We start from the raw sequence: 115,343 nt of genomic DNA on the forward strand, positions 1-115,343 counted from the left end.
ACGCTTCCTTCGTACTCACCCCGACCTTCCGGTCCAGGCTTTCCTCCGGGCTTTTCCCTTCGGTCTTGCGTTTCCGACTCTATCAGACTCTTTCGTGTCCGATTCCCGGTCGAAGCGGGTTCGCCTTCCAGGTCCCACGCTCTCGCGCTTTTCCCTTTCGGCGGTTCCGACTCTATCAGATCCTTTCGGGCCTGATTCCCAGTCAGCGGGATTCGCCTTCCCGGCCGTTGGGCCCTTCCGGCGAGCGAGACTTTAGCGGAATCACAGGCCTCGACGCTAATCGAGGTCGCGTCCCTCGGAACGCGGATTCCTCATTTCACACATACACACAAGCGGCATGACGACAGGCGTCGTCGACCGAATGTGGTTACTGCGGAATGGCCGTCCGGGGACCGACCGGGTCGGCGCTCGCGTCGGACAACTCGGAGCACCTTACGGATGTGGGCGAGCCGTGTCAACCTGCGGCTGGTCAAGGGTGCGGAGGAAGGCCCGGCGGTGGTCACGGGTGCTGGTGGGTGCGCAGGAGCTCGGCGAGGTTCCAGTGGGTGACCGCTCGGCGGTCGTCGAGCAGTTCCGCCTGGGCGAGGGTGAAGGCGCCGCCGCAGAGGGCCGCGATGGGGGTGCCCCGGGCGTGGGCGCGGCGCAGCGCGTCGAGCACCGGTTCGGCGGCCGGGATCGGCAGGATCGTTCACATGGAGATCACCGAGAACGCAGCTCTGGTCGTGGTGGACGTGCAGGAAGGCTTCGAGGACGCGGCGTACTGGGGGCCGCGGAACAATCCCGGCGCGGATCGGAACATCGCGGGGCTGATCGACGCCTGGCAGGCGAGCGGGCGTCCCGTGGTGTTCGTCCGGCACGACTCGTCCGAGCCGGATTCGCCGTTGCGCGCCGACCGGCCGGGGAACGGCTTCAAGAAGTACGTGGAGGAGCGGCGAGGGAAGGGCAGTGGGCCCGAGCTGTTGCTGACGAAGAGCGTGAACTCCGCCTTCTACGGGACGCCCGCTCTCGGGGAGTGGCTGGACCGGGGCGGAGTGCGGCAGATCGTGGTGGCCGGGATCCAGACCAACATGTGCGCGGAGACGACGGCGCGGATGGGCGGGAACCTCGGGTACGAGGTGTTCTTCGCGCTGGACGCGACGTACACCTTCGACCTGGTCGGGCCGTGGGGCTGGCGGCTGGGCGCGGATGAACTGGTGCGGGCCACCGCCGTGTCCTTGCACGGCGGTGGCTTCGCGGAGGTGGTGCGCAGCGCGGAGCTGATCGAGGCGGCCGGGCGCCCGTCGGCCGTCGGCTGACCCGGGCTCAGCCGTTGCCCGAGGCGAGTTCGCGGCTGCGGTCGCGGGCGGCTTCGAGGGCGGCGATGAGCGCGGCGCGGACGCCGTGGTTCTCCAGCTCGCGGATGGCGCTGATGGTGGTGCCGGCCGGGCTGGTGACGGCCTCGCGGAGCTTGACCGGGTGCTCGCCGCTGTCGCGGAGCATCACGGCGGCGCCGATGGCGGCCTGGACGATCAGTTCGTGGGCCTGGGCGCGGGGCAGGCCCAGCAGGATTCCGGCGTCGGTCATCGCCTCGACGAGGAAGTAGAAGTACGCGGGGCCCGAACCGGAGAGGGCGGTGGCCGCGTCCTGCTGGGACTCCGGCACGCGCAGGGTCTTGCCGACACCGCCGAAGATCGCCTCGGCGGCGGCGAGGTGTTCGGTGGTGGCGTGGCTGCCTGCGGAGATGACGGACATGCCCTCGTCGACGAGGACGGGGGTGTTCGGCATGACGCGGACGACGGGGGTGTTCGCGGCGAGGCGGTCCTCGATGAACGCGGTGGTGATGCCCGCGGCGGCGCTGATGACCAGGCGGTCGGCGGTGACGTGCGCGGCCAGTTCGTCGAGCAGCCGGCCCATGTCCTGGGGCTTCACCGCGAGGATGAGGATGTCGGCGCGCTTGGCCGCCTCGGCGTTGCCGACGGAGTCGACACCGTAGCGGTCGTGCAGTTCCCGGGCGCGTTCGGAGCGGCGGGTGGTGACCAGCAGGTCCGCCGGACGCCAGCCCGCCCGGATCATGCCGCTGAGGAGGGCCTCCCCGATCTTGCCGGTGCCGAGGACGGCGACTGTCTGGGTCATGTGGTTCACCCTCCGGGCTGTGCTCGCGACGCTCGTCGCGTTCGTTCGTCGGTGCGCGGTGGTCGGTGGTCGTGGTGGTGCTGGCGTCATCCTCGCACCGTGGAGAGGAGTCGCTACGAGCGGATCGCCACGACCAGCTCGACCACGTAGCTCTCCTCGACCGTGCCGTCCGGGAAGAGCTCCGACAGCCGCTCGCGCTCCTCGTGGAGGAACCGTCGCGCGGCCTCGTCACTGAGGACGAGGAAGGCGGAGTGGGTACCGAGGTTGGCGAGGTGGGTGTCGAGGGAGACCGTCCGGGCCCAGGGCACCGAGCGGTGCACCTGACCGAACTCGGGAGGCAGGCGCGGGGTGTGGTCCGGCGAACCGTGGGCGCTCCCGTCGGCGCCGAGGAAGCGGCGCAGGCGGACGTCCTGCTCGGCGATCCACGGGACGGAGCGGTCGGAGACGTTCCACCAGAGGGCGAGCGAGCCGCCGGGACGCAGGACGCGCAGGGCCTCGGGGGCGGACAGGCCCGGGTCCGTCCAGTGCCAGGACTGGGCGTACGTGATCAGGTCGGCGCAGGCCGTGGCGAGGGGCAGGCGGTTGCCGTCGCCGCGCACGACCGGGACGTGCGGGAGCGTCCGGTGCAGTTGGCCCGCCATACCGGGGCCCGGTTCGACGGCGAGGACCCGGGCGCCCCGGTCGAGGAGCAGCCGGGTGGCGATGCCGGTGCCCGCGCCCACGTCGACGGTGCGGGCACCGCGCAGGGGACGCCCGGCCAGTTCCTCGACGGCGTCGAAGAGGGCGGGCGGATATCCGGGGCGGGCCGCGGCGTACCGGGCGGCTGCGCGGTCGAAGGAGAGCGCGCGGGGTGGGGTGGCGTCCTCGGCGGTGCCGGTCGGAGTGCCCCCGGCTGCACCTGCGGACCTGTCTGCGGGGGTGCGTGCGGTGTCGGAAGGCGGCATGGGGGAATCCTGGTCCATCCCGGCGTCGCCCGCCGGGCTTTTTGCCGGGGCCGGTCCGATTCCGTGCCAGGGCCGGTCCGATTCCGTGCGGGCTCGTTCCTGCACCGGCGCCGGTCCGTTTCCGCGCCGGGCCTGGCCGGTCCGTTCCTGTACCGGGACCGGGACCGAGTCCGTGAGCGGGGCTACTTCCGCTTCGGGCGCTTGCCCTTGGCGCCCTTGCGGGCGGCCGGGTTCCCGGTACGGGCCGAGCGGCGCTTCGCGTAGCGGGCCAGGGCCTCCTCGTACTCCGTGCGGCGCAGCCGCTCGCCCGGCGCCTCCATGAACGTACGGAGGAAGTAGGCGAGCAGCGAGCCGATGAAACCGATCGTCTTCAGTCCGCGCAGGCTCGCCTCGCGCGCCGGGTCGGCGGGCCGTCGGCCGAATCCCTCCCAGGTCTTGCGGAAGGCGATGGCGCTGCAGATCGCGAACATCACGATCACCAGGACGCCGACGACATTGCCGACGTCGGCGATCTCCAGCCCCTGGTAGGCGAAGCGGAGCACGAAGCAGGCGGCGACCGTGGCGGTGAGCGAGCCGACCGCCACCCCGACGCGGCGCAGCCCGTAGCCCCCGTCGTGGTCGACCCAGGTCGTACCGAAGAAGGGCAGGTGCTCGGGCTGCGGACCGGGCGCGGTGGACGCGGTGGAACGGGGCTGCTCGGCGCCGCCGGACCTGGCGGCGGCGTCGGCGCCGGGGGCTTCGCTGTTGTTGCTCACGGAATCGATTATCCCCGGGCCGTTCCCGCCCCGGCCGTCCCCGGGGCGTTCCCGGGGCCTTCCCGTCCCGGCCGGGCCGTTGCCGCCGTCGTGTCCGTGCTCGCTGTCAGCGGTCGGTGGTCGGTGGTCAGTCGCAGCGCGGGGCGATGTAGCCGTCGCTGCCCGTGCGCACGTAGGCGTCCGACACGAACTGGCCGTTGGCGATGTTGTCCCAGATGTTCGAGGTGCCGTACGGGCCGGTGACGCGCTCCCCCACCTTCTGGCAGTAGACCGGGACCTTCATTCCGTACGGGAGCGTCCGGACGATGCCGTACTGGGTGCCCGGCCCCCTGCGGACGTTGACGCGGTACCCGGGTGCGATCGGGTAGCGGGGGACGTCGTCGCCCGCGAGCGTCGCCACGTCCTCGGCCGCGCCCTCCGCCACGGCGTCCGTGGTCGTCCCGGTGTGTTCTTCCATGTGCTCTTCCATGGCCGTGCGGCCCTCCCCCGTCGAGAATCGATGTGTACGACGTGTACGACGCGCAGGCTACAAGCCCCCACCCTCATCGCACGCACCATCGACTAGGCTCCGTGCGTCGCGCTCGCGGACGAACACACGGGGGTGGGCGATGCCGCCGCTGCGAGATGCCGGTACCGATCCGGAAGCGGAACATCCGGAGTACGCCGGCCATTACCGCCTTGAAGCACGTCTCGGCGCGGGCGGCATGGGCGTGGTGCACCTGGCGCGCTCCGCCTCGGGACTTCAGCTCGCGGTCAAGGTGGTGCACGAGCACTACTCCGCGGATCCCGAGTTCAGGGCGCGCTTCCGGCAGGAGGTCGGGGCGGCACGGCGGGTCAGCGGGGCGTTCACCGCACCGGTCGTCGATGCCGATCCGGATGCCGCACGGCCCTGGATGGCCACGTTGTACGTGCCCGGCCCCACGCTTTCGGACCAGGTGAAGCGGAACGGTCCGATGGCCCCCGCCGAACTGCGCAGGCTGACGGCGGGGCTGGCCGAGGCGCTGCGCGACATCCATCGGGCCGGGGTGATCCACCGCGACCTCAAGCCGAGCAATGTCCTGCTCTCCGACTCCGGTCCCAAGGTCATCGACTTCGGGATCTCCCGCCCGTACGACAGCGATCTGCGCACCGAGACGGGCAAGCTGATCGGCTCGCCGCCGTACATGGCGCCCGAGCAGTTCCAGCGGCCGCGCGAGGTCGGGCCCGCCGCCGACGTGTTCGCGCTGGGGTCCGTGCTCGTCCACGCGGCGACCGGCCGGGGCCCCTTCGACTCCGACAGCCCGTACATCGTGGCCTACCAGGTGGTGCACGACGAGGCCGATCTTGCGGGGGTGCCCGGGGACCTGGCCCCGTTGATCGCCCGGTGCCTGGCGAAGGATCCCGCGCAGCGGCCCACTCCGGACGAGGTCATGACGGAGCTGCGTCCTCCCTCGTACGAGGCCGCCGCGTTCGTGCCGACACAGCGGCGTCGTACGGAACGCCCTCCGAAGGAGGCGGCGGTGGCGCGGGAGAGCGCCGGAGCCGCGGGCGTGGGCGCGTCGGCCGGGGCCGGCGACGCCGGGGCGGGCACGGAGGCCGACACGCATGTGAGTGCGCGTACGGCCGGGCGGGACTCCGACGCGACCGTCGGCGGCAGGCGGTGGCGGTGGCCGGTGGTCGCCGCCGCGCTGGTCGCCCTCGGCGCCGGTGGGGTGTGGGCGTACGCCGCGACGAGCGGCTCGGGCGGGGCCGGCGGCCGGGCGAAGGCCCCGGCGGTGTCCGTGTCCGCGCCGTGGCGGACCCCGCTCCCGGCGACGCCCCCGGCCACGGGGGGTTCCACACCGGTCTGCCACGCGTACGCGGCACAGGGCACGGGAGCCACGGGGAACGCGGAGGACACCGACGACACCGACGACGCCGGGGACGCAGGAGACGGGGGAGACGCAGGGGAATCGGGGAAGGCCGCCAAGGGGACGTCCGGCCCGGCCGCCGCGCTGTACTGCGCCGCGGCCGGCGTCGCGGTCGCCCGGCTGGACCCCGAGGACGGCCGGGTGCTGTGGTCCCGTCGCTCCTCCGGAACCGGCCCGGCGGCCTCCGTGGTGTCGGCCTCCGGCGGTCTGGTGCACACGGCCGTGCCGGGCCGGAAGGTACGCGCGTACGACCCCGCGAAGGGCGAGCGGGTCTGGGAGGCGGACCTCTCCCCGTACCTCGGCGTCCCCTTCGCCGCGGGCGACACCCTGCTGCTGACCGCCGAGGACGGCACGACCGAGGCACTCGACTCCGCGACCGGCGTCTCCCGCTGGCGGCGCGCCGTCCCGGGCCACCAGCGGCCCGACTACGCGCTCTACGACGGCGGGCCGGGGCTGGCCTACGCCTTCGAGCACTCGGCCGACGGGGCGACCACGCTCGTCACCGCCGTCGACGCGAGATCGGGGCGCGCGGCGTGGCAGCGTCGGCTGGACGGCATGCTCACTCCGGTGGGGACCGCGGACGGTGCGCTCGTCCTGACGACGATGAACGAGGACGCCCAGACGATCGGGCTCGTCCGCTACGACCCGGAGCGGCGGCGCGTCACGCGGGTGGAACTGCCGTTCCGGATGAACGAACCGGAGGCCGTGGTGGGCGGGGACACCGCCTATCTGCTGGCCCGGGGCGGAGCCCTGGTCGCCGTCGATCTGCGTCCGGACGGTGGCGGAACGATTCGCTGGCAGCTGGAGACCGCGGCGGGACGGACGTCGGCGCCCGTCCTCGCCGCCGGGGACGGGAGCGGCCGGCCGGACCGGCTGTACTTCTCGGCGGCCGACGGGCGACTGCTCGCCGTGGACGCCGAGCACGGGAAGCTGCTGGGGCAGACGGGGCCCCGGCTGCGGAACGGCACGCTCACGTACGCGTCGGAGCTGCCCGCGCCCGTCGCCGTGGGCCGGGCGGTGTTCGGTACCGCGCCGGACGGGTCCGTGTTCGCCGTCGACGGCGAGGACCCCGCTCACTGGTGAGAGCGGGGTCCTCGGGAGCCCTGCGCGTGTGTGCGTACACGCGGGCGTGGCTACGCGTGCGGTGCCGGATCAGCCGAGCTTGGACACGTCCCGCACCGCGCCCCGGTCCGCGCTGGTCGCCATCGCCGCGTAGGCGCGCAGCGCAGCGCTGACCTTGCGGTCCCGGTTCTTCGGCGTGTACGCGCCGTTCAGCGCCTCGCGTCGGGCGGCCAGCTCGGCCTCGGGGACGAGGAGTTCGATCGACCGGTTCGGGATGTCGATCCGGATCCGGTCGCCGTCCTCGACGAACGCGATCGTGCCGCCGGACGCGGCCTCCGGCGACGCGTGTCCGATGGACAGGCCCGACGTGCCGCCGGAGAAGCGGCCGTCGGTCACCAGGGCGCAGCTCTTGCCGAGGCCGCGGCCCTTGAGGAAGGACGTGGGGTAGAGCATCTCCTGCATGCCGGGGCCGCCGCGCGGGCCCTCGTAGCGGATGACGACGACGTCGCCCTCCTTGATTTCCTTGCGGAGGATCTTGTCGACGGCCTCCTCCTGCGATTCGCAGACGACGGCCGGGCCCTCGAAGGTCCAGATCGACTCGTCGACGCCCGCCGTCTTCACGACGCAGCCGTCCACGGCGAGGTTCCCCTTGAGGACCGCGAGGCCGCCGTCCTTGGAGTACGCGTGCGCCATGTCGCGGATGCAGCCGCCGACCGCGTCCAGGTCGAGGGAATCCCAGCGCTCGGACTGCGAGAAGGCGGTCGCGGAACGGACGCATCCGGGGGCCGCGTGCCACAGCTCGACGGCCTCGGGGGACGGGGAGCCGCCGCGGACGTCCCAGTCCTTCAGCCACTGGGCGAGGGAGTCGGAGTGGACCGCGTGCACGTCCTCGTTGAGCAGGCCGCCGCGGTGCAGTTCGCCGAGGATCGCGGGGATGCCGCCCGCCCGGTGCACGTCCTCCATGTAGTACGTGCCGCCGGGGGCGACGTTGGGCGCGACCTTCGAGAGGCACGGGACCCGGCGCGAGACCGCGTCGATGTCGGTCAGGTCGTAGTCCAGCTCGGCCTCCTGGGCGGCGGCGAGCAGGTGCAGGATCGTGTTGGTGGAGCCGCCCATGGCGATGTCGAGCGCCATGGCGTTCTCGAACGCGGCACGGGTGCCGATGGAACGGGGCAGGACCGACGCGTCGTCCTGCTCGTAGTGGCGCTTGGTGATCTCGACGACTGTGCGGCCGGCCTCCTCGTACAGCGCCCTGCGGGCGGTGTGCGTGGCGAGGACGGAGCCGTTGCCGGGGAGGGAGAGGCCGAGGGCCTCGGTCAGGCAGTTCATCGAGTTGGCGGTGAACATGCCGGAACAGCTGCCGCAGGTGGGGCAGGCGTTCTCCTCGATGCGGAGGATGTCCTCGTCCGAGACGTTCTCGTTCACGGCGTCGCTGATCGCGTTGATCAGGTCGAGCTTGCGGACCGTGCCGTCGACGAGGGTGGCCTTGCCGGCCTCCATCGGGCCGCCGGACACGAAGACCGTCGGGATGTTGAGGCGCATCGCGGCCATCAGCATGCCGGGGGTGATCTTGTCGCAGTTGGAGATGCAGATCAGCGCGTCCGCGCAGTGCGCCTCGACCATGTACTCGACGGAGTCGGCGATCAGGTCGCGGGACGGGAGGCTGTACAGCATTCCGCCGTGTCCCATCGCGATGCCGTCGTCGACCGCGATCGTGTTGAACTCGCGCGGCACGGCACCCGCGGCGCGGATGGCCTCGGAGACGATCCGGCCGACCGGGGCCAGGTGGGTGTGGCCGGGGACGAACTCGGTGAAGGAGTTGGCGACCGCGATGATCGGCTTGCCGATGTCCTCGCTCGCTACGCCCGAGGCCCGCATAAGGGCGCGGGCGCCCGCCATGTTGCGGCCATGGGTGACAGTGCGGGACCTCAGCTGGGGCATCGTCTCTCGCTCCTTCGACATGAAAAGACTGTTTCCGAGCCTACGCCCACGGCTCCAAGATCTGGACACTCTGTCCGGTATGCGGGACGGGATGCTCAGTGCCCGGACCGGTTCACGGGCGGTGGCGCGGCACCTCGGTCGAGGAGGACGCCAGGTGGAGCCGGGTGAAGGCGAGCGCCTCCGCCAGGTCGGCCTCGCGTTCGGCGGAGGACATCGCGCGGCGGGTGTTGACCTCGATGACGACGTGGCCGCCGAAGCCGTTGCGGGCCAGGCGCTCCAGGAGTTCGGCGCAGGGCTGGTCGCCGCGTCCGGGCACCAGGTGCTCGTCCTTGTTGGAGCCCTTGCCGTCGGCGAGATGGACGTGGGCGAGCCGGTCGCCCATCCGTTCGACCATGGCCATGCCGTCCGTGCGGGCCGTCGCGGTGTGCGAGAGGTCCACGGTGAAGTGGCGGTAGTCGTCGTTGGTGACGTTCCAGTCGGGGGCGTACGCGAGCATCTCGCGGTCCCGGTACCGCCACGGGTACATGTTCTCGACGGCGAACCGGACATCGGTCTCGTCCGCCATGCGCCAGATCCCGGTGACGAAGTCACGCGCGTATCCGCGCTGCCAGCGGAACGGGGGGTGGACGACGACGGTCGTCGCCCCCAGCCTCTCCGCCGCGGCGCGGGCGCGCCGGAGCTTCACCCACGGGTCGGTGGACCAGACGCGCTGCGTGATCAGCAGACAGGGCGCGTGGACGGCGAGGATCGGTACCCCGTGGTGGTCCGAGAGCCGCCGCAATGCCTCGATGTCCTGGCTGACGGGGTCGGTCCACACCATGACCTCGACACCGTCGTAACCGAGACGCCCGGCGATCTCGAAGGCCGTCGCCGTCGACTCCGGGTAGACGGAGGCGGTGGACAGGGCGACCTTCGCATCGGGGACGCGCACCACTGGTTCTGCCACTGGGACAGCGTACGGGCACGGGTACGTGCCGCCGAGAGCTCTCGGCGGAAAGTGACGAGGCCCATGGGAAGCGGTGCGGCCCGCCGGCCGCTGGACCCACGCGGCCGGGCGGGGCCGACGGCCGACGGGGCCGGCACCCGGGCCCCGGCCCCTGTGCCGGCCACCGGGCCGGACCGGCCCGCTCGGCTCCCGGTCCGGGGCGGGCCGCCTACCCGGCCTCCGAGCCCGGATCGCCCTCGGACGGGATCAGCCGGAGTCCGGGCTCACCGCTCCCCGCCGGGCTCGTCCCCCGGCGCGGCTCGCCCCCGGTCCGGCCCAGCGCGGCCCGTTCCGCCGGCAGATGGTCCAGTCGGCGCAGGATGACGCCCTCGCGCAGCGCCCACGGGCAGATCTCCAGCTCGTCGACCCCGAACAGGTCCATGGCCCCCTCCGCCACCAGCGCCCCGGCGAGCAGCTGCCGGGCCCGCCCCTCGGAGACCCCGGGCAGCGTGACGCGCTGTTCGACGGTCATCTCCGCGAGTCGCGGCACCCACTCCTCCAGCGCCTTGCGGGTGAGCCCCCGCTGGACGTACAGGCCGTCGGTGGAGCGCGCGGCGCCCGCGATCCTGGCGAGCTGCTTGAAGGTCTTGGACGTGGCCACGACGTGGTCCGGACGCCCGAGCCGGTTGAACTCCCCCACGCTCCGGGCGATGCCGGCCCGTACGTGGCGGCGCAGGGCCTTCACGGCCGCCGGGTCCGGCGGATCGCCCGGCAGCCATCCGGCGGTCAGCCGGCCCGCCCCGAGCGGCAGCGACACCGCCGCGTCCGGTTCCTCGTCGACGCCGAACGCAACCTCCAGCGAGCCGCCCCCGATGTCCAGGACCAGCAGCCGTCCCGCCGACCAGCCGAACCAGCGGCGCACGGCGAGGAAGGTGAGCCGCGCCTCATCCGAGCCGCTGAGCACGGCGAGGTCGACGCCCGTCTCCTCCCGCACCCGGGCCAGCACCCGGTCCGCGTTGCTCGCCTCCCGCACCGCGGACGTGGCGAACGGCAGGACGTCCTCGCACCCCTTGTCCTCGGCGGCCTGGAGGGCGTCGGTGATCGTGGCCACCAGCCGGTCCACGCCCCTGGGGCCGATCGCCCCGTCGTCGTCGAGGAGTTCGGCCAGGCGCAGCTCCGCCTTGTGCGAGTGCGCCGGCAGCGGGCGGGCGCCGGGGTGCGCGTCCACCACCAAAAGGTGCACTGTGTTCGAACCCACGTCGAGGACTCCGAGTCTCATACCAGGAACGCTACCGGCAGCGCGGACTTACCCTTGGCGCGTGCCAAAGACGAAAAAGGCGAAGCCGGGCAAAAACGCAAAGACCAAGAACGTGAAGAAGCAGGACACGAAGCGGCAGGAACCGAAGCAGGAGATGCGGCGGCAGGAAGCGGACGGACCGGTTCGGTCCGAGGCCGAGGTCGGCCTCGACTTCGCCCGCGCCTGGGTCGAGTTTCCCGACCCCGCCGACGACGAGCAGGTCTTCCGCTGCGACCTGACCTGGCTGACCTCCAGGTGGACCTGCGTCTTCGGCAGCGGCTGCCAGGGCATCCAGGCCGGCCGCGCGGACGACGGGTGCTGCACGCTGGGCGCGCACTTCTCCGACGAGGAGGACGAGGAGCGCGTGGCGGGCCACGTCGAGCGGCTGACCCCCGAGCTGTGGCAGTTCCACGACGTCGGCACGGCGACGGGCTGGGTCCAGGTCGACGACGACGGGGAACGCCAGACGCGGCGCTGGAAGGGTTCGTGCATCTTCCAGAACCGTCCGGGCTTCGCCGCGGGCGCGGGCTGCTCGCTGCACATCCTGGCGCTGCGGGAGGGACGGGAGCCCCTGGAGACCAAGCCGGACGTCTGCTGGCAGCTGCCGATCCGGCGCACGTACGAGTGGATCGACCGGCCCGACGACACGCGCGTGCTCCAGGTGTCGATCGGTGAGTACGACCGCCGGGGCTGGGGGCCGGGCGGTCACGACCTGCACTGGTGGTGCACCTCGGCGACATCGGCGCACGGCGCCGGGAAGCCGGTGTACGTCTCGTACCGCCCGGAGCTGACCGAGCTGATGGGCAAGGAGGGCTACGAGCGGCTCGTGGAGCTGTGCGAGGAGCGGATGTCCTCGCTGCTGCCGATGGCCCCGCATCCGGCGGACCCGGTGGATCCGGCGGATCACCCGGCCGATCGGGCCTGAGCGGGACGAGAGCGGCCCGGACGGGACCGGAGGGGCGGCCGGGCCGGAGGAACGACCGAGGGCCGGCCGGGCCGGAGGAACAGCTGGGGACGGGCCGGGGCGGGGTTCGTCCCGGCCCGCCCGGGACCGCCCCGCTCCGTCCTCAGCGCCTCCGTGCGGAGCCGTCCGGTTCGGTGGACGGCGCCGTACCGGTCGGATCCGGGGTCGGCTCCGGCTCGGTGGGGCCCGGTTCCGTCGGTGACGGCGCGGGGTCGCTCGGCGTGGGAGTCGGGTCGGTCGGCCGCGTGGGCTCCGGCGAGGACGTGGGCTGCCACGGGGGTACGGACGGGCCGGGGCCGGGCACACCCGGGCGGACCGGACCCCCGGGCGACGGCACCGTCGCCCCGTTCCCCCGGATGGCCACGACGGAGCCCGAGGGAGCGAGGGCGACGCGCGCGCTCCACCGGCCGGCGGGTTCGCGCGAGCGGTCCACCAGGACCCGTACGGTGACGCTCTCGCCCGCGGCGAGCGTGCCCGAGGAGCTGCTGAGGCGCAGCCACGGCACGTCCGCGCGGGCCGACCAGGCGACCGGGGCGCCGCCCGCGGCGGTCAGGCGGATCAGGGTGGTGGCCCCGTACGAACGGGCCTCGACGGTGAGCCCGCCGGCCGCACCGGGCACCCGGCCCGCGCCGATCACCTCGGCCGAGACGTCCGCCGCGCGGCCCGCGCCGGAACCGGGACCGGGCCGGGCGTTCCCCGCGTTCTCGTAGTGGTCGCGCGGGTCGTCGAACTCGTGGCCGAGGTCCGCTTCGGTCGCCGCGACCGAGGAGCCCTCGTGCCCCTCGCCGGTCAGCGGGGCACCGCGGTAGGCGGTCCACAGCGCGATCACCGGGGCGGCGACGACCGTGGCCACCACCGTCGTCGTCACGACCCTGGCCCGCAGCCGGTCCCGGCGCGCGGCGTGGTCCTTCGGGTGCAGGGGGAAGCCCGCGCGGTCGAATCGGGGTCCGCCGGACCGGTTCCGCCGGGCGTGGACCATCGCCACGTACGCGGAGGGCCGCGGCGCGGGCACGACCGGCAGCGCGGTGGCCTGGGCGACGGCCGCACCCGGCCAGGGGCCGTCGGCACCGACCCGCTCGGCGGCCCGGCGGCAACGGGGGCAGTCGTCGACGTGCCGGACGAGTTCCCGGCGCAGGGTCGCCGAGAGCAGGACGCGATGGCCTCCGGTGAGCCGCGCGACGGTGGGGCAGTTGCCGGACTCGACGACGGCGAGGGCGGCGCGGGTGCGCTCCACCTCGCAGGCGGCGGCGGCCAGGAGCTCGCGGGCGGCCGTCGGTTCGAGCCCCAGCACGGAGGCGACGGCGCGCGGGCCGAGGCGGTGGCGCACGGCGAGTTCGAGCGCCTCGCGCTGCTCGGGCGTGGTGCCCGCCGCCTCGGGCCAGGCCAGCTGGGCGAGTTCGCGACGGTGCGCCTCGGCGGCGGCCTCGGATTCGGCGGCGCGCTCCCGGACCGTCGGCGCACCACCCGGCACGAAGGGGGCGGGAGCGGGGTCGAGGTCCAAGCGGGATGCGGCGTCGGGAGCGGGGGTCGTTGTGACGACGGCGGGGGGCGTACGGCGCCCGGCGCGCGCCCCCTGGGCGGTCGGGCCGTCCGGCTGCTTGCCCGGGGGGCCGCCCGCCCGCTTCGTCTCCCGCCTCGCCTCCCGTCCGCGCTTCGCCTCCTGCTCGGCCGACTGCCCCGCGGACGGCTTCCCCACCCTGTGGTGATGCCCCCGGTGGCCCTGCTTCCGCTCGGTGAGCATGCGCAGGCACATCCACCTGGCCAGCGCGTACAGCCAGGATTTACGTTCCTCCTCCCCCTCGGGGCACCGCCCCTCCTGGCGTTCCGCGATCGCCAGCACACCGCCGAGCGCCTCCGTGGCGGCGTCGTGGTCGCAGAGCACGGAGAGGCAGTAGGTGAACAGGCCGTCGAGATGCGGCTCGCAGCGCACCGGGAGCCGCTGCGGCACAGGCTGCGTCGAGGAGTGGGGCGCACGATGTCGCGACCGGTGTGCGCCGGTGGTGTGCGTGGGGGGCTCCAGCCTGCTGCTCGTCATCCGGCGACCGTAGGCAGCGGACAGCACGCCTTTGGCGCCCCTTCAGCACATTTAACCCTTACGGGTGAACGTATCGCTCAAAAGGGGACAGGAATCCAGGATTCAACCCTGATCAACCTCCGCTCCGCCCCGATCCGGCCGCGTTCCGGCATGGATCCAGCCGCGATCCGACCCCGATCCGGCGCACCGGAATCCGGTATTCCGCCGGATGCGGCAGCGGCACAGGCGGGCGCACGCCCGCGCTCGCCGCCGTTCCCGAACGGTGCCCGACGGCACTGTCGTACCCCCCCTATACGGTTGCGTCATGGCTGCCCGTACGAAAACCGCGAAGGACCGGCCGTCCTACCGCTGCACCGAGTGCGGCTGGACCACCGCCAAGTGGCTCGGCCGCTGCCCCGAATGCCACGCGTGGGGAACGGTCGAGGAGTTCGGCGGCGCCCCCGCCGTGCGGACCACCGCGGCCGGGCGGGTCAGCAGCGCCGCGCTGCCCATCGGCCAGGTCGACAGCCGGCAGGCCACCGCCCGGTCGACCGGTGTCGGCGAGCTGGACCGGGTGCTCGGCGGCGGCCTCGTCCCGGGGGCCGTCGTGCTGCTCGCGGGCGAGCCGGGCGTCGGGAAGTCGACGCTGCTGCTGGACGTGGCCGCCAAGGCGTCGAGCGAGGACCACCGCACGCTGTACGTCACGGCCGAGGAGTCGGCGAGCCAGGTGCGGCTGCGCGCCGACCGGATCCGGGCGATCAACGACCATCTGTTCCTCGCCGCCGAGACGGACCTGTCGGCGGTCCTCGGCCATCTGGACGCCGTCAAGCCCTCGCTCCTCATCCTCGACTCGGTGCAGACCGTCGCCTCCCCCGAGATCGACGGGGCACCGGGCGGCATGGCGCAGGTGAGGGAGGTCGCCGGGGCGCTCATCCGGGCGTCCAAGGAGCGCGGCATGGCGACGCTCCTGGTCGGCCACGTGACCAAGGAGGGGGCGATCGCGGGGCCGCGGCTGCTGGAGCACCTCGTCGACGTGGTGCTGTCCTTCGAGGGCGACCGCCATGCCCGGCTGCGGCTCGTGCGGGGCGTCAAGAACAGGTACGGCGCGACCGACGAGGTCGGCTGCTTCGAGCTGCACGACGAGGGCATCACCGGCCTCGCCGACCCCTCCGGCCTGTTCCTCACCCGCCGCGACGAGCCCGTGCCCGGCACCTGTCTGACCGTCACCCTGGAGGGCAAGCGCCCGCTCGTCGCCGAGGTCCAGGCGCTGACGGTCGACTCGCAGATCCCGTCGCCCCGGCGCACCACCTCCGGACTGGAGACGTCCCGGGTCTCGATGATGCTGGCGGTGCTGGAGCAGCGCGGCCGGATCAGCGCGCTCGGCAAGCGGGACATCTACAGCGCGACGGTCGGCGGCGTGAAGCTCTCCGAACCCGCCGCGGACCTCGCGGTCGCGCTGGCGCTGGCCAGCGCGGCGAGCGACACCCCCCTTCCCAAGAACCTCGTGGCGATCGGCGAAGTGGGCCTCGCGGGCGAGGTCAGACGGGTCACGGGGGTCCAGCGCAGGCTCGCCGAGGCACACCGTCTGGGCTTCACGCACGCCCTGGTTCCGACCGATCCGGGAAGGGTTCCGGCCGGTATGAAGGTCATAGAAGTCGCCGATATGGGTGATGCCCTGAGAGTCCTCCCGCGCCGGCCTCGCGCACAGGCCCCCCAGGAGGAGAACGCGCGCCGGTAGACTTTGCCCTGGTCTCGCCCGTCCGTACGAACGGTTTGAGGAACACAAGGGCACCGCCAACCCGCGACCGGAGGAGTGCAGTGGCAGCCAGCGACCGGGCAACATCGCCCGGAAAGTCCGGCCAAAGCACCGGTGGCGAGGCGCTGATGCGCGCCTCGCTGTCCGCCGTCGCGCCCGGAATGGCGCTGCGCGACGGCCTGGAACGCATCCTCCGCGGCAACACCGGCGGACTGGTCGTGCTCGGCATGGACAAGACCGTCGAGTCGATGTGCACCGGCGGGTTCGTGCTGGACGTGGAGTTCACCGCGACGCGCCTGCGCGAGCTGGCGAAGCTCGACGGGGCGCTCATCCTCGACAAGGACATGACCAAGATCCTGCGCGCCGGCGTGCAACTGGTCCCGGACGCCTCCATTCCCACGGAGGAGACCGGCACCCGCCACCGCACGGCCGACCGGGTCTCCAAGCAGTGCAACTTCCCGGTCGTCTCGGTCTCCCAGTCGATGCGCCTGATCGCGCTGTACGTGAACGGGGAGCGCCGGGTCCTGGAGGAGTCCGCCGCGATCCTCTCCCGCGCCAACCAGGCGCTCGCCACCCTGGAGCGGTACAAGCTCCGCCTCGACGAGGTCGCGGGCACGCTGTCGGCGCTGGAGATCGAGGACCTGGTGACGGTCCGGGACGTGGCGGCCGTGGCGCAGCGGCTGGAGATGGTCCGCCTGATCGCCGCCGAGATCGCGGAGTACGTGGTGGAGCTGGGCACCGACGGCCGGCTCCTCTCGCTCCAGCTCGACGAGTTGATCGCGGGCGTCGAGCCGGAGCGCGAGCTGGTCGTGCGCGACTACGTGCCGGAGCCGACCGCGAAGCGGTCCCGTACGGTCGCCGAGGCGCTGACCGAGCTCGACGGGCTCACCCACACCGAACTGCTCGAACTTCCCGTGGTGGCACGGGCGCTGGGATACAGCGGTTCTCCGGAGACGCTCGACTCCGCGGTATCGCCGCGCGGATTCCGGCTGCTGGCGAAGGTGCCGCGACTGCCTGGCGCGATCATCGACCGGCTGGTGGAGCACTTCGGCGGCCTGCAGAAGCTGCTCGCCGCCAGTGTGGACGACCTCCAGACGGTCGACGGGGTCGGCGAGGCCCGGGCGCGCAGCGTGCGCGAGGGGCTTTCACGGCTGGCCGAGTCGTCGATCCTCGAACGGTACGTCTGAGAGCGGCACGCCCGAGAAGGGTCCGGCGCGACCGGGAGCGGCCCGGTGGGCGGCAGAGCGGCCGACGTGGTCCGGAGCGGTCCGGCACCCGGGAGAACGATCCGGTGCGCACGGCCGGAGGTACCCGGCACGGCCGAGAGCGATCCGGCCGCGCCTAGTGCCGCGACCGGAAAGGTCTACCGGCTCGCGACGCCCGGCACGGCACCTCGCCGCGTTGTCGCATCACCCGAGTACGTCCAGTACAAGGGCGATCCTCCGCCTTGCGATGCACCGCACCGGACGCCGCGAGCTTCCCGGCAGACCTTTCCGGCCACAGCACTATCGCCTCGTGGGCCCGCTCAGTCCTTCGCGAGAACGAACGAGGCCCGCTGCACCGGCTCGCCCGGAGCCTTCGCCTCGACCAGGTACGTACCGGGGTGCGCGGAGCGCGCGGGCTTCGTCGCGCAGTGCGCGTCGCTCTCCTTGCGGTCCCACTCCACCGTGTGGACGACGGTCGCGCCCGCCGGGATCCTCAGCAGCACGCTTCCCGAGGCGCGCGGGCAGTCCTTGGAGGACCACACCTGACTGTCGTCGCCCCCCGCCTCGGTGATGGTGAGCACCATGTTCTTCGGTCCGAAGTCGGCCTTGCAGTCGGCGGACGAGGTGTTCCTGGCGACCAGCCGGAACTTCGGCTTCTCGTCGGGGGCGTAGCTGATCTCGGTGTTCAGGCTCAGCTGGAGTGCGCCCGGCGTGCAGGCGGGGAGCGGGGAGTTCGCGGGGAGCTGCTGGGCGGCCGTCGCGCCACTGTCGCCCCCGACGCCTCCGGTCCCGGTGCCCGGACCACTGCCGGCACCGCTCGCGCCGCCCTCGGAGCCCGTGCCCGTACCGCCGCCCTCGGAGTCGTCCGACTCGTCGCGTCCGCCCGGCTGTTGGGTGATCGCCGGGCCCGACGGGGTGGGCCCCGGGGTGATCGACCGGACGGGAGACGACCCGCCGGACCGCGAGTCGTCCGTGTTCCCCTTGCTGCCGTTGGAGGTGACGGCCCATACGATCAGCAGGGCGAGCAGCGCGACGAGCGCCAGCGCCACGGCCCTCCGGCGCCAGTAGATGGAGGAGGGAAGCGGCCCGATCGGATTACGCAAAGATCCCACGCCGCAAACTGTACGAGAGATCCGGGCCAACTCCCGCCCCACCCGCCGCCGGACCGCGAAGTTTTACGGATCATCATCTCGGTTCGCCCCCTTCTCACCCCCTTCTCGCCCCTCTTCTCGCCCTCTTCTTCCATGCCTTTCGTCCCCTTCCTCCCCGCCCTCGTTCCCCGTCCGGGGAGTACCGGGAAGACCACCCCGTTCGGTTGACTACCCTCTGTCACATGGATAGTTCAGCCACAGCCCCGCTCTACCGGGACGTCACCGACTTCGCTCATGACATGCCGTCATGGGTGCAACATCTGGCCGAGGCATGGACGGAGTTCGGTCTCCTGGTCTTCGGCGTTCTGTTCATCACCGGGTGGTGGCGGGCCCGCCGCGCCGACGAGCGCGCCCTCGCGCTGGCCGTGCTCGCGCCCGTCGCGACGGCGTTCGGCTATGTGGCCAGCGAGGCGCTGAAGTCGATGGTGACCGAGGAACGCCCGTGCCGCGCGGTGGCCGGGGCGGCGGCCTCATTGGTGCCGTGCCCGCCGGTGGGCGACTGGTCGTTCCCCAGCAACCACTCCGCGATCGCGGGCGCGGCGGCCGTCGCCGTGGCGATGTGCCGGCCCCTGCTGGCCTGGCTCACCGTGCCGATGGCCCTGCTGATGGCCTTCTCCCGGGTCTTCGTCGGGGTGCACTATCCGCACGACGTGGCGGTCGGGCTGGTCATGGGCGCGCTGGTGTCGGCGGCGGTGATCCTCCTGTTGCGCCGCCCGGCGCAGTCGCTGGCCCTGACCGTGCGGGGCAGCGGGGCGCCGATGGCCGCCCTGGTCTCCGGTCCGGGCACGGGCGCCGTGCCGCGCAGCGGCCGGGGGCGGCGGCGCGCCGGGCGACGCTGACGACCCGGACGGACCGGTTGCGGGGGAGGGCCGGGACGCCGGACCGGCCGGGGCGACTCAGCCGGCCCTCCCCGACGAGGACGCCGGGGCGGGCCCGGGTGCCGGGCCCGCCCGGCACCCCTTGGGCCGGTTGCCGGACACCGGAGGGACAAGACGGGTGGCATTATCACCCCAAGGGCCCCCAGGAGGAGCGACACCACCGTGCGAGGAACCATCGTCCGTTCTTCCGTGCCAGGATCGTCCGTGCGATGACTGCCATGACTGCGACACAGACGTCCCCCGCCTCCCTCCACACTCCCGTCATCGGGTGGTTCGAACAGCACGCCCGCGATCTGCCCTGGCGCCGTCCCGAAGCGGGCGCCTGGGGTGTGATGGTGAGCGAGTTCATGCTGCAGCAGACCCCCGTGAACCGGGTCCTCCCCGTGTACGAGCAGTGGATGACCCGCTGGCCGCGCCCGGCCGACCTGGCCGCCGAGCCGCCCGGCGAGGCGGTCCGCGCCTGGGGCCGGCTCGGCTACCCGCGCCGGGCCCTGCGCCTGCACGGCGCCGCCCAGGCCATAACGGAACGGCACGGCGGCGACGTACCGAGCGAGCACGCCCAGCTGCTCGCGCTGCCCGGCATCGGCGAGTACACCGCGGCGGCCGTGGCCTCGTTCGCCTACGGACAGCGTCACGCCGTACTCGACACGAACGTCCGCCGGGTGTTCGCCCGGGCCGCGACCGGCATCCAGTACCCGCCGAACGCGACCACCGCCGCCGAGCGCAAGCTGGCCCGCGCGCTGCTCCCCGAGGAGGACGAACGCGCCGCCCGCTGGGCAGCCGCGACGATGGAGCTCGGCGCCCTCGTCTGCACCGCCAAGAACGAGGACTGCACGCGCTGCCCGATCGCCTCGCAGTGCGCCTGGCGGCTCGCCGGGAAGCCCGCGCACCAGGGGCCCCCGCGCCGCGGTCAGACGTACGCCGGGACCGACCGGCAGGTGCGCGGGCGGCTGCTCGCCGTGCTGCGCGAGGCCGTGACACCGGTGCCGCAGTCGGCGCTGGACGCGGTCTGGGACGAACCGGTGCAACGCGCCCGCGCCCTGGACGGCCTGGTCTCGGACGGCCTGGTCGAACCGCTGGCCGGCGGCCTCTACCGGCTGCCGCTGAGCTGAGCCCCCGCCCCGCTCTCGTAGGCCCCGCTGTTACACAACCGATGGACAGCCGTGCGTCGGCCTATGGCTGCTCCGCACAACTTCGTGACAACGGCTCCGTAACGTCGTCGACGTCGCCCCGACCGATCGATGGGCGACGGCGGTCGAACGGGGCTCCACGGGGACGGAGGCGGTTGGAATGGCACAGGGCGAGGTACTCGGGTTCGAGGAGTACGTGCGCACCCGGCAGGACGCACTGCTGCGCAGCGCACGCCGACTGGTCCCCGACCCGGTGGACGCGCAGGACCTGCTGCAGACCGCCCTGGCCCGTACGTTCGGCCGCTGGGACGGCATCGCCGACAAGTCCCTCGCCGACGCCTACCTGCGCCGGGTCATGATCAACACCCGTACCGAGTGGTGGCGGGCCCGCAAGCTGGACGAGGTGCCCACCGAGCAGCTGCCCGACGCGAGCGTCGAGGACGGCACCGAGCAGCGGGCCGACCGCGCCCTGCTGATGGACGTGCTGGGCGTCCTGGCTCCCAAGCAGCGCAGCGTCGTCGTACTGCGACACTGGGAGCAGATGAGTACCGAGGAGACGGCTGCCGCACTCGGCATGTCGGCCGGTACGGTGAAGAGCACGCTGCACCGTGCGCTGGCACGCCTGCGCCAGGAGCTGGAGAGCCGCGAGGCGGCGAGCAGGGAGGCCCTGCTCGCCGAGGAGCGGCCGACGCCGGCGGCCGACCGCGGCCCGGTCCCCGGTGCCGCGGGGCGCGCCCGGGTACGGGAGCGGACGGGCAGGCGTATGGACGAACGGGGGCGGGAGCGGTGCGCGGCCTGACAGCCGGTGACGACGGCGACGACGGCGGAAACCGCGGTGGCGGCGACCGCCGCCGCGGCCGTTCCCCAGACAGTCGCGCGACGGGGACCGTGAGGACCGCCGCGATCGGCTGGACGGCGGGCGCCACGACCCTGGTCGGGTTCACCGCTCTCGCCCTGCTCGCGGCCGGCTGCTCCAGCGGCGGCGCCGGAACCCGGGACGAGGGCCCGGCGGGCACCCAGCCGGTCGCCCAGGTCACGCCGAGCCCCGGCGCGTCCACGGCGAAGCCCAGGTACCGGGTGGACCCCGTGAGGCTGATCAAAAAAGACCCCAAGGTCAGCGAGCGGGTCAGGGCCGATCTGAAGCCCTGCGCGGGCTCCGAGTACCCGGTGGACACCTCGTACGGAACGCTGACCGGCGGATCCTCCACCGATGTCGTGGTGAACGTGATGACCTGCGCCGATTCGGTGGGTGTCGGCACGTACGTGTACCGCAGGGAGTCCGGCGGCCTCTACCGGAACGTGTTCGCGATGGAGCAGCCCGCCGTGTACGGCACCATCGACCGCGGCGATCTGGTGGTGACGGCCCAGGTGTACGGGAAGAAGGACGCGGTCGCGTACCCCTCGGGCGAGGATGTGATCACCTACCGCTGGGCGGGCGACCGGTTCAACGAGCACGACCGCGTGCACAACGACTTCAACCGAGCCGTCGGCAGCGGAACAGCCGGACTCCCGGAATCCGCCGAGCCGGCGGGGAACTGAGAGCAGTTTCGATGGCCGAGACCCACGTCCTGTTCGTCGAGGACGACGACGTCATCCGCGAGGCCACCCAGCTCGCGCTGGAGCGTGACGGCTTCACGGTCACCGCGATGCCCGACGGCCTGTCGGGCCTCGACGCGTTCCGGGCCGACCGCCCCGACATCGCGCTGCTCGACGTCATGGTGCCGGGCCTGGACGGCGTCAGCCTCTGCCGCCGCATCCGCGACGAGTCGACGGTCCCCGTGATCATGCTGTCGGCCCGTGCGGACTCGATCGACGTGGTGCTCGGTCTGGAGGCCGGGGCCGACGACTACGTCACCAAACCCTTCGACGGGGCGGTCCTGGTCGCCCGGATCCGTGCCGTGCTGCGACGCTTCGGCCACGCCTCGGGCGGGCAGCCGGGCGGCGGCGAACCGGAGTCCCGGCCCGTCGGCGGGGTGCATGTCTTCGGCGACCTGGAGGTCGACACCGAGGGCATGGAGGTCCTCCGGGGCGGCGAGCAGGTGGCGCTGACCCCGACCGAGATGCGGCTGCTGCTGGAGTTCTCCGCCGCGCCCGGCACGGTGCTCTCCCGCGACAGGCTCCTGGAGCGCGTCTGGGACTACGGCTGGGGCGGGGACACCCGGGTCGTGGACGTCCATGTGCAGCGGCTGCGCACCAAGATCGGCCAGGACCGGATCGAGACGGTCCGCGGGTTCGGCTACAAACTCAGGCCATGAGGCGGCCGGCGCTGCGGACGAGCGTCCGCTGGAAGATCAGCATCGCGATCGCCGCGGTCGGCGCGCTGACCGCGGTGGCGCTCAGCTTCGTCGTCCACAACGCCGCCCGGGTCTCGATGCTGGAGAACGCGCGCGAGGTGCAGCTGACACGGCTGACGTACGCGCAGCTGCTGTACGAGGCGAAGAAGACGCACAAGGCCGACCCCCGTTTCGGGGCCAAGCTCAACGACCCGCTGATGCCGGGCAGCCTGCGCGCGGAGGTCAGGAAGAACCGCCGGGCCACGCATGTCGAGATACTGCGGAACGGGGTGCCCGACGTATGGGCGGCGGTCCCGGTCGGCAACGACGACGTGCTCTCGCTGCACACCCGTTTCACCGGCCGCAGCGCCAAGATCATGGGCGATCTCGACCGGGCACTGATCATCGGCTCGGTGTCGGTGGTGCTCGGCAGCTGTGCGCTGGGCGTGCTGATCGGCGGGCAGCTGTCGCGCCGGCTGCGCAAGGCCGCCGCGGCGGCGGGCAGGGTCGCCCAGGGCAACACGGACGTACGGGTGCGGGAGGCCGTCGGCGGAGTCGTCCTGGACGAGGCCGACGAGCTGGCCCGCGCGGTGGACGCGCTGACCGACGCGTTGAACGAGCGGATCGAGGCGGAGCGCCGGGTCACCGCGGACATCGCGCACGAACTGCGGACGCCGGTGACCGGTCTGCTGACGGCGGCCGAACTGCTGCCGCCCGGCCGCCCCACCGAGCTGGTACGGGACCGGGCGCAGGCGCTGCGCACCCTGGTCGAGGACGTGCTGGAGGTGGCCCGGCTGGACAGCGCCTCGGAGCGGGCCGAGCTCCAGGAGATCGCGCTGGGCGAGTTCGTCAGCCGACGTATCGCGCTGCTGGACCCTGACGTACGGGTGCGGGTCGTCCACGAGTCATGGGTGAGCACCGATCCACGCCGCCTGGAACGCATCCTCGGCAATCTGCTGGGGAACGCCGCGAAGCACGGTGCCACCCCGGTGGAGGTCACGGTCGAGGGCCGGGTGGTACGGATCCGGGACCACGGGCCCGGGTTCCCGGCGGCCCTGCTGCGCGAGGGCCCGAGCCGGTTCCGTACCGGAAGCAGCGACCGGGCGGGACGCGGACACGGTCTCGGCCTGACCATCGCGGCCGGTCAGGCGCGGGTCCTCGGGGCCCGGCTGACCTTCCGCAACGCCGCCCCGGAGGGGGCGGCGGAGGGGACGGGCGGGGCGATCGCCGTCCTGTGGCTGCCCGAGCACGCGCCGACGAACACCGGCAGCTTCCCGGTCCTGCGCCTGTCCGAGCAGCGCGCGGCGGACGACGACGCGGCGGGGAGCGGTACGGCGGGCAGGTCCCGGTCCGACGCCTGAGACCGGACCACGACGCGACCGGACCACGACGCGGCGGGCTCCCGAGGGCATGTGCCCCGGGAGCCCGCCGCGCGAGGTGTATCTGCCACGGGTCCGGATTCGCGACCTCATGAGGCCCGGACGCGCGACCCGTGAGGCCCGGTTGCGGGCCCGACGGTGGTCGGGTCAGACCCCGACGCCCTTCTGGTGCAGGAACGAGACCGGGTTGACCGCGGAGCCGTAGTCGGCGGTGTGGCGGATCTCGAAGTGCAGGTGCGGGCCGCTGGAGTTGCCGGTGTTGCCGGAGAGCGCGATCCGCTCGCCGGTCGTCACCTTCTGGCCGGCGTACACGTCGATCTGCGAGAGGTGCGCGTACTGCGAGTACGTACCGTTGCCGTGCTTGATCACGACGGCGTTGCCGTACGCGGGGCCGTCGCCGCCGCCGTTCGGGCCGGCCTTCACGACGACGCCGCTGTGCGCGGCCGTGACCTTCGTGCCGACCGGAACGGCGAAGTCCTGGCCGGAGTGCTTGTGGGCCCAGCGGCTGCCGTCGTTGCCGAAGCTCGCGCTCAGCTCGTAATCGCTCACCGGCTTCTCCCAGGAGGCCGCCTTCTTCGCGGCCGCCTTGACGGCCGCCACGCGCTCGGCCTCGGCGGCCTTGGCCGCCTTGCCCTGCACGGCCGCCTGCTTGGCGACCGAGTGGGCGGCGGTGCCGTCGATCAGGTTCGCGACTTCGGGGGAGCCCATCGTGCCGGCCGCGAACGCAGCACTCGCACCGAGCGCCATCGTCGTTCCCAGGCCGGCTGCCACCACGGCGCCACGGACACGGGACAGGGATGGGCGGCGGGAGTGCTGGAACGGAACGCGCTTCGACATATGCGGAAATCCTCCGGGGATGACGGGGCCCGACGCTTTCGGCCGGGCTGGCCGTTCCTTGGTAACCCGCACCCTCGCCAGTGCTCAAACCCCCCATCTACGAACAAAAACCGTAGCCAAGAGCTCGCCAGGGCCCGGAATCCACCCCGCTCACCGTCGAATCCCACCCCGTCGACGCCTCCACTCGGAGGAGACCGCACCGCAGCTCAAACCCCTACAAACGGACTAAACATACTGATCCCGTCTTTTTTCGCGCCGGTTTTCAACACCCCTCCCGCGCGGGGGCGCACGCCGCCGCCACGATCACGGCGTTCTCTCCTATCGGCCGTAGTAGTCCCGAAACGGCTGTGTGCCTTGTCACCGCCGACAGGCCCGTAAGACGTCCGATCCGGGACCTCCGGCCCCGCGTCCGACCACCACGCACGACACCGCACCGACGCGTGCGACGCCGGACCGAACGCACGGAGACGCCCGACCGAAGACATGGGGAAGGGGCTGCCCCGGACCGTTGGAAACGGTCCGGGGCAGCCCCTTCGGTCGTTCAGACGCCCGATCGCGCCTTCACGGCGTTCTCACGCGTCCGGTCACGCGTCCTTCGACAGGTTCGGACCCGCGCCGCCCGCCGCCTGCTCGATCGGCGGAACATCGGGCAGCGCCGACTTCTCCTCGCCGCGGAAGGTGAACTTCTTCTCCTCGCCCTGGCCCTCGGTGCCGACGACCACGATGTGGCCGGGGCGCAGCTCGCCGAAGAGGATCTTCTCGGAGAGGACGTCCTCGATCTCGCGCTGGATCGTCCGGCGCAGCGGCCGGGCGCCCATCACGGGGTCGTAGCCCTTCTTCGCCAGGAGCGACTTGGCCTCCGAGCTCAGCTCGATGCCCATGTCGCGGTCCTTCAGGCGCTCGTCCACCTTGGCGATCATGAGGTCGACGATCTGGATGATGTCTTCCTCGCTGAGCTGGTGGAAGACGACCGTGTCGTCGACACGGTTGAGGAACTCGGGGCGGAAGTGCTGCTTGAGCTCTTCGTTGACCTTGTTCTTCATCCGCTCGTAGCCGGTCTTGACGTCGCCCTGGGCGGCGAAGCCCAGGTTGAAGCCCTTGGAGATGTCCCGGGTCCCGAGGTTGGTCGTCATGATGATGACCGTGTTCTTGAAGTCCACGACCCGACCCTGGGAGTCGGTCAGACGACCGTCCTCCAGAATCTGGAGCAGGGAATTGAAGATATCGGGGTGGGCCTTCTCGACCTCGTCGAAGAGAACGACGGAGAACGGCTTCCGGCGCACCTTCTCGGTGAGCTGGCCACCCTCTTCGTAACCCACGTAACCGGGGGGAGAACCGAAGAGGCGGGAAACCGTGTGCTTCTCGCTGAACTCCGACATGTCGAGAGCGATCAGCGCGTCCTCGTCGCCGAAGAGGAATTCGGCGAGCGTCTTGGAGAGCTCGGTCTTACCGACACCGGACGGGCCGGCGAAGATGAACGAACCACCGGGACGCTTCGGGTCCTTCAGACCGGCTCGCGTACGGCGGATCGCCTGCGAAAGGGCCTTGATGGCGTCCTTCTGACCGATGACGCGCTTGTGGAGCTCGTCCTCCATGCGCAGCAGGCGCGAGGACTCCTCCTCCGTCAGCTTGAAGACGGGAATGCCGGTCGCGGTGGCCAGGACCTCGGCGATCAGCTCGCCGTCGACCTCGGCCACGACGTCCATGTCGCCAGCCTTCCATTCCTTCTCGCGCTTGTTCTTCGCGGCGAGGAGCTGCTTCTCCTTGTCGCGCAGGGACGCGGCCTTCTCGAAGTCCTGCGAGTCGATCGCGGACTCCTTGTCGCGGCGGACGCCCGCGATCTTCTCGTCGAACTCGCGGAGGTCCGGCGGCGCGGTCATCCGGCGGATGCGCATCCGGGAACCGGCCTCGTCGATCAGGTCGATCGCCTTGTCCGGCAGGAAGCGGTCCGAGATGTACCGGTCGGCCAGGGTCGCTGCCTGGACCAGTGCCTCGTCCGTGATGGAGACGCGGTGGTGGGCCTCGTAGCGGTCGCGCAGACCCTTGAGGATCTCGATCGCGTGCGGCAGCGACGGCTCGGCGACCTGGATGGGCTGGAAGCGGCGCTCCAGCGCGGCGTCCTTCTCCAGGTGCTTGCGGTACTCGTCGAGCGTCGTGGCACCGATGGTCTGCAGCTCGCCGCGGGCCAGCATCGGCTTGAGGATGCTGGCGGCATCGATCGCGCCCTCGGCGGCACCCGCACCCACCAGGGTGTGGAGCTCGTCGATGAACAGGATGATGTCGCCGCGGGTGCGGATCTCCTTGAGGACCTTCTTCAGGCGCTCCTCGAAGTCACCGCGGTAGCGGGAGCCGGCGACCAGGGCGCCGAGGTCCAGGGTGTAGAGGTGCTTGTCCTTGAGGGTCTCGGGCACCTCGCCCTTGACGATGGCCTGCGCCAGTCCCTCGACGACCGCCGTCTTGCCGACGCCGGGCTCGCCGATGAGCACGGGGTTGTTCTTGGTGCGGCGGGACAGCACCTGCATGACCCGCTCGATCTCCTTCTCGCGCCCGATAACCGGGTCGAGCTTGGACTCCCGGGCGGCCTGGGTGAGATTCCGGCCGAACTGGTCGAGCACCAGGGACGTGGAAGGGGTGCCTTCCGCGGGTCCGCCCGCGGTGGCCGCCTCCTTGCTGCCGGAGTAACCGGAGAGCAGCTGGATGACCTGCTGCCGCACCCGGTTCAGGTCGGCTCCGAGCTTCACGAGGACCTGGGCGGCGACGCCCTCGCCCTCGCGGATCAGACCGAGCAGGATGTGCTCGGTGCCGATGTAGTTGTGGCCGAGCTGGAGGGCCTCGCGGAGCGACAGCTCCAGGACCTTCTTGGCCCGGGGCGTGAAGGGGATGTGCCCGGACGGGGCCTGCTGGCCCTGGCCGATGATCTCCTCCACCTGCTGGCGGACCGCCTCGAGCGAGATCCCGAGGCTCTCCAGGGCCTTAGCGGCGACACCCTCACCCTCGTGGATCAGGCCCAGGAGAATGTGCTCGGTGCCGATGTAGTTGTGGTTGAGCATCCGGGCTTCTTCCTGAGCCAGGACGACAACCCGCCGCGCGCGGTCGGTGAACCTCTCGAACATCGTTAATCGCTCCTCAGAGCGGTCAGGCAGTAAGGGGTCGGTCCCCTCCCTGTCCTTCCGCAGCTTAGTCCCGCAAGCGGGGACCGCTCATTCCAACTGCCGACACCGGCCGGATCACCCCCGCTCCCGCGAGGACGGAGTTGCCGCCTCCCCGTCGCCCGAACGCCGACATCTGCTCCAACCCGATGGTGCGAGACGATGTTCCCGCAGGCCAGACAGATACGCCTTTCGCCAGTACGCCGTTGGCGAACGGGAGATGTCCGGGCCCGCGTGTCGCCCCTCCCCACTAGGGATGTCATACCCGCAATTACAGACAGTCCATGCGACGCGCGGCGGTTCCCTCCGCTACGGGCGAACATTTTTGCGCCGCCTGACCCGTCCGTACACCCCCATTCCGGACACACTTCGCAACAGGTCGCGAACACCGCGTAACTCCGAAGGGCTGCCGGACGTTCCTCCGGCATGGCCAACACCTCCCCGCCTTCCCCGACGTCCTCCGACGGCGGAGGGGAAGGGCACGACCAGGGCGCGCGCTGGGCGCGGTGGTACGAGCGCGAGCTCGGCTGGACGACCGAGGGCGTCGCACCGGTGCGGCTGCCGACCGGTCTCCTCTTCGATGTCCTCGAAGTGCCCGCGGTCGTGGGGCGCGCGGTGCTGCGGCGGGTGGGCCGCACCGGGCCGGTCGCGTCGACCGGCTCCCGGACGAGCCTGCTGGTGGCGGCGGGAAGCGCCGAGGAGCTGCCCGGGCTGCTCGACTGGCTGGAGTGGAGCGGGGTCGCCCTCTCGCTGACCGCCGTCGGCAGGGGCGGTCGGATCGAGGCGCCGGCACCGCCCGGTGGGGCGGCGGGCCGGCCAGGGGCCGCGATGTGGTTGCGGCCCCCCGGACTGCCGCGCGAAGGAGGGCCGGGGCTCCCGGACCTCGTCGGCCTCGGGAGCAGGGGTGGGGGTACTCCCGATCTCGTGCGGCTCGTGGACGCGGTGGCAACCGAGTGCCACCGGGCCAGGTTGATGCGTGCCCGAGCGGGGCGGTCGACCGATGGGTCGACAGCTCAGCTGTTGGCCTTCTCGTAAGCCTCACGGATCTCGGCGGGGACGCGGCCGCGGTCGTTCACGTTGTGACCGTTCTCGCGCGCCCACTTGCGGATCTCCGCGGTGTCCTTGTTGCCGCCGGCTACGGCGCGACCCCTGCCACGACCGGACGTCGCCCGACCGCCCGTGCGCCGGCCACTCTTGGTGTACGGCTCGAGAAGGCCGCGGAGCTTGTCCGCGTTGCTCGTGGTGAGGTCGATCTCGTACGTCTTGCCGTCGAGAGCGAACGTGACCGTCTCGTCCGCCTCGCCGCCGTCGAGGTCATCGACAAGAAGGACCTGAACCTTCTGTGCCACCGGATTTCCTTTCATCGAAAATGCAGTACGCGGAAAGGAAACCGCTTTTCTCCGGAAAACACAAACCCTCGGCAGAGGTTCAGGATCGCGAGAAGCCGGGAAACGTGCGCGATTCGGACATAGGGCCACGGCTTCTTGCGACCGTCACAGGTGCAGAAGCATCCGACTGTTGCCCAAGGTGTTCGGCTTCACTCGTTCGAGACCCAGGAACTCCGCCACACCCTCGTCATAGGAACGCAGCAGCTCGCTGTAGACATCTCCGTCGACCGGCGTCTCTCCGATCTCGACGAAGCCGTGCTTCGCGAAGAAGTCGACTTCGAAGGTCAGACAGAAAACCCTGCGTACGCCCAGCCAACGGGCGGTCTGCAACAACTTGTCCAGTACTTGATGTCCGACTCCGGCGCCCCTGATGCCGTGATCGACCGCGAGAGTACGCACTTCGGCCAGGTCTTCCCACATCACGTGCAGTGCACCGCATCCGATGACACGGGCGTCCTCGTCGCGTTCCGCGATCCAGAACTCCTGGATGTCCTCGTAAAGCGTCACCGTCGCTTTGTCGAGCAGGATGCCTTCACGTACGTACCCATCGAGGAGACGGCGGACCGATGGCACATCACTGGTCCTGGCACGCCGGACGGTGACGGCCGTCTTTATAACCGACGGTGCGGTACGGAAATCGCTATGCGGAAGCTCTGAGGACATACCCCGACGCTATCGCCCGGAGGCAGGTCCGGTGTCATCGGCCGGAACATCGGACCGCTCTCCGGGCCGTTGTCCGCCCTGTTGTCCGGCCCGGTCCCCGGCTCGTCGTACGGCCCGGTCGGCGGGCTGTCGCGCGGGCCGGTCCGCGGCCGGTTCCCCGGCCTCCCCGCTCTCGTCCCCGCCCGCGGGTGCGTTCACCGGTCCGCCCGTCGGTTCGCCCGCCGGAGGCCGTACCGGAACTTCGGACGGGATTTCGGTCCGCTCGTCCGGCACTTCGCGCTCCGGGGGCGGCGGGGTGTCCGGCAGACCCGGGCGAACGATCCGCATGGCGTCCCGGAGTGCCTCGCGTTGTTCGGCCGACATCATGCCGAAGAAGGCGACAAGGGCGGCCGCCGGGTTGTCGCTGCGCGACCATGCTTCGTTCATCAGTGCGGCCGAGTAGGCGGCGCGGGTGGAGACCGCCGTATATCGATATGCGCGGCCGTCGACTTCCCTGCGCACCCAGCCCTTCTGATGGAGATTGTCCATTACCGTCATGACGGTGGTGTAGGCGATGGAGCGTTCCCGTTGGAGGTCCTCCAGGACTTCTCGCACGGTGACCGGACGGTTCCATTGCCAGACCCGTGTCATCACGGCGTCTTCCAGTTCTCCCAATGGGCGGGGCACAATGGCATTTTAGTGCCAATTGTCCGAAATGCACGGTTATTCATGCGATGCGAAAGGGCGCACGGCCATGACGAGCCGTGCGCCCTTTCGCATACCGCCGAAGACGTTCCGCCGGACGCGGGGTGCCGGGTGCGGGAGTGTGCCGGGTACGGAGTACCGGACGGGGGAGCGCTCAGGCGCCGCCGCTCCGGGCCTGCTGGACCGAATCGGAGCGGCTCATCGCCGCGTCCACGACCGCGTCCTCCTTGGTCTTGTTGGGACCGCCCTGGCTCTTGATGATCGTCACGACGATGCCGATGAAGAAGACTGCCATCACCACGGGGGGCACGAGCGCCGATACGTAGTCCATGGCTTCCAGAGTAGCGAGGCCGGTACGGACGCCCACGCGCACCCTCCGGGTGGCGGGACGGCCGTCCGGTCTCGCACGGGGCGGCTATCCGACGGCCCGCTGCCTCGGCGGCGACGGCGGGGCCGGGCGGCGGCGCGGCGGGAACACCTCGGAGGGCTTGGGTGCCGCCGGACGCTCGGACGGCGGGGCGGGCCGGGGCGGCTTCTCCGGGGTCCTGGGCCGTTCGGGCTCGGCGTCGCCGGTCCGGCCGCCGGGCAGGGCCAGGAGACGACTGCGGGGCGCGGGGGCCGCCGCGGGCCCGGCACGCCCGGCGAGCCGGGCCCGCACCGACCGTTCCGCGAGCACCTGGCAGCGTTCCAGGAGCACGGCCGCCGTCGGCCGGTGCCGCAGGGCGCGCAGCGCGGCGAGATCGTCGGGGCAGGGGGCGTACCCGCCCGCGAGGGCGTCCTGGAGGAGTTCCAGGTAACCGCTGGCGGAGCCGGGGAGGGCGTCGCGGTAGCGGGCGAGGTCGGCGAGGAGGAACGCGCGCAGCCGTCCCGCCTCGCTCACCGCCTCGTCGACCGCGCCCGCCAGCCGCAGGCAGTCCTGGACATCCTCTTCGGGCAGGGGGGCGGGGTGCAGGGCGACGGCGAGGGCGCGTCGGAGCACACGCAGCTCGTCCGCGCCGAACGCCATACCGCCGCGTGATCCGTAAGGCGTGGGCATGGCGCGACAATACGTGCTAAATGGACAAAATCCGCTTAACTGGGCATCGGCGGCGCGGCGGCGGCCTCCGTTCCGCCACGCCGTTCCCGCAGGTGAGCCCGGTGCCCGCTACATCCGGGAGATGTTCCGTTCGTACACCAGCCGCAGACCGATGAGGGTCAGCCACGGCTCGTGCTCGTCGATGACGGAGGACTCCCCCAACACCATCGGAGCAAGGCCGCCCGTCGCGATGACCGTGACGTCGTCGGGGTCGTCCGCCAGCTCCTTCTTCATCCGGGCGACGACACCGTCGACCTGGCCGGCGAAGCCGTAGATGATCCCCGCCTGCATCGCCTCGACCGTGTTCTTGCCGATCACGCTGCGCGGCCTGGCCAGCTCGATCTTGCGGAGCTGGGCGCCCTTGACGCCGAGCGCCTCGACCGAGATCTCGATGCCGGGAGCGATGACGCCACCGGCGTACTCGCCGCGTGCGGAGACCGCGTCGAAGGTGGTGGCCGTGCCGAAGTCGACGACGATCGCGGGACCGCCGTACAGGTCGGCGGCGGCGGCCGCGTTGATGATGCGGTCCGCGCCGACCTCCTTCGGGTTGTCCATGAGGATCGGCACCCCGGTCTTGATGCCCGGCTCCACGAGGACCGCGGGGACGTCGCCGTAGTAGCGGCGGGTCACCTCGCGCAGCTCGTGCAGGACCGCGGGGACGGTGGAGCAGATCGCGATGCCCTCGATGCCGTCGCCCAGCTCCTCGCCGAGCAGGGGGTGGGCGCCCATCAGGCCCTGGAGCAGGACCGCGAGTTCGTCGGCGGTGCGGCGGGCGTCGGTGGAGATCCGCCAGTGCTCGACGATCTCCTCGCCGTCGAACAGACCGAGGACGGTGTGGGTGTTGCCGACGTCGATGGTGAGCAGCATCAGGCGTCGGTCCCGTCGGTGTCGTTGTCGGTGTCGACGGTGTCGCGGAAGTCGAGGCCGATGTCGAGGATCGGCGAGGAGTGGGTGAGCGCGCCGACGGCCAGGTAGTCGACGCCCGCCTCCGCGTAGGCGCGCGCGGTGTCGAGGGAGAGGCGCCCGGACGACTCCAGGACCGCGCGCCCGCCGACCAGGGCGACGGCCTCGGCGGTCTGGAGCGGCGTGAAGTTGTCCAGCAGGATCAGGTCGGCCCCCGCGTCGAGGACCTCCCGGACCTGCTGGAGGGTGTCGACCTCGACCTCGATCGGCACGTCCGGGAACTCGTCCCGTACCCGCTTGAACGCCTCGGCCACCCCGCCCGCCGCGATGACGTGGTTGTCCTTGACCAGCGCCGCGTCCGACAGGGACATGCGGTGGTTGACGCCGCCGCCGCAGCGCACCGCGTACTTCTCCATGGCACGCAGGCCCGGGGTGGTCTTACGGGTGTCGCGGACCTTGGCCTTCGTGCCCTCCAGGACGTCGGCCCAGGCGCGGGTGGCGGTCGCGATGCCGGAGAGCCGGCACAGCAGGTTGAGCGCGCTGCGCTCGCCGGTCAGCAGGTCACGGGTGCGGGTGGTGACGGTCAGCAGCTGCTGGCCGGGGGCGACCCGGTCGCCGTCCTCGACGTGCCGCTCGACCGTGAACTCGTCGGCACAGACGATCGACAGGACCGCCTCGGCGATGCGCAGACCGGCCACGACACCGGCCTCGCGGGCGGTGAAGTCGCCGGTGGCCACGGCGTCCTCGGCGACCGTGGCGACGGTGGTGACGTCGACCCCGCCGTCGAGGTCCTCCGCGAGGGCGACGTGCGCGACGTCCTCGACCTGGACCGGGTCCAGGCCCGCGTCGGCGAGGAGCCGGGCGAGGTCGGGGTCGAGGCCGCACTCCCATCCGTCGGTGTCGTGGGCCCCGTCGGCACCGCAGCCGCAGCCGTCACCGCAGCCGCCGCCCGCGGCGGCTGCGGGCGCACCGATCTGGATCAGCGGTACGTCCACGGGGGTGGGGCGCGGATTCTCTTCGGGCGTGCTCACGGTTGCGACTCCTCGGTCACGTCGGCGGGGGGTGGATCAGTCGTCGGGGTGGTCGTCGGGGTGGATCGGGGGTGCTGCTGCGCAGTCTGGCGCCTGTGCGGGGCTTACGGGCCCGAATGCCGCAGTCTCCGTCCGACGGAGGACGAGCCGACGCTCCGGGGTGAGCCGGACGACGAGGTGGCGGCGCCAGTTCTCGTCGTCGCGCTCGGGCCGGTCCTCGCGCCAGTGGCAGCCGCGGGTCTCCTCACGGCGGCGGGCGGCGGCGACCAGGACGCGCGAGACGAGCAGCAGGTTGGTGGCCTCCCATGCCTCGACGCCGGGCTCGGCGGGCTTGGGACGGTCGGCGTCCGGTGCGTCGGCGTCCGGTGCGTCGGCGTCCCGTGCGCCGTCCGGGGCCGCGGCTCGGGCGGCGCCGTCGTGGAGGGCTTCGAGCGCGTCGGCGGCGGCGGCCAGGCTCTCGGCGGAACGGAGGACTCCGGCGCCCCGCGTCATGATCCGCTGGACGGTGCCGCGCTGCTCGGGGTCGAGCAGCGGGGACGGGGCGGGGAGGGCGGCCGGGTCCGCGGCTGCGGCGAGGGGCCGGTCGGCCGCGGCAGAGGTCCGGGGGGCGGTCCCTCCGGCGGCAGGCCCGGCGTCGTCCGCCCGCGCGGTGCTGTCGGTCTGCGCAACGCCGTTGGTCTGCGCGGCGTCGCTGGTCTGCTCGACGCCCTGCGTCTGCGCGGTTTCGTTCGCCCGCTCGGCGTCGTTCGCCTGCTCGGCATCGTTCACGTGCTCGGCACCGTTCGCCCGCTCGACGATGTCCGTCGCGATGCGTTCGGCGAAGACGAGGCCCTCCAGGAGGGAGTTGGACGCCAGCCGGTTCGCGCCGTGCACGCCGGTGCAGGCGACCTCGCCGCAGGCGTACAGGCCGGGTACGGTCGTCCGCCCGCGCAGGTCGGTACGCACGCCGCCGGAGGCGTAGTGCGCGGCGGGCGCGACCGGGATGGGCTCGGTGACCGGGTCGATGCCGTGGGCGCGGCAGGCGGCCAGGATCGTGGGGAAGCGCCGTTCCCACATGTCGGCCCCGAAGTGGCGGGCGTCGAGATACATGTGATCGGTGCCGTGCAGCTCCATCCGGCGCGTGATGGCCTTGGCGACGATGTCGCGCGGGGCCAGTTCCGCCAGTTCGTGCTGCCCCACCATGAAACGCGCCCCGGACGCGTCGACGAGGTGGGCGCCCTCGCCCCGTACCGCTTCCGACACCAGGGGCTGCTGGCCCTCGGAGTCGGCACCGAGGTAGAGGACCGTGGGGTGGAACTGGACGAATTCGAGGTCGGAGACCTCCGCCCCGGCCCGCAGTGCCAGGGCCACGCCGTCCCCGGTGGAGACGGCCGGGTTGGTGGTGGCGGAGAAGACCTGGCCCATGCCGCCGGTGGCGAGCACCACGGCGGGGGCACGCACCGCGCCGACGCCGTCGTGCCGGCCCTCGCCCATGACGTGCAGGGTGACGCCCGCGGTACGGCCGTCGGCATCCGTCAGCAGGTCCAGGACGAGGGCGTTCTCGATGGTGCGCAGGGCGGCCTCGCGGACCGCCGCGACCAGGGCCCGGGAGATCTCGGCGCCCGTCGCGTCGCCGCCGGCGTGGGCGATGCGGCTGCGGTGGTGGCCGCCCTCCCGGGTCAGCGCGATCTCGCCGCCGTCCGTGGTGTCGAAGCGGGCGCCGGTCCCGATGAGCCTGCGTACGGCGTCGGCCCCCTCGGTCACCAGGGTCCGTACCGCGTCCTCGTCGCACAGGCCCGCGCCCGCGACCAGGGTGTCGTCCAGGTGCTGCTCCGGGGTGTCGCCCTCGCCGAGAGCCGCGGCGATGCCGCCCTGCGCCCAGCGGGTGGAGCCGTCGTCGAGGCGGGCCTTGGTGACGACGACGGTGGCGAGGCCCGCGGCGGCGCAGCGCAGCGCGGCGGTGAGACCGGCCACGCCCGAGCCGACCACCACGACATCGGCGTCGATGGACCAGCCCGGGGCGGGGGCGGTCAGCCGTATTCCGGCCGCGTGGTGGCGTATTCCGGTCACGGGGTGGCTCCGAAGGTCAGCGGGATGTTGTCGATGAGGCGGGTGGCGCCGACCTTCGCGGCGACCGCGAGGATCGCGTCGCCGGTGGTGCGGTCGTCGGGGATCTCGGTGAAGTCGGACGGGTCCACGAGCGCGAGATAGTCCAGGACCAGCGGCGGCTGCTCGGCCGCGGCGTCGTCGAGGACCAGCCGCGCCGCGGCCCGTACCGCCGCGGGCCCGTCCACGGGGCGGGCCAGGGCCACCGCCTGGGTGTCGGCGGCGGCGCGGGCCTCGCCGAGCGCGGTGAGCGCGGCGGCCCGGCCGGTGGTGGCCGCGGTGGTCTGCGCGCGGGCGTGCAGCGCCTGCTGGGCGGCGAGCCGGTCCCGCGCCGCGAACAGGGCCCGGGACAGGGCGAGGGCGGTACGTCGCTCCTCGACGTCCAGGAAGCGGTTGCGGCTGGAGAGCGCGAGGCCGTCCGGCTCACGGACGGTCGGCACGCCGACGATCTCCACCGGGAAGTTCAGGTCGCGCACCATGCGGCGGATCAGCGCCAGCTGCTGGGCGTCCTTCTGCCCGTAGAACGCGAGGTCTGGGCGGGTGAGATGGAGGAGCTTGGCGACGACGGTGAGCATGCCGTCGAAGTGCCCGGGGCGGAACGCGCCTTCGAGGCGGTCGCCCATGGGGCCCGCCGAGACGCGGACCTGTGGTTCGCCGCCGGGGTAGACCTCGTCGACGGACGGCGCGAAGACGGCGTCGGCGCCCGCCGCGCCCGCCACGGCGAGATCGGCTTCGAGGGTGCGGGGGTAGCGCTCCAGGTCGGCCGCCTCGCCGAACTGGAGCGGGTTGACGAAGACGGTGACGACGACCTGGCCGTCCGGACCCGCCGTCGCGCGCGCGGTACGGATCAGAGTGGCGTGGCCCTCGTGCAGGGCGCCCATGGTCATGACGACGGCCCGGGGGCCCTTGAGCGGCGCGAACGCGGCGAGCTCGGCGGCCGTACGGAGGAGGGCGGCCGCGGGGGTGCGTGCGGTGGTGGGCATGGCGGTGGCGGGGGGTGTGTCGGGGGCGGTGGGTACGGGGTCGGCTCCGGGCACGGAAGTTGCTCCGGAATCGGGAGTGGCTCCGGGCCTGCCGGGTGTGGTGGTCATCAGGGCTCCCGTGGTCCGCTGCCGCCCGTGGTGCCGGCGTCGTCGGCCAGGACACCGAGCAGGTTCTCGGCCGGTTCCGGCTTGAGCATGCCGTGGGCGAGGGCGCGGTCGGCGGTGGCGCGGGCCATCGCGATGTAACCGGCCACGGCCTGCGGCGCGTGCCTGCGCAGCTCGTCGATGTGCGCGGCGACCGTGCCCGCGTCACCGCGGGCCACCGGGCCGGTCAGGGCCGCGTCGCCGGAGCGCAGGGCGTTGTCGAGCGCGGCGCCGAGGAGCGGCCCGAGCATCCGGTCGGGGGCGGCGACCCCGGCCGTGCGCAACAGCTCCATCGACTGGGCGACCAGGGTGACCAAGTGGTTCGCGCCGAGGGCGAGCGCCGCGTGGTAGAGCGGGCGGGCCTCCTCCGCGATCCACTCGGGCTCCCCGCCCATCTCGATGACCAGCGCCTCCGCGGCGAGTCGCAGCTCCTCCGGGGCGGTCACGCCGAAGGAGCAGCCGGCCAGCCGCTGGACGTCGACGGAGGTGCCGGTGAACGTCATCACCGGATGCAGGGCGAGCGGCAGTGCCCCGGCCCGCAGGGCGGGGTCCAGCACCTTCGTCCCGTACCGCCCCGAGGTGTGGACGAGCAGCTGACCCGGCCGCACCGCTCCGGTCCCGGCCAGTCCCTCGACCAGGCCGGGCAGGGCGTCGTCGGGCACGGTCAGCAGCACCAGCTCGGCACGCGCCAGCACCTCGGCGGGCGGCACCAGCGGGACATCGGGGAGCAGCTCGGCGGCCCGGCGCACGGAGGCGTCGGAGACGCCCGACACGGCGACGGGACGATGTCCGGCGAGGCTCAGCGACGCGGCGAGGGCGGGGCCGACGCGGCCCGCGCCCACGACGCCGACCGTGAGTCGGGCGGGGCGGTCCCTCGCGTCGAGGGGTTCCTTGGGAGGTGTTGCGTTCACTCGGCGGTGGCCTTCCGTTCCAGTCCGCAGGGGGTACCGGACGATTCCTCTGCATGCTACGCCAGCGTCGCGTCCGGGCTCCCGGCCGTCCACAGCCTGTGGGAACCGCCGCAGCCCGCGGGAGCGGCCTGCGGGAGCCACCTGCGGGAGCCGCCTGCGGGAAGTGCCGCACGGGGCCCGGCCGGGCGGCCCGCGCACACGACGGTCATGCGAAAACCATGCGGGGCCGGGCCGGTCACTGCGTGATGATCGCCCCATGACGGATACAGCGGGCACCGCAACGGACGCAACGGCGGACGCGACACCTACGACGGACGCGACGGACGCGACGGACGCGACAGACGCGACAGACGCGACAGACACAGCACACGCGGCGGACATGGCGGAGGGATCGGCGGGGACGACGGACCCGGCGGAGGGTACGGCGGGGACGGCGGGCGCCGACGAGCAGCCCTCGGCGCAGGAGCGGCGACTGCGCAGGCTGCGGGCCTGGCGAAGCGCCGAGCGGGCCCTGAGCCGCCCGCCCATGCACCTCCCGGTCGGTGAACGGCTGGCCGCGCTGGTGGCGGGGGCCGGGGACGTCACCGATCTCGACCGACCCGCGGACATGTACGGCGACGGTGTGGTCGCCGAGCTGGAGGAGCGGGTCGCGGAGCTGCTGGGCATGGAGGCGGCGGCGTTCTTCCCGACCGGGACGATGGCGCAGCAGGTCGCACTGCGCTGCTGGGCCGGACGGACCGGCGACTCCACGGTGGCGCTCCACCCCATGGCCCACCCGGAGGTGCACGAGCGCGGCGCGCTGGGGACGGTGAGCGGGCTGCGCACCGTCCACCCGACGTCCGAGCCGCGCCAGCCCACGGCGCAGGAGGTCCGTGACCTCTCCGAGCCGTTCGGCACGCTGATGCTGGAGCTGCCGTTGCGCGACGCCGGTTTCGTCCTGCCCACGTGGGAGGAGCTGGAGGAAGTGGTGGCGGCGGCGCGCGAACGCGACGCGGTGGTGCACTTCGACGGCGCGCGGCTGTGGGAGTGCGCGCCTCATTTCGGGCGGGAGCTGCCGGAGATCGCGGCACTCGCGGACAGCGTGTACGTGTCGTTCTACAAGACCCTCGGCGGACTCTCCGGTGCCGCGCTGGCCGGTCCGGAGTCCCTGATCGAGGAGGCCCGTGCCTGGCGTCACCGGTACGGCGGGCAGCTCTTCCAGCAGTTCCCGGCGGCGCTCGCCGCGCTGATCGGCCTGGACCGGGAGCTTCCCCCGCTCCCGTCGTACGTGGCGCAGGCGCGGGTGGTGGCCGAGGCGCTGGCCGAGGGCCTCACGGCGGCCGGCGTCGGCTGGTTCCGGGTGCACCCGGAGCCGCCGCACACGCACCAGTTCCAGGTCTGGCTGCCGTACGGGGCGGACGCCCTGACGGCGGCATCGGTGCGGCAGGCGGAGGAGACGGGCACGGCCCTCTTCCACGGCTGGCACTCCGCGCCCGCCGGTCCACCCGGGGTGGCGTTCACCGAGGTCACGGTGGGCCGGGAAGGGCTGGAGTGGACGGCGGCCGACGTCCAGGAGGCGGTGACCGCGTTCCTGGCCCTGGTGAACCCCGCCGAAGGATCCTCGTAGAACCAGAAGGAGCCTCGTAGGGCCAAGAGGTCCTCGTGGAATCAGGAAGGTTCACGTGGAACCAGGGCGGTTCCCGCAGAGCACGGTCCTCGTAGGAAACGCGGCCCTCGCAGGACCGGGCGGTCCTCGTGGCACACGGCTCAGCGCCCTCGCAGCGCCCCTCCACCGCCCGCCCCGCCCCCGGCCGGTCGGCGCACCGGCCGGGGGCGACGCGCGAACACCGCGCGCAGGGCCCGCAGCAGCGCCCGCCGACGGCCGCCCACCGGACGGCCCGCGATCACGGCCTCGAACCGTTGCCGGTCGCGGGCCCCGCGCAGCACCTCCCAGTCGTGTCGGCCCGGCAACGGCGGCGGCGTCTCGCCCCTCGCGATCGCGCGGTGGCTGTCGAACATCTGCTGCTGAATGGCGTCCATCGCCACAGCGTGGGCCGGGGCCGCCCGCACGGCCCGTCATTTGACGACCGCCGTCAAACGGACGAATGACTTCCGCACGCACCCCGCACCATGGAGGGGTGAGCGTGCACATCGACATCAAGGGCCTGGCCCCCGACCGCATCGTCTTCGAGACCTCTCCCCTCGCGGAACTGGGCCTGGCCCTGCACGCCCTCTCCGAACCCGGACACCACCCGGGTCTGCACGGCTGGGCGACGGCGACGGCCAGCGCGCTGGAGCCCGATCTCGCCGACCGTCTGCACGAGGCGGACTTCCTGTGGCGCCACACCTTCTCGGACGTCTTCATGGCGTTCGCCGGGGTGCGCGGCGGCGACGGCAGGACCGGCGCGAGCCTGGCCGAGGACCTGGACATCCTCGACCGGCTGGACGACGAACGGTTCGTGTCCGCCGCCCTGGAGTTCACCTGCACCAGCCTGTACGGGCTCGGCGCGCCCTCTCCGCTCGGCAACCCGACGATGCACGCCCGTGCCCTGGAGATGGCGGCGGCACGGGGACCCCGCCAGGTGGAGTTCACCCAGCAGCTGCTGGCCGACCCCGCGCCCGTGCGCCGCTGGGTGCGGCGTCTCTTCGAGGACTGCGACCAGGCGTTCTTCGCCGAGACCTGGCAGCGGGTCCGGGTCCAGCTGGTCGTCGACGCCCGGCACAAGACGGACCTGCTGCGCCGCAAGGGGCTCGGCGAGGCGCTGAAGGCGGTCTCTCCGGCACTGGCCCTCGACGCGGAGGCGACCCTGATCAGCGCGGACAAGCTGTCCGACGGCCGGACCAGCGCCGTCGGCCCCGGGCTCACCCTCATCCCGTCCACCGTCGGCTGGCCGCACCTCAACCTGCTGCACGCGCCGGGCTGGCGGCCGGTGATCCACTACCCGGTGCACCAGCCCGAGCTGCCCTCCCCCGCCTCCGTGGAGCTGCTCCAGCTACGGCTGGAGGCGCTGGCCCACCCCATGCGGATGCGTCTGTGCCGCCACCTCGCCCGTTCCGCGCACACGACCGGCGAACTCGCCGACACGCACAGCATCACGGCCCCCGAGGTCTCCCGGCATCTCGCGGTGCTGAAGAAGGCCGGCCTGGTCACCACCCGCCGGCGCGGCCGTTACGTGCTGCACCAGCTGGACCTGACCACGGTGGCCCGGCTCGGCAGCGACTTCCTGGAGGGCATCCTGCGCTGAACCGGCCGACGGAACGCCCGGACCGGCCGCCCCTCGTCCCCGCCGGTCAGACCGCCCCGGCCCCGCCCCCGGCCCGGACCAGCCCCGTCTCGTACGCGAGGACGACGACCTGCACCCGGTCGCGCAGGTTCAGCTTCGTGAGGATGCGGCCCACGTGCGTCTTCACGGTGGCCTCGGAGAGCACCAGGCGTGCCGCGATCTCGCCGTTCGACAGTCCCTGTGCGACCAGCAGCATCACCTCGCGCTCGCGTTCGGTGAGCTTGGCGACGCCCTGGTGCTTCGGTTCGCTCGTACCACCCGGCAGCATCGGCGAGAAGCGGTCGAGCAGACGGCGGGTGGTGGACGGCGCGACGACGGCGTCGCCGCTGTGCACGGCGCGGATGGCGTTGAGCAGTTCGGCGGGCGGAACGTCCTTGAGCATGAAGCCGCTGGCCCCGGCCTTCAGCCCGGAGAAGGCGTACTCGTCCAGGTCGAACGTGGTCAGGATGAGCACCTTGGGCGCGCCCTGCTGCGCGCAGATGCGCCGGGTGGCCTCCACGCCGTCCAGCCTCGGCATCCGGACGTCCATCAGCACCACGTCGACCGCGGTGGAGCGCAGCACGTCGATCGCCTCGGCGCCGTCACCGGCCTCGGCCACGACCTCCATGTCCGGCTGGGCGGCGAGCACCATCCGGAAGCCGGTGCGCAGCAGCACCTGGTCGTCGACGAGCATCACGCGGATCGCCATGAGGGTCTGTCTCCTGTCTGTCCCGCATCATCCGGGGCGAAGGTGTGGATGGGCCGGTGGCCCCGGCGCGGCGGCCGGGTCCGGCACGTCTGGTGGGCCGACGGGTCCGGCGGGCGGCCGGGGCTCGGATCCGGTCCGGTTTCGGCCCCGGCCCGATCCGGACCCGCATCCCGACCCGGCAGCGGACCCCGCTCGGGGTCCCGGCCCCGGGCGGGCCCGCACACGATCCTCGTCCCGGTCCGGATCCGGAGCATCAGCGGGCCGGTTTGAGCGGCAGCAGCGCGCTGATCCGGAAGCCGCCGCCCGGGCGCGGCCCGGCGTCCAGCGTTCCGCCGACCATGCCGACCCGCTCGCGCATCCCGATCATCCCGTGGCCCGCGCCGTCGGCGCCCCCGTCCTCGTACATCTCGTGCGCGGCGCCCCGTCCGTCGTCCTCGACCAGCAGCCCGAGCCCGTCGTCGAAGTAGACCAGCCGCACGCTGGCCCCGGCGTCCGGGCCGCCGTGCTTGCGGGTGTTGGTCAGCGCCTCCTGCACGATGCGGTACGCGGTCAGCTCGACTCCGCTGGGCAGCGGGCGCGGCGTTCCCTCGATCTTGAAGTCGACGGTCAGACCGGTCTGCCGCACCTGTTCGACCAGGTCCTCGATCTGGCCGACGTCGGGCTGCGGGACGTACTCCCCGCTCTCCTCCGCGTCCCCGGTCCGCAGCACCCCGAGCAGCCGCCGCATCTCGGCGAGGGCCTGCCTGCCGGTGCTGGAGATGGTCTCCAGGGCCTGCTTGGCCTGGTCGGGCGCCGCGTCCATGACGTACGCCGCCCCGTCGGCCTGCACCACCATCACCGACACGTTGTGCGCGACGACGTCGTGGAGTTCGCGGGCGATACGGGCCCGCTCGGCGGCCACCGCGACCTTCGACTGCGCCTCGCGCTCCCGCTCCAGTCGGGCCGCCCGCTCCTCCAGCTGATTGAAGTAGGCGCGCCGGGTCCGCATCGAGTCGCCGAGCACCCAGGCCAGCACGAACGGCACGGTCATCACGATGGCGACGAAGACCTGCTGGAACCAGCCGGACTGCTCCATCTCCTCGGGCCAGCGCAGCTGGGCGAGCCCCGCCGCACCCAGGCTGCACACCAGCGCGAGCCGCGAGGCCCAGCGCTCCCCCACCGTCGCCACGGTGAACACGATCACCAGCATCGCGAAGTTGGCGGGGCCCGGCACGACCCCGGTCAGCAGTTGCGCCACACCCATCGCGATGGCCAGCAGCAGCATCTTCTCCGGGGCGCGTCGGCGCAGCGCGACGACGGTGCTCAGGCCGGTGGCGATCAGCACGGCGGCCAGCAGTCCCCTGCCGTTCTCCACTGTCGCCGCCGACAGTCCGGAGAGCCCGAGGAGGAAGACAGCCCAGAAGGTGTCGACGCCCGTCGGGTGTCTGCGGAGGAAGGCGTAGAGGCGCTGCACGTGATCCAGCGTAGGGAAGGCGGAAGGTGCCCGGGTCAGCCGAAGGGCCGATCCGGCCTGCGGGACCGTACTCCCCAAGGTGGAGACTTGGAAATCGTGACGGTCAAGGCGGCGGGACGGGCACGCAGGGCATGGCGGACGTGACGGTCGGGACGGGCACGGCAGGCATGGCGGACACGGAGAACGTGACGGTCAGGATGGGCACGGCGGACATGGCGGACGTGACAGGCGCGACGGACACGGCAGGCGCGACGGACGAGTGGCGTGGGTGGCGTGAGGCGGCGCAGACCGCCCTGTACGGGGACGGGGGGTTCTACCGGAGGCCCGAGGGGCCGGCCGGCCACTTCCGTACCTCCGTCCACGCGTCCCCGCTGTTCGCCTCCGCGGTCGCCCGGCTGCTGGTACGAACGGCCCGCGACCTGGGCACCGACGAGGTCGACCTGGTGGACCTCGGGGCGGGGCGCGGCGAACTGCTGACGGGGGTGCTGGCGGCGCTGCCGGCCGAGGACGCCGACGGGCTCGTCGTACGGGCGTACGCGGTGGAGGTCGCGGCCCGCCCGGACGGCCTCGATGCCCGGATCGAGTGGTGCGCGGAACCGCCGTCGGGGGTCCGCGGCCTGCTGTTCGCCAACGAGTGGCTGGACAACGTGCCGACCGACGTCGCGGAGACCGACGCGGACGGCGTCGACCGGTACGTCCTGGTCCGGGTCTCGGACGGCGAGGAGCGGCTGGGCGAGCCGGTGACCGGGCCCGACGCGGAGTGGCTGCGCCGCTGGTGGCCGTCGGCCGGGCCGGGCTGCCGGGCGGAGATCGGGCGCCCGCGCGACGAGGCGTGGGCGCGGGCGGTGTCCACGCTCGGCGGCGGGCTCGCGGTGGCCGTGGACTACGCCCACGCGCGCGGGACGCGACCGCCCTTCGGCACGCTCACCGGCTTCCGGTCGGGCCGCGAGGTACGGCCGGTGCCGGACGGCAGCTGCGACCTCACCTCGCATGTGGCGCTGGACGCGTGCGCGGCGGCGGTGGACGCCGGGGCCGTCCCGGGGACCGGTGCGGCGACCGGCTCCGGCAACGTCAGGGCGTCCGAGCCGGCCTCGGAGGTGCTGACGCAGCGCGAGGCGCTGCACCGGCTCGGCGTCGACGGCGCCCGCCCGCCCCTGTCCCTGGCGTCGACCGATCCGGCCGGGTACGTACGGGCCCTGGCCTCGGCGGGCGAGGCGGCGGAGCTGACGGCCCGGGGCGGTCTGGGCGACTTCGGATGGCTGATGCGACGCGTATGACGGCCGGTGCCCGGGGCACGCACGCGCCGGGCGGCGCCGCGGAAACCGCGCCCCGTGCCCGTACGCACCCCGTACGGGTCACGGGCGCCCCGGGCCCGTGACCCGTGTCCGGGTGATCTGCGTCCCCGCGTCCCGTGACCCGTGCCGTCCCCTGCGGCACCCACCACCCCGTCACCTCACCGCCCCGTCACCCCACCGTTCAGGAATACTGGCCGTATGACGGAGACGACGGTCGGCATCGGCGGCGCGGCGGAGAGCACCGACATGGTGCTCAACATCGGCCCTCAGCACCCCTCCACCCACGGTGTGCTCCGACTGCGCATCGTCCTCGACGGCGAACGCGTCCAGCACGCCGAACCGGTCATCGGCTACATGCACCGCGGCGCGGAGAAGCTGTTCGAGGCCCGCGACTACCGGCAGATCGTGATGCTCGCCAACCGCCACGACTGGCTGTCGGCGTTCTCCAACGAACTGGGCGTCGTCATGGCCGTGGAGCGGATGCTCGGCATGGAGGTCCCGGAGCGGGCGGTCTGGACGCGCACCCTGCTCGCCGAGCTGAACCGGATCCTGAACCATCTGATGTTCCTCGGCTCGTACCCGCTCGAACTCGGCGGGATCACCCCCGTGTTCCACGCGTTCCGCGAGCGCGAGGAGCTCCAGGCCGTGATGGAGGAGGTCTCCGGCGGCCGGATGCACTACATGTTCAACCGGGTCGGCGGGCTCAAGGAGGACCTCCCCGCGGGCTGGCTCGGCCGTGCCAGGGACGCCGTCGCGGCGGTCCGGGCCCGGATGGACGTGTACGACAACCTGGTGCTCGGCAACGAGATCTTCAGGGGCCGCACCCGGGGAGTCGGGGTGCTGCCCGCCGCGACCGTGCACGCGTACGGGGTGTCCGGGCCGATCGCCCGCGCCTCGGGCGTCGACTTCGACCTTCGGCGCGACGAGCCGTACCTCGCGTACGGGGAACTGGGCGACACCCTCAAGGTCGTCACGCGCACCGAGGGCGACTGCCTGGCCCGCTTCGAGTGCCTGCTGGAACAGACGCACAACTCCCTGGACCTGGCGGATGCCTGCCTGGACCGGATGGCCGGCCTGGCGCCCGGCCCCATCAACCAGCGCCTGCCCAAGGTGCTGAAGGCCCCCGAGGGCCACACCTACGCCTGGACCGAGAACCCGCTCGGCATCAACGGCTACTACCTGGTGTCCAAGGGCGAGAAGACCCCGTACCGGCTGAAGCTCCGCGCCGCCTCGTACAACAACATCCAGGTCCTCGGCGAGCTGCTGCCGGGCACCCTGGTCGCCGACATGGTGGCGATCCTGGGCTCGCTCTTCTTCGTCGTCGGAGACATCGACAAGTAGCCGACGGGCCGACGCCCCGGCCGTCCGTACGAACACGGCCCGGACCGCCCGCGCACCACTGCGCCGACAACGGTCCGGATCGCCCTCGCACTGTTTCGCGGACAACGATCGGGCCACCCGCGCGAACACACGGAACAACGATCGGGCCGCCCGCGCGAACACACGGAACAACGGTCCGGGCCGCCCGTGCGCGAACGACGGGCGGCCCGGGAGAACGGCGCGAGCGCGCGGCTACGAGATCGCGGTGCGCAGCTCCACCATGTCCATCTGCTCCGTCTCGTCGTGCGCGGTCAGGTCGATGACCTTGCCGACGGCGCCGTTCTCCGCCGTGCCCGTGCGGTGGGCGGCCAGCGCCTCCTCGCCCACCACGTCCGCGAGGTCCTCGTTCTGCACGGACTCGATCGCGGTGCGCGTCTTCTGCGTGCCGAAGAAGTCGAAGCTGCCCTGCGGCACCTGCTGGCGGCGGGGCGCCGCCCCCGGGGCGACCGTGCTGGCGGCCGGCACCCGACGCGCCTGGAGCAGCGCGGCGGACGGCCGGGACGCGGGAAGGGCGGTCGTCGGACTCGGCTGCCGCGCCGGGGAGGCGTCGTCCTCGGCCGCCGTGTGCCTCCCCGGCCGGTCCTCCGCCTTCGGGTCCCGCTCGGCGAGGTCCCGCTTCCGGGCCTCCTCGGCGTTGCGCCGGGCCTCCTGGAGCGCCCTGTTGCGCGGCAGGTCCTCCAGCGCCTGAGCGGCACGCAGGTAGGCGGCCGGGGTCGGGGTGCTGCGCGCGGCCGGCAGCTCCCTGGGAGCCGCGGCTTCGAGCGCGAGCCGCCTGCGGCCCTCCAGCGCGCTGGCGCGCCCCGTCTCGGCGTTGGCGTACCGGCGCAACAGCGCGGCGTGCTCCCCGCGCAGATGGGCCAGCTCCACCCGCTTGCGCCGCAGCTTCGTCTCCAGCCGGGTGCGCAGCTCGCGCGCCTCCTCCAGGTCGGACTCCAGCCCGGCCACGCGTTCCTCGGCCCGCCACTCGTCACCGGCGCGGGCACGCTTCAGCTCCGCGACCCGACGGCCGGCCTCCCGGTCCCAACTGCGCATCAGATACGCGCCGGTCACCGCGGCGGCCGCCGTGGCGGCCACCAGACCGCGCAGGACCAGGGGCTCGGCGAGCAGCCAGGCGCCCGCGGCGCAGAGGACCGAGACCCCGGCGACGGCCGAAGGCGGAAGGATTCTGTGCAGCGGTGTCGAATGGCGATGACGTCCACGTGGCATGGCCTGAAATTTACCGTGTGTAGGAGGAACTTGGGGGGCTGCCCGGCAATCTGTTCCCGGCCGGTTACCTGACGGCCCCCTTCACGTCCCGAATCCCGCCTTACTTCTCCACCTCTCCCTGCTTCCGGCCGCTACTTCCGGATGAGGCCCTTCGACCGCAGATAGTCCTTGGCCACATCGGCGGGCTTTGCGCGCTCCGCGTCGACCTTGCGGTTCAGTTCCGCGAGGTCCTCGGTGGTCAGCACCTTGGTGATCTTGCCGAGCGCGTCGGCGACGTCCTGCGAACCCGCGTCCTTCGCATTGACGACCGGCAGTACGTTGTCCGCGTTCTGGAGCTTCTTGTCGTCCTCCAGGAACACCAGGCCGTAGCTGTCGAGCACCGCGTCCGTGGTGGTCGTGAGGACCAGTTGGTCCTTGCCGTCCTTGACCGCCTGCTTGGACTGCGGCGTGCCGACTCCCTTGGGGTCGATGCCGGTGACATTGATGCCGTACGTCTTTTTCAGACCCGGCGCGCAGAACGGCCGCACCTCGCACTCGTCACCTGCGGCGATCTTCACCGCGACCTTCGATCTGCCGAGATCCGAAAGCGACTTGAGCTTGTGTTCGGCGGCGAATTCCTCGGTCACCGCGAAGGCGTTCTGGTCGACGGCCGCGCCGGCCGGGAGCACCTTCAGTCCGCGCGGGGCGGCGAGCTTCTCCAACGCCGCGACCGTGGCGGCGGCGTCGCCCGAGGCCACCGGCTTCTTCGCGGCCTCCTTCGCGCCGTTCGCCTTGGCGTTGAGGAATTCCGCGATCGTCGCGGCATATTCGGGAACGACGTCGATCTCGCCCTTCTCCAGGGAAGGTTCGTAGAGTTCCCGGTTGGCCACGGTGGTGACCGAGGTGCGGTATCCGGCGTCGCCGAGGATCTGCGCGTACAGCTCCGCGAGCACCTTGGACTCGGTGAAGGAGGCCGCGCCGACGACGAGCGGACCCTTCTCGCCGCCGCCGGATCCGCCGGAGGACGCCGAGCCGCCCTTGTTCTTCTCCAGGCTGTCGCCGCCGCACGCGGCGAGCGAGCCCGCCAGCGCGACCATGCCGATGACCGCGCCGGCTATGCGCGAGGTCTTGCTCATCGTGTTCTCCGTCCACAGCGCCAGGGCTGTTCGAGTACGAGATGGGTCAGGACTGTTCGGGTGCGGGGCACGCCTCGGTGGGCGGGGCGGGCCCTCCCCCGCTCCGGGCACGGGCGACGGGCCCCCTCGCGCCGGCCCTCGTGCGGGCCCCTTGTGTCGGCCCTCGTGCCGGGTCTCATGCGGGCCCTCATGCCGTCCCGCGGCGACGGCGCAGCGGCGAGAGCACCCGCCCGAGCACCACCAGCACCGCCTCCACCAGCAGGGCGAGCGACGCGACCAGTACCGCCCCCGCGACGACCTGCGGAGTGTCGTACGTGTTGAAGCCGGCCGTGATGATCCGGCCGAGACCGCCCTGGCCGACCATCGCCGCGATCGTCGCCGTGGCGACCACCTGGACCGCCGCCGAGCGCAGCCCGGTCATGATCATCGGGTAGGCCAGCGGGAGCTCGACCCGTACGAACAACTGACCGCCGGACATCCCCATGCCCCGCGCCGCCTCGGTCACCGAACGGTCCACCTCCGCCATCCCGACGTAGGCGTTGGTGAGCAGCGGCGGCACGGCGAACAGCACCAGCGCGACGATCGTCGGCACGTACCCGGCGTTGCGCAGCGGCGAGACCATGAAGAGGGCCAGCACCGCGAAGACCGGGACCGCACGCCCCACGTTGGAGAGGTTGACGGCCGGCGCACCCCCCTTCCCGATGTGGCCCAGATACAGCGCGACCGGCAGCGCGATCGCGCAGGCGGCGGCGAGCGCGACCCCGCTGACCCAGAGGTGCTCGACGAGCCGGTGGGCCGCCCCGTTCTCCCCCGTCCAGTTCGCCCCGGTGGTGAGCCAGGTCCACGCCTGACCGAGAACGCCCATGGTCAGACCGCCTTCGCCGTGGTGCGTGAGGGAGTGGCGCGTATTCGGGTCCAGGGGGTCAGCAGGCGCTGGAGCCCCAGCAGCAGCAGATCGGCGACGACCGCGAGCAGCACGCACAGGACCGAGGCGGTGAGCACCTGCGCCTTGAAGAAGCTGGGCAGGGCGTCCGCGATCAGATTGCCGAGGCCGCCCCTGCCGATGATCGACCCGACCGTCGTCAGGGCGATCGTCGAGACCGTGGCGATCCGCACGCCTGCCATCACCGCGGGCATCGCGAGCGGGAGTTCGACCTCCCAGAGCAGCCGGACCGGCCCGTATCCCATACCCTGTGCGGCTTCCCTGGCCTCCTGCGGAACGGCTTCGAGACCCGCCAGGATGTTCCGCACGAGGATGGTCAGCGAATACAGCACCAGTCCGGTGACCACCAGCGCGGCGGACAGCCCGAAGAACGGCAGCAGCAGCGAGAACATGGCCAGCGAGGGCACGGTGTAGAGCACCGTCGTCAGGCCGAGGACCGGACCGGCGAAACGAGGGCCGCGGCGGGCGAGCAGCGCCAGCGGAAAGGCCACGAGCAGCCCGATCAGCACCGATACCGCCGTGATCCAGATGTGCTGGACCGTCGCGTCCATCAGCTCCTCGCTGCGGGAACGGAGATACTCCCCGCAGATCCAGTCATTCGTCACCATGCAGTTCTGTACGGCAGCCATCCGCCCCCACCTCCCTTTTGCCGCCTCGCGCCGAAACGCCGGGATACCGCGTACGACGCCGGGCCGTCCCGTACGCCGAAGCACCGAAGTGCCCGGAGTACCGGCGCACCCGGAGCATCAAAGCACTCGACGCACCGAAGCGCCGGTGTTCCGAGACCCTATCCCCGACCACTGACACTCGCCGAGACCGTCGTATTCCAGCAACATGACCTCCACACAACACCCGCGACAATGGGGAACCATGATCCGTTTCGAGCACGTCACCAAGCGGTACGCGGACGGCACCACCGCCGTCGACGACCTTTCCTTCGAGGTCGCCGAGGGTGAACTGGTCACGCTCGTCGGACCGTCGGGCTGTGGCAAGACGACCACCATGAAGATGGTGAACCGGCTGATCGAACCGACCGAGGGCCGGATATTCCTCGACGGTGACGACATATCCGCCATCGACCCCGTCCGGCTGCGCCGTCGTATCGGGTACGTGATCCAGCAGGTGGGCCTGTTCCCGCACCGTACGATCCTGGAAAACACCACGACGGTCCCTCATCTCCTGGGCTGGAAACGGGGAAAGGCACGCGCACGCGCGGCGGAACTCCTCGACCTCGTCGGACTTGACCCTTCCGTTTATGGCGACCGCTATCCGGAACAGCTCTCCGGCGGTCAGCGCCAACGCGTGGGAGTGGCGAGGGCGCTGGCCGCGGACCCGCCGGTGCTGCTGATGGACGAGCCTTTCGGCGCCGTCGACCCGGTCGTACGGGAACGGCTGCAGAACGAATTCCTGAAACTCCAGGCACAGGTCCGCAAAACCGTGCTGTTCGTCACGCACGACATCGAGGAAGCCGTCCGGCTCGGCGACCGGATCGCCGTCTACGGTCAGGGCACCATCGAGCAGTTCGACTCCCCGGCGACCGTGCTCGGCGCGCCCGCCACCCCCTATGTCGCTGACTTCGTCGGCGCCGACCGCGGTCTCAAGCGGCTCTCCGTGACCCCCATCGAGGCGGGCGACCTCGACCAGCCTCCCGTCGTCCACCTCGACGACTCCCTGGAGCGGGCGACCGAACGGCTCCGGGCCGAGGGGGCGCGCTGGGCGGTCGTCCTGGACGGCGAGGACAATCTGCACGGCTGGATCCCGGCCGACCCTCCCGCCACCACGCACACCGCCGGGCCCGCGCCCCGGTCCGCCGGTTCAAAAGCCGCCCCCGCGCCCCGGTCCGCTGCCGGTTCGGAAGCCGGCCCCGCCTCCGCGCCCGCCTCCCCGGCCGCCTCCGGGGGCACGGTCCGCGCCCACGCCCGGCGGATGGAGGCATGGCTTCCGGTCGGCGCCCCGCTCAAGCAGGCGTTCGCCACCATGCTCCAGCACGACGCGGGCTGGATCGCCGTCATCGACGAGGAGGCGAACGGCCGGTTCCTCGGCGTGCTCACCCCGGCACGGCTCCACGAGGCGCTGCGCCGCTCCATCGACGCCGACGCCCAGGACGTGCCGCGCGCCGAGGTGGCCGTCGAGTCCGTGGAGAGCCTGGCCGGGCCGCTCGGCCCCGGCGGCCGGTAGGACTTCCCCGACCGCCGGTAGGGCTTCCCCGTAGCCGGCGCCCCCGGCGGCCGGACAGCTCAGTTCTCGCTGAGCCGGCTGCTCATCCAGTCCAGCGCCGGGGGGATCTCCCGCCGCCAGGTGTTGAAGTTGTGCCCGCCGCTGTCGAGCACGATCGACGAGACCTGGGCGGGCACCTTCACCTTCGCGATGAACTTCTGCGTGGACCGGTAGTTCCCCTCGCCCTGCCTGGAGGTCGTGACCAGGAAGGACGCGTCGGGCTGCGGCAGGTGGTCCAGACTCCACATCAGGTTCGCCCGGTCGCGCGCCCGCTGGTCGCCGTGGAAGAGATCGCCGGTCGTCGGGTCCTCGGCCGCCTTGTAGTACGCGGAGAGTCCCGCGCTCGCGGCGAACCGGTCCGCGTGGTGGAGACCTATCTTCAGCGCGCAGTATCCCCCGGTCGAGTTGCCCATGATGCCCCAGTTGCGGGCCCGGGTGCCGACCCGGTACGCCTCCGAGATCGCCCGCGGCAGGTCCTCGGCGAAGAACGTCTCCGTCTGCGGCCCGCCCTTGATGTCCACGCATTCGGTGTCCCTCGGCGGCGCCACCGTGGGCCGCAGCATCACCAGGATCAGCGGCTGCGCGCGCCCGGCCTTCACCCGCGCGTGTGCCGTCTGGGGGTACCGCAGGCCCTTGAGGAGGTTCTCCGACACGCCCGGATAACCCGTCAGGACGACGACCGCGGGGAACTTCCGGCGGGCGAACTCGGGCCGGAAGTACTCCGGCGGGAGGTACACGTACGCCGAGCTCTCTATCCCCGACTTCCGGCCCGCGATCACGACCTTGTCTATCCGCCCGGACACGGCGGGGCGCGGCGCGCCCGGCACCCCCGAGTGCTGCGTCCCGATCCGGACGATGTTCCTGGAGGCCGATGCCCCGTCCGCGTGGTCCGTGACCACGCCCTGCTCCTGTTCCTGGCCGAACAGATCCGCCCAGGAACCGTAGAAGAGGAACGACTTGTTGGCCGCCAGGGCGACCGAGACGAACAGCATCACCTGGGTCACGAGCAGCAGCCCGACCCGCCCGAACACCACGGAGACGCCACGCCGGGCCAGCCGCGGCCAGAACCAGACCGTGGCGGCGAAGGAGACCACGCCCAGCGCGATGGCCGCGACCAGAAGCGTCGTGCTGGTAAGACCCATGGGGGTGAGCTTTCTTGTCTGGAAATTTCCGGTGCGCGGATAAACCCTCAGCGCGGAAGCCTCGTCCTACAGTTCGCACATCGTCCGAAAGCCCTCGGACGAAGGACTCAGGAAACTCAGGAATCTCTCGCGGAGCCACGGGAAGCGATGTCTGTCACGCTAGATGGGGATAAATCAGGATCGGTTCCGAGTCCCGTACGCAAGTTCGTACGGGGCCCGCGCCCCGAGACCGTCCCGACGCTGATCGGTACCGCCAGCACCGTCGTCGGCCTGATCGACGTCGCCGCGGGCGTCTTCCCGCGCTTCCGGCACAGCCGGATGCATGCGCTCGCCGAGGTGCTGCCGGGTGCGTTCGGACCGTTCGCCGCCGCTCTCTCCCTGAGCGCGGGCGTTCTGTTGCTGCTCCTCGCCCACGGTCTCAAACGGCGCAAGCGGCGGGCCTGGCGGGCCGCCGTCGTCCTGCTGCCGGCCGGGGCGCTGGCGCAGTTCCTCTACCGGCACTCGATCACCGGCATGCTCGTCTCGCTGGCCCTCTGCGCGCTGCTGGTCCGTCACCGCGGCGAGTTCTCCGCGCTCCCGGACCCGAGGAGCCGCTGGTGGGCACTGGCCAACTTCGTGGTGCTCGGTGCGGGTTCGATGGGCCTGGGCCTCGTCATCGTCAGCTCCCATCCCCGGCGGATCGTGGGCAGCCCCAGTATCGCCGACCGGCTCCAGCACGTGCTGTACGGGCTGTTCGGTGTGGAGGGCCCCGTGGACTACGGCGGGGACACCTCCTGGACCGTGGGGTACTCGCTCGGCGCCCTCGGCCTGCTGACCGCCGTCACCACCATCTACCTGGCCTTCCGTCCCGAGCACCCGGCCGCGCGCCTCACCGGGGACGACGAGGCCCGGCTGCGCGCCCTGCTGGAGAAGCACGGCGGCCGGGACTCGCTCGGCCACTTCGCGCTCCGCCGCGACAAGGCCGTCGTCTTCTCCCCGAGCGGCAAGGCGGCCGTCTGCTACCGGGTCGTGTCCGGGGTGATGCTGGCGAGCGGCGACCCGATCGGCGACGTGGAGGCATGGCCCGGCGCCATCGAACGCTTCATGGACGAGGCCAGGGCCCACTCCTGGACCCCCGCCGTGATGGGCTGCAGCGAGACCGGCGGCGAGGTCTGGACCCGCGAGACCGGGCTCGACGCGCTGGAACTCGGCGACGAGGCGGTGGTGGACGTCGCGGATTTCTCGCTCGCCGGGCGCCCGATGCGCAACGTACGCCAGATGGTGAAGCGCATTGAACGCCTCGGCTACGAGACCCGGGTCCGGCGCGCACGCGACATCGGCGAGGACGAACTGGCCCGCATCCGCCGCGCGGCCGACGACTGGCGGGGCACCGACACCGAGCGCGGCTTCTCCATGGCGCTCGGCCGGATCGGCGACCCGGCCGACGGGGACTGCGTCATCGCCACCGCACACAAGGCCGACGAACCGGGCGCCGAGTCCCCCTACGGCGACCTGAAGGCCGTGCTCCACTTCGTCCCGTGGGGCCACGACGGCATGTCCCTCGACCTCATGCGCCGCGACCGCTCCGCCGATCCCGGCATGAACGAGCTGCTGATCGTCGCCGCCCTCCAGGCCGCTCCCCGGCTGTCCGTCGGCCGGGTCTCGCTGAACTTCGCCATGTTCCGCTCCGCTCTCGCCCGCGGCGAGAAACTGGGCGCGGGACCGGTGCTGCGGCTCTGGCGCGGACTGCTGATCTTCCTCTCGCGCTGGTTCCAGATCGAGTCGCTGTACAAGTTCAACGCCAAGTTCCGGCCCCGCTGGGAGCCCCGCTTCGTGGTCTACCGCACCGCCCGGGACCTGCCCCGGATCTCCCTGGCCGCCATGCGGGCGGAGGGCTTCGTGAACCTCGCCCTGCCCCGCCCGTTCGCCCGCCGGTTCCCCAGCGCCCGGCCCCGCCCCTGCGCCCACACTCCGGCCACGGACCGCGAGCAGCACGCCCGCGCGGCGTAACCGGCACACCGTACGGGGCCTACGCTGGTCGCATGAGTACGTTGCGTGGACGAGGCACGGTCCAGGGCCTGCCGGAGTGGGACCGCTGTGCGGTCATGGGTGTCGTCAATGTGACCCCGGACTCCTTCTCCGACGGGGGCCGCTGGTTCGACACCACGGCCGCGGTCAAACACGGCCTCGACCTGGTCGCGCAGGGCGCCGACCTGATCGACGTCGGCGGCGAGTCGACCCGGCCCGGTGCCAGCCGGGTGGACGCGTCGGAGGAGCTGCGACGCGTGGTCCCGGTGGTCCGGGGCCTGGCCGCCGAGGGCGTCACGGTCTCCGTGGACACCATGCGGGCCGGGGTCGCCGAGGAGGCCGTCGCGGCCGGGGCCGCCCTGGTCAACGACGTGAGCGGCGGCCTCGCCGACCCGGCCATGGTCGGGGTCGTCGCCGATGCCGGAGTGCCGTTCGTCGTCATGCACTGGCGCGGTTTCAGCGAGTCGATGAACAGCCGCGCGGTGTACGAGGACGTCGTCGCCGAGGTCGTCCGGGAGCTGCGGGAACGGATGGACGCCGTGGTCGCCGGCGGCGTCGCCCCGGAACGGATCGTCATCGACCCCGGCCTCGGCTTCGCCAAGGACGCCGCCCACGACCTCACCCTGGTCGCCCACCTCGACGACCTGCACGCCCTGGGCCGCCCGCTGCTGGTCGCCGCCTCCCGCAAGCGCTTCCTCGGCCATGTGCTGGCCGGCGAGGGCGCGCCGCCGCCCGCCCGGGAACGTGACGCCGCCACCGCGGCGGTCTCCGCGCTCTCCGCCCACGCGGGCGCCTGGGCCGTCCGGGTCCACGAGGTGCGCGCCACCGCCGACGCCGTCCGGGTCGCCCGCGCCGTCGAGGGCGCCGCGTGAGCGGGCCGCGCGACGAGCACGCGGAGGCCGCCGCCGACATCGCGGCCGTCGAGCAGGCCAACACCGCCTTCTACGAGGCGATGGAACGCGGCGACCTCGACGAACTGTCCGGGCTGTGGCTGCCGGGCGAGGACCTCACCGTCTCCTGCGTCCACCCCGGCTGGCCGGTGCTCAGCGGCCGCGGCGAGGTGCTGCGGAGTTACGCCCTGATCATGGCCAACACCGAGTACATCCAGTTCTTCCTGACCGACGTCTCGGTCTCGATGACCGGCGACACGGCCCTGGTGACCTGTACGGAGAACATCCTCAGCGGCGGGCCCGCCGAGGACGGCAACGCGCTGGGACCGCTCGTCGGCCAGCTCGTCGTGGCCACCAACGTGTTCCGGCGCACCCCCGACGGCTGGAAGCTCTGGTCCCACCACGGCTCGCCCGTACTGACCGAGTCCGACGACGACGAGAACGGGAACGGAAACGGCGAAGGCGCCTCCTGACCGGCCGAAAGCCATCTCCTGAGCGGGAACGAGCCCTTTCCTGATCGTCCGGAAGCCGTCTCCCGACCGGAAAGTTCGCCTCCCGGGAGGGTTGGAATTCACGTCTGCGGGTAGTAGCGGCTACCAGTCCCGTGAGGTCCTGTCCATAGCCCCCGCGGGGGAGCACTGTCGGTGCTCGAAGGTAGATTCGAAAGAGAGCACCTCGCCGTCCGCACACGGCCCCGTGTCTCTACGCCCAACGACAGCAGGAGTGATTCGCGTGGATCGTGTCGCGCTGCGCGGCCTCAAGGCCCGTGGACACCACGGCGTCTTCCCCCGGGAACGGGAAGAGGGCCAGACCTTCATCGTGGACCTGGTGCTCGGCCTGGACACCCGCCCCGCGGCAGCCACCGACGACCTGACCAAGACGGTGCACTACGGCATCGTCGCCGAGGAGGTCGTCGAGGTCGTGCAGGGAGAACCGGTCGATCTGATCGAGACGCTCGCGGAGCGCATCGCCCAGAAATGCCTCAAGCACGAAGGGGTCGAGGAGGTGGAGGTGGTGGTGCACAAACCGGACGCGCCGATCACCGTCCCCTTCGACGATGTCACCATCACCATCACACGGAGCCGAGTATGACTGGTTTTTCCACCAAGGGGCAGAGCGACCCGACCGTACAGCCGGTCCCCGCCTCCGTGGTCGCGCAGGTGGACGCCGCGGACAGCACCCTCTCCAACCCCAAGCGCGCCGTGCTCTCCCTGGGGTCCAATCTCGGCAACCGGCTGGAGACCCTCCAGGGCGCCATAGACGCGCTGGAGGACACCCCGGGCCTGCGGGTCAAGGCCGTCTCACCGGTGTACGAGACGGAGCCCTGGGGCGTCGCCCCCGGCTCCCAGCCCTCGTACTTCAACGCGGTGGTCGTGGTGAAGACGACGCTCCCCCCGTCCTCGCTCCTGGAGCGCGGCCAGGCCATCGAGGAGGCGTTCGAGCGGGTCCGCGAGGAGCGCTTCGGCCCGCGCACCATCGACGTCGACATCGTGGCGTACGCGGACGTCGTCTCCGACGACCCGGAGCTCACCCTTCCCCACCCCCGGGCCCATGAGCGGGCCTTCGTCCTCGCCCCGTGGCACGACATCGAGCCCGACGCCCAGCTGCCGGGCGCCGGTCCCGTCGCGGAGCTGCTGGCCGATGTAGGGCTCCACGGCATACAGCCCCGCGCCGACCTGGAACTCCGTCTGCCCGAGTAGTCGTTAGGCTCGACGGACGGAATCCGGCCGGACACGACCGGGCAGGACCGGACGGAAACGATCATGGGCGGCGAAGGGCGGATCACTCGGTGAAGCAACTACGGCTCGGGGTACTCATCGGCCTCTTCGCCGCGGCCGGGGTGCTCTCCTGGGGCGGTGCGCGCCTCTGGGACTCCCTGGGCAGCCTGCCGAGCGTTCCCCTCGCCGCGCCGATCGTGCTCGCGGTGATCGCCGCCGTCCTGCTCGCGACGGCGCTCTCCATCCGTTCCCGGCTGCGCGCCCAGCGCGAGCGCCGGCCGGGAGCCAAGGGCGTCGAACCCCTGATGGCGGCACGGGCCGTCGTCTTCGGCCAGGCCAGCGCGCTGGTCGTGGCCCTGGTCTCCGGGATGTACGGCGGCACGGGCGTCTTCCTGCTCGGCTCCCTCGACGTCCCCGCCCGCCGCGACCAGGCGATCTACGCGGGCTTCGCGGTCCTGGCCGGCATCGCGGTGGTCGCCGCGGCCCTCTGGCTGGAGCGCATCTGCAAGCTCCCGGAGGACGAGGACGGCGACGGCGACAAGAGCCGCTCGTCCGTCTGACGGCGGCACCGGCCCCGGAGCCAGAACCCCGCCGTCCGCCGTCTCCCGGCCGGAGCGAGGACTCCGTGCCCGGACGGGCCCCGAGGCCCCTCCCCGGCCGGGCAGGGGCCTCAGCGGGCCAGTATCAGGCTCATCGCCTCGGCCCGCGTGGACGCGTCGCGCAGCTGGCCGCGCACCGCCGAGGTCGTCGTCTTCGCGCCGGGCTTGCGGATGCCCCGGACGGACATGCACATGTGCTCCGCCTCGATGACCACGATCGCGCCGCGCGCCTCCAGGATGCGCATCAGCGAGTCCGCGATCTGCGTGGTCAGCCGCTCCTGCACCTGGGGCCTGCGGGCGAACACGTCGACCAGACGGGCGAGCTTCGACAGACCCGTGATCTTGCCGCTCTCCGCCGGGATGTAGCCGACGTGGGCCACCCCGTGGAACGGCAGCAGGTGGTGCTCGCAGAGGCTGACGATCTCGATGTCCTTCACCAGGACCATCTCGTCGTGCCCCAGATCGAACGTGGTGGTCAGGACGTCCTCGGGCACCTGCCGCAGCCCGGCGAGGATCTCCTTGTACGCCCGCGACACCCGGCTCGGCGTCTCGCGCAGCCCCTCGCGGTCCGGGTCCTCGCCCACGGCGAGGAGGAGCTCGCGCACGGCGGCCTCGGCCCGCTTCTCGTCGAACTCGCCGATCGGCCCCTGGCCGTCCAACGTCACCGGGTCGGTCATCTGTGCCTCGTTCCTCTGAGCTGTCACCGCACACACTTCTCGTACGGTCGTACGAAAAAGCCGCGCCCTCACAGGCTAGAACCTGCGAGGGCGCGGCATCCATTCCGAGCCCGGTCCGGCCCCCGTGACAGGGACCACATCCGGGTCAGGACTCGGGGCGGTCCTCCGGCAGCGCCTCGGTCGCCGGAACGCTGTCCGCCGGGACGACCGAGCCGTTCGCCGTGGTGGCGCCGTTGGTGAGCGCGAGCTCCTTCGGCGAGAGCACCGGGGGCCGCGTCGACGGGGTGCGCCGGGCGGAACCGGTCCACGCCGGGCGGGCCGGGCGCTTCACGACCGGGGCGAAGATCTCGGCGATCTCCTCCTTGCCGAGGGTCTCCTTCTCCAGGAGCTGGAGAACGAGGTTGTCCAGCACGTCGCGGTTCTCGACGAGGATCTCCCACGCGTCGTTGTGGGCGGTCTCGATGAGCTTCTTGACCTCTTCGTCGACGAGGGCCGCGACCTCTTCCGAGTAGTCGCGCTGGTGGCCCATCTCCCGGCCCACGAAGGGCTCGGTGTTGTCGCCGCCGAACTTGATCGCGCCGAGCCGCTCCGTCATGCCGTACTGCGTGACCATCGCGCGGGCCGTGGCCGTGGCCTTCTCGATGTCGTTCGCCGCACCAGTGGTCGGGTCGTGGAAGACCAGCTCCTCGGCCGCCCGCCCGCCCAGCATGTAGGCCAGCTGGTCGAGCATCTCGTTGCGCGTCGTGGAGTACTTGTCCTCCTCCGGGAGCACCATCGTGTAACCGAGGGCGCGGCCGCGGGAGAGGATCGTGATCTTGTGGACCGGGTCCGCCTGCGGAGAAGCCGCCGCGACCAGGGCGTGTCCGCCCTCGTGGTACGCGGTGATCTTCTTCTCCTTCTCGGACATGATCCGGGTCCGCTTCTGCGGGCCCGCCACGACGCGGTCGATGGCCTCGTCGAGCATCTTGTTGTCGATCAGCTTCTGGTTGCTGCGCGCCGTGAGGAGCGCCGCCTCGTTCAGCACGTTCGACAGGTCGGCACCGGTGAAGCCGGGCGTGCGCCGGGCGACGGCGCCGAGGTCGACGTCCTTCGCGACCGGCTTGCCCTTCTGGTGGACCTTGAGGATCTCCAGGCGGCCCTGCATGTCCGGCCGGTCGACCGCGATCTGCCGGTCGAATCGGCCCGGACGCAGCAGCGCCGGGTCGAGGATGTCCGGGCGGTTCGTGGCGGCGATCAGGATGACGCCGCCCTTCACGTCGAAGCCGTCCATCTCGACGAGCAGCTGGTTCAGCGTCTGCTCGCGCTCGTCGTGACCGCCACCCATCCCGGCACCGCGGTGCCGGCCGACGGCGTCGATCTCGTCGACGAAGACGATCGCCGGGGCGTTCGCCTTGGCCTGCTCGAAGAGGTCACGGACCCGGCTGGCACCGACACCGACGAACATCTCGACGAAGTCGGAACCGGAGATCGAGTAGAAGGGGACGCCCGCCTCGCCCGCGACGGCGCGCGCGAGCAGCGTCTTGCCCGTACCGGGAGGCCCGTACAGCAGGACGCCCTTGGGGATCTTGGCACCGACGGCCTGGAACTTCGCCGGCTCCTGGAGGAACTCCTTGATCTCCTGGAGCTCCTCGACCGCCTCGTCCGAGCCCGCCACGTCGGCGAACGTCGTCTTCGGGGTGTCCTTGGTGATCAGCTTGGCCTTGGACTTCCCGAACTGCATGACCCGGGAGCCGCCGCCCTGCATCTGATTCATCAGGAACAGGAAGACGACCACGATCAGGACGAAGGGCAGCAGCGACAGGAGGATCGAGATGAACGGGGACTGCTTCGACGGGGAGACCGTGTAGCCCTTGTCGATCTTGCCGCTCTCGAACTTCTGCTGCAGCGTGTCGGCGAGCTGGACTCCCTGGTTGCCGATGTAGTTCGCCTGGAACTTGCTGCCGGACTCGCCCGAGAGCTTCTGGCCGTTCTTCAGCTCGATCTTGATGATCTGTTCGTCACCGGTGGTCAGCTTGGCCTGCGCCACCTGGTCCCTGCTGATCGCCTGGACCACCTTGCCGGTGTCCACCGATTTGTAGCCGCCCGACGAGCCGACGACCTGCATCAACACGACCACGGCGAGGACGGCCAGCACGATCCACATGACCGGCCCACGGAAGTATCGCTTCACGTCCATCCATACGGGGCGATCACGCCCCGTCCCTCCTGCCCGTAGGTAAATGCTGCTGTGAGAAAAGACTGTTCTTCGGACGGTACCGCAGCATTGTCACCCGCGACTGCCGGGGACGTCTGTCAAAACCGTCCTTCCATGTCTCAACGACGGGAATCGAGTAAAAGGTTCCCGTCACCGGTCGCCGCCGTGGTCCGTACCGGAAGGCGGCACCGCGCGGGCGGTCAGCCGCCGTAGACGTGCGGGGCGAGCGTGCCGACGAAGGGGAGGTTGCGGTACTTCTCCGCGTAGTCCAGCCCGTAGCCGACGACGAATTCGTTGGGGATGTCGAAACCGACCCACTTGCAGTCGAGCGCGACCTTGGCCGCGTCCGGCTTGCGCAGCAGCGTGCAGATCTCCAGGGACGCGGGCTCGCGCGACCCGAGGTTGGACATCAGCCAGGACAGGGTCAGGCCCGAGTCGATGATGTCCTCGACGATCAGGACGTGCTTGCCCTTGATGTCGGTGTCCAGGTCCTTCAGGATCCGGACGACTCCGGAGGACTGGGTGCCCGCGCCGTACGACGAGACGGCCATCCAGTCCATGGTGACGGGGTTGGACAGCGCACGCGCCAGGTCCGCCATCACCATCACCGCGCCCTTGAGGACGCCGACGATGAGCAGGTCCTTGCCCGCGTACTCCGCGTCGATCTTCGCGGCCAGCTCGACGAGCTTCGCGTCGATCTCTTCCTTGGTGAGGAGCACCGACTGGAGGTCGGTGCCCATGTCCTTCTCGTTCACCCGCGTCTCTTTCTGTGCCTGCCGGGCCCGGGGCGGCGCCCCGTACCGGCGGCCTCTCGCCTGCGTGTCAGCCGCTCGTGCTTCAGCTCTGCCGAATCACAAGTCTGCCACCCTGGCGCATGGCCTCGACGCGGCCGGGCAGGTTGATGGCCCGCTGGCCGCGCCAGCCGGTGATCAGGCGGTCGACCTCCTCGATGTGCCGGGCGAACAGCGAACCTGCCGGGGAACCGGCCTCCACGACGGCCCGGCGCAGCACCCGGCGGCGTACGGCGGGCGGCAGCGCGTACAGCTTGGCGCACTCCAGCCGGCCCGCCTCGTCCCGTACGGTGCGCTCGGCCTCGGCGGCCCAGGTGTCGAGCGCGTCGGCGTCGTCGCGGGAGAGCTGCGCGGTACGGGCCAGGGCCTCGACGACCCCCTTGCCCAGCGCCTTCTCCAGGGCGGGCAGGCCCTCGTGGCGCAGCCGGGAGCGGGTGTAGGCGGGATCGATGTTGTGCGGGTCGTCCCACACGGGCAGGGACTGGACGAGGCAGGCCTTGCGGGCGGTCTGCCGGTCGAGCTGGAGGAAGGGACGGCGGTAGCGGCCGGACGGGCCGGACGCGGCGGCCATGCCGGAGAGGGACCGGATGCCGGAGCCGCGGGCGAGGCCCAGCAGCACCGTTTCCGCCTGGTCGTCGCGGGTGTGGCCGAGCAGCACGGCGGCGGCTCCGTGCCGTTCGGCGGCCTCGTCCAGGGCTGCGTAGCGGGCGTCACGGGCGGCGGCCTCGGGCCCGCCCTCGTGGCCGACGCGCACGGCGACGGACTCGACCGGGTCGAGGTGCATGGCGGCGAGGCGGTCGACGACTTCGGCGGCCCGGGTGTCGGAGCCGTCCTGGAGGCCGTGGTCGACGGTGATGCCACCGGCCCGGACGTCGAGCTTGCGCGCCTCGAAGGCGAGGGCGGAGGCGAGTGCCATGGAATCGGCGCCGCCGGAGCATGCGACGAGCACCAGGGGGGTATCGGGGAGTGCGGGGCGCTGTCTGCCCGCGCCGGCTTCGGCGAACCCGGGGTGCGGAGTGCGCCGGGGGTGCCCGGCGTCGCGGGCGCGTCCGGCGTTGTCGCAGGTGTGGCCGTGGTTACTGTCGCGGGCGTTGTTGCGAGTGTGTTCGGTGAGTACGTCGTGGAGTACGCGGCGGACCGCCAGGCGTATCGCCGCGACCGCAGGATGGGGACCCATGTCCGGTGCCCTTCGTGGAGTATCGGGAGTGCCTAGGAGTGACAGGACGAGTGAGAATTCCGTCACTCAGAGTGCATCGATGGTGACAGAGGCAAGCCGTCCATCGAGCATTGCACGCCTTCCCATGCCTCTACGGTCCCTCGGATGGGTGATTACCGGCGCGTTCTTGTCCTGTCGCGCGCCGTCGTGGCCGCCATGGTCACGGCTCTGCCTTACGGTGCACCCTCACTCCGCCCTGCGGTGCACCCTCGCGATCCAGTCCGCGGGCTTCGAGATCTCCGCCTTGGTGGGGAGCGTGTTCGGCGAGGTCCAGACCCGGTTGAAGCCATCCACGCCCACCTCGTCGACCACGGCGCGGACGAACCGTTCGCCGTCGCGGTACTGGCGCAGTTTGGCGTCGAGCCCGAGGAGCTTGCGCAGCGCCTGGTCGAGGCGGCTCGCCCCGCGCGCCCGGCGCTGCTGGAACTTCTCGCGGATCTCGGCGACGGAGGAGACGACCTCGGGTCCGACGCCGTCCATCACGTAGTCGGCGTGCCCTTCGAGCAGGGACATCACGGCGGTGAGCCGGCCGAGGATCTCCCGCTGGGCCGGGGTCTGGACGAGCTCGACGAGGCTGCGTCCGCCCTCCTCGCCGTCCTCGCCCTCGGGGCGGCCCCCGGCCAGCGACTGGGCGGCCTCGCGAAGCCGCTCCAGGAAGGTCATCGGGTCGACGTCGGTCTCTTCGAGGAATGACTGGATCTCGCCCTGGAGGTGGTCGCGCAGCCAGGGCACACCGGTGAACTGGGTGCGGTGGGTCTCCTCGTGCAGGGCGACCCAGAGCCGGAAGTCGTGCGGGTCGACCGCCAGCTCGCGCTCGACGTGGACGATGTTCGGCGCGACCAGCAGCAGTCTGCCGCCGTCGGCCGCGGCCGGGAATTCGCGCCCGGCGGGTGCGAACGTCTCGTACTGGCCGAGGACCCGGGAGGCCAGGAACGACAGCAGCATCCCCACCTCGACCCCGGTCACCTTGCCGCCGACGGCGCCGAGCACGACTCCCCCGGGGCCGTTGCCACGCCGCTCGCGCATCTTCCCCAGCAGCGGGCGGAGCAGTTCGCGGAAGCCGTCGGCGTTGGCCCGGATCCAGCCGGCCCGGTCCACGACCAGGACCGGGGTGTCCTCCGGTTCGGTCCCCTCGGGGATCATCCGGGTGAAGGAGCGGACGTGGTCCTCGGACGCCTTGGCGTGCCGACGCAGCTCCGCGACGACCTCGCGGGCCTCCTCACGGCTGATCTCCGGCCCGGGCCGGACCAGCCGGGTCGCGGTCGCGACCGCGAGATTCCAGTCGACCATCTCGGCCCCACCGATGCTCGTCATGTGTCAACCGTACGTGCTCGGCTCCGTCCGCGCCGGGGTGTTGACGGGGCCACGCCGGAAGCCCGGGGTCCGGGCAGCCGGCGGACCGGTGCCGGGAGGGGCAGCGGCTCACCGGGCGCACCGGTTCACCGGGCGGGGGCGGCGAGGCTGGTGGCGAGGGCGTCGAGGGAGGACTGCGCCTCGGACGGCGAGGTGGTGCCCGAGGCCAGGAAGGCGAAGGCGAGCAGCCGGCCCCGTGCGTCGACGACCGTGCCGGCGAGCGAGTTCACCCCGGTCAGGGTGCCGGTCTTGGCACGGATCAGGCCAGTGCCCGCGGACTTCGCGGTGTAGCGGTCGCTGAGCGTGCCGGTGAACCCGGCCACGGGGAGGCCGGTGAGGACCGGGCGCAGCTCGGGGTGGGCCGGGTCGGCGGCGCGGGCGAGGAGCCCGGCCAGCAGTCCGGCGGTGACCTTGTCCTTGCGGTTCAGCCCGCTGCCGTCGGCGAGGTTCGCCCCCTTCAGCGGCAGTTCGAGCGCGCCGAGCCGCGCGGTGACGGCGCGTCGGGAGCCGTCGAAGTCGGCCGGTTCGCCCGCCGCCACGGCGGTCTGCCGGGCGAGGGCCTCGGCGATGTCGTTGTCGCTGTTGGTCAGGGCGCGTTCGACCAGGGCCGAGAGCGGGGCGGACAGATGCCGGGCGACCGGGCGGGAGTCGGCGGGCGCGCGGCCGGACACCGGCCCGGTCGGGACGGCGATCCCCGCGTCGTCGAGCAGTTCGCCGAAGGCGCGGGCGGTGTCGCCGGCCGGATCGTCGCTGCGCGGGGCGGGCCCGCTGTCGCTGCGGTCCAGCCGGCCCTCGTCGGTCATCAGCGCGGTGAGGGGCGCGATGTTCTCGTTGCGGCCGATCGGATGCCGTGCGGGGCCGGAGTAGTGGGAGGTGTCGTACGCGAGGCGGACCTTCGTCACACCCCGCTGCTTCAGGGCCCGGGCGGTGTCGGCGGCCAGGGCGCGCAGGGCCGCCTTGTCGAGGGTGGGGTCGCCGCCGCCGACCAGGGTGACGGCACGGAAGTCGGGGGACGCCCGGACCGTCGTGGCGATGCGGTGGTGGGGGCCGAGCGCGCTCAGGGCGGCCGCCGAGGTGGCGATCTTGACCGTGGAGGCGGGGGTCATGGGCGTGTCGGCGCCGTGCTCGTAGAGCCGCTTCCCGGTGGCGATGTCGATGACGACGGCGGCGCGCGCGGTGCCCAGGGCGGGGTCCTTCAGCAGCCGGCCGAGGGCGGCGGTCGGGGCGGACGCCGTCCCGTCGGGGGCGGTGCGGGCGTCGGGGGCGGAGTCGTCCGTGGTGTCGGCGGCGCCGCCCGGGGCGGAGAGGGGGGCGAGGACGGGCGGGGCGCTGGGCGCGGGACGCGCACCGGACGGCGTACCGGCTTCGTGATGTACGCCACCTGTGCCGCCGCGGGCCGCGGCCCAGTCCTGCTCGGCCTTACGCTGACCCGAGTCCCACGGGCCGGCGGCAAAGGCGGCGCCGGCCGCGAGCACCAGACCGAGGCCGGCGGCGACGGCCGTGAACTGCCGGTCGCTCAGTCCCTTCAGCCTGGTCGCACCGCCCCTGCGGGTGAGTGCGCCCAGTCTGTCCAGCGGGTTGACCGACGGTCTCTTCACCGGCTCGTCCACCGTTGACCAGCCCCTTTCGCGAGCACACATCTGCGTGGGGGACACTTAATCACCAGTCGTATGTCTTGATCATGGAGGAGCCACCCGTGGAGTTCGACGTCACCATCGAGATTCCGAAGGGTTCGCGGAACAAGTACGAGGTGGACCACGAGACCGGTCGGATCCGTCTGGACCGTCGGCTCTTCACCTCGACGAGCTACCCGGCGGACTACGGCTTCGTCGAGAACACCCTCGGCGAGGACGGCGACCCGCTGGACGCGCTGGTCCTCCTGGACGAGCCGACCTTCCCCGGATGCCTCATCAAGTGCCGCGCCATCGGCATGTTCCGCATGACGGACGAGGCCGGCGGCGACGACAAGCTGCTGTGCGTGCCGGCCTCCGACCCCCGGGTGGAGCACCTGCGCGACATCCACCACGTGTCGGAGTTCGACCGCCTGGAGATCCAGCACTTCTTCGAGGTCTACAAGGACCTGGAGCCCGGCAAGTCGGTCGAGGGCGCCGACTGGGTGGGCCGCGCCGAGGCCGAGGCCGAGATCGAGGCGTCCTACAAGCGCCTTGAGGCGCAGGGCGGCGCGCACTGACGTCCACGGTCCGGTCCGCGGGTCCGATCACGGTTCCGTTCGCGGTTCCGTTTGTGCTCCGGCCCGCGGTTCCGTCCGCGGTTCCGCACTCGGACTCCCGCCCACGGTTCCGTGTGCGGCCCGACCGACGCTGACGTTCCGGAAACGGGTGGCACTCCCTCCCACGGAGTGCCGCCCGTTTCGTCTGCCCGCCGCGCCCGCCCGTTCCTTACGCCCGTTCCGTACGTCCGGCCCTCGCGTTACCACCCCCGCCCGTGCCCATACTGGGGTGCAGAGCCGCGAGCCGAGGTCGCACAGCCGAGGAGGAACTGGTCGAGTGGTGGCGGAACCGGGCGGTCCGGAGGACCAGAAGCCCCAGTCCGACGAGGCACGCAGCGCCTTCGTACCACCGGCGGGGGTGGAGCCGCCCGCGCCGGCCGCGGACGACGACCACCCGACCTCGGAATTCGCCGTTCCGGCCGGTCTGGCGACCGAGCCCCAGGGGGTCGGAGCGGGTTCCGCTTCGGGTTCCGCCTCCGGCTCGGGACCGGGTTCCGGTTCGGGCTCGGACACGATCGGCTCCGCCTTCGCGCCGCCGAGCACGTACCGCGCCCACCAATCGCCTCCTGCCTTCACTCCCGCGCACGGCAGCCCGATGATCCGGCTGACCAAGGAGGCTCCCTGGCAGGACCGGATGCGCACGATGCTGCGCATGCCGGTCGCCGAGCGTCCCGCGCCCGAGCTGGTGCAGAAGTCCGACGAGACGGGCCCGGCGGTGCCGCGCGTGCTCGACCTGACGCTGCGCATCGGGGAACTGCTGCTCGCCGGCGGCGAGGGCGCCGAGGACGTCGAGGCGGCGATGTTCGCGGTGACCCGCAGCTACGGGCTGGACCGCAGCGAGCCCACGGTCACCTTCACCCTGCTGTCCATCTCGTACCAGCCGTCGCTGGTCGACGACCCGGTGACGGCGAGCCGCACCGTACGCCGCCGGGGCACCGACTACACCCGGCTGGCCGCCGTCTTCCGGCTCATCGACGACATCACCACCGGGGACGTCGAGGTCTCGCTGGAGGACGCCTACCGGCGCCTGGCGGAGATACGGCGCAACCGGCACCCGTACTCCGGCTGGGTGCTGACGCTGGCCGGCGGCGGTCTCGCGGGGGCGGCCTCGGTGCTGGTCGGCGGTGGCGCGCTGGTGTTCGTGGTGGCGGCGATCGGCGCGATGCTCGGTGACCGGCTCGCATGGTTGTGCGCCGGGCGCGGGCTGCCCGAGTTCTACCAGTTCGTGGTGGCGGCGATGCCGCCCGCCGCGCTGGGCGTGGCGCTGACCCTGACCCACTGGTCGGACCTGCGGCCGTCCGCGGTCATCACGGGTGGGCTGTTCGCGCTGCTGCCGGGGCGGGCCCTGGTCGCGGGCGTGCAGGACGGGCTGACCGGTTTCTACATCACGGCGGCGGCACGCCTGCTCGAAGTCATGTACCTGTTCATCGGCATCGTCGTCGGTGTGCTGCTCGTGCTGTACATGGGCCTCCAGCTGGGCGCACAGCTGAACCCGGGGACCAGGCTCTTCGCCCCCGACCGGCCCGTGGTGCAGATCCTGGCGTCGATGGCGCTCTGTTTCGCCTTCGCGATCCTGCTCCAGCAGGACCGTTCCACGGTCCTGGCGGTCACCCTCAACGGCGCCGTGGCCTGGGTGATCTTCGGGGCGATGGCCCGTACCGGTGGCATCTCACCGGTGCTGGCGACGGCGACGGCGGCCGGTCTGGTGGGCCTGTTCGGACAGCTCTTCTCGCGTTACCGGCACACCTCGTCGCTCCCCTTCATCACGGCCGCGATCGGCCCGCTGCTGCCGGGTTCGGCCACGTACTTCGGGCTGCTGGCCGTGGCGCAGGGGAACGTGAACGCCGGGCTCGTGTCGCTGTCCACCGCCGTGGCGACGGCGCTGGCCATCGCCATCGGGGTGAACCTGGGGAGCGAGATCTCCCGGTTGTTCATGCGGGTGCCGGGAGAGGTCGGCGGGGCGAACCGCCGCGCGGCCAAGCGGACGCGCGGCTTCTGAGCCGCTCGCGACCTCCGGACCGGAGTTTCCGGACTCCCCCCGCCGGACTCCCGCCGGACTCCCGCCGGAGTCTCGGCCCCGGGCCCGCTGCCCGAGTGTCCGGGCCCGCGACACCGGGGGACGGAGTCGAGGAACCGAGTCGGTGGACACGCCGCGGGGGCGTACGCGCTGTACGCGTACGCCCCCGTGGGAAGCGAGTGTCGTGGGTCCCGGGGCCCGGTCAGCGCTTGGCGTGGCGCCCGCGCTGGACGGCGACCGGGCCACCGTCGGCGGCCGCCCCGTCGCCCGAAGCCGCGATACCCGCCGCCGCTTCCTTCTTCGCCTTGGAACGGGCCCGCAGGAACTCGATCGCGATCGGCACCACCGAGATGAGCACGATCAGGATGAGTATCGCCTCGATGTTCTTGTGGACGAACTCGATCTTGCCGAGGGCGGAGCCGAGGAGCGTGACGCCGACCCCCCACAGGATCCCGCCGATGATGTTGAACACGATGAACGAGCGGTAGTTCATCCGGCTCACACCGGCGATGATCGGCGTGAACGTGCGCACCACGGGGACGAAGCGGGCCAGGATCAGCGACTTCGGCCCGTACTTCTCGAAGAAGTCGTGCGCCTTCTCGACGTTCTCCTGCTTGAAGAGGCGGGAGTCCGGGCGCCTGAAGAGCGCCGGGCCCACCTTGCGGCCGAAGAGATACCCCACCTGGTCACCGATGATCGCCGCCACGGCCACCAGCGTGCAGACCATCCACAGCGGGGACCGCAGCTGGTCCGTGGTCACCAGCAGGCCCGTGGTGAAGAGCAGGGAGTCACCGGGCAGGAAGAAGCCGATCAGCAGTCCGGACTCGGCGAAGACGATGAGAAGAACACCGGGGAGTCCGAAGGTGTTGATGAGATAGTCCGGGTCCAGCCAGCTCGGTCCGAGCGCAAGCGTATTCAAGGGTCCGGGCTCCTGAGTCGGTCGATGGCGGCTGCGTGGCCGCCGACAACTGCGTGGCCGCCCAAAGCTATCAACGCGAAATGGCGTCGTCGGGTTCCAGTCTCCCTCACGGGCGCGCAGACCGGGCCAACCCGAACAAATCCCCCCTCGCGCGGCCGCCGCACGGCCGCGCGCGACTACGAGAGGCGTTCCGCGTTGGCGACGACGGCGTCGCGCAGGTGCTCGGCCATGCCGGGCCGGATCGACTCGTAGCGAGCGTGGAACCGCGGGTCGGACACGTACATCTCCGCGAGCGCCCGATGCATCTCGGGCGAGCACGGGTAGAACCACTTGGTGATGTGCTGCCGGTACGCCTCGACCAGGTCCATGGCGCGCGCACCGGTGGCCGGCTCGCCGGCCTCCATCAGCGCGGCGTAGGCGGCGTCCCAGTCGGCCACCTCCACCTGCATCCGCTTCCAGTCCTCCTTCGTGTACCGGGCGGCCCGGCGCTGCGACTCGGCGTAGGCGTCGGTGCCGCCCCAGCGGCGTTCGGCCTCCTCCGCGTGCTCCTCGGGGTCCTGGTCCCCGAACACCTCGAACTTCTCCTCCGGCGTGAGGTTGATGCCCATCTTCCGTGCCTCCATGGCTGTCTCGACGGCGTCCGCCATCCTTTGGAGCCCGGCGATCCGGTCGGTCAGCAGTCGGTGCTGGCGGCGCAGGTGGTCCTGCGGGTCCGCGTCCGGGTCGTCGAGCAGTACCGCGATCTCATCGAGCGGGAAGCCCAGCTCCCGGTAGAACAGGATCTGCTGCAACCGGTCCAGGTCCGCGTCGTCGTACCGGCGGTGACCGGAGTGGCTGCGCCCGCCGGGCGAGAGCAGCCCGATGGCGTCGTAGTGGTGCAGGGTGCGCACCGTGACCCCGGCGAAGCCGGCCACCTGTCCCACGGAGTAGTCCACGACCCTCCCCGCTCCCTTCTCCGCTCCCGGCGCCTCCCGCCCCGGGGACGCCTGAATCCCGGGTACGTTCCGATCCTGCGTCCTGACGTCACGTGAGGTGCAAGCCCGAGCCCCCTCACAGCACCGCTCGGCCGGTCGACAGGTCGGCCGCTCGGCCGAGTGGCCGACCGACGCGCCGGACGCCCCCATGTTCCGTATCGTCCTCTCCATACGGATACGCCCGGATATGTTCGGAGGCGTTCCCTCGTGCCTGCCGGAGGTCTCCGCGATGTCCACGCCCGTCAACGTCGCCGTCATCCACTACTCCTCGACCGGCACGGTCGCCGCGATGGCCAAGGCCGTCGCGGAGTACAGCGGAGAAGACCGGTGCACAGGTACGGCTGCGCAAGGCCGCCGAACTCGCCCCGCAGGCCGCCATCGACTCCAATCCGGCCTGGGCCGCCAACGCGAAGGCGACCGCCGATGTCGCCGAGGCGTCGCCCGACGACATGATCCGGGCGGACGCCGTGACCCTCGGCACACCCACCCGCTTCGGCAACGTCACCTCCCAGCTGAAGCAGTTCCTGGACACCCTCGGGGGCCCCTGGCAGGCGGGCCGGCTCGCCGACAAGGTGTACAGCGGCTTCACCTCCACCAGCACCCCGCACGGCGGCCAGGAATCCACCCTGCTGGCGCTCTACAACACGGTTCACCACTTCGGCGGCATCCTGGTCCCCCCGGTCACACGGACCCCGCGAAGTTCGTCGACGGGAATCCGTACGGCACCTCGCACGTGTCGGGACAGGGCGACATCCCGGTCGGCGAGCAGACGCTGACCGCCGCCCGGATCCAGGCCGAGCGGGTCGTGAAGTTCGCCCACGCCATCAAGGACGGCCTCGCCGCGGAGAGTTGATCCCCCCACCGCAAGAAGTCCGTCGAGAGCCGAGAAGGGCTGTCCGCCGATGTCTCTCCACACTGGTTCGCCCCGCGGCACGGAACCGTCCCGGGAACGCCGCAGGCTCGCCCTCAACCCCTTCTTCGGGGAGGCCGATCCGGTCGCCGGCATGGAGACGGCGCCGCCGCGCCACCGGCTTCCCGACGGGCCGATGCCGCCGTCGACCGCGTACCAACTGGTCCACGACGAGTTGATGCTGGACGGCAACGCACGGCTCAACCTCGCCACCTTCGTCACCACCTGGATGGAGCCCCAGGCCAGGGTGCTGATGGGCGAGTGCTGCGACAAGAACATGATCGACAAGGACGAGTACCCGCGCACCGCGGAGCTGGAGCGACGGTGCGTGGCGATGCTCGCCGATCTGTGGAACGCACCCGACCCGTCGGCCGCCGTGGGCTGCTCGACGACCGGCTCCAGCGAGGCGTGCATGCTGGCGGGGATGGCGCTGAAACGCCGCTGGGCGGCCAGGAACGCCGACCGCTACCCGGCGTCCGCCCGGCCGAACCTGGTCATGGGCATCAACGTGCAGGTCTGCTGGGAGAAGTTCTGCAACTTCTGGGAGATCGAGGCGCGGCAGGTCCCGATGGAGGGCGACCGCTTCCATCTCGACCCGCAGGCGGCGGCCGACCTCTGCGACGAGAACACCATCGGCGTCGTCGGCGTCGTCGGCTCCACCTTCGACGGCTCGTACGAGCCGATCGCCGAACTCTGCGCCGCCCTGGACGCGCTCCAGGAACGCACCGGCCTCGACGTCCCCGTCCATGTCGACGGGGCGTCCGGCGGGATGATCGCGCCGTTCCTGGACCCGGACCTGGTGTGGGACTTCCGGCTGCCCCGGGTCTCCTCGATCAACACCTCGGGCCACAAGTACGGACTGGTCTACCCCGGCGTCGGCTGGGCGCTGTGGCGCTCACCCGCCGAACTTCCCGAGGAGCTGGTCTTCCGGGTCAACTACCTGGGCGGCGACATGCCGACCTTCGCGCTGAACTTCTCCCGGCCCGGCTCCCAGGTGGTCGCGCAGTACTACACGTTCCTGCGGCTGGGCCGGGACGGATACCGGGCCGTCCAGCAGTCGTCCCGCGACATCGCCTGCGAACTGGCGGAAAAGATCGAGGAGTTGGGGGACTTCCGGCTGCTCACGCGGGGCGATCAGCTGCCCGTCTTCGCGCTGACGACCACACCGGACGTGGAGGCGTACGACGTCTTCGACGTGTCGCGGCGGCTGCGCGAGCACGGTTGGCTGGTGCCCGCGTACACCTTCCCGGCCAACCGGCAGGACCTGTCCGTGCTGCGGGTGGTGTGCCGCAACGGCTTCTCGTCGGACCTGGCCGAACTGCTCACGGAGGACCTCCGGCTGATCCTGCCCGAACTACGCCGTCAGCCGCATCCGTTGAGCCACGACAAGCAGGCGGCGACCTCCTTCCACCACTGACGTCCGTCGCTGACGTGCGTCACCGGCCTCCACCACCGAGTTCCGACCGGTCACTCGCCCTTCCGCCCGGTCACTCGTCGTCGCCGGGATCCTGGACGCCCGTCGCGTACGGATTCTCCTGCCCCTCCGCGAGCACGCCGACGAACGGTTCGCCCTCCCCCGCGAAGCTGTACGCCCCGCCCTCGATACGGGCGATCAGCCCGCGCGTCCACTCGGCCCCGGCATCCGCCGAGTGGACCCACATGTTCATGATCTCGCCGATGTGCCCGAGCGCTTCGGGCCCGGCCTCCGGCGTGTAGTACTCCGTGACCGATGCCCGCCAGGCCACGAGACCGGCCACCCGCTGCCTGAGCAGCCCGATCACCTCGGACCGCTCCAGGTCGACCATGCCGCCGAGGCCCGCCGCCAGTGCGTCTGGCTTCTGGTCGTACGAGGTCAGTGCCTCGCGCAGCAGCGCCAGGTACTCCTCGTTCCCCCGCTCGGTGATCTCGTACTCGGTCCGCGGCGGGCCGCCCACCGTGCTCGGAGCGGTCTCGTGGGCGACCAGCAGCCCCTGCTTCGCCATCTGCTTCAGCGCGTGGTAGATCGATCCGGGTTTGGCGTTGGACCACTCGTGGGCGCCCCAGTACTCCAGGTCGTTGCGGACCTGGTAGCCGTGCGCCCGCCCGTGCTGACGCACCGCGCACAGGACGAGCAGCCGGATCGCGGACATGTCACGCACCCCTTCTGATCAACTTTGACCAGCGTAACCCCCCGCCTTGGCGACCAGCTCGAGCGCGGTGCTGCCGTCCAAGGACTCCCGGATGATGTCGGCATGTCCGGCGTGACGCGCGTGCTCCTCGACGAGGTGGAGCAGCAGCCAGCGCATCGAGACCCGCCCCTCCTTGGGGAACCAGGGCGCCTCGGGAAGCGGGAAGGTGTCGTCCAGGCTGGGCACCGAGCGGATGAACTTCTCGACCTGGACCGCGACGTCCTCCCAGAACTCCAGCATCCCCTCCACGGTCTCGTCACCGGCGAGCCGGAAACTGTCCGCCCAGGTCTCCTGGTTGCGCGAGGTCTCGCTCGGCCGCTGCTGGGCCATCCGCAGCCAGTTGAGCTCCGTCTCGGCGACGTGCTTGAGCAGCCCGCCCAGGGACAGTTCGCTCGCGCTGGGTCGGCCCGCCGCCTGCTGCGCGGTCAGACCGATCAGTGAGCGTCGGATCGCGCCGCGCTGTGCCTCGACGAAGGAGAGAAGCGCGCCGCGCTCGTCACCGAAAGCTTCTGCGGGAACGTGAGTGACCATGATGTCCACCTCGGGAACCGTGCCGGATTCTGCTTGTTCTTCCAGACACCGGTCACGCTAGGACCCCGAGAGGTCAGATCCTGACCTCATTGCGCGGCGGACGCCCGAAACACGCTCCCCGCAGCGGGCACCTTACGACCTCGTCCACGATTGGCAGTGGAGGAAGGAGCGGCGTCTGGGGCCTTCGAATCCAAGGCGGAGGAGGGAGTCGACGCGGAGCGTCGGGGACTGACGACAACGCCGGAGGCGGAGGTCCCAGACACCGCGACGCCGCTGACAATCGTGGACGAGGTCGTTAGAAGGGGAACGCGCTCCGCCCGTGCTGGATGGACATCCACGTCTGGGTCGTGAAGGCTTCCACGGCCGCCTCGCCGTTCAGCCGGCCGACCCCGGAGGACTTCTCGCCGCCGAAGACCACCAGCGGGTCGTCCTGGACGGTGGGACCGTTGACGTGGAACATCCCGCTGACCACGCGCCGCGCGAACCGCACCCCGCGCTCGATGCCACGGGTGTGGACGGCGCCGCTCAGACCGTACGGGGTGGCGTTGGCGATCCGTACGGCTTCGTCCTCGCCGTCGAACGTCATCAGGACCACCACCGGGCCGAATATCTCCTGGGACAGCAGCGGGGAGTCCTCCGGCAGCCCGGTGAGCACGGTCGGTTCGACGAGGTTGCCGCGCGTACGGCCCCGTACGGGCGCGGTGGCCCCCTCGGCGAGGGCCTGGTCGACGAAGGCGGTCAGCGCGTCGGCCTGGAACGTGTTGATGACCGGGCCGATCTCGGTCCGCGGGTCGCGGGGGTCGCCGGTCCGCAGCGCGGCCACCCGGGCGGTGAACTTCTCTGTGAACTCCCGCTCGACACGGCGGTCCACCAGGACGCGGTTGGCGGCCATGCAGACCTGGCCCTGGTACATGAATCGACTGAAGACGGCGGCGTCGACGGCATGGTCGACGTCCGCGTCGTCCAGCACCACCAGGGCGCTGTTGCCGCTGAGTTCGAGGATCGTGCGCTTGAAGTGCCCGGCCGCGACGGCGCCGACGTGCCGGCCGACCCGGTCCGTACCCGCGAAGGAGATCATCTTCGGCACGGGGTGTTCGATGAACGCGTCCCCGATCTCGGCGACATCGGTGATCAGCACGTTGAGGAGTCCCGCGGGCAGCCCGGCGTCCTCGAAGATCTTCGCCAGCAGCACACCGCCGGAGACCGGGGCGTTCTGGTTGGGCTTGAGGACGACGGCGTTGCCGAGGGCGAGAGCCGGAGCGACGGACTTCATCGCCACCAGGAAAGGGAAGTTGAAGGGACTTACGACACCGACGACGCCTATCGGCCTGCGGTGGACACGATTCTCCTTGCCGTCCACCGGGGAGGGCAGAATGCGGCCCATGGGGCTCAGCGCCAGCCGTGTCGCGTCGCGCAGGAATTCCTTGGCGACATGGATCTCCTGCTCGGCCTTGGAACGGATGCCGCCCAGTTCGTCGATGACGACCTCGACGATCGCTTCGTGCTGCTCCTCGATGATGTGCAGCGCACGTTCCAGAATTGCCCGGCGTCGGTACGGTCCCGTGGCGGCCCAGGACCGCTGGGCGCGTTCGGCGGCGCGGTAGGCCAGGTCGACCTCGCGCGCGGTGGCGATGGTGATCGCGGCGAGTTTCTCACCGTTGTAGGGATTGAAATCGATGATGTCCCACGAGCCGGTTCCGGTCCGCCACTCACCGTCGATGTACTGGTCGGCCAGCTCGTAGAAGAACGACATACGATCCCCAACTCAGGTGCAGACTCCCATCGGACCGTCATCGTAACGATGAATCAGGTCAGTTGGAGGAGACCACGAAGGAGATCGCGGCTCTCCTCGGGCCCCGGACTGTCCTCGTGCAACCGCGTCATGGCTTTTTCGTACTGAGCGACTTCTTCGGCCTTGTCCAGATAGAGCGCACTTGTCAGCTGCTCCAAGTAGACGATGTCCGACAGATCGGATTCCGGGAATCGGAGCATGGTGAATGAACCCCCCTCTCCCGCGTGTCCGCCGAAACTGAAGGGCATCACCTGAAGCAGGATGTTGGGGTGCTCGGACATTTCGATGAGATGCCGCAATTGCCCGCGCATCACTTCGCGGTCCCCGTACGGGCGGCGCAGCGCCGCCTCGTCCAGCACCGCGTGGAAACGCGGCGCGCGTTCGGACACGAGGGCCTTCTGGCGTTCCAGCCGCAGCGCGACGCGGCGTTCGACCTCGACGGCGGGGGCGTCACCACCCATACCCCGGGTGACGACCGCGTGCGCGTACGCCTCGGTCTGCAACAGCCCGTGGACGAACTGGACTTCGTACACCCGGATGAGCGACGCCGCGCCCTCCAGGCCGACGTACGTCTGGAACCACCCCGGCAGCACGTCTCCGTAACTGTGCCACCACCCCGCCACGTTGGCCTCGCGCGCCAGGCCCAGCAGGGCCTCGCGCTCCGCCTCGTCCGTGACTCCGTAGAGCGTGAGCAGGTCCTCTACGTCCCTGGCCTTGAAGCTCACCCGTCCCAACTCCATGCGGCTGATCTTGGATTCGGATGCCCGGATGGAGTAGCCGGCCGCCTCGCGGGTGATCCCACGCGAGTCACGCAATCGCCTGAGCTGTGAGCCCAGCAGGATGCGCCGCACCACAGATCCACTCGACTCGCCTGCCGCCACTGGTCCGGTCCTCCCCATCGCTTCCTGGACAAGGGGCCGCCCCCCGAACCCCAAGTGCCGGATTCTGCCACCAAAACGCTTCGCCCCGTACTCATTCGATTACGCAGACGGGAAGGGCTTCGTAAAGCTGTGAAAATCCCCGCAGGAAGAAATGCCCAAGAACCGGCACGGGATCGGACAGGTCCGGCGCGTGCACGTGCATCTGCCCTTGCATCTGCTCGGCGCATTCGGAACGATGGCCATCGCGCACCTGCGTGCTCGTTCGTGTTGTGCCGCTGTACCCCGTAGTACCGATACAGCCGCGAATCCCGGGAGTGCCTCGCATGGGGACGAATGGATCGACGATGCTCGCGCCGTTACGGCAAGGGCTTCCACCCATCGATCCCTCAGCCGTCTCCGGCTCGGCCACCTGCACCTTGCCCGCCCGCTACGAAGCCGTGAGCGGGGCGCGACGGTTCACCCGGACGACACTGACCGGCTGGGGGCTGGACGACCGCTTCGACGACGTCGCCCTGGTCGTCTCCGAACTCGTCACCAACGCACTGCGCCACGCGCTTCCCTCGGACATCGCGCCGGATCCGCAGGAACCACCCGTACGACTGCACTTGATGCGTTGGAGCTCACGTCTGGTGTGCGCGGTGCGCGACCCCAGCCAGGAGAGCCCGATCGCCTCGGAGGCGGCGGACTCCGCGGAGTCCGGGCGCGGCCTCTTCCTGGTGGAGTCCATCAGCGACTCATGGGGCTGGTACCCCTCCCCCTTCCTGGGCGCGGAGGGCGTCGGGGCCGGGGTGATGCCGCGCGGGAAGGTCGTCTGGGCGCTGTTCCGGCTGTCCGGGTGCCCGGAGGCCGCGTCGGCGGCCCCCCGGGTGCCGTACACCCGCGCACCGGGTGGACAGCTGACGAGCTGACGACCGGCCGACGGGCGGACAGCCGACGACCGGCCGACGGGCGGACAGCCGACGACCGACCGTCGGGCGGACGGGGCGGGACACCTGACCGGGGCGGGACACCTGACCGCATGGGTGCCGGGCCGTCCGGCGACGGGCGGGGCATCGCCCGGTGGGCGCCAGGCCAATGCCGGTGGGCGACGGTCGGGACGATCGGGTGAACAGTCGACGGGTGACACCGGCGACCCCACCGGCCCGCGCGACGCCCGCTCTGCTTCGAACTCCGTTCTGCGCAAGGCCCGTTGAGGGTTCGGGTCAGCCGCCCGCGACGAGATGGTCGAACTCGCCGTCCTTCACGCCGAGCAGCAACGCCTCTATCTCGGCCGGCGTATAGACCAGTGCCGGACCGTCGGGGTGGCGCGAATTCCGCATCGCCACATCTCCCCCGGGCAGTTTCGCGAACTCCACGCAGGATCCTTGGGAGTTGCTGTATCTGCTCTTCTGCCAGACGACTCCGCGAAGCTCTGTGGCCGCCATGCCGTTGTACACGTGGTGCACAGGACGCTCCCCGAGTTACAAGGTGCAAGTGTCAACTGTCTCGGATCATAACCTTGTTCAGATATCCATGCATGAGCAGATGCATGAGCGGATGCACGTGCACACAAGGTGTTCCCGCGATTACAGACTCAGACGCAGGAAGAGGCATCCGGGATGCCTCTTCGGTTCGCCTACCCCGCCTCGGCCCGCCCATCCCGATACCGCGCGCTGGTAGCTTGGCGCGGTCTTTATGCCGTACGAGGGGGAATTCCAGATGTGGAAAGTCGTACGCTCCGGCGCCGTGATCGCCGCCGGACTCCTCACCGCGCTCACGCTGACCGGCTGCGGCGGCGGTGACGGCGGTGACGGGGGAAAGAACGGCCCGGGCAACGGACAGGACGCCGGGAAGACCGGCCGGGCTCCCGGTGGCGACGGCTCCGGAGACGATACCGGGGGCGGGCCGGGGAACGGTTCGGGGAGTGGCTCGGGGAGCGGTTCGACCAACGGCGCCGGGGCGCTGGAAGGGGCGTGGGCCGGGAAGACCGACGGCAAGGCGGTGGTCCTGTCCGTCGCGTCCGGGAAGGCGGTGCTCATCACCGAGCAGGGCGCCTGCACGGGCGAGGTGCGGGACACCGGCAGGGTGACGCTGACGCTCAAGTGCGCCGACGGAAGCACGGACCGCACCGACGGGACCGTGGAGTCCGTCAACGGCCGGACCGTCGTGGTGTCCTGGTCCGCCGGCACGAAGGACACCCTGGCAAAGACCGCGCCAGGGGCACTCCCGTCGGGTCTGCCCGACCTGCCGGACCAGTAGAAATCGCCGACCCAGTAGAAATTGCCGCACCGGTGAACTTGCCGGACAAGCAGCCCCCGGCCCAGTAGGTCCTGCCGGGGCCAGCGGGACCTGGCAGACCTGCCGAGCCTGGCCCGGCCTCGGGGAACATCGCTACAGCCGTTGGCGCTGAGAACGATCACGGGTAGCTAGTGCCGCTCCCGGCACTAGTGCTGTGACCGTGAAGGTTCGCCGGCTTGGTGGTCGCGACGGTTGGATGTGACGTCCGATCCGATCGCTGGACGCGCGGTGGCTGAGCCTGTCCGTGTACGCAGACTGACCGATCAGGAGGGGCAGAAGCTGCAGCAGATCGTGCGCCGGGGCAGCACGAGTTCGGTGCGCTACCGGCGCGCGATGATGCTGCTCGCCTCGGCGGGCGGGAACCGGGTGCCGGTGATCGCCCAGCTGGTCCAGGCCGACGAGGACACCGTGCGCGATGTGATCCACCGCTTCAACGAGATCGGCCTGGCCTGCCTTGACCCTCAGTGGGCGGGAGGCCGTCCCCGCCTGCTCAGTCGTGACGACGAGGACTTCGTCATCCGGACGGCCACCACTCGCCCCAGCAAGCTCGGCCAGCCCTTCACCCGCTGGTCGATCCGCAAACTCGCCGCCTACCTGCGGAATGCGCACGGACGTGTCATCCGCATCGGCCGTGAAGCCTTACGGTGCCTGCTCCGCCGCCGCGACATCACCTTCCAGCGCACCAAGACCTGGAAGGAGTCACCCGACCCTGATCGCGATGCCAAGCTCGACCGGATCGAGCAGGTGCTGGACCGCTTCCCGGACCGGGTCTTCGCCTTCGACGAGTTCGGGCCCCTGGGGATCCGGCCCATCGCGGGCTCCTGCTGGGCCAAGCAGGCCGAGCCCAACCGGCTGCCGGCGACCTACCGTCGCACCCACGGCGTCACCTACTTCGACGGCTGCTACTCCGTGGGCGACGACCGCCTGTGGGGCGTCAACCGCCGCCGCAAGGGCACCGCCAACACCCTGGCCGCGCTCAAGTCGATCCGCGCCACCCGACCCGACGACGCGCCGATCTACATCATCCTGGACAACCCCTCCGCCCACACCGGCGCCGACATCCGCCGCTGGGCGAAGAAGAACAAGGTCGAGCTGTGCTTCACCCGACCTACGCGCTTCCTGGGCCAACCCGATCGAGGCCCACTTCGGCCCGCTGCGGCAGTTCACCCTGGCCAACTCCCACCACCGCAGCCACCCCGCGCAAACCCAGGCACTGCACCGCTACCTGCGCTGGCGCAACACCAACGCCCGCCACCCCGACGTACTCGCCGCCCAACGCAAGGAACGTGCCCGCATCCGCAGCGAAAAAGGGCATCCGCTGGGGCGGACGCCCCCTCAACACCGCAGCCTGACCAACTGCGAACCGCAGCCCCCGAGCGCCGAAGGGGGCAAGTTCAGGAGAAGGACAGCGACAGAAGGATGACTCAGGAGGCGGACGGCTCGATCTCCCCCGCGAAGACGATGACCTGGTCGATGAGGCTCCGTCGCAGATGGACGACATCCGTTCCCGCCAGGCGGGGGCCTCCATCAGGCGTGGTGAAGACCCACTGGTACCGGGCCCATTCGTGAGGCATGTCCACCGCTGAGCAGCGCACCATCGTGCCGGTCCCCGCCGGGTGGCGCCGGATGTCCAGCACGAACCGCTCGACCGCCGCGATTCCTTCGCTGCGGCCCAACGGTCCCCAGAAGACCACGTCTGAGGTCAGGGCCTGGGAGAGCAGGGCAGTCACATAGCTGTCGTCCGAGGCGTTGAACGCGGAGATGAACGTGTCGATCGCGGAGCGTGCGGTCTCTTCCTGCATGCCCCAGTAATACCAGCCGTTTCGCATGTGCTCGTCCCGCGAGCCGCCTTCCGATCACGGTGAACCATCCCGGTCACAGCGAACGGGCCCGACTGGGAGGCGGTCGAGAAGGACGTGCTGGCCGGGTTGGGCCTGGACATGCCCGTCACCGAGCACCTGACGGAGCTGGTGCGCGGCCTGGATGCCGGGTGGAAGCAGCTCGCCGAACGGCTGGAGGAGGCGGGGCCGACGGCGAAGGTCTCCATCGAGGTGCAGGACGACGGGTGGGTGAAGCTGAACGTCGACAAGCTCGGCGCGCTCGGCGGGCCGAAGTCCCTGACCTGGCTGCGCAAACGGGTCGAGAAGATACTCCCGAAGATCGACCTGCCGGACCTTTTGTTCGAGGTGAACGCCTGGACCGGGTTCCTCGACGCCTTCGTGCACCTCGGGGACGGCACCACCGGATGAAGGACCTGCCCACCTCCATGGTCGCGCTGCCGGTCCCGCCACAAGCTCGCCCGCGACGTGTGCCACGGCAAGCGCGGCACCATCCACCAGGCGTACCGGGACGGGATGGCGGACCAGCTCGGCGCGCTCGGCCTGGTCCTCAACGCCATCGTGCTCTGGACGACCCACTACATCGACGCCGCCGTCGCCCAGCTGAAGGCCGAGGGCCACGAGATCCGGGACGAGGACATCGCCCGGCTCTCCCCGCTCAAGCACCGCAACCTGAACCTGCTCGGCCGCTACAGCTTCCCGGCCTCGACCCCGGCCGCCGGCGCCCTGCGCCCGCTGCGCGACCCGGAGGCGTCGGAGCTGGACGAAGACGACGACGGCGGGCAGGAGTGAGTATCAGGAGCCGATCGGATCAATCCGTGACGGGCAAACACTCGGCGAGCAGGGCGACGACGTCACGCCAGGCTCGCTGTGCGTGACGTGGGTGGTAGCCGACGCCGGGACGCACGGTGTGGTCGACCGGTGGATGGTGGAAGGCGTGAAGGGCTCCCCCGTAAACCACGAGGCGCCAGTCGACGCCCGCAGCCTCCATCTCTGCGGTGAACGCGTCCCGTTGGGCGGGCGGCATGATCGGGTCTTCCGACCCGACCCCGACCCATACCGGGCAGCGAATGCGTGCCGCCTCGCCCGGTCGGCCCGTGGTGAGTGCGTTGACTGTCCCAATCGCGCGCAGATCGACACCATCGCGACCGAGTTCCAGTGCGACTGCACCCCCGGTGCCGTAGCCGACGGCGGCTGTCCGGTCGGGGTCGGCCCGTGGTTCGGCACGCAACACGTCGAGCGCGGCGTGACCGATTCCTCGCATCCGGTCGGGGTCGGCGAGCAGCGGCATGCAACGGGCCAACATTTCCTCTGGGTCTTCCAAATAGCGTCCACCGTGGAGGTCGAAGGCCAGCGCCACGTACCCCACCTCGGCCAGAGCCTCGGCCCGGCGGCGCTCGACATCGCTGAGCCCCACCCCCTCGGGTCCGATCAGGACTGCGGGTCGGCGCTCGGCACCGGCCGGGAGCGCGAGGTATCCGATCATCGTCAGGTCGTCGGCCGGGTATTCGACCGTACGGGTTGTGACCGTCGTCATGCGACTGGACGGTAATGACCGTTGCGCCCGCTCGGGGTGGTGTTCACCGATGGCAGACAGCGGTCTGTCCCGACTACAACACCCGGACGCGTCGCCCTCCTGTCGGCAAACGATCGTTTAGAGACAGGGCGGCCGGACGTCCGATGAACCCGTGGATTTCCGGGATCGGTAGGGCCCGAATCCAATCAGATCCGATGGTGATTGCTGACAGGGTTTGACGACAAATAAGGTCCAATCCTCCGCGTGAAAGGGCACTCCGGGTGGCGGACCTCGTCTACAAGCGGGTCCCGACCGACCAGCAGTCCACCGCCCGGCAGAACCTCGTCCTGAACGAGGCCGGCATCGAGGACCCGGTCGTCTTCGAGGAAGACCCGGGCACCTCCAGCCGCCTCCACCCCTTCCAGCGCCCGAAGTTCCGCGCGCTCCTCGACTACGCGCGGCCGGGCGACACCGTGCACATCTCCGAGATGTTCCGCCTCGTACGCGGCAATCAGCACATCCTCGACGTGCTCGGCGTCCTCCACCGCGACCGCCTGGCCCTGCGCATCCACGACGGCGCGTTCTCCGCGATGGACCTCACCGCCCGCCACCCGCGCACAGGCGAGTTGCTGTCCACCGTGAAGTTCATGGTGCAGACCCTCGCGGCCGCCGGCGAACTCCAGCGCGACCTCCAACGGGAGCTGACGTACGACGGGCTGCGGGCCGCCGGGGCCAAGGGCAGCAAGGGCGGCCGCCGCCCCGCCGTGACGGTCGGCAAGACCGAGGCCGTGCGCGCCGCGTACCTGGAAGGCCGGTCCATCGCCGCCCTCGCCCGCGACCACGGCGTCAGCCGCGGCGCGATCCGGACGGCCGTCGCCGACCTCCTGCCCGACCAGGCCGCCATCGAGGAGAACTCCCCGGTGCCGGAGCTGCCGGTCACCCTCGACATGCCGGGCAAGGTCGCCGACTTCCTCCGCAGCACCGAACTGGACCCCGCCGAGAGGGACGCGCTCGACCAGGGGGTGACCGTACGACGCGGGCAGGGCTACACCCTGCGCGTTGGCGCCGTCCCTGCCGTGCACCTCGGACTCCTCGCCCGCTGCCAGCCGCTCGACGGCGGCCCTGGCGCTCCGGCGGTTCCGGCCCAGTGCAAGGCCCGCCGCGAGTACGAGAACCGCGTCAGCACCCTCGCACCGACCGGACCATGATCGTTCTCAGCGCCAACCGCTACCGATGTCCCGCGAGGCCGTGGCAGACCTGCCGGACCTAGCAGACCTGCGGGGACCTACTGGGCCTGCCCGGACCTGCCGGGCCCACCGGGCCCACCGGGCCCAACCGGGTCCCTGATGTCTGGGCGGCAGGTCGGCCGCCGGGTTTCAACCGGCCTTCTTACCAGGAGGGTTGCCACCCGGCGCACCGTCCAGCCCCCGCGAGAACTCCTCCAGGGCGTCGAGCAGCAGCCCCGCCCCGCTGCGTACGACCGGGTCGGCGTCCCCCTCGGCCGCTTCCTGCCGCGCGTCCCAGCGCGCGAGCACCTCGCGCACCTCCGTCCAGTCCGGTACCCGCCGCTCCCGCACCTCCTTCGCGGCCCGCTCGGTGGATCGGCGCAGCGCCTCGGCCAGCGGCCCGGCCTCCGGTACGGGGGTGGCGGCGCCGCACGGGAGATGCGCCTCCAGCAACATCGCGACCCGTCCGAACTCGGCCAGGGCGTGTTCGGTGTCGTCGGCGGCGGCACGGGAGAGACCTCGGCTGCGCACCGGTTCGTGCTGGGCGGCGGCCACCGCCTCCTGCCAGGCGACCCGGGCCTCACGGGTGTCGAGCAGGGCGGCCCGCACCTCGTCCGGTCCGCCCTCGGCCGGTACGGCGTACTGGCCGACGACCGTGGCGGCGTACTTCCCGCCCGCCTTCAGCCAGTCACCGAGCCTGCCGCGCAGCCGCGGGGTCTCCCAGGCCGGGTAGACGGCGTACGAGATCATCGCGAGGAGACCGCCGACGAGGGTGAGGATCACCCGCTCCTGCACGGTCTGCGACCAGTTGTCGCCGCCCATGCCCAGCAGGAACACGACGTAGGCGGAGACGCACACCTGGCCGACGACGTACCCGGTGCGCATCAGCAGGTACATCAGCAGGGCGCAGCACACGGCGAGCACCGCCGAGAACGTCACACCGGGGTGGGCGGTCCGGACGATCGCCGTCGCGAGCGAGACCCCGACGATCGTGCCACCGAAGCGGGCCACGGCACGCCCGTACGTCTGGGAGAACTCCGGCCGCATGGCCATCACGGCCGCCATCGGCGCCCAGTAGCCGTGGCCGAACGGCAGTGCGGTGCCGATGAGATAGCCGACGGCGGCGACAACGGCGACCCGTACGGCGTGCCGCAGGATCGGGGAGCCGGGACGCAGTTCGGCACGCATGGCGCGCCCCACGACGGGGACCAGACTCAGCAGCGTCGGACGGCGGCGGTGCGGGCGGTGCGGGGAGACCGGGGCCTCCTCCTCCCCCGCCGCTCTGAGGGCCTCGACGGCCTGTTCGGCCCGGGCCTGGTCCTCCTTCGTTCCTTCGCCCTCGGCGGTCTCGATGACGTCGGACAACAACTTGTCGAGCCGCTCGGCGGCGCGGCGGGGCGGGCCTTCGAGGAGGGAGCCGGTGTCGGGGGTCTTCAATGCGGCGACGGCCGACGGGGACAGCTTCACCGGGTCGCCGTGGCGGATCGCGCGGGCCGCCGAGTCGAGCACGGAACCGGCGGCGGCGAGAAGTTCGCGGACCCGGTCCCGCTCGGGGCCCTCGGGCGGTACGCCCATCGCAGGGTCCGCCAGCGAGGCGAGCACCGGCCTGATCCGCTCGGCGACACCGCGCGAACCGCGCAGCTCCGGCGGACGGTGGCGGGCCTGCCAGGGCGTGACGGCGGCGGCACTGCGGGCGGTCATCAGCGGCACCGGGTCGAAGGGGGCCAGCGGGTCGTGGCGCAGCCGACGGGCGTAGTCGGCCTCGGCGGCCAGCGCGTCGGAGAGGGCGTCGCGCTGGGCACCCCATCTGCGGACCGGGAAGAGCACGATCAGGGTCGCCTGCACGACGCCGCCGAACAGGATCACCGCGGCGTGCACGGCCGAGTTCGCGACGGAAGTGGGCAGGGTGACCGTCACCAGCATGATCGCCACGTTGGACGACGCGATGAGCCCGGCCGTCGGCCCCGCCGCCCATGCCAGGCCCGCGAGAAAGGTCCAGAGCACCAGCAGGGCCAGGAACAGCGGCAGGTGGGCACCGGTGAGGTAGCCGAGAAAAGTCGACACGGCGAGGCTCGCCCCGGAGACCAGGGCGAGTACGGGCCGGGGTCGCCAGCTGCGCTGGAACGTGGCGATGGCGGCCTGGAACGCGCCGAACGCGGAGCTGGCGGCGACGACCGGCCCGAAGAACACGAGGCTGATCCCGATGACGAGGGCGAGCCCGGCCGCACCGCGGATCGCGATGAGCGGTTCGAGACGCCGCCGCTCGATCGTCAGCCCCGAGCGGGCCGTCTCCTTCAGCGCCCGGAGCCAGCTCATCCCCAGAGGGTAACCGGAATTATCCTATTCACCCGAGTTGCCCGGCTTTGGGGTCGTACCTCTGGCACCGGTGCTCCGTGACACGGTGTCCCGCGATCGGACCGGTCCCCGCAGCCCTGCGTCCTGGGACCGTCCGGCGCTCCGCGGCCCGGCGCCCTGCGATCGTCCGGCGCGCTGCGGCCCGGTGCCCTGCGATTGTCCGTTGCTCCGCGGCCCGGCGGGTCCCGTGCTTCGCTCCGCGCCGGAGGGCCCGGCATCCCGCAGCTCGACGACCCGTGGTCCGAGGCCGTGTGGTCCGGCGCCACATGGCCCGGTGGTCTCCTGGCCCGGTGGTCCCGTGACCTGGTGGCCTCGTGACCCGGTGTCTTCGGTACGGGTCCAGGGGCCCGGCATCCCGGCGCCATGGAACCACCGCCCCCAGGTACGCCGCCGCGCGCCCGGCCTCTCCCCCTCGCTCACTACCGCCTCCCCGACCCGCGGCGCGCCCCGCGCCCGTCGGGGAGGCCGGGTCCCGGGCCGCCCGTCCTGGCGCGGTCCGCGGCGGCCGTTCCGTCGTTCCATCCGTCGAGGTCGGTGACGCCGCGGACCCTGGTGGTCGTGGTCTGCGGGAACATCCGATCGGCGGCTTCCGTGACGGCGACATCGCGAGCCGCGAGGACCGGAAGCAGCCGGGCCGCCGACGCGCCTTCACCCCCGACCCCGGTTCCGACCCCGACCCCGGTGCCGGCTTCCGTCTCGGCCTCGGCCCGGGCATCGGTGACGCGGGCGGTGTCGGCCGCGAGCCGGTCGCCCAGACGCTGGGCGTACGCCATGAGGAAGGACTGCCGGAACGTCTTGGTGCGCTTGCGCCCACCGGCCCGCTGCCCGGCCTCCGCCTTCGTCATCGCCGCCGTGCCCTGGACAAGCAGGGACGTGTAGAGCAGTTCCACGGCTTCCAGGTCCGGCTCGAAGCCGACCACGGTGGAGAAGCCGAGGTCGCCGTTCCACACCGCGCGGCAGCGGTTCGCCGAGGCGACCGCGTCGAGCAGGATCGCCTTCGCCGTCTCGTACGGAGCGTCGACCCCGATGCGGCACGCGCCGGGGGCTTCCGCGCTGTGAGTACGGGCGGCGAGCAGGGCCTCGTCGATGGAGTGCCGGGCCATCAGCTCCTGCGCCTTGGTGGTCAGGGCCTCCGCTTCCTCGGGATAGCCGGTCGCCTCCGCCTTGGCGAGCAGGGCACGGATGCGGGTGAGCATCCGGGGTTCGTCGTGGGCGGGCGGCAGGGGCCGCACGAGGGAGGAGGTGCCGGGCGGCGGGCCGACGGGTTCGATGGCGGGGAGCCGAAGCAGCAGGCGGTAGAGCCCGAGGAGGGCGGAGGCGTAGGAGAACCGATCGGGCCGGTTCCGGGCCGGCGCGTCGGGCAACCTGTCGATCTGCCCCCGCCAGCGGGGCGGCAGCCCCTCATACTGTCCGGTCTCCGAAACGATCAGCCCTGCGACAAGTCCGACGGCCGTCTCGTCGAGTTCGCGACGAACGAAACGTATGAGGTCGGCAGGCTGCCAGCCACGTTCCCAGGCTCGGCGGACGAACTCCTCGCCGCGCCGGACGAGCTCCGCGTCGGCCGCCGGCGCGGCGGCCAGGAGCGAGGCCCCGGTGTCGAGAGCGGCGTCGCCGTCCGAGTAGAGGGCCGCCGCGAATGCCTGGTCGATCACCGATTCCATGAGGTCAGCGTAGGCAGGGCGCCGGACGGGCGGGATGCCGGACGGGTCCGGCCCCCAACCCGCCGCGGCAGGTCGTACGACCACCGCGGCGGGTTGGGGGCAACCTGCCCACATCTCCATCCACAACCTGTGGATATTCAACTTCCGCACACATAGTCCACATCCCCGGACGCGGCGCCGCCCCACGTACTCCAACTGCTCCGCCCTGCCCAGCCCAGCCCTGCCGGTCCGACGGCCCGGGGCCCGGGGCCCGGGGACCGGGGGCCAGGCAGGGGGCCCTGATTCTGTGGTCTTCACCGCGGAGGGTGGACAGCCGCGAGGGCCACACGCCGCCGACGAAGAAGCCGCAGCCCGGTGGGGCACGGCCGACGGACTACGGAAGGTCCACGACGGTCACACCGCGTAACTCCCGGTGAAGTCGAGAAGCAAGCATTCCGGGAAACCGGGGCTTGTCGTACGCGGACAGCACATCGCGCTCGGACGTGCGCCACCCCTGGCCCGTCAAGCGGTAAAGGGTGCCCGAGACCCCGTGGAGTCGGGGTTTCCGTACCCGCAGTACGGCGTACTCGGCCCTACGCAGGAACGGACACTGCCGGGCCGATACTCGCGCATGCTCGACGCACAAGGGCGGCATGGAGGTGATGGACCTCTCCGGCCAGGTCGGGGGCGATTCCTCACGCCGCCAATCGAGGAACAGCCAGCCCTGCCGGTCCCGGTCGGCGGGCCCGCCGCAGATCTGGCACAACAGGTCCTCCATGCAGGCGCGTTGCCGCTGCACGTTCATGCAGTTGTAGAGGACACGACCACCTGTGGACTCGGAGAGCCGAACCCACAAGTTCCCGTGATGGTCCCGGTCGGTCGGACGCGGATCGCGGTACGCGAGCCGGGGCCCGCCCGGAGCGAAATCGATCGTCAACTCCGATTGGCGCACAGGCAGTTCGGTGGAACGTGAGGCAACATAGGGCGTCAAGAGAGGCACGGTTTCCTGGTCCCTGTTTCGCGATTCTGAATCTTTCGTCCGCCGGACGGAAATTGGGAGAAGAGCGGCCACACGGAGATCGGCCAGCCCGCCTCGTGGGTGAAATCCCATATGAGCAAAGGGCGGGGGTGAGCCCGTACCAACATGTCTCGCCCCGGGCGATGAAATCGAATTCGACCCCAGAGGTGAGCCGCGGCAAGGCATCCGCCTGCCGCTCGCCGCCATCGACCCCACGTACGCCACTCGGTTGGCGCGTCGGCTACGGGCGAGGTCAACGGCCGTAACACATTCGGGGGAATCCACGAGACCCTTGGATACGGACCCAACGCGCCTGCAACACGGGCCACTTTCCCCCGGAGCCACCGGGCGGCGGGCCGGGGAGATGAGCCGATCAACCCACTGAGACAGACGGTCGTCCGTGCGTCACCCACATACACCTCGGCAAGAATCTTCCCTGTCACAGCAGCTCCCCACGGCTGCGTGCGTTGGCGCGGACAGTCTCGGCGCGCAACCGTTCTGCGGGGGTGAGTGTGCGGACGCACTCGGGCTCGGCTTCCCACTCAACACCACCGGCGACCGGCCGCAGGGACCAGTACGGGCCGGCGACCCCTCGGAACTCCCCCACACGATCACGGCTGATGTCCACCATGAACGTGCCGGGGGCCGGAACTCGGGGAGGTTCCCGTCGCTTCGCGGCAACGATCTCTCCAGACACGGCCGCTCCTCTCCGTAGCGATTTCACTACCAGGACGGCTCAGCGTTACCTACCGCCAGGAACCACTCAACTTGGCAGAAGCGGAAGAAAGGTTGGTGATGACCCGTTGAACCGCAAGGAGTTGAACCCGGAAAGCTCTCCACAAGCCGCGTTCGGTGCGCGTCTCCGCAGCTCACGAGAAGAGCGCAGATGGACACAGGAGGAGTTGGCGGACCGGATGGGATATTCCAGCACCCATATTTCATCGGTCGAAACTGGTCGGAAGCTTCCGACCTTGCGCTTCTCGCGCAGTGCGGATCGCGCCCTCGGCACCGGAGACGCGTTCGACACGTTTGAGCGTGAGTGGCGCGAAATGCGGCACGGTTCCCTGCTGGAGGGCTTCCCGGAGTTCGTGGGACATGAAAGCCGGGCGGCAGAGATCCGCCTGTACGAGGTGGGCGTCATCCCGGGCTTGCTCCAGACACCGGAGTATGCGGCGGTGCTGGCGGAAAGCGCCGTGAAACGGGGTGCGATCACGAGCGATCAGGCAACCGAACGAGTCTCACTCATCACGGAACGGCAAGCCGCACTCGTCCGGACGCCTCCGCCACTGGTCCTGGTGGTCCTGGATGAAAGTTGCATTCGTCGACCGATCGGCGAACCAGCTGTCATGGACGAACAGTTGGCGCGCCTGACCGAGTTCGCCGACCTGCCGAACACGGTGCTCCAAGTGGCCCCGTTCGACATGGGAGAACGCCGCCCGTTCGACCTGCCGATAACGGTCGTTACGCTGCCGGACCGCCAGCTCATGTCGTACGCCGAGTCAGCCCAACGAGGCCACCTCTACAGGGACAGCACATTCGTTCTGCCCCTACTGACGGCCTACCATCAGCTTCAGGCCGAAGCGTTGTCTCAAGCAGCATCCGTGGCACTGATCAACCAGTTACGAAAGGGCACCCCGTGATGACCGAATCCCCCTACTGGTTCAAGTCCTCGTACAGCAACAACGGTGGCCAGTGCATCGAGGTCGCGGCCAACCTCGTCGCCCCGCGCGGCGTGGTCCCCGTCCGCGACTCCAAGACCCCGAACGGCCCGGTGCTCGACATTCCCGCCACCGCGTTCACGTCCTTCGTGGAAGCCGTCAAGTCCGGCGACTTCAGCGCCGCCTGACCACCTCCCGCCCACCAGCCACCGGCTCAGGGATGCCCCATCGCGATCAGCGCGGTGGGGCTCCTTTGCTATGCGATGAACAGACGACGGAAGAGTCCTCGGGGCCGTATCGCATAGGCGCGTGCCCTGGAAACAATCCCCGCGTGCGCGGGGAGCAGAAGACCGCGAGCGGCCTGTAGTACTCGGGGAGGGGACCATCCCCGCGTGCGCGGGGAGCAGGTACCCGGTCGGGTCGACAGCCCGATGGTGACGGGACCATCCCCGCGTGCGCGGGGAGCAGGCCTCGCCGAGCTTGCCGCCCTCGTCCCGCAGGGGACCATCCCCGCGTGCGCGGGGAGCAGCGTTCCCTTGCGTTGTCGTGATCTTCCACGACGGGACCATCCCCGCGTGCGCGGGGAGCAGGGCGCCTTCCTCACCATCGATCGTCACCCCGTGGGACCATCCCCGCGTGCGCGGGGAGCAGAAGTGGCTGTGGGAAAAGGCCCTGAAACCCGCGGGACCATCCCCGCGTGCGCGGGGAGCAGCGGCTTGAGTGCCGCTTCGGCTTGAGCCCTCAGGGACCATCCCCGCGTGCGCGGGGAGCAGGAACCGAAGGGTGCAACCACTCGCACCGACGGGGGACCATCCCCGCGTGCGCGGGGAGCAGGCGAGGAGACGCTCCCGCTCGTCGGCAGCCTCGGGACCATCCCCGCGTGCGCGGGGAGCAGCTGTCGAGGAGTTCGACCCGGCCGAGCACGACGGGACCATCCCCGCGTGCGCGGGGAGCAGGGGGCCGGGCAGTTCCGGGCGCTCGTCTCAGTGGGACCATCCCCGCGTGCGCGGGGAGCAGCCCGCAGTCGCCCACGCGGCAGGCCACGGAGGAGGACCATCCCCGCGTGCGCGGGGAGCAGCCCCAGGTCGGCGGTTTCCCTGGGAGACGGGTGGGGACCATCCCCGCGTGCGCGGGGAGCAGCGCGCAGGCGGACCGCCTCCCGCCCGCGAAGAGGGACCATCCCCGCGTGCGCGGGGAGCAGAGCGACGGCATCACGTTGCGAATCAGCCAGTCGGGACCATCCCCGCGTGCGCGGGGAGCAGAGGCACGTGAAGGACTTCGTGAGCTTGAAGTGGGAACCATCCCCGCGTGCGCGGGGAGCAGATGCTTTACGACGACGGGGAGGCCCGGCAGCGGACCATCCCCGCGTGCGCGGGGAGCAGTGCAGGGGGCTAGTCGGCAGGCTGCTACGGCAGGGACCATCCCCGCGTGCGCGGGGAGCAGACTCCCTCAGAGGAGGAGATGCGGAGCCGATCGGGACCATCCCCGCGTGCGCGGGGAGCAGGCCTATCCCGCGCAGGCCGCGGACATGGACTGGGGACCATCCCCGCGTGCGCGGGGAGCAGTCCAGGCCGCTCATGCCCTCGGGGGCCACGTCGGGACCATCCCCGCGTGCGCGGGGAGCAGATGCGCCGAATTACGGTTGCTTCCCACGTCCCGGGACCATCCCCGCGTGCGCGGGGAGCAGTCCCGGTACATCGACGCCGAGCCGCTGATCTTGGGACCATCCCCGCGTGCGCGGGGAGCAGCTGTACTCCGACTCGGACGTCACCGTCCAGGAGGGACCATCCCCGCGTGCGCGGGGAGCAGATCCCGCACCCGACGTTCCACGTGCCGGTCCCGGGACCATCCCCGCGTGCGCGGGGAGCAGCGCACCGTGATGCCGTCCTCGGTCGTGACCGTGGGACCATCCCCGCGTGCGCGGGGAGCAGAGTTCCTGACCTGCGGGTTTAGGCGGCGGGGTAGCCGATTTTACTTACTTCCTTGGATCGCGACATTGAGGCTAAAACACCCTTCTGACGAACCGGCACGATCACGCCCCGGCGCTCCGCGAGCTCCCGCTACCGAGAAGAGTGGGCGTATCGCATCGAGACTACTCGGCGACTACCGAACCCCATCGAGGGCCACCCGTCGCCACCCCGCCCCCTTCTGAGGTTTGGTCAGTTGCGACAGCCCCGCCCGTGAGGGCGCCGCACACGTACGTCGCCGCGCCCCGACTGGGCGTCCGGTGGGGCCATTGGGCCATCCGGCCCGACCCGCTGACGATGTATCCGCTTTCATCCTTTTATCCAAGTTTCACGTGTTTTCATCTCGCTATGGAGGCGATCACGTGAAGACCGATAGCAGGACCGGAGACCGGCAGCACGACACGAATGCACGGGCGTTCACATCACGACGCCGAGTGCTGGCGGCAGCGGCGCTCGCGCCGGTGCTGACCGCCGCAGGGGCATCCACCGCCGCTGCCACCGCCACCGCCACCGGCACCGGCAACAAACTCACTGACCGCACCAACCCGCACGGCGGGCGGGTCTCGCCGGTGCCCACCGCGCTGGAGAACTGGGCTGGGGTGGCACGGGCGTTGGGTCGCGCGGGCAACATGCTGCGCGGGACGATCTACCACACGGGCTTCCCCCGGCGGGACCTGCACGTGGTCTCCGAGGGGGTGAACGTCACGCCGGGGCTCGCGCTCGGCACGCACGTGGCCTTCGTCCGCTACGCCGACGGCAGCACGATGCTCATGGGCGACGTAGTGGTCACCGAGGACGAATTGCAGCGGGCGACCGACGCCTGGCTGGCACACGGGATCGGGCAGACCGCGCTTCACAAGCACCTGCTCGCCCAGACCCCGGACATCTGGTGGACCCACGTCCACGCGCATGGCCACGACCCCGTGGCCATGGCCCGTGGCCTGCGCGCCGGGCTCGACCGCACCGGCACCCCGCCCGCCCGGCCACCCCGGCCGTCGGCCCCGGTCGACCTGGACACCGCCGGGATGGAGGCGGTGCTCGGCACAAAGGGAACCGTCGAGGACGGGCTCTACAAGGTCCTCTTCGTCCGCCGCGAGACGATCGCGGACGGTCACCTGATCCTGCCGCCCGGCCTGGGTTCGACCAGCGCGTTCAACTTCCAGCCCCTGGGCGGCGGCCGGGCCGCACTCAGCGGCGACTGCGCCATGCTCGCCGACGAGACACCGGCCGTGTTGAAGGCTCTGCGACGGGGCGGGATCAAGCTCGTCGAGCTGCACAATCACCACCTCGCCGAAGACCCCCGCCTGTTCTTCACCCACTTCTGGGCCGTGGACGACGGTGTCGCGCTCGCCCGCGCGATCCGGCCGGCCCTGGACGCGACCAACGTCGTACCGGCCCCGGTCGGCTGAGCCGCCCCGCACCCGTACCCGCACTGCTGGTATGGCCACCGCGACACGCGCCCGGTCCGCCGCCCGTGACACCGCGAGCACCGGCCCGGCGCGTCCCGGCCCACCGAACCTCACCCCGCCCTACCCCAGTCCACTCCGCCCCGACCCACTTCGCTTCGCCGTACCCTCCCCGCGCGCCGGATCCGCCGGTCCAGCGAACCCGGACACCCCCGGCCGTGGGATCCGCTCTGCATATGGACCAATATGTGGACCAATCGGGCCCCGACGGCGCGTGCCCTTACGGGAGACCGGGCACCCATGTTCCGTCCGGCCCACCCCCGCCCCTCCTCCACCTCCTCGAACCACCCCGTCAGCCTTTCTCCCTCTGGAGCTCCGCATGGAACCAGCCACCGGCGCCCGGCTCTGCCCGTTCGACTACGCCGAAGCCCTCGAATTCGACCCGGTTCTCAGGCACTTGATGACCGAAGAACCCGTCTCCCGCATCCGGTTGCCTCACGGCGAAGGCGACGCGTGGCTCGTCACCGGCTACGACGATGTGCGCACGGTGACCACCGACCGGCGCTTCAGCCGGAACGCCATCATCGGCCGGAACTTCCCGCGCATGACCCCTGAGCCGATCGTGCAGGACGAAGCGATCAACGTGATGGACCCGCCGGGCAGCAGCCGGCTGCGCAGCCTGATTTCCAAGGGCTTCGCCCCCCGCCACATGGAACGCATGCGGGGACGCACCCAGCACGTCGTGGACGAGTTGCTGGACCGGATGGAGGAACACGGCGCCCCCGCGGACCTCTTCGAGCACCTGGCCGCACCGCTGCCGCTGACCACCATCTGCGAGGTGCTCGACATCCCCGAGGGCGACGACGCACAACTGCGCGCCCACGCCCGGACCATGATGGACACCACCGTCGAGAACCGGGACAACGCGGTACGGTCCAAGGCCGACCTCCGTGCCTACTTCCAGAGGCTGACGGCGGAGCGCCGCGCGAACCCCGGCGACGACCTGATCAGCGCGCTGGCCACGGCGCGCGACGGGGACGAGATCCTCAACGACCAGGAACTGACCGTGATGGCCATGGTCCTGCTCATCACCGGCCAGGACACCACCACGTACGAGATCGGAAACATCTGCTACACGCTGCTGACCAGGCCCGACGAGCTGGCCATGCTGCGCGAGCGCCCCGAGATGCTGCCGCAGGCCATCGACGAGATGCTGCGTTTCATCCCCTTCCGCAAGGGCGTCGGCATCCCCCGGGTCGCCACCGAGGACGTGGAGCTGAGCGGGGTACTGATCCGGGCCGGGGACATCGTGCACGTCTCCTATCTGACGGCCAACCGCGACCCGCGGAAGTTCGACCGCCCCGACGAGCTGGACCTGGAGCGCGAAGGCCCGTCGCACATGACCTTCGGCTGGGGCGGCCACCACTGTCTCGGCGCGCCGCTCGCCGCCACGGAACTGGAGGTCGCCATCGGAACGCTGCTCAGGCGCTTCCCCGCACTGAAACTGGCGACGCCCGCCGAGGAAGTGCGCTGGAACAAGACTTCGATCTGGCGCTATCCCCTCGAACTGCCCGTCACCTGGTAACCGGTCACCTCCTACCCGGTCGGCCGGTCACGGGTCGGCCGGGCACACCGCGAACGGCCCCCGGCCCGTTGTCGGCGTCATCCCTGATGTCGTCGGCCGTCTTCCCTGGCGTTGCCGAAGTCTTCTCTGGCGTTGCCGAAGTCTTCTCTGACGTCGTCGGCCGTCATTCGTGGCTTGTCGGTCGTCGTTTCTGGCGTTGTCGGTCGTCGTCCCTGACGTCGACCGTCATCGATGATGCGGCCCGGCGATGCGCCCGGCAACCGGAAGGGCCCAGGAACGGCCCCAGCACAAACACGGCCCGGAAACGGGTCCCCTGCGCGCGCAAAGCGCCACCGAGCACATCAGGCACATCAGGCACATCAGGCACATCAGGCAAACCAGCCACGCCGGGCCCGCGCCGAACACCCCAGCCACACCGGGGCCACTCCGCGATCCCGTCGCGCCCGCCCCGCCCCCGGTCGCCCCGCCCCCGGTCGCCCCATCTGCTCCGTCCTCACCGCCCTCGCCCCGCCACAGCACGGCGGGCGGCAGCGGGCGGTGAGGGCGTTCGGCGTCTCGACATGCGGCTCCGATCCGCCTGCCGTAACGTGTTCCCGACGGCCACCCAAGCCGTGGCGGATCAGGATCCGCCCACGAACGGCGAGAACTTCACTCTTCGACGGTCGGCCCGTCCGCGCCCGCTCCAGGGGTATTGAGACCGGCGCGGGAATCCCCCCACAGTCCTCCTCGCACGACGCGGTGCGCCGAGGTCGTGGTGGGCGGATCCCGCCCTCTCCCTCCGTCTCCCGCCGTCGGCGGACACTCCTCGACCGTTCCGGGCCCGGCCGTGTGGACCAAATCCGCTAGGAGGAGTTCCATGGCGGTTCTCTGCAAGCCGGCAATCGAGGTCCCCGAGTACGTCATCACCAACGAAGAAACCCTCGAACTGGCTCGACGGCTGCACGGCGACCACCCACAGCTCGGCCTGGTCCTGCGCCTGATCGAACACACCGGGGTGCGGAAGCGGCACCTGATCCAGCCGATCGACAAGGTGCTCCAGCACCCGGGCTTCGACGCCCGCAGCGTCACCTACGAGCAGCACACCAAGGCACGCGTCCCGGCTGTGGTGCGCCGAGCGCTCGATCAGGCCGAACTGGAACCGCGGCAGATCGACTTGATCGTGTACGTCTCCTGCACCGGGTTCATGATGCCGCCGCCGACGGCGTGGCTCATCGGCGAGATGGGCTTCCGGCCTGAGACGCGTCAGCTGCCCATCGCCCAGCTCGGCTGTGCCGCGGGCGGCGCTGCCCTCAACCGCGCCCATGACTTCTGCCAGGCGTACCCCGACGGCAACGTCCTGGTGGTCGCCTGCGAGTTCTGCTCGCTCTGCTACCAGCCCACCGACCTGGGCGTGGGCTCCCTGCTGTCCAATGGGCTGTTCGGCGACGGCATCGCCGCCGTCGTGCTCCGGGGCCGAGGCGGCACCGGGGTCCGGATGGAACGCAACGGCTCGTACGTCATCCCGGACACCGAGGACTGGATCTCCTACGCGGTGCGGTCGACCGGGTTCCACTTCCAGCTCGACAAGCGGGTGCCCGGAACGATGGAACCCCTCGCCCCGGCTCTGAACGCGGTCGCCGAGGAACACCAGTGGAACGCCGGGAAGATGGACTTCTACATCATCCACGCGGGCGGTCCGCGCATCCTGGACGACCTGAGCCGCTTCCTCGATGTGCCGCCCGAGGCGTTCCGCTTCAGCCGCGCGACACTCACCGAGTACGGCAACATAGCCAGCGCGGTGGTGATCGACGCTCTCGGCCGCATGTTCGACGAGGGGTCGGCCCTGGACGGCCACCGCGGCCTGATGGCGGGCTTCGGGCCCGGCATCACCGCCGAGATATCGCTGGGCACCTGGACGACGGACTCGTAGCCGTACGCCGTCGGCCGACCCCGTCGGCCTCTCCGGTGCGGGAAGCCGGTGACGGGACGGGGGTGAGGTCCTGGGCCTCACCCCCGTCCCGTCACCGTACGCATCCAGCATCCTCACTATCCGTGTCCGTTGTCAGTGGTGGGTGCCAGACTCGACGGCATGTCCGAACGCTGGGCCCTGGCCGCCACGGAGAACGGCGGCGCGCTCCTCGCCCCGCTGGACGCTTCCGGCGTGCCCACAGGACCGGTCCTGGCCGAGCCCGACCTCGTGACGGCCGTCCGCTCCCGGCCGGAGGTCACGCGCTGGGTCTGGCGTTCCACCGCCGAGACGTACCCGCGGCTGCTCGCGGCGGGCATGCCCGTGGACCGCTGTTACGACATCGAGGTCGCCGAATCCCTCCTCCTCGCCCATGAGGGCCGCCTGGGCGAACCCCGCTCCGCTGCCGCCGCCCACGCCCGCCTGCACAACGCCCCCGTGCCTCCCGATCCGCCGCCCCGCGCCGCCGAGCCCGGCTCCCAGTCCGCCCTCTTCGAGCCGCGCCCCGGCACGGACCTGCCCTTCGAGGACCTGATCCAGGTCTACGCCGACCAGCTCCGCCGTCACGACGCCACCGCGCACCCGGGCCGGATGCGCCTGCTGACGGCCGCCGAATCGGCCGGGATGCTGGTGGCCGCCGAGATGAACCGGGCCGGTCTGCCCTGGCGCGCCGATGTGCACCGGGAGGTGCTTCAGGAGCTGCTCGGCGAGCGTTACGCGGGCGGCGGGGAGCCGCGCAGACTGGCCGAGCTGGCCGACGAGGTCTCGGCCGCCTTCGGCAGACGCGTCCGCCCCGACCTCCCCGCCGATGTCGTGAAGGCGTTCGCGCAGGCCGGGATCAAGGTGAAGTCCACGCGGCGGTGGGAGCTGGAGGAGCTGGACCATCCGGCGGTGGCACCCCTCATCGCGTACAAGAAGCTGTACCGCGTCTGGACGGCGCACGGCTGGAGCTGGCTCCAGGACTGGGTGCACGACGGCCGTTTCCGCCCCGAGTACCAACCGGGCGGCTCCGTCAGCGGCCGGTGGACGACCAACGGCGGCGGTGCGTTGCAGATCCCCAAGGTGATACGCCGGGCGGTCGTCGCCGACGAGGGCTGGTGCCTCGTCGTGGCCGACGCCGACCAGATGGAGCCAAGGGTGCTGGCCGCGATCTCGCGCGACCCGGGCCTGATGGAGGTGGCGGGCCACGGCGGCGATCTCTACACGGCCCTGTCCGACCGGGCGTTCCACGGCGACCGGGAACACGCCAAGCTCGCCCTGCTCAGCGCCATCTACGGCCAGACGTCGGGCGACGGCCTGAAGAACCTCGCCGCCCTGCGCCGCAGGTTCCCGCTGGCCGTGGCCTATGTCGACGAAGCCGCGAAGGCGGGCGAGGAAGGGCGCCTGGTACGGACGTGGCTGGGCCGGACCAGCCCGCCCGCGGCCGGTGGGGCGGAGGACGACGAGGCCGGCATCCCCCAGGAGGAACCCGCGCACCTCTCCGGGGACGGACCCGGTAACGGATCCGCTTTCGGGTCCCCCGACGGCTCCGACACTTCCACCGGCGGCGGGTTCACGCCCGGCTACGCGTCGTCCAGCGCCCGCGCGCGGGGCCGCTTCACCCGCAACTTCGTGGTGCAGGGCAGCGCCGCGGACTGGGCGCTGCTGCTCCTGGCCGCCCTGCGCCGGGCGATCGGTTCCGCCGGGCTCCGGGCCGAACTCGTCTTCTTCCAGCATGACGAGGTGATCGTGCACTGTCCACGCGAGGAGGCGGAGGCGGTCGTGGAGGCGATCCGGGCGGCCGGTCACACGGCAGGACGAACGGTCTTCGGCGAGACACCGGTGCGTTTTCCGTTCACGACGGCGGTGGTGGAGCGCTACTCGGACGGGAAGTAGGGGCCCGCATGCCGACGGCTGACGTCAGCCGGAGCCTGCTCCGGGGCCCGGGTTGGGGTCGGGGCTGGTGCTGGTGCTGGGCCCGGCGTCGATGCCGGTACCGGGCCCGGCGTCGGTACCGGTACCGGGCCCGGCGTCGGTACCGGTACTTGGGCCGTTGCCGTCGTCGGTGCTTGGGCCGGTGTCGGCGCCAGTACCGAGGCCGGTGCCGGTACTTGTGCTGGTGTCCGTCCCGGATCCGGAAGCGTCGGCTTCCTGCCGTCCGGCCACATCCTGCCGTTCGGCCACGTGCTGTCCTTCGGCCATGTCCCGCTGCCCCGGAGCCGTGCCGGGGGCCGGGCCCGACGCGGGGCCGTCACCGAACCCGGCCAGGCCGTGGTCGTAGTGCGCGGGACGCAGATGCTGATGCCGGTGCCGGGTGTTGAGCAGGTGGATGACGAACGCCGCGATCGCGATCATCGCCAGGACGACCACGACATTGATCAGGGTGTCCATGCGTCACGGCCTCCTTCGACGTGCGGGCCGACACGACCGGCTCACCTCACCGGGAAGCCGTACATCCCCAGGCTACTCCGCGGCCCCGCCGCCACCCCTGGACAGCCGACGGCCCGGACCGGAAGAGGTTCCGGTCCGGGCCGGGTGCGGCGCGCACCCCGCGAGGGACACCCCGGCACACGCCGCAGGGCGGTGTACGCCCCTGCCGTGCTGCGCGTCTACCCGCGTTCCCACAATGCGGGGACGTTCGGCGGTTCCCAGCCCGACACGGCCGAGTGCGCCTGCAGACAGCGGTACGCGACCCCGCCGTACGTGACGCGGTCACCCGCGTTGTAGGACGTCCCGGCCTTCCACGTCGAGCCGGGCGGATCGGTGGGCGGGACGGACGGGCCCTGGTCGACGTCGAGCACGAAGTCGAAGGTGCCCTGCTGCCCGGAACCGACGTTCCGGATGTTCATCAGGAGCGCCGGGTCGAAGATGGCGTCGGTGTTGTTGCGCGGCTCGCCCGGGAAGTAGAGCTGCGTCGTCAGGATGCGCGAGCCGGGCGCCTGTGCCTTGACGTGGATGTGCCTCGTACGGCCCGGGTACAGCCCCGGCACGATCGTGGTCAGGGAGAAGGCCCCGGACTGGTCGGTGAACTGGTGGCCCCGGAAGGCGAACCCGTTCATGTCGTACGCGCCGTAGGTGTCGGCCTGCCAGAAGTCGAGGAGCACTCCCGGGATGGGCTTGCACGACCGTCCGAAGACGTAGCCGCTGACGGTCAGGGGGGTGCCGGGGGTCCCGGAGGTCACCAGGCTGGTGCGGAGAGGGGAGTTGGGCTTGAAGTACGGACCCTCGATCTGCTCGCGCGTCGGGCCGTCGCCGTCGCCGCAGTACGGAGTGGGGGCGAGGGTCTTGCCGCCGCCGCCCGCGTCGCGGGCCAGCGCCACGCCACCACCGGCGAGCAGCGGGACGGCGCCGGCGACGAGGGCGGCCTTGAGGACGGACTTGCGGCTGATCCGGCGGTCCTCGCCGGAGTCCTCGGGCACCTCAGGAGCTGGAGTCATGGCTGATTCCTCGGTATGGGGGAAGGACAAGTGCATGACACAGAGCGGAAAGTGCGGAAAGTGCGGGAAGCGCGGATAGTGCGGGAAGCACGGATAGTGCGGGAAGCACGGATAGTGCGGGAAGCACGGATAGTGCGGGAAGCGCGGATAGTGCGGGAGGCGCGGATAGTGCGGGAGGCGCGGGTGAGTACGGGTGGTGCGCGCCCGCCCGGCCGGGAGGCGCGAGCGCGAGCCGGGCGGGCGCGGCAACCATGACGGACCTCGTCGCGGGGGCACGGCCGTGGGATGTGCCCTGCTCCGCGATCCGTCGGGCGGACGGACCCCTTGCCGGAGTCCGCCGGGCGGGGCCCCTTCCGGGGCCCGCGCGCCGGAGCCTGCGGAGTCGTCAGATCCGCTGCCAGAGAGCCGGCACGTTCGGCGGCGTCCAGCCGGACTGGGCCAGGTGGGCCTGGAGGCAGCGGTAGCTGTCGGAGCCGTAGGTCACGACATCGCCCGCCGCGTAGTTCGTCCCGGCCGCCCAGGTGCCGCCCGGGTTGGTCGGCGGGTCCGTCGGGTCCGGCGGGTCGGTCGGGGTGCCGCTGGTGACCAGGGTGACCCCGTACGCCTGGAGGGCCGGGTTCACCGGCTGGAAGTACGTCGTACCGCCCTGGGAGCAGTTGCCGGAACCCCCGGAGGTGACCCCCTGGGCCTGGCTGCCGGAGATGAACGAGCCGCCGGAGTCGCCCGGTTCGGCGCACACGTTGGTGCGGGTGACCCCGGAGACGGTGCCCTCCTGGTACGTGACGCTGGTGTTGCGCTGCTGGACGGTGCCGCAGTGCCAGCCGGTCGTCGACCCGGAGCGGCAGACCGAGGAGCCTTCGAGGGCCTCGGTGGAACCGGTGACCGTCACGTCGCCGTTGCCGTACCCGTTCACCAGGGCGCGCGGCGTCCAGTTGGCGTTGGTGGCGACCCAGGAGTAGTCGCGTCCCGGGAAGGTGGAGCCCTGGAAGGAGCCCTGGGCCTGCTGGTTGTAACCGCTGGTGCTCACCCCGGGCGTGCCGCAGTGACCGGCGCTGACGAAGCCGGACTGGGTGCCGCGCTTCACGGGGAAGCCGATGGAGCAGCGGCCCTGCCCGTTCATGTAGTACGCGTCGCCGCCCCGCAGATCCGCGAACGTGCGTGGCCGCTCGGTCGACTGACGTACCGTCACCAGCTCATGCGCGACCTTGGCGGCGGCCAGGAAGGTGTTCGCGGCCGAGGTGTCGGCGGCCTGCACGACCACGCGGTTGGTGGCGATGTCGACGTACCAGACGGGCACGCCCTGGGGCGCCTCGCGCAGGGCGACCCGGTCCAACGCGGCCTTCGCCGAGTCCAGTTCGGCCAGGCTGTGCTCGACGACGACGGCCTTCGCGCCGGCCTTGCCGATCCGGGCGGCCTGCCCGGCGTCGGTGGTGGAGACGGTCAGGGCGGCGTCGTCACCGCTCACCCGCGCTCCGGCGAAGTCCGCACCGAGGGAACGCTTCAGGCCGGCCGCGACGGTCGCGGCCCGCGACTCCTGGCCGATCCGGGCGCGCGCCTCGGTCTCGGTCAGTCCGAGATCACGGTGCATCGCCTTCAGCAGACCCGGCGAAAGCTGCTCGGTGGCGGGGGTGGCGGCCTGGGGGGCGGGATCGGCGGACGCGCTGCCGGTCAGACCGGCCAACGCGAGCGTGCCGACGGCGACGGTGGCGGTACACGCGGCCAGAGCACGTCTGCGGAGGATGGTTCTCTCCACGGAACTCTCCTTGACTTCGGGGGAATTGCCGCCAAGGTAGCCGCGTACACGTCAGGCCAAGGAGATCCCGTTCTCCCCCTCACTTCGCGTTATGGGGTCTGTGACCAGCGAGGTCACGGACTGCGAGGTCGGCGCGACGACCGGCGCCGTCACCGGGACAGGCATCGCCGGGAGCAGAGTCGCCGGGGCAAGCGTCGTCGGGAGGGGCGTCGTCGGGACAGGCATCGTCGGGACGGGCACTGCGAGGCCGTGCCGTCGAAGTGCCGTCGTTCGGCCGGAGGTCGGTTCGTGCGGCGTCCGTCCGGTGCGTACGACCGCGAGGCGGAAGACCGTCCTCCTACCGGACGCACGAGGACGACTCCGACAACACCACGAGCTGCCGCAGCTGTCGTCGTGTGCCCGTCAGGGACTACGGAACAGCCCTTAGGCTCCGTCCATGGCCACCCACGAACACGAGATCACCGAGCCCGTCGACCTGTGCCTGCCGGACGGTCGGCTGAACCCCTCTGCCCGCGGATGGTCCAGGAGGCCGCTGCACCGGTCGAATCTGCGGGGCTGGGGCCGGACCAAGCGCTGGGAGTACTGGTGCGTGACCACGCCCACCCATCTCGTCGCGCTGACCGTGAGCGACCTCGACTTCCTGGCGCTGAACACGGTGTACGTGCTGGAGTACGGGCCGGGTGGCCGGGAGTTCGAGCGCACGGCGATCGTGCCCGGCGGTCGCGGTGTCCGCCTCCCGGAGACGATCGCGGGCGCGCCCGGCTCCCCCGCCGTGGTGGTCGGCCCGCCCCGCCCCACGGGCGGCAAGGTCAGGATCGAGATCAGCGAGGAGGACGGGGGCACCCGCCTGCGGGCCCGTTGCCTGTCCCCGTCCTCACCGAAGCGGACCGTGGAGGTCGACCTCTTCGCCGCCCTGCCCGTCGGCCACGAGACGCTGTCCGTCGTCGTGCCGTGGAACGAGCGCCGATTCCAGTACACGTCGAAGCACACGGCCCGCCCCGCCTCCGGCACGGTCCGGATCGGGGACGAGGCCCTGGAGTTCGGTGCGGACGCCTGGGCCGTGCTCGACCACGGACGGGGCCGCTGGCCGCGCTCGGTCGACTGGAACTGGGGAGCCGCGTCGGGCCGCACCGACGGTCACACGGTGGGGTTGCAGTTCGGCGGGCGCTGGACCCGGGGCACCGGCACCACGGAGAACGCGCTCTGTGTGGACGGCCGGCTCAGCAAGCTCGGCGAGGAGCTGGAGTGGCACTGGTCGTCCGACGACTTCCTGGCCCCGTGGACGATCACATCGCCGGGCGACCGGCCCGCGGTGGACCTCACGTTCGTCCCGTTCCACAACCGCTCCACCCGTACGGACGTCGGCCTGATCGCCAACCGCACCGACCAGTGCTTCGGTCACTACTCCGGCCGCGTACGCGACGACGAGGGGCGCGAGATCGTCGTGGACCGGCTCCTGGGCTGGGCCGAGGACGTCCACATGCGCTGGTGAAGCCGTACGCACCGGTGAAGCCGTGTGCGCTGGTAGGCCCGAGGGTCCTGGTGAAGCCGTGTGTGCCCTGGTGAACTCACACGCGCCGCCGAACTCGCACACGCCGGTGAACTCCCCGTCGCACGCGCCTACCCATAGGTTCGTCCCATGCGAATAGGTGAGCTACTGGGTGCCGGGCGCACCGCCGACGTGTACGCGCTCGACGAGAACTGGGTCCTGCGGCGCAACCGCGACGGGCTGGACGCCACCCATGAGTGGGCGGTCATGTCCTACCTCAGCGCACACGGCTACCCGGTCCCCCGGCTCGGTGCGCGCGATGCCACGACGGCCCCCTGCGACCTGGTGCTGCGGCGCCTGACCGGCCCGACCATGCTGGAGTCCCTGGGGTCCGGAGACCTCACCGCGTCCGAGGCGGCCACCGTACTGGCCGAGCTCCTCGCCGAACTGCACACCGTCCCGGCGCGGCTCTCCCCGCAGCCCGAGGACCGGATCCTCCACCTCGACCTGCACCCGGGCAACGTGGTGCTGACGCCCCGGGGACCGGTGGTGATCGACTGGAGCGACACGGCGGAGGGCGCACCCGCCCTGGACCGGGCCATGACGGCCCTGGTCCTGGCCCGGACCGCGGTCGATCCCCGGGCCAGAGACGCGGCATCGGCGTGCGCCCTCGCCCTGCTCAACGCCCTGGTGCCGCACTTCTCCGCCTCCGGCGGCATCCCAGCCGCCCACCTCACGGAGGCCGCCGCACGCCGCACCGCCGACGCGACGCGCGACGGTGCGGCTCACAAGGAGCACGACGGCAACAACAGCGACAAGAGCGATGACGAGGACAGCAAGGACGGCGGGGACGGCAGGAACGGCGGGGACGTCAGGGGCCACAGGAAGCGCAGCGACGGCAGGGCCGAGGCGGACCTGTTCGACCGCGCGGTCGCTCTCGTCACCGAGGTGATGTGACACCACGACACCGGTACGCCGGACCGGGAGCCGGGAGCCGGGACGCCTCACACGCTCCCGGCCCCGGCCCCGGCTTCCGGCCGCATCTGCCCGCCGCCCCCATCCACCGCCCGGCTCCGCCTACCGCTCGCGCCCCACCCGACGACCACGGCTGTCCGTCTGTCCGTCCACCTACCGACCGCCGCTCCGGCCCCCGCCGTCGGGGTGGAGGACGACCTTCGTCCAGCCCGTGTCCCGGTTGTCGAAGTGCTCGTACCCCTGCGCCGCCTCCGCCAGCGGCAGTTCGTGGGAGACGATCCAGGACGGCTTGGCCTTCCCCTGCTGGATGAGGTTGCACAACTGTCGGTTGTACGCCTTGACGTTGGCCTGACCGGTCCCCATCGACTGGCCCTTGAACCAGTACATGCCGTAGTCGAAGGCGATCTCTCCCTCGTCCTCGTACAGCTTGTCCGGACTTCCGGGGTCATGGGGCACGAAGACGCCGACCACGCCGATGGTGCCGGTGAACTTCACGGACTGCACCAGGTTGTTCAGCGTCAGGTTCGGCTGCTCGTGGCCCTGGGCGTCATGCGCCTGGTAGCCCACGCATTCACAGCCGCGGTCCGCGCCCAGTCCGTCGGTGAGGTCGTTGACCCGGTCGATCGGCGAACCCTTGGAGTCGTCGATCGGGATGGCGCCGATCTCCTCGGCCAGCCGCAGCCGGTCCGGATGCCGGTCGACGACCATGACCTTCGCCGCGCTCTTGAGGGTCGCGGACAGCGCCGCCATCAACCCGACCGGACCCGCACCGTAGATGACCACGGTCTCGCCCGGCCGCACCCCGGCGAGTTCCGTGCAGTGCCAGCCGGTCGGGAAGACGTCGGACAGCATCACGTAGTCGGTCTGCTTCTCCCACGCCTCCTCCGGCAGGACCAGGCAGTTGGAGTCGCCGTACGGCACCCGCAGGAACTCCGCCTGTCCGCCGTTGTACGGGCCCATCCCCGCGAACCCGTACGCGGCACCCGCCATCCGCGGATCCGACGGGGTGGTCAGGCAGAACGCCGTCAGCCCCTGCTCGCAGTTGCGGCAGAACCCGCAGCTGATGTTGAACGGCAGGCACACCAGGTCGCCCACCTTGACCCGGTCCACGCCGTCTCCGACCTCGATCACCTCGCCCATGTTCTCGTGGCCCAGGACACGCCCCTTCTCCATGTCCGTGCGCCCCTCGTACATGTGCAGGTCCGAGCCGCAGATGTTCGTCGAGGTGATCTTCACGAGCACATCCGTGGGCCGTTCGATCCTCGCGTCCGGTACGTCCTTGACGCTCACCGAACGTGGCCCTTCGTACACCAACGCCTTCATGGGACTGCCTCCGCGTTCGTCGGGCGGGAACGCTGTCGGGTGGGAACGCCTCTTCAACCGTCCCACCGGGTCGCCTCGTGTCAAACGCAGAGCGCCCCCGGAACGGCCCGTGACAAGGCATGCACCGGAGGCGTTGGCGAAACCACCGCGACACGATCCTCGCGGCGCGTGACCAGCGCCGCGACCGGCGCGCCGTGCCCGACGCACACCGACCACCACCCCGCGACACCGCGCGCAACACCGCGGCGCGAGCATCGGGGGCGGCCCGCGGTCGGTCGCGCGGCGCTCGGCGCACGGTCGTCGCGAGGAGGCCGGTCGGCGCTCAACCCGCGGCCATCGCCCCGGCGGGGGCGGACACGCCCCCGTTCGCGGAACGCCTGAGATGTTCCGTGAGCGAGAAGCCCGCGCGTGCGGCCTCGGCACGGCTCAACGGCAGACCGTCGCCCAGGAGTCGGCGGGCCGCCATGTGGTCGCCGGGCCGGTTGACGGACTCGACCGCGATCAGCGCCTCCTGCCGGAACAGGAGAACCGAGAAGGCATCCGCGTCCGGGCCGTCCGCCAGCACCGCCTCGGCGTCGTGTCCGTCACCGATCCCCGCGATCTGTACGGTCGTCCCGAACTGGTCGCTCCAGAACCAGGGCAGCTCGTCGTACGGGCGCGGCGCCCCGGTGAGCCGCTCGGCGACCAGCTTGGCGTGCCCGACGGCGTTCTGCACGGATTCGAGCCGCACCCGCGTCCGTGTCCGTGTCCACCCCCCCGGCTCCGGCCCCGGCTGCGAATCCGCCCCCCGCTGGGGCCGCGGCTGGGACCGCGACTGCGTGCCGGGGCCCGACAGCGGGAAGACCGCGCAGTCGCCGATGGCCGAGATGCACGGGTCGCCGGTCAGCAGCCCGGCGTCGACCACGATGCCGTCGGAGACCGCCAGCCCGGCCGCCTCGGCCAGTTCCGTACGGGGCACGACGCCGATGCCGACCAGGACCAGGTCCGCCGGCAGCCGGCGGCCGTCTGCCGTCCCCACCTCCGCGACCCGGCCGTGACCGTCGTCGTGGAAGGCCGTGACGCCCTGGCCGTGGATCAGCCGATTGCCCCGCCGTCGGTGAAGTCCCGTGAAATGAGCGGCCGTCCGCGCCGAGACCACCCGCGACATCGGGCGGTCGAGGGCCTCCACGACGGTCACCTCACACCCGGACTCCCTTGCGACGGCCGCGAATTCGAGGCCGATGAACCCGGCCCCGACGACCACCGCACGGGCGGCCCCGCCAGGGGCGCCGGACGTGGCGGCGGCGAGCGCGTCCCGCAGGGCCGCCGCGTCGCGCACCGTGCGCAGCGTGTGCACGCCGCGCAGCCCGGCGCCGGGCAACTGCGGCATCCTGGGCCGGGCCCCGGTGGCGAGCACGAGATGTCCGTAACCGTACGAACTGCCGTCGGCGAGCCGGACCGACCGCGCGGCCCGGTCGATGGCGACGACCGTGCCCGTGACCCTGTCGATCGCCTGGCGCGCGTAGTACGCCTCCGGTCTCAGCCACAGGTGCGTCTCGTCCGCCTCGCCCTTGAGGTACGCCTTGGACAGCGGCGGGCGCTCGTACGGGAGTGTGTCCTCCTCGCCGATGAGCGTGATCCGCCCTTCGTAGCCCCGCTCCCGCAGCGATGCGGCCGTCTGGTGGCCGCCCTGTCCGGCTCCGATGACGACGACCGAAGCGGGTCGTATGCCGTCGGCCATCAGTGCTGCCGCTCCGGCAGGTGCACGATCAGGCCGTCGAAGCCCTCGGTCACGGGAAGTTGGCAGCTCAGCCGGCTGTTGGGGCGGCGCGGGCTGGCCGCGAAGTCAAGCATGCTGTCCTCGTTCGGCTGCATCGCCTCCAGTCTGTCGACGCAGCTCTCGTCGACGTAGACGTGGCACGTGGCGCACTGGGCGTTGCCGCCGCACTGCGCCACGATGCCGTCGATGTCGTTGAAGACGGCGCCCCGCATGACGCTGGTGCCGGTGGGGACGTCGACGGTCCGCGCGGTTCCGTCGACGGCGACATAGGTGATTTCGGGCATGGCGGAACTCCTCCGTACCGGGATGCCGGTCCGTGCCGAGGTGCCGATCGGCCGCGCGCACGGACACGACACAACGGTGCACGGGGCCGGTCGCTCGGGACCGGTCACTCGGAAATGGGCTCGGGTGGAAAGAGGGGTGGAGGCGAAGGCACGGGTCGATGGCGGCGCTGCCGGAATCCGGGCAGGGGGAGATCGACACCCCTGCCGCGCCTCGCCTTCGCAATACGGCCTCGGGACACGCGACGTCCTCGGCCGACGGGATGGCAGCGCGACGGACCGTACCAAACAGTCACCGGTGACGCCAAACACCCTCACCGGTGGCTCCAGCAGCCGCACACGCCCGCGGTCTCCCCGGCAGGCGCTCCACACGTCCCCCGACCTACGGCTCCGTCGGCCTACGAATCCCCGGGTCCACCGACCACCGTGCCGCCGGTCCCCAGGTCCGCCGGTCCATCGGCCCGTCGGTCCGCCCGGTCCTGGGCGGCTACCCGGCGCGGATCGGGCTTCCGGTGTGTCATGAACGGTCGACTGGTGATGAAATCGCGGAACTTCAGGGCGGCTTCGGACAGGTAGTTGTCGCGGTTCCACACCAGGGTGAGCACCCGGTAGCAGTCGGGCGCGTCCAGGTGCACCCAGGCGACCGGCGTGTGCGAATCCGTACCGGCCCGGCGGGACATCGCCGGGATGAGGCCGATCCCGAGACCGGCGCTGATCATGTCCTGGCTGGCGCCCGGTTCGTTACCCTCGCAGGACAGGCGCGGTGTGAGTCTCTCGGACGCGAACAGCCGGTCGAGGAGCGCGCGTTGCCAGTGTCCGGGACGCGTGCTGACGAAGGGCTCGTCGGCGATCTCGGGGATCCTCACGCTCTCCCGGCCGTCGAGCCAGTGCCCGCGCGGCACCGCGAGCAGCACCTCCTCGCGGGCGAGCTCGACCGACGCGAGGTGCGTACCGGCCAGCGGCTGCGAGGCCACGCAGAAGTCGACCTCGCCCGCGCGCAGCTGGCGGGTCATCTCCTGCGCGTTCGACTGGAAGAGGCGCACGTCGGCACGGGGGAAGGCGGCCCGGAAGCTGCCGAGGGCGTGGGTGATCGTCAGCAGGGTCTCGGAGGCGACGCCGACCCGTCCGAGCCCCGTGTCACGGGCGTCGCGCAGGGCCCGGCGGCCGTCCTCGAGCTGGCTCAGGGCGTGGTCGACGTGACGCAGGAACATCGCTCCGTACTGGTTGAGCCGGATGCGGCGGCCGTGCCGGTCGAAGAGCGGGGAGCCGAGCTCGGCCTCCAGACGCGCGATGGTGCGGCTGAGCGAGGGCTGGGCGACGCGCAGCTCCTCCGCGGCGCGGCTCATGTGCTCGTAACGCGCGACGGTCTGGAAGTAGCGCAACTGCAGCAGGTCCACGGCCCGACCCACCTCCACTCATGCCTTGGAAGTCATTTTCACATGGCCAAATCGGTCTTGGAAGTCTATAAGCGATGCGGTTTACGGTCTCCATCGGAGTCACCGCACAGGTGACGGGCGAAGGGCGCCCGCCACCTGCACACGCGAAGCGAGGACCCCGGTCCTTCCTGTTCCTGCCGTCATTTCCACTTCCTGCCGCCATCCCTCACCGTCCACGACCCACTGCGTACTGTCAGCCACCCACCGCGCACGGTGTCCGCCGCGACCGCGAGCCGTCCTCCACTGCGAGGTGCCCATCGCCACCGCGGCATCCGCACCGGACCGAACCCGAACCGAATCCCGCGAACCACCCCGCCCGACAACAACCCCACCCGACCGAACCCAGCCTCCCTGAACGGTGCGGCACCCCGTACCCGTACACGTACCCGTGCGTCCGTCGATTCTCTGCGGGTACGTGTACGGGTAGGGGGTGCCGCACGCGTACCGGCATCCGTACCCGACACACCGCGCCCGGTCAGCGCGACCGCCGCCCGCCGACGCCCCAACTCCCCCAGAGCTCACGCACACCAGGGCAGACACACACGAGCAGACACACCGGGGCGGACGCGCACCACGGCAGACACTCACCAGGGCGACACACACGCCGGACCGGGCGCACCCCGCCGGAACGGTGGCACCCCCGTCAGGACGGCCGCGCCGCCATGGCGCGACGGAGATGCCGCACGAGGGCCCGCGCCGCGGAACCGGACGGCCCGCCCTCGCGCCACGCGAACACGATGTACCCGCGCATCGGCGGATCCAAGACGGTGAGCATGCGCAACGCGGCCGGCCGGGCGAGCGCGAACGGCTCCGGCAGGATGGCGACGCCGAGCCCGCTGATGGCGAGTTCCGCCAGCATATTGGGGTCGCTCGCCTCGAATGCGATACGCGGCGAAAATCCGGCGGCGGCACAGGATTCCTCGACCGTGGCACGGGCGCCGATGCTTCGATGGAATGTGATGATCGGCGCGTCCCGCAGTTCTGCGAGGCGAATCGACGCACGGGCCGCGAGCGGGTGACCCGGCCGCACTGCGACGACCAGCCGTTCATCCGCCACCGTGAGGGTTTCGATACCCGGGAGCACGGGTGTCGGCGGTGAAATGGCGACGGCATCGAAATCCCCCCGCCGAAGCGCGTCGATCAATTGGTCCGAGGTCGCCTCGGCCAGGGTCATCTCGACACCGGGATGCGCCGCATGGAAATCGGCGAGCAGTTGAGGCAGACCGTACGCGGTCGCGGACGAGGTCACCATCCCCAACGACACGTGGCCGCGGATCAACCCCGTGTAGTCATCGGCCATTTGGTGCAGCACGTCCACGGAGGCGAGCGTGGCGCGGGCCTGCTTCAGCACGGACTCACCGAATTCCGTGAGGCGGACGGCACGTCGGCTCCGGTCGAGGAGGTCCTGCTTCAACTCCCTTTCCAGCTGCCTGATCTGGTTGCTGACACTCGGCTGGGCCACGTGCAGCCTGGCAGCCGCTCTGGTGAAGTTCAGCTCCTCGGCGACGGCCACGAAGTACTCCAGCTGCCTCAGCTCCATAGTCGCGCACTATATCAGCGAGATGCAGCGGATATTGGACGCCCGAAGGAAGAGGCCGGGACAATCCAAGTGCACGCGGCTAAAAACGAGTTGGCCGATTTGAAATAGAGGGAGAATCTGGTGGAGAGCACCATTGACGCACCATTGGTGAAAACTTCCTGGCGAAGCGTCTCCACGCTTGGCTTCGGTGTATTCGCGGTCGCCACGAACGAATTCGTGCTCGCCGGAATGCTGCCCCACCTGGAGTCCTCCCTCGACGTGTCCGCCGCCACGGCGGGCCAGGTCGTCACCGTGTACGCGCTGGCGTGCGCGGTGCTGGGGCCGGTCCTCGCGACCGTCACCACGACCTGGTCGAGACGCGTGACGCTGCTGTGCGCGGCGCTGATCTACATGCTGGGGACCATCGGCTCGGCGCTGGTGCCGTCGTTCGGTCTGCTGCTGGTGACCCAGGCCGTCGCGGCCGCGGGCACCGGCATGTTCGTACCGGTCGCCGCAGCGACGGCCGCAGCCCTCGTACCGCCCGAGCGCCGCGGCCGTGCGATCGCCATCGTCCTCACGGGCTTCACGGCCGCGACCGCGTTCGGCGCGCCCATCGGCACCGCGTTCGGCAGCCGGTTCGGCTGGCGGGCGACGATGTGGTTCGTGGCGGCCCTCGCCGTCGTCGGCATCGTCGGCCTGCTGAGCCTGGTGCCGCGCGGCATCGCCGGCCCTCCCGCCGAGCCCCTGCGCAGGCGCTTCGCACCGCTCGCCGACTCCCGCGTCGTGACCACCCTGGGCACCACGCTGGTGGCGTTCACCTCGGTCTACATCCTGTACACGTACATCGCCGAGATCTTCACGGACGCGACCGGCGGCTCCGGCAACAAGGTTGCCCTGCTGATGCTGACGCTCGGAACCGTGGCGATCTTCGGCAGCTACGCGGCCGGGGTGCTGACCGACCGGATCGGCGGCCGGGGCGTCATGGCGATCTGTCTCGTCTGGGTCGCCGTCTGCCTGCTCGTGCTGCCCCTGGTCAACGGCACGTACGCCGCCTCGCTCGTCTTCATCGGCATCTTCGCGGTCACCGCCTTCAGCATGAGCGCACCGCAGCAGCACCGCCTGATCGGCCTGAACCCGAGCCTCGCCGCGGTCCTGGTCTCCCTCCACTCGTCGATCCTCTACCTCGCGATCGCGTTGGCCGGCGCCCTCGGCGGACTCGGCATCAGCGTGGGCGGATCGGGCTCGCTGGGCTTCATCGCGGCGGCCCTGGCGGTCCTCGCCCTCCTGCTCTCCGAGCTCTCCCACCGCCTCGTCCTTCGCCGCCCGACGCCGGCCGCCACACCCGCCACGGCCGACGCCACCGACTGACACCGACTGACACCGGCCGAGGCGACCGACCGCCCCGCCAACAGGTCCAACGACTGGCCCGACCCGTGTGCGGGGCCAGGGCCGGGACCGGGTCCGCCCGGCCCCGGCCCAACGGGCTTCCCGAGGCGCCTTACCACAGCCCCGCCCCGGATCAGCCCTCCGACTCCCTCCCCTTCCCCACCACTGGACGCGAGACAACCGCCCCCGAACCAGAACCCGACCTCGACCCCGACCCCAGCCCCGCGCTCTCCCCCAGTCCCGCACCCTCCACCGGCTCCGGCTCCGGCTCCGGCTCCGAAGCCCACTCCAATTCCGGCGGTACGACGACGGTCCGCGGCCGCTCGGTACGCTCCCGGACCCCCGCTCGGGCCAAGGCCACCGCAACGGCCAGACGACGGCGATCCCGACGGCCGACTGGTAACCGTGCAGGAAAGCGTCGACGGCCGCTTCTGCCGGCCGCGTTCAGCACCCCGGAAGCCGCCCCGGAGACACCGCAGAGCACATCGCGCATGAACAGCGCACCGCTCATTCCGCCGTAGCAGAGCATGGAGACGTCCGAGCGTGATGGCTGACATCCCCAGAGCCAGACATCGCCGCGCCACCGTCGCCCTGCACGGCACGAGCAACTGGCGGAGCGGTTCGGACACTTATGGCCGCGGCTGAGGTCCGTCGCCTACTGGATGCTGGGCTCGCGCTCGACACCTTCACGGCGCGGATGAGGCGCGGAGGCATAGGGGCGCGGAGGCATAGGGACGCGGACGGGTGTCTTCCCAGAACCCCGAGAGCCGCGGCCCCTCCATCGCGGCGGGACCGAATGGGTGCACGCGAGTCCCCTCCGCCCTGACCGGGGATCGGGGGACGGATCCCCGTCCGACTCAAGCCGCCGCACCCGGCGGGCGCAACGAAAAGCGTGCCGAGCCGGGACAAGACACGCAGGAGACGGTGATGTCAGGAGAGCCAGTCGGCGTAGCGGGTGGCGGCGAGGTGGGCGTCCTTGTCGGTGAGGACGTCGCCCTTGACGACGGCGAACATGCCGGCGGTGGGGTCGGTGACGACGGTGCGGTGGTCACCCTTGTGGGTCAGGGTGATCCGGCCCAGCTCGTCCAGGGTGAAGATGTCGGGGCCGGCGATGTTGCGGATGCCGTTGAGCGGGGCTCCTGCGGCGACCTCCGCCACCACGGCGGCCACGTCCTTGGAGGCGATCGGCTGGATCGGTGTGGCGGGCAGCCGGACGGTGTCGGCGTCGGCGGTCCAGGACAGGACGGCGTCCATGAACTCCATGAACTGCGTCGCCCGGACGATCGAGTACGGGAGTGACCCGGCGGCGAGGAGGTTCTCCTGGAGTGTCTTGGCGCGGTAGTAGTCCAGCTCCGGTACCTGGTCCGTACCCACGATCGAGAGGATGACGACGTGGCCGACGCCGCCTTTGCGGGCTGCGGCCAGAAGGTTGTCCATGGAGGTCCGGAAGAAGGCCGGGGAGGCTTCGTCGAAGGTCGGCGAGTTCGTCAGGTTGACGACGACATCGGCTCCCGCCACCGCCTCGTCCAGTCCCTGACCGCTGATGACGTCGACTCCGCTGGACTTCGAGTGCGGCACCGCCTCGTGCCCCGCGGCGTTCAGATTCTTGACGACCTGAGACCCGATCAGTCCGGTACCACCGATGACTGCGATCTTCATGGCATGCCTATTCGTGGGGGTCATGTACGGAATATGGCATATGAACGGTTACGTGGGAGGGGCAAGAAACAGCACCTTGATCGCCTGAGGAGGGGCGACGTCACAGGCCGTCGACGAACGTGACCGTCTCGTCGAGCGGCGCCCGGCCCGTACGGGTGCCCCCTGCGGTGACGTCCTCGTAGCCGAACGACATGCCACAGAAGAGGATGAGCTCGTCCGGGGGTGACAGGACCTCCGCGACAGTTTCGCGGTACTCCGACCACGCCATCTGCGCGCAACTGTGCAGCCCTTCGGCGCGCAGCAGCATGACGGTCTGCAGATACATGCCGACGTCGGCCCATTGGGGCCGGCCCATGTCGCGGTCGATGTAGCAGAACAGGGCAGCGGGCGCACCGAAGCAGTTCCAGTTCTCGGTAGCGGCCCTCCGGCGCGCCTCCCAGTCCCCACGCGAAATGCCGAGTGCGCCATAGCGCACCTCGCCGAAGGCGGATCGGCGCTCACGGTAAGGGGACTTCAGCGCGGGCGGGTACATCTCGTACTCCCGCTCGTCCCAGGGGTCACCCGCAGCCGCGCGCTCTCCGGCGCGCCTCTTGATCTCGGCCAGCGGCGTGCCGGTTACTACGTAGGTGCGCCACGGCTGGATGTTGGATCCGGACGGCGCCCAGGCCGCTGCGGACAGAACGCGCTCCAGCGTCTCCCTCGGGACAGGGCGGTCGGTGAACTCGCGCACCGCTCGCCGACTCGCGACCGCCTCATAGACGTCCATGATCGCCTGCCTCCATCCACTCCAATGGGGCCTTCATCATACTCGCAACAGTATCACTCGATACCATCTCGCGTAAAACTATCTCGGCTGCCAAATCCTCGGCCCTCGGTCCCCCGCCTCGGGCACTGCGCCAGGAGAAAGTCCATGGCAGAACCGACCCCCCGCTACGAGGCGTCCCGCCAGCGCGCCTCCGAGGAGGCGACCAGCAAGGTCAAGGAACTCGCGGAACGTCTCGCCGCGTAACCCTCCACGTCGGAAGACGCCGTGCGGCGCCCCACCCCAGGACGTCGCACGACGTTCTCGGCGCCTGCATCTTCTCCGACGGTGCCGTTGGCGCTCTGGACCCGGGGCAGGCGGCCCAGCAATGTGGGCGGCCGAGTGTTCGGCCCATCAGCGGGGCTCGCGTCGAGACGACGGTGATGACGGGCGACGAGTGAGATGACGGGCGACGAGTGAAGAGCACACGGGCCGTGCAGGCGGCGCGGCGGGCGCACTGATGGCTCGTCCCCGTCGGCAAGGGAGCCCTGGCCGACCACCAGTCGCCGGACCGGCGCGCAGCGACGATGACCGCGGCTCTCAAGGCCGGGTTCGCCGCGGAAGCCGCATGCGGCAAAGGCGCCGAAGCAGTCGGCGGCGGGCGTGCGGGACGCGCCTACGCCTCGTCGTCCGCAGGATGGGCGAGCCGGGTCAGGAGATCCGTCAGCTGCTCGGGCTCGCCGCGCCCCAGTCCGGCAACCAGGCGCTCAGCCAGCGGCTCTGCCGCCACGTGGGCGGCATCGAAGAGCTCCAGCCCCTGGGGGGTGATCTCCACTGCCCGCACCCGCCGGTCCCCCGCGACGGCCTTGCGTACGGCCAGGCCCTTGCGCTCCAGGTCGTCCACGATGCGCATGATTCCGGCCTTGTCCGACCCTGTCGCCGCCGCCAGATCCCGCTGCACCGTGGGTCCGTGGTTGACCAGCTCGATCAGCACCGCGAAATGCCGCAGCTCGATACCGAGCGGCCGAAGCGCCTCCCCCAACCCTGCGGCGACGCGCCAATGCGCCCGGCGCAACA

Annotated in this window: 98 protein-coding genes, 4 pseudogenes and 1 CRISPR repeat array (1 of these 103 running past the window's edge); of the genes and pseudogenes, 42 read left to right on the plus strand and 60 right to left on the minus strand. The window is 71.4% G+C overall.

Features of this window, described 5'->3' with window-relative positions:
* Positions 1-502 precede the first annotated feature (502 nt).
* Positions 503-673 (minus strand): annotated as a pseudogene (locus AB0E67_RS17265) (DJ-1/PfpI family protein); the annotation flags it as partial.
* Positions 674-692: 19 nt separating this feature from the next.
* Here AB0E67_RS17265 and AB0E67_RS17270 point away from each other — a divergent pair.
* Positions 693-1,295 carry a cysteine hydrolase family protein gene (locus tag AB0E67_RS17270; RefSeq protein ID WP_362027107.1) on the plus strand — a complete coding sequence of 201 codons (603 nt, stop codon included), beginning with the start codon at positions 693-695 and terminating at the stop codon, positions 1,293-1,295.
* 7 nt (positions 1,296-1,302) lie between these two features.
* Here AB0E67_RS17270 and proC read toward each other — a convergent pair whose 3' ends face one another.
* From proC to AB0E67_RS17290, 4 genes are all read right to left on the minus strand, one after another.
* Positions 1,303-2,112, minus strand: a complete 810-nt coding sequence (proC, locus tag AB0E67_RS17275; protein WP_073789669.1) for a pyrroline-5-carboxylate reductase — start codon at positions 2,110-2,112, stop codon at positions 1,303-1,305.
* Positions 2,113-2,225: 113 nt separating this feature from the next.
* On the minus strand, positions 2,226-3,056 hold the full coding sequence (locus AB0E67_RS17280) for a class I SAM-dependent methyltransferase (protein ID WP_362027110.1): 831 nt from the start codon (positions 3,054-3,056) through the stop codon (positions 2,226-2,228).
* A gap of 182 nt (positions 3,057-3,238) precedes the next feature.
* The gene (locus AB0E67_RS17285; protein WP_362027113.1) at positions 3,239-3,811 is read right to left on the minus strand and encodes a hypothetical protein; all 573 of its coding nucleotides are present in this window, start codon (positions 3,809-3,811) and stop codon (positions 3,239-3,241) included.
* A 127-nt stretch (positions 3,812-3,938) separates the two neighbouring features.
* Complete coding sequence (locus AB0E67_RS17290; protein ID WP_362027116.1) at positions 3,939-4,268, minus strand: SH3 domain-containing protein; 330 nt, start codon at positions 4,266-4,268, stop codon at positions 3,939-3,941.
* A gap of 151 nt (positions 4,269-4,419) precedes the next feature.
* Between AB0E67_RS17290 and AB0E67_RS17295 the strand changes: the two genes are divergently transcribed.
* Positions 4,420-6,783 (plus strand): serine/threonine-protein kinase, encoded by a 2,364-nt coding sequence (locus AB0E67_RS17295; protein ID WP_362027119.1) that lies wholly within the window; start codon positions 4,420-4,422, stop codon positions 6,781-6,783.
* A gap of 69 nt (positions 6,784-6,852) precedes the next feature.
* Here AB0E67_RS17295 and ilvD read toward each other — a convergent pair whose 3' ends face one another.
* The 3 genes from ilvD to AB0E67_RS17310 form a co-directional block, all read right to left on the minus strand.
* Positions 6,853-8,703 (minus strand): dihydroxy-acid dehydratase, encoded by a 1,851-nt coding sequence (ilvD, locus tag AB0E67_RS17300; RefSeq protein WP_362027538.1) that lies wholly within the window; start codon positions 8,701-8,703, stop codon positions 6,853-6,855.
* A 112-nt stretch (positions 8,704-8,815) separates the two neighbouring features.
* Positions 8,816-9,649, minus strand: coding sequence for a sugar phosphate isomerase/epimerase (locus AB0E67_RS17305; protein WP_362027122.1), 834 nt, complete (start codon positions 9,647-9,649; stop codon positions 8,816-8,818).
* 208 nt (positions 9,650-9,857) lie between these two features.
* Entirely contained in the window at positions 9,858-10,907 is a 1,050-nt protein-coding gene (locus AB0E67_RS17310; protein WP_362027125.1) for a Ppx/GppA phosphatase family protein, read from the minus strand.
* A 91-nt stretch (positions 10,908-10,998) separates the two neighbouring features.
* Here AB0E67_RS17310 and AB0E67_RS17315 point away from each other — a divergent pair, with 91 nt between their 5' ends.
* Complete coding sequence (locus AB0E67_RS17315; protein WP_362027541.1) at positions 10,999-11,850, plus strand: hypothetical protein; 852 nt, start codon at positions 10,999-11,001, stop codon at positions 11,848-11,850.
* A gap of 142 nt (positions 11,851-11,992) precedes the next feature.
* Here AB0E67_RS17315 and AB0E67_RS17320 read toward each other — a convergent pair whose 3' ends face one another.
* On the minus strand, positions 11,993-13,924 hold the full coding sequence (locus AB0E67_RS17320) for a hypothetical protein (protein WP_362027128.1): 1,932 nt from the start codon (positions 13,922-13,924) through the stop codon (positions 11,993-11,995).
* Positions 13,925-14,228: 304 nt separating this feature from the next.
* Here AB0E67_RS17320 and radA point away from each other — a divergent pair, with 304 nt between their 5' ends.
* Entirely contained in the window at positions 14,229-15,641 is a 1,413-nt protein-coding gene (gene radA, locus AB0E67_RS17325) for a DNA repair protein RadA (protein ID WP_362027131.1), read from the plus strand.
* Positions 15,642-15,721: 80 nt separating this feature from the next.
* Positions 15,722-16,846 (plus strand): DNA integrity scanning diadenylate cyclase DisA, encoded by a 1,125-nt coding sequence (gene disA / locus AB0E67_RS17330; protein WP_351518860.1) that lies wholly within the window; start codon positions 15,722-15,724, stop codon positions 16,844-16,846.
* Positions 16,847-17,184: 338 nt separating this feature from the next.
* Here the strand turns inward: disA and AB0E67_RS17335 are convergent, their stop codons facing one another.
* The gene (locus tag AB0E67_RS17335) at positions 17,185-17,967 is read right to left on the minus strand and encodes a hypothetical protein (protein WP_362027544.1); all 783 of its coding nucleotides are present in this window, start codon (positions 17,965-17,967) and stop codon (positions 17,185-17,187) included.
* 230 nt (positions 17,968-18,197) lie between these two features.
* On the opposite strand from AB0E67_RS17335, the gene AB0E67_RS17340 reads away from it, so the two are divergent.
* The 6 genes from AB0E67_RS17340 to cseC all read left to right on the plus strand — a co-directional run bounded on the left by AB0E67_RS17340 (position 18,198) and on the right by cseC (position 23,657).
* Positions 18,198-18,854 carry a phosphatase PAP2 family protein gene (locus AB0E67_RS17340; RefSeq protein ID WP_362027134.1) on the plus strand — a complete coding sequence of 219 codons (657 nt, stop codon included), beginning with the start codon at positions 18,198-18,200 and terminating at the stop codon, positions 18,852-18,854.
* A 248-nt stretch (positions 18,855-19,102) separates the two neighbouring features.
* Complete coding sequence (locus tag AB0E67_RS17345) at positions 19,103-20,005, plus strand: A/G-specific adenine glycosylase (RefSeq protein WP_073789652.1); 903 nt, start codon at positions 19,103-19,105, stop codon at positions 20,003-20,005.
* Positions 20,006-20,183: 178 nt separating this feature from the next.
* Positions 20,184-20,822, plus strand: coding sequence for a SigE family RNA polymerase sigma factor (locus tag AB0E67_RS17350; protein WP_362027137.1), 639 nt, complete (start codon positions 20,184-20,186; stop codon positions 20,820-20,822).
* Between the two features lie 131 nt (positions 20,823-20,953).
* Positions 20,954-21,562 carry a hypothetical protein gene (locus AB0E67_RS17355; protein ID WP_362027546.1) on the plus strand — a complete coding sequence of 203 codons (609 nt, stop codon included), beginning with the start codon at positions 20,954-20,956 and terminating at the stop codon, positions 21,560-21,562.
* A gap of 11 nt (positions 21,563-21,573) precedes the next feature.
* Entirely contained in the window at positions 21,574-22,278 is a 705-nt protein-coding gene (cseB, locus tag AB0E67_RS17360) for a two-component system response regulator CseB (protein ID WP_362027140.1), read from the plus strand.
* Positions 22,275-23,657 (plus strand): two-component system sensor histidine kinase CseC, encoded by a 1,383-nt coding sequence (gene cseC / locus AB0E67_RS17365; RefSeq protein WP_362027143.1) that lies wholly within the window; start codon positions 22,275-22,277, stop codon positions 23,655-23,657. The genes cseB and cseC overlap by 4 nt, the downstream gene beginning before the upstream one ends.
* 165 nt (positions 23,658-23,822) lie before the next feature.
* Here cseC and AB0E67_RS17370 read toward each other — a convergent pair whose 3' ends face one another.
* Both AB0E67_RS17370 and AB0E67_RS17375 read right to left on the minus strand, forming a co-directional pair.
* Positions 23,823-24,512, minus strand: a complete 690-nt coding sequence (locus AB0E67_RS17370; RefSeq protein WP_362027146.1) for a M23 family metallopeptidase — start codon at positions 24,510-24,512, stop codon at positions 23,823-23,825.
* A 584-nt stretch (positions 24,513-25,096) separates the two neighbouring features.
* Positions 25,097-27,625, minus strand: coding sequence for an ATP-dependent Clp protease ATP-binding subunit (locus AB0E67_RS17375; RefSeq protein WP_362027149.1), 2,529 nt, complete (start codon positions 27,623-27,625; stop codon positions 25,097-25,099).
* A 462-nt stretch (positions 27,626-28,087) separates the two neighbouring features.
* Here AB0E67_RS17375 and AB0E67_RS17380 point away from each other — a divergent pair, with 462 nt between their 5' ends.
* Positions 28,088-28,696, plus strand: coding sequence for an SCO3374 family protein (locus AB0E67_RS17380; protein ID WP_362027152.1), 609 nt, complete (start codon positions 28,088-28,090; stop codon positions 28,694-28,696).
* Here AB0E67_RS17380 and AB0E67_RS17385 read toward each other — a convergent pair.
* The 10 genes from AB0E67_RS17385 to AB0E67_RS17430 form a co-directional block, all read right to left on the minus strand.
* Positions 28,675-29,010, minus strand: a complete 336-nt coding sequence (locus AB0E67_RS17385; RefSeq protein ID WP_073789639.1) for an Lsr2 family protein — start codon at positions 29,008-29,010, stop codon at positions 28,675-28,677. The genes AB0E67_RS17380 and AB0E67_RS17385 overlap by 22 nt on opposite strands.
* Before the next feature lie 144 nt (positions 29,011-29,154).
* On the minus strand, positions 29,155-29,712 hold the full coding sequence (locus tag AB0E67_RS17390) for an amino-acid N-acetyltransferase (protein WP_073789637.1): 558 nt from the start codon (positions 29,710-29,712) through the stop codon (positions 29,155-29,157).
* Between the two features lie 9 nt (positions 29,713-29,721).
* Positions 29,722-30,342 carry a BlaI/MecI/CopY family transcriptional regulator gene (locus AB0E67_RS17395; protein WP_362027549.1) on the minus strand — a complete coding sequence of 207 codons (621 nt, stop codon included), beginning with the start codon at positions 30,340-30,342 and terminating at the stop codon, positions 29,722-29,724.
* 208 nt (positions 30,343-30,550) lie between these two features.
* A complete protein-coding gene (locus AB0E67_RS17400) occupies positions 30,551-30,727 on the minus strand; it encodes a hypothetical protein (protein ID WP_362027156.1) in 177 nt (58 codons plus the stop codon).
* An 84-nt stretch (positions 30,728-30,811) separates the two neighbouring features.
* Positions 30,812-31,402, minus strand: coding sequence for a hypothetical protein (locus tag AB0E67_RS17405; protein ID WP_362027552.1), 591 nt, complete (start codon positions 31,400-31,402; stop codon positions 30,812-30,814).
* A 138-nt stretch (positions 31,403-31,540) separates the two neighbouring features.
* Positions 31,541-32,338, minus strand: a complete 798-nt coding sequence (locus AB0E67_RS17410) for a type III pantothenate kinase (protein WP_362027159.1) — start codon at positions 32,336-32,338, stop codon at positions 31,541-31,543.
* The gene (nadC, locus tag AB0E67_RS17415; RefSeq protein ID WP_362027162.1) at positions 32,338-33,405 is read right to left on the minus strand and encodes a carboxylating nicotinate-nucleotide diphosphorylase; all 1,068 of its coding nucleotides are present in this window, start codon (positions 33,403-33,405) and stop codon (positions 32,338-32,340) included. The genes AB0E67_RS17410 and nadC overlap by 1 nt, the downstream gene beginning before the upstream one ends.
* Positions 33,406-33,441: 36 nt before the next feature.
* Entirely contained in the window at positions 33,442-35,454 is a 2,013-nt protein-coding gene (locus tag AB0E67_RS17420) for an L-aspartate oxidase (protein WP_362027165.1), read from the minus strand.
* On the minus strand, positions 35,451-36,473 hold the full coding sequence (gene panC / locus AB0E67_RS17425; protein ID WP_362027554.1) for a pantoate--beta-alanine ligase: 1,023 nt from the start codon (positions 36,471-36,473) through the stop codon (positions 35,451-35,453). Before panC ends, AB0E67_RS17420 begins: the two co-directional genes overlap by 4 nt.
* A 107-nt stretch (positions 36,474-36,580) precedes the next feature.
* Positions 36,581-37,528 carry a DUF2520 domain-containing protein gene (locus AB0E67_RS17430; RefSeq protein WP_362027168.1) on the minus strand — a complete coding sequence of 316 codons (948 nt, stop codon included), beginning with the start codon at positions 37,526-37,528 and terminating at the stop codon, positions 36,581-36,583.
* 379 nt (positions 37,529-37,907) lie between these two features.
* Between AB0E67_RS17430 and AB0E67_RS17435 the strand changes: the two genes are divergently transcribed.
* On the plus strand, positions 37,908-39,134 hold the full coding sequence (locus AB0E67_RS17435) for a beta-eliminating lyase-related protein (RefSeq protein WP_362027171.1): 1,227 nt from the start codon (positions 37,908-37,910) through the stop codon (positions 39,132-39,134).
* A 140-nt stretch (positions 39,135-39,274) separates the two neighbouring features.
* Here the strand turns inward: AB0E67_RS17435 and AB0E67_RS17440 are convergent, their stop codons facing one another.
* On the minus strand, positions 39,275-39,547 hold the full coding sequence (locus tag AB0E67_RS17440) for a hypothetical protein (RefSeq protein ID WP_362027174.1): 273 nt from the start codon (positions 39,545-39,547) through the stop codon (positions 39,275-39,277).
* Between the two features lie 104 nt (positions 39,548-39,651).
* Between AB0E67_RS17440 and AB0E67_RS17445 the strand changes: the two genes are divergently transcribed.
* A complete protein-coding gene (locus AB0E67_RS17445) occupies positions 39,652-40,752 on the plus strand; it encodes a DUF5937 family protein (protein WP_362027557.1) in 1,101 nt (366 codons plus the stop codon).
* A 46-nt stretch (positions 40,753-40,798) separates the two neighbouring features.
* Here the strand turns inward: AB0E67_RS17445 and AB0E67_RS17450 are convergent, their stop codons facing one another.
* Together AB0E67_RS17450 and AB0E67_RS17455 are read right to left on the minus strand one after the other, a co-directional pair.
* A complete protein-coding gene (locus tag AB0E67_RS17450; RefSeq protein WP_362027177.1) occupies positions 40,799-41,479 on the minus strand; it encodes a response regulator transcription factor in 681 nt (226 codons plus the stop codon).
* 253 nt (positions 41,480-41,732) lie between these two features.
* Positions 41,733-42,932, minus strand: a complete 1,200-nt coding sequence (locus AB0E67_RS17455) for a sensor histidine kinase (protein ID WP_362027180.1) — start codon at positions 42,930-42,932, stop codon at positions 41,733-41,735.
* A 212-nt stretch (positions 42,933-43,144) separates the two neighbouring features.
* Between AB0E67_RS17455 and AB0E67_RS17460 the strand changes: the two genes are divergently transcribed.
* Complete coding sequence (locus tag AB0E67_RS17460) at positions 43,145-44,209, plus strand: SAM-dependent methyltransferase (RefSeq protein ID WP_362027559.1); 1,065 nt, start codon at positions 43,145-43,147, stop codon at positions 44,207-44,209.
* 216 nt (positions 44,210-44,425) lie between these two features.
* Entirely contained in the window at positions 44,426-45,568 is a 1,143-nt protein-coding gene (locus tag AB0E67_RS17465) for an NADH-quinone oxidoreductase subunit D (RefSeq protein WP_362027183.1), read from the plus strand.
* 231 nt (positions 45,569-45,799) lie between these two features.
* Here AB0E67_RS17465 and AB0E67_RS17470 read toward each other — a convergent pair whose 3' ends face one another.
* The 4 genes from AB0E67_RS17470 to AB0E67_RS17485 form a co-directional block, all read right to left on the minus strand.
* Positions 45,800-46,813 carry a hypothetical protein gene (locus AB0E67_RS17470; RefSeq protein ID WP_362027186.1) on the minus strand — a complete coding sequence of 338 codons (1,014 nt, stop codon included), beginning with the start codon at positions 46,811-46,813 and terminating at the stop codon, positions 45,800-45,802.
* A 131-nt stretch (positions 46,814-46,944) separates the two neighbouring features.
* Complete coding sequence (locus tag AB0E67_RS17475) at positions 46,945-47,928, minus strand: ABC transporter substrate-binding protein (protein WP_362027189.1); 984 nt, start codon at positions 47,926-47,928, stop codon at positions 46,945-46,947.
* 187 nt (positions 47,929-48,115) lie between these two features.
* The gene (locus tag AB0E67_RS17480) at positions 48,116-48,793 is read right to left on the minus strand and encodes an ABC transporter permease (protein ID WP_351518832.1); all 678 of its coding nucleotides are present in this window, start codon (positions 48,791-48,793) and stop codon (positions 48,116-48,118) included.
* 2 nt (positions 48,794-48,795) lie between these two features.
* Positions 48,796-49,500, minus strand: a complete 705-nt coding sequence (locus tag AB0E67_RS17485; RefSeq protein ID WP_362027192.1) for an ABC transporter permease — start codon at positions 49,498-49,500, stop codon at positions 48,796-48,798.
* A gap of 241 nt (positions 49,501-49,741) precedes the next feature.
* Here AB0E67_RS17485 and AB0E67_RS17490 point away from each other — a divergent pair, with 241 nt between their 5' ends.
* The gene (locus AB0E67_RS17490) at positions 49,742-51,049 is read left to right on the plus strand and encodes a betaine/proline/choline family ABC transporter ATP-binding protein (RefSeq protein ID WP_362027195.1); all 1,308 of its coding nucleotides are present in this window, start codon (positions 49,742-49,744) and stop codon (positions 51,047-51,049) included.
* Positions 51,050-51,108: 59 nt separating this feature from the next.
* On the opposite strand, the gene AB0E67_RS17495 is transcribed toward AB0E67_RS17490, so the two are convergent.
* Complete coding sequence (locus AB0E67_RS17495) at positions 51,109-52,230, minus strand: alpha/beta hydrolase-fold protein (protein WP_362027198.1); 1,122 nt, start codon at positions 52,228-52,230, stop codon at positions 51,109-51,111.
* 147 nt (positions 52,231-52,377) lie between these two features.
* Between AB0E67_RS17495 and AB0E67_RS17500 the strand changes: the two genes are divergently transcribed.
* The 6 genes from AB0E67_RS17500 (at position 52,378) to AB0E67_RS17525 (ending at position 57,405) form a co-directional block, all read left to right on the plus strand.
* Complete coding sequence (locus AB0E67_RS17500; protein WP_362027201.1) at positions 52,378-54,219, plus strand: phosphatidylglycerol lysyltransferase domain-containing protein; 1,842 nt, start codon at positions 52,378-52,380, stop codon at positions 54,217-54,219.
* 32 nt (positions 54,220-54,251) lie between these two features.
* Positions 54,252-55,109 (plus strand): dihydropteroate synthase, encoded by an 858-nt coding sequence (folP, locus tag AB0E67_RS17505; RefSeq protein ID WP_362027204.1) that lies wholly within the window; start codon positions 54,252-54,254, stop codon positions 55,107-55,109.
* Positions 55,106-55,600, plus strand: coding sequence for a nuclear transport factor 2 family protein (locus AB0E67_RS17510; RefSeq protein ID WP_362027207.1), 495 nt, complete (start codon positions 55,106-55,108; stop codon positions 55,598-55,600). The genes folP and AB0E67_RS17510 overlap by 4 nt, the downstream gene beginning before the upstream one ends.
* Positions 55,601-55,859: 259 nt before the next feature.
* Positions 55,860-56,219 (plus strand): dihydroneopterin aldolase, encoded by a 360-nt coding sequence (folB, locus tag AB0E67_RS17515; protein WP_073789606.1) that lies wholly within the window; start codon positions 55,860-55,862, stop codon positions 56,217-56,219.
* Positions 56,216-56,827, plus strand: coding sequence for a 2-amino-4-hydroxy-6-hydroxymethyldihydropteridine diphosphokinase (gene folK, locus AB0E67_RS17520; protein ID WP_362027210.1), 612 nt, complete (start codon positions 56,216-56,218; stop codon positions 56,825-56,827). Before folB ends, folK begins: the two co-directional genes overlap by 4 nt.
* Before the next feature lie 89 nt (positions 56,828-56,916).
* Positions 56,917-57,405, plus strand: a complete 489-nt coding sequence (locus tag AB0E67_RS17525; protein WP_362027213.1) for a DUF3180 domain-containing protein — start codon at positions 56,917-56,919, stop codon at positions 57,403-57,405.
* Positions 57,406-57,515: 110 nt separating this feature from the next.
* Here the strand turns inward: AB0E67_RS17525 and folE are convergent, their stop codons facing one another.
* The 6 genes from folE to dacB all read right to left on the minus strand — a co-directional run bounded on the left by folE (position 57,516) and on the right by dacB (position 65,285).
* Complete coding sequence (folE, locus tag AB0E67_RS17530) at positions 57,516-58,121, minus strand: GTP cyclohydrolase I FolE (protein WP_073789601.1); 606 nt, start codon at positions 58,119-58,121, stop codon at positions 57,516-57,518.
* A 145-nt stretch (positions 58,122-58,266) separates the two neighbouring features.
* A complete protein-coding gene (gene ftsH, locus AB0E67_RS17535; RefSeq protein WP_362027216.1) occupies positions 58,267-60,297 on the minus strand; it encodes an ATP-dependent zinc metalloprotease FtsH in 2,031 nt (676 codons plus the stop codon).
* A 218-nt stretch (positions 60,298-60,515) separates the two neighbouring features.
* Entirely contained in the window at positions 60,516-61,055 is a 540-nt protein-coding gene (gene hpt / locus AB0E67_RS17540) for a hypoxanthine phosphoribosyltransferase (RefSeq protein ID WP_335938371.1), read from the minus strand.
* 97 nt (positions 61,056-61,152) lie between these two features.
* Positions 61,153-62,283 (minus strand): tRNA lysidine(34) synthetase TilS, encoded by a 1,131-nt coding sequence (tilS, locus tag AB0E67_RS17545; RefSeq protein ID WP_362027219.1) that lies wholly within the window; start codon positions 62,281-62,283, stop codon positions 61,153-61,155.
* 225 nt (positions 62,284-62,508) lie between these two features.
* Complete coding sequence (locus AB0E67_RS17550; protein ID WP_362027222.1) at positions 62,509-63,636, minus strand: zinc-dependent metalloprotease; 1,128 nt, start codon at positions 63,634-63,636, stop codon at positions 62,509-62,511.
* A 125-nt stretch (positions 63,637-63,761) separates the two neighbouring features.
* On the minus strand, positions 63,762-65,285 hold the full coding sequence (dacB, locus tag AB0E67_RS17555; protein ID WP_362027225.1) for a D-alanyl-D-alanine carboxypeptidase/D-alanyl-D-alanine-endopeptidase: 1,524 nt from the start codon (positions 65,283-65,285) through the stop codon (positions 63,762-63,764).
* A gap of 86 nt (positions 65,286-65,371) precedes the next feature.
* Between dacB and AB0E67_RS17560 the strand changes: the two genes are divergently transcribed.
* Both AB0E67_RS17560 and AB0E67_RS17565 read left to right on the plus strand, forming a co-directional pair.
* Complete coding sequence (locus tag AB0E67_RS17560) at positions 65,372-65,866, plus strand: inorganic diphosphatase (RefSeq protein ID WP_351518875.1); 495 nt, start codon at positions 65,372-65,374, stop codon at positions 65,864-65,866.
* A 316-nt stretch (positions 65,867-66,182) separates the two neighbouring features.
* On the plus strand, positions 66,183-67,904 hold the full coding sequence (locus AB0E67_RS17565) for a threonine/serine exporter family protein (protein WP_362027228.1): 1,722 nt from the start codon (positions 66,183-66,185) through the stop codon (positions 67,902-67,904).
* A gap of 220 nt (positions 67,905-68,124) precedes the next feature.
* Here the strand turns inward: AB0E67_RS17565 and AB0E67_RS17570 are convergent, their stop codons facing one another.
* Positions 68,125-68,841, minus strand: a complete 717-nt coding sequence (locus AB0E67_RS17570; protein ID WP_362027231.1) for a VTT domain-containing protein — start codon at positions 68,839-68,841, stop codon at positions 68,125-68,127.
* A 176-nt stretch (positions 68,842-69,017) separates the two neighbouring features.
* Positions 69,018-69,776 carry a MerR family transcriptional regulator gene (locus AB0E67_RS17575; protein ID WP_362027234.1) on the minus strand — a complete coding sequence of 253 codons (759 nt, stop codon included), beginning with the start codon at positions 69,774-69,776 and terminating at the stop codon, positions 69,018-69,020.
* A gap of 268 nt (positions 69,777-70,044) precedes the next feature.
* Between AB0E67_RS17575 and wrbA the strand changes: the two are divergent.
* Both wrbA and AB0E67_RS17585 read left to right on the plus strand, forming a co-directional pair.
* Positions 70,045-70,668: pseudogene (gene wrbA, locus AB0E67_RS17580) on the plus strand (NAD(P)H:quinone oxidoreductase).
* Positions 70,669-70,717: 49 nt separating this feature from the next.
* Positions 70,718-72,142 carry a glutamate decarboxylase gene (locus AB0E67_RS17585; protein WP_362027237.1) on the plus strand — a complete coding sequence of 475 codons (1,425 nt, stop codon included), beginning with the start codon at positions 70,718-70,720 and terminating at the stop codon, positions 72,140-72,142.
* Between the two features lie 70 nt (positions 72,143-72,212).
* On the opposite strand, the gene AB0E67_RS17590 is transcribed toward AB0E67_RS17585, so the two are convergent.
* The 5 genes from AB0E67_RS17590 to AB0E67_RS17610 all read right to left on the minus strand — a co-directional run bounded on the left by AB0E67_RS17590 (position 72,213) and on the right by AB0E67_RS17610 (position 76,506).
* Positions 72,213-72,854, minus strand: a complete 642-nt coding sequence (locus AB0E67_RS17590; protein ID WP_362027240.1) for a PadR family transcriptional regulator — start codon at positions 72,852-72,854, stop codon at positions 72,213-72,215.
* Between the two features lie 18 nt (positions 72,855-72,872).
* Positions 72,873-73,424, minus strand: coding sequence for a DinB family protein (locus tag AB0E67_RS17595; RefSeq protein ID WP_362027243.1), 552 nt, complete (start codon positions 73,422-73,424; stop codon positions 72,873-72,875).
* A gap of 295 nt (positions 73,425-73,719) precedes the next feature.
* The gene (locus AB0E67_RS17600; protein WP_362027245.1) at positions 73,720-75,177 is read right to left on the minus strand and encodes an aldehyde dehydrogenase family protein; all 1,458 of its coding nucleotides are present in this window, start codon (positions 75,175-75,177) and stop codon (positions 73,720-73,722) included.
* Positions 75,178-75,230: 53 nt separating this feature from the next.
* Positions 75,231-76,115, minus strand: a complete 885-nt coding sequence (locus AB0E67_RS17605) for a helix-turn-helix transcriptional regulator (RefSeq protein ID WP_362027248.1) — start codon at positions 76,113-76,115, stop codon at positions 75,231-75,233.
* Between the two features lie 73 nt (positions 76,116-76,188).
* A complete protein-coding gene (locus AB0E67_RS17610; RefSeq protein ID WP_351516982.1) occupies positions 76,189-76,506 on the minus strand; it encodes a hypothetical protein in 318 nt (105 codons plus the stop codon).
* Between AB0E67_RS17610 and AB0E67_RS17615 the strand changes: the two genes are divergently transcribed.
* Positions 76,442-77,005: an ATP-binding protein gene (locus AB0E67_RS17615; protein WP_362027563.1), complete on the plus strand. Its 564-nt coding sequence runs from the start codon at positions 76,442-76,444 to the stop codon at positions 77,003-77,005. The two genes, AB0E67_RS17610 and AB0E67_RS17615, sit on opposite strands and share 65 nt — an antisense overlap.
* A 294-nt stretch (positions 77,006-77,299) precedes the next feature.
* On the opposite strand, the gene AB0E67_RS17620 is transcribed toward AB0E67_RS17615, so the two are convergent.
* Positions 77,300-77,542: a DUF397 domain-containing protein gene (locus AB0E67_RS17620; protein ID WP_073789582.1), complete on the minus strand. Its 243-nt coding sequence runs from the start codon at positions 77,540-77,542 to the stop codon at positions 77,300-77,302.
* A 253-nt stretch (positions 77,543-77,795) separates the two neighbouring features.
* On the opposite strand from AB0E67_RS17620, the gene AB0E67_RS17625 reads away from it, so the two are divergent.
* Together AB0E67_RS17625 and AB0E67_RS17630 are read left to right on the plus strand one after the other, a co-directional pair.
* On the plus strand, positions 77,796-78,335 hold the full coding sequence (locus AB0E67_RS17625) for a hypothetical protein (protein WP_362027252.1): 540 nt from the start codon (positions 77,796-77,798) through the stop codon (positions 78,333-78,335).
* 267 nt (positions 78,336-78,602) lie between these two features.
* Positions 78,603-79,726, plus strand: a pseudogene (locus AB0E67_RS17630) (IS630 family transposase).
* Positions 79,727-79,798: 72 nt separating this feature from the next.
* On the opposite strand, the gene AB0E67_RS17635 reads toward AB0E67_RS17630, so the two are convergent.
* On the minus strand, positions 79,799-80,176 hold the full coding sequence (locus tag AB0E67_RS17635) for a nuclear transport factor 2 family protein (RefSeq protein WP_362027255.1): 378 nt from the start codon (positions 80,174-80,176) through the stop codon (positions 79,799-79,801).
* Between the two features lie 114 nt (positions 80,177-80,290).
* On the opposite strand from AB0E67_RS17635, the gene AB0E67_RS17640 reads away from it, so the two are divergent.
* Complete coding sequence (locus tag AB0E67_RS17640) at positions 80,291-80,623, plus strand: hypothetical protein (protein WP_362027257.1); 333 nt, start codon at positions 80,291-80,293, stop codon at positions 80,621-80,623.
* A gap of 36 nt (positions 80,624-80,659) precedes the next feature.
* Positions 80,660-81,004, plus strand: a pseudogene (locus AB0E67_RS17645) (Tn3 family transposase); the annotation flags it as partial.
* A 19-nt stretch (positions 81,005-81,023) separates the two neighbouring features.
* Here the strand turns inward: AB0E67_RS17645 and AB0E67_RS17650 are convergent.
* Positions 81,024-81,749: a dienelactone hydrolase family protein gene (locus AB0E67_RS17650; protein ID WP_362027260.1), complete on the minus strand. Its 726-nt coding sequence runs from the start codon at positions 81,747-81,749 to the stop codon at positions 81,024-81,026.
* A 260-nt stretch (positions 81,750-82,009) separates the two neighbouring features.
* On the opposite strand from AB0E67_RS17650, the gene AB0E67_RS17655 reads away from it, so the two are divergent.
* Positions 82,010-82,936, plus strand: coding sequence for a recombinase family protein (locus AB0E67_RS17655; RefSeq protein ID WP_362027263.1), 927 nt, complete (start codon positions 82,010-82,012; stop codon positions 82,934-82,936).
* Between the two features lie 168 nt (positions 82,937-83,104).
* Here the strand turns inward: AB0E67_RS17655 and AB0E67_RS17660 are convergent, their stop codons facing one another.
* From AB0E67_RS17660 to AB0E67_RS17670, 3 genes are all read right to left on the minus strand, one after another.
* Complete coding sequence (locus AB0E67_RS17660; protein WP_362027266.1) at positions 83,105-85,270, minus strand: FUSC family protein; 2,166 nt, start codon at positions 85,268-85,270, stop codon at positions 83,105-83,107.
* A 458-nt stretch (positions 85,271-85,728) separates the two neighbouring features.
* Positions 85,729-86,970, minus strand: a complete 1,242-nt coding sequence (locus AB0E67_RS17665; protein ID WP_362027269.1) for a DUF2786 domain-containing protein — start codon at positions 86,968-86,970, stop codon at positions 85,729-85,731.
* A 1,436-nt stretch (positions 86,971-88,406) separates the two neighbouring features.
* Entirely contained in the window at positions 88,407-88,664 is a 258-nt protein-coding gene (locus AB0E67_RS17670; RefSeq protein ID WP_362027272.1) for a hypothetical protein, read from the minus strand.
* Between the two features lie 106 nt (positions 88,665-88,770).
* Between AB0E67_RS17670 and AB0E67_RS17675 the strand changes: the two genes are divergently transcribed.
* From AB0E67_RS17675 to AB0E67_RS17700, 6 genes are all read left to right on the plus strand, one after another.
* Positions 88,771-89,607, plus strand: a complete 837-nt coding sequence (locus AB0E67_RS17675) for a helix-turn-helix transcriptional regulator (protein ID WP_362027275.1) — start codon at positions 88,771-88,773, stop codon at positions 89,605-89,607.
* Entirely contained in the window at positions 89,607-89,813 is a 207-nt protein-coding gene (locus tag AB0E67_RS17680; RefSeq protein ID WP_362027278.1) for a DUF397 domain-containing protein, read from the plus strand. Before AB0E67_RS17675 ends, AB0E67_RS17680 begins: the two co-directional genes overlap by 1 nt.
* A gap of 129 nt (positions 89,814-89,942) precedes the next feature.
* A CRISPR array of direct repeats spans positions 89,943-91,556; the repeat unit is 29 nt; unit sequence GGGACCATCCCCGCGTGCGCGGGGAGCAG.
* Positions 91,557-91,954: 398 nt separating this feature from the next.
* A complete protein-coding gene (locus tag AB0E67_RS17685; RefSeq protein WP_362027281.1) occupies positions 91,955-93,001 on the plus strand; it encodes a DUF1259 domain-containing protein in 1,047 nt (348 codons plus the stop codon).
* A gap of 376 nt (positions 93,002-93,377) precedes the next feature.
* The gene (locus AB0E67_RS17690; protein WP_362027284.1) at positions 93,378-94,583 is read left to right on the plus strand and encodes a cytochrome P450; all 1,206 of its coding nucleotides are present in this window, start codon (positions 93,378-93,380) and stop codon (positions 94,581-94,583) included.
* Positions 94,584-95,439: 856 nt separating this feature from the next.
* On the plus strand, positions 95,440-96,492 hold the full coding sequence (locus tag AB0E67_RS17695) for a type III polyketide synthase (protein ID WP_362027287.1): 1,053 nt from the start codon (positions 95,440-95,442) through the stop codon (positions 96,490-96,492).
* 159 nt (positions 96,493-96,651) lie between these two features.
* Positions 96,652-98,403 (plus strand): bifunctional 3'-5' exonuclease/DNA polymerase, encoded by a 1,752-nt coding sequence (locus AB0E67_RS17700; RefSeq protein WP_362027290.1) that lies wholly within the window; start codon positions 96,652-96,654, stop codon positions 98,401-98,403.
* A gap of 24 nt (positions 98,404-98,427) precedes the next feature.
* Here AB0E67_RS17700 and AB0E67_RS17705 read toward each other — a convergent pair whose 3' ends face one another.
* The 3 genes from AB0E67_RS17705 to AB0E67_RS17715 form a co-directional block, all read right to left on the minus strand.
* A complete protein-coding gene (locus tag AB0E67_RS17705) occupies positions 98,428-98,898 on the minus strand; it encodes a hypothetical protein (protein WP_362027293.1) in 471 nt (156 codons plus the stop codon).
* Positions 98,899-99,116: 218 nt separating this feature from the next.
* Positions 99,117-99,944, minus strand: a complete 828-nt coding sequence (locus AB0E67_RS17710; protein WP_362027296.1) for a carbohydrate-binding protein — start codon at positions 99,942-99,944, stop codon at positions 99,117-99,119.
* Positions 99,945-100,329: 385 nt separating this feature from the next.
* Positions 100,330-101,697: an alpha-lytic protease prodomain-containing protein gene (locus AB0E67_RS17715; RefSeq protein ID WP_362027299.1), complete on the minus strand. Its 1,368-nt coding sequence runs from the start codon at positions 101,695-101,697 to the stop codon at positions 100,330-100,332.
* 436 nt (positions 101,698-102,133) lie between these two features.
* Here AB0E67_RS17715 and AB0E67_RS17720 point away from each other — a divergent pair, with 436 nt between their 5' ends.
* A complete protein-coding gene (locus AB0E67_RS17720; protein WP_362027302.1) occupies positions 102,134-103,189 on the plus strand; it encodes a DUF2804 domain-containing protein in 1,056 nt (351 codons plus the stop codon).
* 147 nt (positions 103,190-103,336) lie between these two features.
* The gene (locus AB0E67_RS17725) at positions 103,337-104,143 is read left to right on the plus strand and encodes a phosphotransferase (RefSeq protein ID WP_362027305.1); all 807 of its coding nucleotides are present in this window, start codon (positions 103,337-103,339) and stop codon (positions 104,141-104,143) included.
* Between the two features lie 171 nt (positions 104,144-104,314).
* Here AB0E67_RS17725 and AB0E67_RS17730 read toward each other — a convergent pair whose 3' ends face one another.
* The 5 genes from AB0E67_RS17730 to AB0E67_RS17750 form a co-directional block, all read right to left on the minus strand.
* On the minus strand, positions 104,315-105,484 hold the full coding sequence (locus AB0E67_RS17730; protein ID WP_362027308.1) for a glutathione-independent formaldehyde dehydrogenase: 1,170 nt from the start codon (positions 105,482-105,484) through the stop codon (positions 104,315-104,317).
* A gap of 322 nt (positions 105,485-105,806) precedes the next feature.
* Positions 105,807-107,204 carry an FAD-dependent oxidoreductase gene (locus tag AB0E67_RS17735; protein WP_362027311.1) on the minus strand — a complete coding sequence of 466 codons (1,398 nt, stop codon included), beginning with the start codon at positions 107,202-107,204 and terminating at the stop codon, positions 105,807-105,809.
* Positions 107,204-107,527, minus strand: a complete 324-nt coding sequence (locus tag AB0E67_RS17740; protein WP_362027314.1) for a 2Fe-2S iron-sulfur cluster-binding protein — start codon at positions 107,525-107,527, stop codon at positions 107,204-107,206. Before AB0E67_RS17740 ends, AB0E67_RS17735 begins: the two co-directional genes overlap by 1 nt.
* Positions 107,528-107,922: 395 nt before the next feature.
* Positions 107,923-108,921: a LysR family transcriptional regulator gene (locus AB0E67_RS17745; protein WP_362027317.1), complete on the minus strand. Its 999-nt coding sequence runs from the start codon at positions 108,919-108,921 to the stop codon at positions 107,923-107,925.
* A gap of 682 nt (positions 108,922-109,603) precedes the next feature.
* The gene (locus AB0E67_RS17750; RefSeq protein WP_362027320.1) at positions 109,604-110,500 is read right to left on the minus strand and encodes a LysR family transcriptional regulator; all 897 of its coding nucleotides are present in this window, start codon (positions 110,498-110,500) and stop codon (positions 109,604-109,606) included.
* 120 nt (positions 110,501-110,620) lie between these two features.
* Here AB0E67_RS17750 and AB0E67_RS17755 point away from each other — a divergent pair, with 120 nt between their 5' ends.
* Positions 110,621-111,847: an MFS transporter gene (locus tag AB0E67_RS17755; protein ID WP_362027323.1), complete on the plus strand. Its 1,227-nt coding sequence runs from the start codon at positions 110,621-110,623 to the stop codon at positions 111,845-111,847.
* A 948-nt stretch (positions 111,848-112,795) separates the two neighbouring features.
* On the opposite strand, the gene AB0E67_RS17760 is transcribed toward AB0E67_RS17755, so the two are convergent.
* The 3 genes from AB0E67_RS17760 to AB0E67_RS17770 form a co-directional block, all read right to left on the minus strand.
* Complete coding sequence (locus AB0E67_RS17760) at positions 112,796-113,524, minus strand: NAD(P)H-binding protein (protein ID WP_362027566.1); 729 nt, start codon at positions 113,522-113,524, stop codon at positions 112,796-112,798.
* Between the two features lie 100 nt (positions 113,525-113,624).
* Positions 113,625-114,290, minus strand: coding sequence for a nitroreductase (locus tag AB0E67_RS17765; protein ID WP_362027326.1), 666 nt, complete (start codon positions 114,288-114,290; stop codon positions 113,625-113,627).
* 652 nt (positions 114,291-114,942) lie between these two features.
* On the minus strand, positions 114,943-115,343 hold the 3' portion of the coding sequence (locus tag AB0E67_RS17770) for a MarR family winged helix-turn-helix transcriptional regulator (protein ID WP_362027328.1). The gene runs 85 nt beyond the window's last position; the window shows 401 of its 486 coding nt (coding positions 86-486); the start codon falls outside the window, past its right edge; its stop codon occupies positions 114,943-114,945.

This window comes from Streptomyces sp. NPDC032161 (assembly GCF_040636995.1).
Lineage (GTDB): Bacteria > Actinomycetota > Actinomycetes > Streptomycetales > Streptomycetaceae > Streptomyces.

Coding starts and splice junctions, on each gene's coding strand:
- AB0E67_RS17495 (WP_362027198.1), bottom strand. CDS start 52,230: ATGGGTCTTACCAGCACGACGCTTCTGGTCGCGGCCATCGCGCTGGGC.
- AB0E67_RS17550 (WP_362027222.1), bottom strand. CDS start 63,636: ATGACGAGCATCGGTGGGGCCGAGATGGTCGACTGGAATCTCGCGGTC.
- AB0E67_RS17470 (WP_362027186.1), bottom strand. CDS start 46,813: ATGCCACGTGGACGTCATCGCCATTCGACACCGCTGCACAGAATCCTT.
- AB0E67_RS17680 (WP_362027278.1), top strand. CDS start 89,607: ATGACCGAATCCCCCTACTGGTTCAAGTCCTCGTACAGCAACAACGGT.
- AB0E67_RS17475 (WP_362027189.1), bottom strand. CDS start 47,928: ATGAGCAAGACCTCGCGCATAGCCGGCGCGGTCATCGGCATGGTCGCG.
- AB0E67_RS17625 (WP_362027252.1), top strand. CDS start 77,796: ATGTGGAAAGTCGTACGCTCCGGCGCCGTGATCGCCGCCGGACTCCTC.
- cseB (WP_362027140.1), top strand. CDS start 21,574: ATGGCCGAGACCCACGTCCTGTTCGTCGAGGACGACGACGTCATCCGC.
- AB0E67_RS17370 (WP_362027146.1), bottom strand. CDS start 24,512: ATGTCGAAGCGCGTTCCGTTCCAGCACTCCCGCCGCCCATCCCTGTCC.
- folK (WP_362027210.1), top strand. CDS start 56,216: ATGACTGGTTTTTCCACCAAGGGGCAGAGCGACCCGACCGTACAGCCG.
- AB0E67_RS17485 (WP_362027192.1), bottom strand. CDS start 49,500: ATGGCTGCCGTACAGAACTGCATGGTGACGAATGACTGGATCTGCGGG.
- AB0E67_RS17665 (WP_362027269.1), bottom strand. CDS start 86,970: ATGGAATCGGTGATCGACCAGGCATTCGCGGCGGCCCTCTACTCGGAC.
- AB0E67_RS17585 (WP_362027237.1), top strand. CDS start 70,718: ATGTCTCTCCACACTGGTTCGCCCCGCGGCACGGAACCGTCCCGGGAA.
- AB0E67_RS17345 (WP_073789652.1), top strand. CDS start 19,103: ATGACTGCCATGACTGCGACACAGACGTCCCCCGCCTCCCTCCACACT.
- AB0E67_RS17635 (WP_362027255.1), bottom strand. CDS start 80,176: ATGCAGGAAGAGACCGCACGCTCCGCGATCGACACGTTCATCTCCGCG.
- AB0E67_RS17590 (WP_362027240.1), bottom strand. CDS start 72,854: ATGTCCGCGATCCGGCTGCTCGTCCTGTGCGCGGTGCGTCAGCACGGG.
- AB0E67_RS17405 (WP_362027552.1), bottom strand. CDS start 31,402: ATGGCGTTCGGCGCGGACGAGCTGCGTGTGCTCCGACGCGCCCTCGCC.
- AB0E67_RS17380 (WP_362027152.1), top strand. CDS start 28,088: ATGGCCAACACCTCCCCGCCTTCCCCGACGTCCTCCGACGGCGGAGGG.
- AB0E67_RS17735 (WP_362027311.1), bottom strand. CDS start 107,204: ATGGCCGACGGCATACGACCCGCTTCGGTCGTCGTCATCGGAGCCGGA.
- AB0E67_RS17605 (WP_362027248.1), bottom strand. CDS start 76,115: ATGGGGAGGACCGGACCAGTGGCGGCAGGCGAGTCGAGTGGATCTGTG.
- AB0E67_RS17705 (WP_362027293.1), bottom strand. CDS start 98,898: ATGGACACCCTGATCAATGTCGTGGTCGTCCTGGCGATGATCGCGATC.
- AB0E67_RS17290 (WP_362027116.1), bottom strand. CDS start 4,268: ATGGAAGAACACACCGGGACGACCACGGACGCCGTGGCGGAGGGCGCG.
- AB0E67_RS17410 (WP_362027159.1), bottom strand. CDS start 32,338: ATGCTGCTCACCATCGACGTCGGCAACACCCACACCGTCCTCGGTCTG.
- hpt (WP_335938371.1), bottom strand. CDS start 61,055: ATGGGCACCGACCTCCAGTCGGTGCTCCTCACCAAGGAAGAGATCGAC.
- AB0E67_RS17440 (WP_362027174.1), bottom strand. CDS start 39,547: ATGGACGCCATTCAGCAGCAGATGTTCGACAGCCACCGCGCGATCGCG.
- AB0E67_RS17320 (WP_362027128.1), bottom strand. CDS start 13,924: ATGACGAGCAGCAGGCTGGAGCCCCCCACGCACACCACCGGCGCACAC.
- AB0E67_RS17310 (WP_362027125.1), bottom strand. CDS start 10,907: ATGAGACTCGGAGTCCTCGACGTGGGTTCGAACACAGTGCACCTTTTG.
- AB0E67_RS17350 (WP_362027137.1), top strand. CDS start 20,184: ATGGCACAGGGCGAGGTACTCGGGTTCGAGGAGTACGTGCGCACCCGG.
- proC (WP_073789669.1), bottom strand. CDS start 2,112: ATGACCCAGACAGTCGCCGTCCTCGGCACCGGCAAGATCGGGGAGGCC.
- AB0E67_RS17760 (WP_362027566.1), bottom strand. CDS start 113,524: ATGAAGATCGCAGTCATCGGTGGTACCGGACTGATCGGGTCTCAGGTC.
- AB0E67_RS17660 (WP_362027266.1), bottom strand. CDS start 85,270: ATGAGCTGGCTCCGGGCGCTGAAGGAGACGGCCCGCTCGGGGCTGACG.
- AB0E67_RS17690 (WP_362027284.1), top strand. CDS start 93,378: ATGGAACCAGCCACCGGCGCCCGGCTCTGCCCGTTCGACTACGCCGAA.
- radA (WP_362027131.1), top strand. CDS start 14,229: ATGGCTGCCCGTACGAAAACCGCGAAGGACCGGCCGTCCTACCGCTGC.
- AB0E67_RS17465 (WP_362027183.1), top strand. CDS start 44,426: ATGACGGAGACGACGGTCGGCATCGGCGGCGCGGCGGAGAGCACCGAC.
- AB0E67_RS17460 (WP_362027559.1), top strand. CDS start 43,145: ATGGCGGACGTGACAGGCGCGACGGACACGGCAGGCGCGACGGACGAG.
- AB0E67_RS17740 (WP_362027314.1), bottom strand. CDS start 107,527: ATGCCCGAAATCACCTATGTCGCCGTCGACGGAACCGCGCGGACCGTC.
- AB0E67_RS17375 (WP_362027149.1), bottom strand. CDS start 27,625: ATGTTCGAGAGGTTCACCGACCGCGCGCGGCGGGTTGTCGTCCTGGCT.
- folP (WP_362027204.1), top strand. CDS start 54,252: ATGAGTACGTTGCGTGGACGAGGCACGGTCCAGGGCCTGCCGGAGTGG.
- AB0E67_RS17600 (WP_362027245.1), bottom strand. CDS start 75,177: ATGTCGTTCTTCTACGAGCTGGCCGACCAGTACATCGACGGTGAGTGG.
- AB0E67_RS17480 (WP_351518832.1), bottom strand. CDS start 48,793: ATGGGCGTTCTCGGTCAGGCGTGGACCTGGCTCACCACCGGGGCGAAC.
- ftsH (WP_362027216.1), bottom strand. CDS start 60,297: ATGGACGTGAAGCGATACTTCCGTGGGCCGGTCATGTGGATCGTGCTG.
- AB0E67_RS17595 (WP_362027243.1), bottom strand. CDS start 73,424: ATGGTCACTCACGTTCCCGCAGAAGCTTTCGGTGACGAGCGCGGCGCG.
- ilvD (WP_362027538.1), bottom strand. CDS start 8,703: ATGCCCCAGCTGAGGTCCCGCACTGTCACCCATGGCCGCAACATGGCG.
- AB0E67_RS17270 (WP_362027107.1), top strand. CDS start 693: ATGGAGATCACCGAGAACGCAGCTCTGGTCGTGGTGGACGTGCAGGAA.
- AB0E67_RS17450 (WP_362027177.1), bottom strand. CDS start 41,479: ATGGCGATCCGCGTGATGCTCGTCGACGACCAGGTGCTGCTGCGCACC.
- AB0E67_RS17490 (WP_362027195.1), top strand. CDS start 49,742: ATGATCCGTTTCGAGCACGTCACCAAGCGGTACGCGGACGGCACCACC.
- folE (WP_073789601.1), bottom strand. CDS start 58,121: ATGACCGACCCGGTGACGTTGGACGGCCAGGGGCCGATCGGCGAGTTC.
- AB0E67_RS17280 (WP_362027110.1), bottom strand. CDS start 3,056: ATGCCGCCTTCCGACACCGCACGCACCCCCGCAGACAGGTCCGCAGGT.
- AB0E67_RS17340 (WP_362027134.1), top strand. CDS start 18,198: ATGGATAGTTCAGCCACAGCCCCGCTCTACCGGGACGTCACCGACTTC.
- cseC (WP_362027143.1), top strand. CDS start 22,275: ATGAGGCGGCCGGCGCTGCGGACGAGCGTCCGCTGGAAGATCAGCATC.
- AB0E67_RS17700 (WP_362027290.1), top strand. CDS start 96,652: ATGTCCGAACGCTGGGCCCTGGCCGCCACGGAGAACGGCGGCGCGCTC.
- AB0E67_RS17435 (WP_362027171.1), top strand. CDS start 37,908: ATGGCGGAGGGATCGGCGGGGACGACGGACCCGGCGGAGGGTACGGCG.
- AB0E67_RS17500 (WP_362027201.1), top strand. CDS start 52,378: ATGTCTGTCACGCTAGATGGGGATAAATCAGGATCGGTTCCGAGTCCC.
- AB0E67_RS17395 (WP_362027549.1), bottom strand. CDS start 30,342: ATGACACGGGTCTGGCAATGGAACCGTCCGGTCACCGTGCGAGAAGTC.
- AB0E67_RS17615 (WP_362027563.1), top strand. CDS start 76,442: ATGCTCGCGCCGTTACGGCAAGGGCTTCCACCCATCGATCCCTCAGCC.
- AB0E67_RS17720 (WP_362027302.1), top strand. CDS start 102,134: ATGGCCACCCACGAACACGAGATCACCGAGCCCGTCGACCTGTGCCTG.
- AB0E67_RS17695 (WP_362027287.1), top strand. CDS start 95,440: ATGGCGGTTCTCTGCAAGCCGGCAATCGAGGTCCCCGAGTACGTCATC.
- tilS (WP_362027219.1), bottom strand. CDS start 62,283: ATGGGTCCCCATCCTGCGGTCGCGGCGATACGCCTGGCGGTCCGCCGC.
- AB0E67_RS17400 (WP_362027156.1), bottom strand. CDS start 30,727: ATGGACTACGTATCGGCGCTCGTGCCCCCCGTGGTGATGGCAGTCTTC.
- panC (WP_362027554.1), bottom strand. CDS start 36,473: ATGCCCACCACCGCACGCACCCCCGCGGCCGCCCTCCTCCGTACGGCC.
- AB0E67_RS17710 (WP_362027296.1), bottom strand. CDS start 99,944: ATGACTCCAGCTCCTGAGGTGCCCGAGGACTCCGGCGAGGACCGCCGG.
- AB0E67_RS17390 (WP_073789637.1), bottom strand. CDS start 29,712: ATGTCCTCAGAGCTTCCGCATAGCGATTTCCGTACCGCACCGTCGGTT.
- AB0E67_RS17750 (WP_362027320.1), bottom strand. CDS start 110,500: ATGGAGCTGAGGCAGCTGGAGTACTTCGTGGCCGTCGCCGAGGAGCTG.
- AB0E67_RS17295 (WP_362027119.1), top strand. CDS start 4,420: ATGCCGCCGCTGCGAGATGCCGGTACCGATCCGGAAGCGGAACATCCG.
- AB0E67_RS17730 (WP_362027308.1), bottom strand. CDS start 105,484: ATGAAGGCGTTGGTGTACGAAGGGCCACGTTCGGTGAGCGTCAAGGAC.
- AB0E67_RS17725 (WP_362027305.1), top strand. CDS start 103,337: ATGCGAATAGGTGAGCTACTGGGTGCCGGGCGCACCGCCGACGTGTAC.
- AB0E67_RS17650 (WP_362027260.1), bottom strand. CDS start 81,749: ATGACGACGGTCACAACCCGTACGGTCGAATACCCGGCCGACGACCTG.
- AB0E67_RS17765 (WP_362027326.1), bottom strand. CDS start 114,290: ATGGACGTCTATGAGGCGGTCGCGAGTCGGCGAGCGGTGCGCGAGTTC.